Source organism: Pseudomonas sp. GW821-FHT09E04 (genome assembly GCF_059416185.1).
Genome location: NZ_JBWKOR010000008.1, coordinates 1 through 113,420 on the forward strand (window position 1 = coordinate 1; position 113,420 = coordinate 113,420).

A 113,420-nucleotide genomic window follows, 5' to 3' on the forward strand; every position below is an offset into this window, starting at 1 on the left:
TGCGGGAATAGCTCAGTTGGTAGAGCACGACCTTGCCAAGGTCGGGGTCGCGAGTTCGAGTCTCGTTTCCCGCTCCATATTCAACAAAAACGCCGCTCAGTGATGAGCGGCGTTTTTGTATGCGCGTTTTTTGTGTTTGGCGTTCTCTGTTACAAGATTCCTACAGCGAATCCGTGATTCACAGAAGCGTCTGACAGCCAGCCCACGACTGATTCTGAGATAACGACCAACCTGTCGGCCTTGCGGCCGGATCGTCTTGGTTGATTTCGAGGATCTCACCTTCATGTCACGAACCATCACATCTCCTGGTGCCCTGCACGAGATACGTGCAACCGCACTGCTGTCGCTCCCGTTGGTCATCGGGCACCTGTGCGCCGGGCTGATCGCTTTCGTGGACAACCTCATCGCGGGCAATCATGGCACCGAGACTCTTGCAGCCGTCACGCTCGGCACTGCGCTGTTATGGCTGCCGATGCTGGTGCCGATCGGGACATTGATTGCGCTGACCGCTTCAGTTGCCCGTTTACACGGCGCGGAGCGAACAGGCGAGATCGGCCCGATCTTTCGCCAGGCCATGTGGTTGGCACTGTTCATGGGAGGGCTGATGTTCGGCTTTCTCAGTCTTGCGCCTCTTCTGCTCGCGCCCGCCGGGATTGCACCGGACATCATTCCCGGTGCACAGGCCTTTCTGCAGGCTGTGCGTTGGGGAAGTCCGGCGCTGACCCTGTTTTTCTGCATGCGCTATCTGTGCGAAGGGATGCACTGGATGCGTCCGACCATGGTCTTCGGTTTCGGCGGTCTCCTGTTGCTGGCACCGTTGGGCTATGTGCTGACCAATGGCAAGTTGGGTTTCGCAGAAAGGGGGGCTGAGGGACTGGGCATCGCTTCGGCCGTGATGATGTGGTTGCAGGCGCTGCTGTTCGCTGTGTACCTCTGGCGTGGCAAGCGTCTGGCGCATTTGCAACTGTTTGCCCGTTTTGATCCGCCGCGTCTTGCCGGCATCGTTGATTTGTTGAAGGTCGGGCTGCCGATCGGCATCGCAATCCTGACCCAGGGCAGTCTTTTCATTGTCACCTCGTTGTTGATCGGCCGGCTCGGTTCGACTTTCCTGGCGGCGCATCAGATCGCGGTGAATCTGGCGCAGTTGTGTTTCATGGTCCCGGTGGCCGTGGCGGAGGCCACCACCGTTCGGGTCGGCCATGCGCTGGGGCGCGGGGACCTCAAGGGTGTCCGGCAGGCTGCATGGGCGGGCTGTGTCATCGTCCTGATCACGCAAAGCGCGTCGGTGTTGGTCATGCTGCTGGGCAATGAAGCGATCGCAGGCTGGTATAGCGCGGATGTTGCTGTCACCGCACTCGCGTCGACGCTTCTGCTGTATGCCGCCGCTTTGCAGTTTCCCGATGGATTGCAGATGTTGTGCGCCGGCGCATTGCGAGGCCTGCAAGACACCCGTGTCCCCATGTGGCTGGCGATTTTCTGTTACTGGGGTGTCGGTTTGCCGCTGGGTTGTCTGATGGCATTTGGATTGGGCTTGGGGCCGCAAGGTATCTGGATGGGGCTGATCACCGCGTTGACGCTGGCGATGGTTTTGATGGGGTGGCGTTTTATTCGATGCAGCAGGGTGGAGAGGTCAGTCGTTGACTGAAATGAAAAGGCCCGTCGGTGAAAACCGACGGGCCTTTAATTTATCGAGGCAGTGAACAGCTGATCACAGCTTCGGCAGTTGCCCGATCCGTCCCATCATTTCGGTAACGATCTGCAGGTCCAGCAGGAACTGGTCAACCGTCTTGAACTCGCCGTCGGTGTGACCGGTGTACTTGACCTCAGGTCGAGCCAGGCCAAATTGCACGCCGTTAGGCAGTTCATGCACCGAGGTGGCGCCGGCAGAGGTGCCGAACTCGTGTTTCATGTCCAGGTTTTCGGTGGAAACGGCCAATAGCGCCTTGACCCACTCGCCCTCGGGATTGCGGTACATCGGCTCGGCAATCGAGTAATCGAAGTTGACCGCAACGTGGGTTTTCTTGCTCCAGGCCGCCAGTTTGTCGGCGATTTCGGTTTTGAGCACTTCCGGCGACTTACCCTTCGGCACACGCAGGTTAACCGCGAGTTTGAAGGTTTTGTCGTCCATCCCGACATAGGTCAGCGAGGTGGTCAGTGGGCCCATGAAGTCATCGGCGAAACCGACACCCAACTTGCCACCCTTGTAGTCCAGGCCCCAGTTGTCGGCGGCGTAGCGGGCGGCATCGGTGATGTGGTTGTGTTTGAGCGCAATTTTGCCATCCACACTGTGGATGAAGTCCAGCATGCGGGCGACCGGGTTGACGCCGGATTCCGGCTCGGAGGAGTGCGCGGAAACGCCGGTAACGCTGAGTTTCACGTCGTTGCCATCGACCTTGGCATTCACTTCGAAATCGCCGCCATGTTGTTTGGCGTATTCGTTACCGGCCTTTTGCAGGCTGGCGGCCAGTTCGGCCGGTTTGTCTGTCAGCAGGGTGACGAGCGAAACCGATGGAATCTGGTTGGTCGCCATACCTCCGGTCATCGAGATGATTTCCGCACCTTTGCCCTCGGCCTTGCGCTTGGCAAATTTGGCCATGACCGTGCCGTAGCCTTTCTCGGCAATCACCACCGGGTAGCCGCCATCCAGCGCCAGGTTGTACTCGGGCGTCGGGTTGCGCTCGAAGTAGTAAGGAATCGCGTCGCCGGTGGTTTCTTCGGTGGTGTCCACCAGCAGTTTGAAGTTGCGGGCCAGCGGCAGCTTTTCTTCCTTGATGACCTTCATGGCATACAGCGTCACCACGATCCCGTTCTTGTCGTCTTCGGTGCCGCGGCCGTACATGCGGTCGCCGATCAGTGTGATTTTGAACGGATCGAGTTTGGTGCCGTCCTTCAGCACCCAGTTTTCCGGAGTCACTGGGACCACGTCGGCGTGAGCATGAATGCCCACGACTTCCTTGCCGCTGCCGTCGAGGGAGATCTCGTAGACGCGGTTGTCGACGTTTCGGTAGTTCAGGCCAAAGGATTCGGCCAGGCTCTTGATCTTGGCGGCAATCTTGATGAATTCAGGGTTCTCGTGCTGGGCAACACCTTCCTTGCGATCGGTCGGGATCTCCACCAGTTCGCGCAGGGTTTCGAGAGCGGCCTTGCCGTATTTCGCCCGAGTGTAGAGGCCGAGCAGGCGATAGATTTCGTTTTGCTGCTCAGCGGTCAGCGTCTTGTTGTCGAGAAACGCGCTGATGGAGGGGCGCAGGTCGTCGGTCTTGCTCAGGTCGCTCTTGGCCAGCTCGCCGAGGAACTGGCGGAAGTCACTGACCTTTGCATCGCTGAATGTCTTGAGGATGGTCGCGCTTTGCTGCGGTGTGATGTTGGCGTGTGCGGGCAGTGTCACGGACGAAAGGCTGGCCAGAATCAGGGTCGACGCGGCCAGTTGCTTGAGTGAAAAGTCCATTGCTAAGGGCATTCCTTTGCAGGCAGTGAGTAGGAAGTGTCTGATCGATGCGTCAGACGGTTTCGCAAACTAACACCACAAGCAAGCGATAGGGGAGCCCCCGAAGTGGGACGCGTCGCACAGAAATGCAAAAGCGGCGCAGAATCGAAAAAGCCCGTCCAATCTGTCTGGGCCGGGCTTCTCCGATCAGCGTGCTTACATCGACAACACCAGTCGCCCGGCAAACAGGATCAGAATCACCCCCATGCTGCGCTCGAACCAGTGCCCCATGCGCATGAACAGCACGCGCACTTTGCTGCTTGAAAAGAACAGCGCAACGATCACAAACCACAACGCATTCACGCCGCACATCCACAGTCCGTACAGGGCCTGGATTTCCAGCGGCGTGCTGGCGCTGATGATCGTGGTGAAGATCGCCAGGAAAAACAGCGTGGCCTTGGGATTGGTGGCGTTGGTCAGGAAACCGGTGGAAAACGCCTTGAACAACGATTGCTCGACCAGCGGTTCGTCGCTGGTCTTTTCGCCTTCCAGTGTTGTCTTGGGTTTGCTGCGGATCAGGCTGATACCGAGGTAAAAGATGTAAGCGCCGCCCACGACCTTGGCCACCGTCAGCAGCCAGGGCGTGGTGTGCATCAAGGCGCCGACGCCCAGCAGGGTGTACAGCACGTGTACGGAAATCCCCGCGCCGATGCCCAGTGCCGTGCAGATGCCGACCAGTCGACCGAATCGCACACTCTGGCGAATGGTCACGGCGAAGTCCGGGCCGGGAGCGACTACGGCGAGAAAGTGGATGGTGGCCAGCGCCAGAAACTCGCCCAGGTAATTCGATGTCATTTCAGCTCCAGAAAGTCAGGGGTGAAGCATTGCCGCGATAGCCGACAAAAAACGAAAGGCTCAAGCGCGGATCTGCCACGCCCGGCGTCACCGAGTGCATGCGACGCGAATTGAACATGATGAAATCCCCCGGTTCCGGGCGTACTTCGAGGGCTGGCGGGCCGAGCAGCGCCGGGTCGATGCCGTAGCTGTCGCCGCGCATTTCGTCGAACCGGTCCGGTGAAATGTCGTCTTCCCACATCTGCAACGCGCCGCCCTCGGTCGGCATGTTCAGGTAGACGTTGCAGGCGAATTGCGCCTCCAGGCTGTGAGCCTGGAAGCTCTCCGGCGCGTCCTTGGCGAAGATGTCGTGGTGGGCCAGGAAGCAGACGCCGGGTTTGACCACCCGTGACAGACCGACATACATCTTGCGTCCGTACAGGTTCTCCAGATGGGCGCCTGCCGGCCAGGATTCGTCGAGCATGCAGCGCAGGGTGTCGATCGGCGAGGAGTAGGGCGCGCAGCGGTTACGCAGTTCGGCAATGTTGCTGGTGGCGCGTTCGAAGTAATCCTCGATCAGCAACGGCTGGTTTTCCGCCTCGTAGAACGCCATGCCGATGCGGCCGATGCTGGGGGCGTTGATGTAACCCTCGAAGCCGGGGGCGAGGATCTTGTCGCCAATCCGGATCGCCTGGTCTTCAGGCAAAAAGCCTTTGACGCGGATGGCGAGGACTTCTTCGTTGGCCAGTTTTTTTATGCACGTCTCATCGAGACGCTCGACGTCAAGCATCATGGTTTCAGGTCCATCTAACGAGTAGTCAACGGAACCAGCGAACGCGGTTCCCCCGGCGACGGACGCTGCGCCTGGCAGCGCCCGAAATCCTCAATCCACGTTGTAGTGGACGGACAACGTGCCCTTCTTCTGCGAAAGGGACGCGATCGTGACTGTGCCCAGATCCTTCAGGCTGCGTACATGGGTGCCGCCACAGCCGTAGGCCGGCAGTTCACCGAAGCCGATTTCCCGCGCACCTTCGCGCAGGGACGTCAGGCGGGGCAGATCGTGTTCGATCCATTGCCCGATGCCGTATTGAACGGTTTGCGCATCGACTTCCTGAGCCGAATCCCCGGGCTTGAATTGCACCCGGCCTTCGTCCGGCCAGTGGTGTGCCTTGATCGGCATCCAGCCCATGGCCTGGACAAAGTGGCCGATCAAATGCCCGGCAGAGTGCATGCGGGTGTTGAAGCGACGGCGGTCTTCATCGACACGAATCTGGGTCATGCCGAGCGGGACGGGCTGATCGACGAAATGGACGATTCGATCCGGCTCCTGCACGACGCGCAGGACCTGACTGTCGCCGATCCAGCCGGTATCGCAAGGCTGTCCGCCACCTTGCGGGTGAAACAGAGTGGCGCGCAGCACCACGGCGAACTCGTTCTCGTGGGGCGTGCAGTCGAGGACTTCCACATTGGCCTTGAGGTCATCACTATGGAAAAAGAGGCGAAGCGTCATATTCCATGCCCTTATTAAAGTTTCTTTTTTAATTATATGAATCGTGCAATAACGTGATAATCCGTTCAAACATCAAAGGACTGTTGCGCTGTGAGCATAAATCTCCCTCTGCCGCTGCTCGGTGAAATGGCGATTTTCGTCAAGGTCGTGGAGACCGGCAGCTTCTCCGAAGCCGCGCGCCAACTGGGTTCGTCGCCCTCGGCGGTCAGCCGCAGTATTTCCCGGCTGGAGAAGGCTTTGGCCACGCGGCTGCTGCAACGCACCACGCGCAAATTGCGCTTGAGCGATGGCGGGGAAGAGGTATTCAAGCGCTGTCAGGAGATGGTCAGCGCGGCCCGGTCAGTGATGGAGATCAGCGGCCAGTTCACCCACGAAGCCGAGGGACTGGTGCGGGTCAGCGTGCCGAAAGCGGTCGGGCGCTTCGTAATTCATCCGCATATGCCGGAGTTTCTGCGCCGCTATCCGAAGGTTGATGTGGAGTTGCTGCTGGAAGATCGGCAGGTAGATTTGATCGACGATCATGTCGACCTGGCGATTCGCATCACGGAGCGCCCGCCGGCGGGGTTGGTTGGGCGGCAGTTGTTGACTATCGACCATTTGCTCTGCGCGACGCCGCAGTATCTGGCCGAACATGGCACGCCGACGCATCCCCATGACTTGCTCAATCACAGCTGCATCTACCTGGGCGAAACCCCGAGCGATGCGCGCTGGAAATTCAAGAAAGGCAGCAAAGCGGTGACGGTCGGCGTTCGAGGGCGGTATGCCGCCAATCACACGGGCGTGCGTCTGGGCGCGGTGTTGCAGCACATCGGTATTGGCAGCCTGCCGTATTTCACCGCTCGTTATGCCCTGGAACAAGGTTTGATTGTGCAGGTCCTGCCGGACTGGACATTCCTGGCGTCCTACCACGGTGGACTATGGTTGTTGCACTCGCCGACGCGCTATCTGCCACCGAAATTGCGGGTGTTCATCGACTATCTGGTGGAATGCCTGGAGAAAGAACCGACATTGAGCAAACCCGGAAAAACCGGCGGTTCAAAAGCCTTGGCCGAGTACGAATTGCCCGAGAGTGAAGGGCTGCTTTAATCCCATGAAAAAGGCCCGCGTGGATCACCATGCGGGCCTTTTCTTTACCGGGCGAAAATCAATGCTTGCTGTCCTGGGCGGACATCGCCAGCAGTTGTTTTTCCTGATTCCAGTCGAACGGTTCGTCGTTCTGTTCAGCTTCGTAACGGCGCTCTTCCAGTGCCTGATACATGTCGATTTCTTCATCGGACAGGTAGTGCAGGCAGTCGCCAGCGAAGAACCACAGCAGATCCCGCGGGATCAGGTGGGCAATTTGCGGATAGCGGGTAATCACTTGAGTCAGGATGTCCTGGCCCAGGTATTGGCTTTCGATCGGCTCGATCGGCAGTGACGCCAGCAGTTCGTCGAAACGCTCCAGGAACAGGGCATGGCTTTCTTCGGGAACCTGATCGGCCTCACCTACGGCGACCAGGATACTGCGCAGGTGGTCGAGCAAAACCAGATGATCGGCAACGACGTTGGACACGAGATAAGTCCTCAAGAGCAAAACGGGCGCGGGAGTATAAAGCGCCTGCGCCCGTTTTTCACTGATTGAAGGGATCAGCGGACTTTCCCTTCCGCCGGCTTCAGCTCCTCCTTGTCGAAATCATCGACATCGATCACCTTGCGCCGCGCCGCTTCGGCATCACGCAGGGTCTGGGCTTCCACTGCCTGTAGCACTCCAGCCTCCAGTGCTGCATCGATGGCGTGTTCCCCTGCGACCGGTTTGACCTGACCGCTTTTGAGCGAGGTGTGCAGTTTCTTGTGCAGCGGTTGCGCAGCGTTCAACTGATCGCAGGCATGTTGCAGCGCGCCGACCGCATCGTCCGCCGATTGTGGGCGATAGCAGCCGGCAAGCAGTTCTTCCAGTGCCGGATCGCCCTTGGCCCGACCGATGACGCCGGCCACTTCGGCCCCGAGCTTGTCCGACGGGCCTTTGTGGCGACGACCAAACGGGAACACGATCACTCGCAACAGGCAGCCGAAGACCCGGTTCGGGAAGTTGGTCAGCAGTTCATCCAGCGCTTTTTCCGACTGGCCGAGGCTTTCCTCCATGGCCCATCTGAACAACGGTTCCATGTACGCCGGGGAATCGAGATCGTGATAACGCTTGAGCGCCGCCGAGGCGAGATACAGGTTGCTCAGCACATCACCCAGACGGGCCGACAACCGCTCGCGGCGTTTCAGTTCGCCGCCCAGCAGCATCATGCTCAGGTCGGCGAGCATCGCAAACGCGGCAGCCTGACGGTTGAGCGCGCGGAAATAACCCTGGCTGAGCTTGTCTCCCGGTGCATGTTCGAAATGGCCGAAACCAAGATTCAATACCAGCGTGCTGGCAGCGTTGCTCACGGCAAAACCGATGTGCTTGAGCAGCAGGCCATCGAACTCCTTGAGGGCCTGATCCTTGTCCTCGCGACCGGCGAGGGCCATTTCCTTGAGCACGAACGGATGACAGCGGATTGCGCCCTGACCAAAGATCATCAGGTTGCGCGAAAGAATGTTGGCACCCTCCACGGTGATGAAGATCGGCGCGCCGTTCCAGCTGCGACCCAGGTAGTTGTTCGGGCCCATGATGATCGCCTTGCCGCCATGCACGTCCATGGCGTGGCTGATGCACTCGCGACCACGTTCGGTGAGGTGATACTTGAGAATCGCCGACAGCACCGAGGGCTTCTCGCCCAGATCCACCGCATTGGCGGTCAGCATCCGCGCAGCGTCCATCATCCAGGCGTTGCCGCCAATGCGCGCCATCGCTTCCTGGATACCTTCGAATGCCGACAGCGGGACGTTGAACTGTTCACGGATCTGCGCGTATTGCCCGGTCACCAGACTGGTGAACTTGGCCGCGCCAGTGCCCACTGCCGGCAAGGAAATCGAACGCCCGACCGACAGGCAGTTCATCAGCATCATCCAGCCCTTGCCAAGCATGTCCTGGCCGCCGATCAGGAAGTCCAGCGGGATGAACACGTCCTTGCCGGAGTTGGGGCCGTTCATGAATGCGGCGCCCAATGGCAAGTGGCGACGGCCAATCTCAACGCCGGCGGTATCGGTCGGAATCAGCGCGAGGCTGATGCCCAGGTCTTCTTTATCGCCGAGCAGGTGATCCGGGTCGTAGGCCTTGAAGGCCAGGCCGAGCAAGGTCGCGACCGGGCCGAGGGTGATGTAGCGTTTTTCCCAGTTCAGGCGCAGGCCGAGGGTTTCCTGTCCTTCCCACTGGCTTTTGCAGATGATCCCGGTGTCGGGCATCGCTCCGGCATCGGAACCGGCGAGCGGGCCGGTCAGCGCGAAACACGGAATGTCGTCGCCCCGGGCCAGTCGTGGCAGGTAATGATTGCGCTGTTCGTCGGTGCCGTAATGCAGCAGCAGTTCGGCCGGGCCGAGGGAGTTGGGCACCATCACGGTGGAGGCGAGGTCGCCGCTGCGGGTTGCCAGTTTCATCGCCACTTGAGAGTGGGCGTAGGCAGAGAAGCCTTTACCGCCGAATTCCTTGGGAATGATCAGGGCGAAGAAGCCGTGTTCCTTGATGTGGGTCCAGGCTTCGGGTGGAAGGTCCATCGACTGGCCGATCTGCCAGTCGGTGACCATCGCGCAGAGTTCTTCGGTCGGGCCGTCGATGAATGCCTGTTCCTCGTCGCTCAGTTGCGCTTTGGGATAGGACAGCAGTTTTTCCCAGTCCGGACGACCGCTGAACAGTTCACCGTCCCACCACACCGTGCCGGCATCGATCGCATCGCGCTCGGTCTGTGACATGGGCGGCAGGGTTTTCTGGAACCAGTTGAACAGCGGCGCGCTGAAGTGTTTGCGGCGCAGATCCGGCAACAGCAGCGGAGCCGCAACGATGGCCAGTACGACCCAGAAGATCAGCAGCAACCAGCCTGGCGCGTGGCTGAAAATCCCCATCGCCAGCAGGTAAGCCGCGACGATACCCAGTGCAGGCAACGGGGCGATGCGCCGGTGGGCCAGATACGCCACGCCGACGATCAGAACCAGTATCCACAACAACAGCATATTCAATCCTCCGTGAACCAGGGCGAACGACCCTCCAGAGCTTAGACGGCATCTGCAAAACGGGGCGGTCAGAGCAAGCTGATCTGAATCGTGGGAATCCCTGGATGTCTTTTGTAGGTTCGGTGGGCAACACCCGTGGGAAATCGTTCGCAGACTCCGCGGCTTTGCGTCCATGTTTGGCCGAAACGTCGTTATCTCTGTGCTGATCCTCTCGCTAGACTCCGGGTTCATCCAGGAGAATGTCGTCATGCGCGAGTATCTGAGCCCCGGCCGCTTCATCGATAGTGACCACCCCTCGCTGGTGGAGTTCGCAGAACAGCACCGTGGTGCCAGCCGCGACCCGCGCGCGCAGGCGATCAGTCTTTATTACGCCGTGCGCGAGGCGGTGCGTTACAACATGTACACCTTCAGTCGCGACCCGCAGACCTTGCGCGGCAGCTACGCGCTGGCGGCGGGTGAAAGTTATTGCGTGCCCAAGGCCACGTTGCTCGCCGGTTGCGCGCGCCATTGCGGGATCCCCGCACGCATCGGTCTGGCGGATGTGAAAAATCATCTGTCGACGCCGCGTCTGCTTGAACTGCTGAGAAGCGAAGTGTTCGCCATGCATGGTTATACCGAGCTGTTTCTCAATGATCGCTGGGTGAAAGCCACACCCGCGTTCAACCAGAAGCTCTGCGAAATGTTCAACGTTGCACCGCTGGAATTCGACGGCATAAACGACAGTGTTTTTCACCCGTACAACAGCGATGGCGCGCTGCTGATGGAGTACCTGGTCGATCACGGCCAGTTCGCCGATGTACCGGAATCTTTTTTCTTCGAACATCTGCAGAAATGCTATCCGCACCTGTTCAACGATCAGCAGACGCCACTGTCCAGTGACATGCACGGTAATGTCGGCAGCCGCTGATCCGGCGTATGCTGCTCGCCCACTCAATGGAAAAGAGGCGGTCATGCTGAAGATCTGGGGTCGCAAGAATTCGTCGAATGTCAGAAAACCGTTGTGGGCTGCCGAAGAACTCGGGCTGGCCTACGAGGCGATCGATGCCGGTGGCGCGTTCGGTGTGGTCGACACGCCTGAGTACCGGGCGATGAACCCGAACGGTCGAGTGCCGGTGATCGAAGACGACGGTTTCGTGTTGTGGGAATCCAACGCCATCGTTCGCTACCTGTTGGCCAGGCATGCGGCCAATACCTCGTGGTTTCCGGCAGATCTGCAAACCCGTGCTGTCGCCGACAAGTGGATGGACTGGACCACGTCCAGTTTCGCAGGCCCTTTCCGTACGGTGTTCTGGGGCGTTCTGCGCACCCCGGCGGACAAGCAGGACTGGCCGGCGATTCATGCTGCGATCAAGGAATGCGAAGGGTTGCTGGCGATGGCCGATCAGGCCCTGAAAAACCAGCCTTATCTGTCCGGCGGTGAAATCGGCATGGGCGATATTCCGCTCGGCAGTTTCATTTATGCCTGGTTCGAGATGCCGATCGAGCGTGCGCCGATGCCTCATCTGGAGGCCTGGTATGCGCGACTGAAGCAGCGCCCGGCGTATCAAAAAACCGTCATGACCGCGTTGACTTAATACCTACTATCGACACACTTGACTGTACTTGTGCGGCGGCGGCAAGCACCATTGCGCTTGTGTGCCGCGGTTGTCTCCCTCGCCGCCCGCCGTCATTCAGTCCTTTTTCTCTTCTTGGTGCGTAAATCCGATATGAGTTCCGCTCTGTCCATCCGGCAGCTAACCAAAACCTACGGCAACGGGTTCCAGGCCTTGAGTGGTATCGATCTGGACGTCGCCGAAGGTGACTTCTTTGCCTTGCTCGGCCCTAACGGCGCAGGCAAATCCACGACCATCGGCATTCTCTCGACCCTGGTGAACAAGACCAGCGGCACGGTGAATATCTTCGGTCACGACCTGGACAAGAACCCCGCGGCGCTCAAGCGCTCGATTGGCGTGGTGCCCCAGGAATTCAACTTCAACCAGTTCGAAAAGACGTTCGACATCGTCGTGACCCAGGCGGGTTACTACGGCATTCCGGCGAAGATCGCCAAGGAACGCGCCGAACAGTACCTGACCCAGCTTGGCCTTTGGGACAAGCGCGATGTGCCGTCGCGTTCGTTGTCCGGCGGCATGAAGCGGCGCTTGATGATCGCCCGCGCACTGGTGCATGAGCCGCGCCTGCTGATCCTCGACGAACCGACAGCCGGGGTGGATATCGAGCTGCGTCGTTCGATGTGGACCTTCCTCACCGAGCTGAACCAGAAAGGCATCACCATCATCCTCACCACGCATTACCTGGAAGAGGCTGAACAGTTGTGCCGCAACATCGGCATCATCGACCACGGCACCATCGTCGAGAACACCAGCATGCGTCAGTTGCTCGGGCAACTGCATGTGGAAACCTTCCTGCTCGATCTGAAGAGCGATCTGGCGGTTGCGCCGCAACTGGTCGGCTATCCGGCCCGTCTGGTGGATGCGCATACCCTGGAAGTCCAGGTCGACAAGTCCATGGGCATCACTGCGCTGTTCGGCCAACTGGCCCTGCAGAACATCGAAGTGCTGAGCCTGCGCAATAAAACCAATCGCCTCGAGGAGCTGTTCGTGTCCCTGGTGGAGAAAAATCTGTCGAAGGTGGCGGTATGAGTTCCGAGCTGCGCCCCAATCTCGTCGCCCTCAACACCATCGTTTACCGCGAGGTCAAACGCTTCACCCGGATCTGGCCGCAGACTCTGCTGCCGCCGGCGATCACCATGGTTCTGTACTTCGTGATCTTCGGCAACCTGATCGGCAAGCAGATTGGCGCCATGGGTGGATTCACCTACATGGAGTACATCGTGCCGGGGCTGATCATGATGTCGGTGATCACCAACTCCTACGGCAACGTGGTGTCGAGTTTCTTCGGCAGCAAGTTCCAGCGCTCCATCGAAGAACTGATGGTGTCGCCGGTGTCGCCGCACACGATTCTGATCGGCTATACCCTCGGCGGCGTGCTGCGCGGCCTGATGGTGGGGGTTATCGTGACGATCCTGTCGATGTTCTTCACCAGCCTGCAGGTGCATCACCTGGGCGTCACCGTCCTGGTGGTGGTGCTGACGGCGACGATCTTCTCGCTGCTGGGCTTCATCAACGCCGTGTTCGCACGTAACTTCGATGACATCTCGATCATCCCGACCTTCGTGCTGACCCCGCTGACTTACCTCGGTGGCGTGTTCTACTCGATCACCTTGCTGCCGCCGTTCTGGCAGACCGTGTCGCTGGCCAACCCGGTGCTGCACATGGTCAATGCCTTCCGTTACGGCATCCTGGGCGTTTCGGACATTCGCATCGGTATCGCGATCACCTTCATGCTGGTCGCCACTGTGGTGCTGTATGTCGGTTGCGCACGGTTGCTGGTAAGCGGACGCGGCATGCGTACCTGATTCATCCGGTGTTGCAATAAAAAAACGGCCTCCCACATTGGAGGCCGTTTTGCATTCACGATTGGCGACTTTTCTTGCGCCGCGCCCATTGCCGGGCCACCCACCAGCGCCAGTACATCATCACCACGCAGTAGGCGAGGGCGCCCAGCGCCAGCCCGACCACCACCGAGCCCAGCAGGAAGGGTTGCCACAGGGTCGAGAGTTCTCCGCTGATCCATTCCCAGGTCAATTCGTCGGGGAGAGTGCGGGCGGGAACATCCATCAACCAGGCACCCGCCTGATAGGTGCAGAAGAACACGGCTGGCATGGTGATCGGGTTGGTCAGCCAGACCAGGCTGACGGCAATCGGCATGTTGCCGCGCACCGTGATGGCCAGTGCCGCCGCCACCAGCATCTGCGCAGGAATCGGCAGAAACGCCGCGAACAAGCCAACGGCCATGGCTCGGGCCACCGAGTGACGATTGAGGTGCCAGAGGTTCGGGTCATGCAGCAACGTGCCGAGAAAGCGTAAGGATTTGTGTTCCCTGATGCTCGTCGGATCGGGCATGTAACGTTTGAATAAGCGCCGGGGCATAAGGCTTCTCGGTCGGTTAAGGCGGCAAGTATGTCTGGATTCTACGAACCGCCCATTCAGACTTTGTGACAATTGATAACGACGACTGTGACCAACACCCGCTATGCCTTGTGAGGGGAGACTTTTCTGGAAAGTCGCAATCAAGGACGAGCGTATGCGCACAGGGATGATGGCGCTGGCGGTCGGTCTGCTGGTTCCGGTTTTTTTACCGGCGTTGCCGCCGGTCGGGTGGATGGTTTTGCTGCCGGTCGTGGCGCTGATGCTGCTGCCGTTTCGCAGCTATCCGCTGGCCTTTTTGCTGTTCGGCTTCGCCTGGTCGTGCATCGGTGCGCAGTGGGCGCTGGATGATCGATTGCCATCGACGCTGGACGGTGAGACGCGCTGGGTCGAAGGGCGGGTAGTCGGCCTGCCACAGAATGGTGATGGAGTGGTGCGCTTCGAACTGGCCGATGCCCGTTCGAGACACGAGAAACTGCCGTCGCTGATGCGCCTCGCCTGGTACGACGGGCCATCGGTCAACAGCGGTGAGCGCTGGCGGCTGGCGGTCAAACTCAAACGTCCCGGCGGATTGCTCAATCCCGATGCCTTCGATTACGAGGCGTGGCTGTTGGCGCAACGCATCGGCGCCACCGGCACGGTAAAGGACGGCAGTCGGCTGGCGGCGGCGCATTGGGCCTGGCGGGACAGCATTCGTCGGCGTCTGCTGGAAGTGGACACCCAGGGTCGAGGCGCAGCGCTGGCGGCGTTGGTGCTGGGTGATGGCTCGGGACTCAGTCACGAGGACTGGCAGATTCTGCAGGACACCGGCACCGTGCACCTGCTGGTGATTTCCGGGCAGCACATCGGTCTGTTGGCGGCGGTGATGTATGGGCTGGTCGCCGGGCTGGCGCGATTCGGTGTGTGGCCATTGCGTTGGCCATGGCTGCCGTGGGCGTGCGGTCTGGCGTTCGCGGCGGCGCTGGGTTACGGGCTGCTGGCCGGGTTCGATGTGCCGGTGCGACGGGCCTGCGTGATGGTTGCGCTGGTGTTGCTGTGGCGATTGCGATTTCGCCATCTCGGTGCCTGGTGGCCGTTGTTGCTGGCCTTCAATGGGGTGTTGTTGATGGACCCGCTGGCCAGTCTGCGTCCGGGATTGTGGTTGTCCTTCGCGGCGGTGGCGGTGCTGATTTTCACCTTCGGCGGTCGACTGGGACCCTGGCGCTGGTGGCAGACCTGGACGCGAGCGCAATGGCTGATCGCTATCGGCCTGTGCCCGGTGTTGCTGACCCTGGGCTTGCCGATCAGCCTCAGCGGGCCATTGGCCAATCTGCTGGCGGTGCCGTGGATCAGTTTTGCGGTGCTGCCGCCGGCATTGCTGGGCACTTTGTTGTTGCCGATTCCCTATGTCGGCGAAGGGCTGTTGTGGCTGGCCGGCGGGCTGGTCGATGGATTGTTCCGGGCTCTGGCCCTGATTGCCGGGCACTGGCCGGCGTGGGTTGCGGCATCGATGCCAGGTTGGGTACTGGCGCTGGGCTGCCTCGGTGCCGTGCTGTTATTGCTGCCCCGAGGCGTTCCGTTGCGTCCCTTGGGCTGGCCGTTGCTGCTGGTGCTGGCATTTCCGCCCCGGGAGCGGCTGGTCGAAGGCGTGGCGGATGTGTGGCAGCTCGACGTCGGCCAGGGCTTGGCGATTTTGATCCGCACTCGCCATCACACATTGCTCTACGACAGCGGCCCGCGTTTCGGTGACTTCGATGTGGGTGAACGGGTGGTGCTGCCGGCCTTGTACAAGCTGGGCGTGGAGCGGCTCGACCTGATGCTGCTCAGCCATGCCGACGCCGACCACGCCGGTGGCGCGTTGGCGGTGGCAAACGGCTTGCCGGTCAGCCGGGTGATCAGCGGCGATCCGCCGGGCCTGCCCGAAGCGCTGAATGCTGAGTCCTGTGACAGCGGTCGGCAATGGCAATGGGATGGCGTTGCCTTTCATCTATGGCAGTGGGCCGACGCCCATGACAGCAACCAGCGTTCCTGCGTCCTGCAGATCGAAGCCAACGGCGAGCGGTTGCTGCTGACCGGCGATATCGACACCGCTGCCGAACGGGATTTGCTCAACAGCGCACTGGCGGTTCCGACCCGGTGGCTGCAAGCCCCGCACCATGGCAGTCGCAGTTCTTCCTCGATGGCGTTGCTCAAGGTTTTGCAGCCCCGGGACGTGCTGATCTCCCGGGGGCAGGGCAACTCGTTCGGGCATCCGCATCCGACGGTCATCGCCCGTTACCGCAAGCTGGATCTGCGCATCCATGACAGCGCCGAGCAGGGCGCCATTCATCTGCAACTGGGCAGATTCCAGCCGGCCCGGTCGATGCGTCAGCAGCGCCGCTTCTGGCGCGACCCGCCACTGCCGGGGGCGGCGTACCGTTGAGCACGGTCGTCGGGGCGACGGGTCTTTATCGCGAACCGGTATGGTAAAGTGGCGCACTTTTTCGAGGGGGCTGTCACTGTGTGGGAATTGGTCAAATCCGGCGGCTGGATGATGTTGCCGATCATTCTGAGTTCCATCGCCGCCATGGCGATCGTCGCCGAGCGTCTGTGGACGCTGCGCGCCAGTCGCGTCACCCCTGAGCATCTGCTGGGTCAGGTCTGGGTCTGGATCAAGGACAAGCAGCTCAACAAGGAAAAACTCAAGGAATTGCGCGCCAACTCGCCGCTGGGTGAAATCCTCGCCGCAGGCCTGGCCAACTCCAAGCATGGTCGCGAGATCATGAAAGAGTGCATCGAAGAGGCCGCCGCCCGGGTCATCCACGAGCTGGAGCGCTACGTCAACGCGCTGGGCACCATCGCCGCCATGTCGCCGCTGCTCGGTCTGCTGGGTACGGTGCTGGGCATGATCGACATCTTCAGTGCCTTCACCGGTTCTGGCATGACCACCAACGCTTCGGTATTGGCCGGTGGTATCTCCAAGGCGCTGATCACCACGGCAGCGGGCCTGATGGTCGGTATTCCGTCGGTGTTCTTCCACCGTTTCCTGCAACGCCGCATCGATGAGCTGGTGGTGGGCATGGAGCAGGAAGCGATCAAACTGGTGGAAGTGGTGCAGGGCGACCGTGACGTCGATCTGGCCGGGGGCAAAGCGTGAAATTCCGTCGCAAACCCCGGGAAACGATCGACATCAACCTCGCGTCGCTGATCGACGTGGTGTTCATTCTGTTGCTGTTTTTCGTCGTGACCACCACCTTCACCCGCGAAACCCAGTTGCGTGTCGACCTGCCGGAAGCGGTCAGCGGCTCGCCGGCCGAGGATCAGCAGGTCAAGCAACTGGACGTGGCCATCAGCGCTGAAGGCGTGTTTTCGGTGAACAACAAGATTCTGCCGAAGAACGACCTGGCAACCCTGATGGAAGCCATGCAGAAAGAAGCCAACGGTGACACCAACATGCCGTTGTCGATCAGTGCCGATGGCAAGACTCAGCATCAATCCGTGATCACCGCCATGGACGCGGCCGGCAAGCTCGGTTTCAGCCATTTGCGCATGACCACGGTCGAGGCGGCGCCCAAATCCTGATGGCCATGTCCGATCGTCTGCTCGCCGCGTGGTATCAGGGGCATCCGGCCCTGACGCTGTTGCGGCCGCTGGAGTGGCTGTACCGCCGCGTCGTGGCCGGCAAGCGTCAGCGTTTTCTCGATGGTGAAGGCGAGATCTATCAGTCGCCGGTGCCGGTGATCGTGGTCGGCAACATCACGGTTGGTGGCACCGGCAAGACGCCGATGATTCTGTGGCTGATCGAACACTGCCGGCGCAGCGGGCTGCGGGTCGGTGTGGTCAGTCGCGGTTACGGCGCCAAGCCGCCGCAGTTGCCGTGGCGGGTCGAAGCCGATCAAGGCGCCGAAATCGCTGGTGACGAGCCATTGCTGATCGTGCAGCGCACCGGTGTGCCGCTGATGATCGACCCGAATCGCAGCGCCGCCGTCAAAGCCTTGCTGGCCAGCGAGCCGCTGGACCTGATCCTGTCCGATGACGGCATGCAGCATTATCGTCTGGCGCGGGACCTTGAGCTGGTGCTGATTGACGCTGCCCGAGGGCTGGGCAACAAACGCTGCCTGCCCGCCGGCCCGTTGCGTGAACCGATCGAGCGCCTGCAAAGCGTCGATGGCGTGCTGTTCAACGGCGCGGCGTCGGACCGCGAGGACGGTTTCGCTTTCCGTCTGCAACCCACCGCACTGGTCAATCTACTCAGCGGCGAACGCCGGCCCCTCGATCACTTTTCGCCCGGTCAGGCACTGCACGCAGTCGCCGGGATCGGCAATCCGCAACGTTTCTTCAATACCCTCGAAGCGCTAGACTGGCGGCCAGTGCCCCACGCGTTTGCCGACCACGCCGAATACAGCGTGCAGGCCTTGAGTTTCACGCCGTCATTGCCAGTGGTGATGACTGAAAAGGACGCGGTGAAGTGCCGTGCCTTCGCTGCCGCCGACTGGTGGTACCTGGCGGTCGATGCCGTGCCGTCGCCGGCCTTCGTGGCCTGGTTCGACACGCAACTGATGCGCCTGTTGCCGGATCGGCTTTTGCCTTAAACCGTTTTTATCCAGGGAATGTTCATGGACACCAAATTGCTCGACATCCTCGCCTGCCCGATCTGCAAAGGCCCGCTCAAGCTCAGCGCCGACAAGACCGAACTGATCAGCAAGGGCGCCGGCCTGGCGTACCCGATCCGTGATGGCATCCCGGTCATGCTGGAAAGCGAAGCCCGCACCCTGACCACCGACGAGCGTCTGGATAAATGACCACAGCCTTCACCGTTGTCATCCCGTCGCGCTACGCCTCGACCCGTCTGCCGGGCAAACCGCTGCTGGATATCGCCGGCAAGCCGATGATCCAGCACGTCTGGGAACAGGCGAGTAAAAGCAGCGCCAGTCGCGTGGTCGTGGCCACCGACGATGCGCGCATCGTCGAGGCCTGCAAGGCTTTCGGCGCCGAAGTGGTGCTGACCCGTGAAGATCACAACTCCGGCACCGACCGCCTGGCCGAAGTGGCTGCGAAACTGGGCCTTGAGCCGGATGCCATCGTGGTCAACGTGCAGGGTGACGAACCGCTGATCCCGCCAAGCGTGATCGACCAGGTTGCCGCCAACCTTGCGGCTCACACCGAAGCGCGCATGGCCACCCTGGCCGAGCCGATCGAGGACGTGGAAACCCTGTTCAATCCGAACGTGGTCAAGGTCGTCAGCGACCTCAACGGTCTGGCGCTGACGTTCAGTCGTGCGACGTTGCCGTGGGCCCGCGATGCGTTCGCCAAGAACCGCGACGTGCTGCCGGAAGGCGTGCCGTATCGCCGCCACATCGGCATCTATGCCTACCGTGCAGGCTTCCTCCAGGACTTCGTGAGCTGGGGCCCGTGCTGGCTGGAAAACACCGAATCCCTCGAACAGTTGCGTGCCCTGTGGCACGGCGTGCGGATTCACGTGGCTGACGCATTGATCGCGCCGCCAACCGGAGTCGACACCGCCGAAGACCTCGAGCGCGTCCGTCGCCTGCTGGAGGCCTGATGCGCGTTCTGTTCGTGTGCCTGGGCAACATCTGCCGCTCGCCCACCGCCGAAGGCGTGATGCGCGCCAAACTGCGTGAGGCCGGATTGGCGGCTCAGGTCGAAGTGGCCTCCGCCGGCACCGGCGACTGGCACGTCGGCAATCCACCGGACAAGCGCAGTCAGGCAGCGGCCAAACTGCGTGGTTACGACTTGTCGGCGCAACGCGCTCAGCAGGTCAGCCGCGCCGATTTCGCCAGCTACGACCTGATCCTCGCCATGGACAACAGCAACCTGCGCAACCTCAAGGCCTTGCAACCGTCTACCGGCAAGGCTGAGCTGGACTTGTTCCTGCGCCGTTATGAAGGCGAAGTCGATGAAGTGCCGGATCCGTATTACGACGGCGATCAGGGTTTCGAGCAGGTATTGGATTTGATCGAGCGCGCCTGCGACCGGTTGCTGATCGAAGTGAAGGGCCGGTTATGAGTTTGCAGGTACACCCTCAGGTTTCGATGAAACCGTTCAACACGTTTGGTGTGGACGTTCGTGCGCAATTGTTCGCCGAGGCCCACAGTGACGCCGATGTGCGCGAAGCCCTGGCTTATGCGACCGCCCACGATGTGCCGTTGCTGGTCATCGGTGGCGGCAGCAATCTGCTGCTGACGGCGGACATTCCGGCACTGGTGCTGCGCATGGCCAGCCGTGGCATTCGCGTCATCAGTGATGACGGCAACCGCGTGGTGATTGAGGCCGAGGCTGGCGAGCCGTGGCATCCATTTGTCCAGCACACGCTGGCGCAGGGTTTTTCGGGGCTGGAAAACCTCAGCCTGATCCCCGGCACCGTCGGCGCTGCGCCGATGCAGAACATTGGTGCCTACGGTGTCGAGATCAAGGACGTGTTCGCCGGCCTGACAGCGCTGGATCGCCAGACCGGCGAGTTGCGCGACTTCTGTCTGGAAGAGTGCAACTTCGCCTACCGCGACAGCGTGTTCAAGCAGCAACCGGGTCGTTGGTTGATCCTGCGGGTGCGCTTCGCATTGGATCGAGTCGCGCATCTGCACCTGGAATACGGCCCGGTGCGTCAGCGCCTGACCGAGCAGGGCATCGAGCAGCCGACGCCGACGGATGTCAGCCGCGCCATTTGCAGCATCCGCAGCGAGAAACTGCCGGACCCGGCGGTGCTCGGCAATGCCGGCAGCTTCTTCAAGAACCCGTTGGTGTCAGCGGCGGTGGTCGCGCAGATCAAGGGGCAGCACCCGGATCTGGTGGCCTACGCGCAACCGGACGGGCAGATGAAGCTGGCGGCGGGCTGGTTGATCGAGCGAGCGGGCTGGAAAGGTTTCCGTGAAGCCGATGCCGGCGTGCATAAATTGCAGGCGCTGGTGCTGGTCAACTACGGCGCGGCGACCGGGCTGCAACTGCTCGATCTGGCGCAACGTATCCAGAAAGACATTGCAGAACGTTTCAATGTCGAGCTGGAAATGGAGCCCAACCGTTATTGAGGCTACGCTTTCAAGGCTGAATCCAAAGCCCTGCACTATTTAAAAAGTGCAGGGCTTTTTTGTTAATCCCGGGTTAACTTAGCGAGCTAACGATACAACCCTTTGCTCCACCAAAGGCCCGGTGCAGACGTTCCTGTCGGCACAAGAGAGCCTCATTAGCCTGAGTCGATCTGCGTGAACCCACCGCTGATTTTCCGGCGGCAGATTGCTCGACCCCATAACCTCCACGAATATGCGGGCGTGCCCATGATTACCCTGAAACTCAATGGTCAAGATCATCCACTCGATGTCACCGAGGACATGCCCCTGCTGTGGGCGATCCGTGACGTCGCCGGTTACAACGGCACCAAGTTCGGCTGCGGCATGGGCCTGTGTGGCGCCTGCACCATTCATATCGACGGCTCGCCGGCGCGCAGTTGCATCACGCCGATCGGCTCGGTGGCCGGGCAGAATGTGACCACCATCGACAACCTGCACGCCGATCCGATTGGCCAGATCGTCCAGCAGGCCTGGCTGGACACCGCCGTGGCCCAGTGCGGTTTCTGTCAGGGTGGGCAGATCATGTCTGCCACCGCGTTGCTCAAGACCAACCCGAACCCGAGCGACGAGCAGATCGAAGAGGCGATGGTCGGCAACATTTGCCGCTGCGGCACCTACAACCGGATCAAGACCGCCATTCGTCAGGCTTCCACTCACTTGAAGGAGGCCAAGGCATGAGCCGTTTACCGAACGATTTCGCCCTGAGCAACCTGAGTCGTCGGGGCTTCCTCAAGGGTGTGGGCGCTACCGGTGCGCTGGTGCTGGCCGCGAGTTGGGGCTGGCAGGATGCGCTGGCCGAAGACAAACCGAAGAAATTCGGTGCCGATGGCATGCCCAACGGCTGGATCGACGATCCGAAGGTTTACGTCAGCATTGCCGCCGACGGTACGGTGACCGTGGTCTGCAACCGCTCGGAAATGGGCCAGGGCGTGCGCACGAGCCTGACTATGGTGGTCGCCGATGAACTTGAGGCCGACTGGGCCCACGTCAAGGTTCAACAGGCGCCGGGCGACGAAGTGCGTTTCGGCAACCAGGACACCGACGGCTCGCGCAGCATGCGCCATTGGTACGAACCGATGCGTCGTTGCGGCGCCGCTGCCCGGACCATGCTTGAGCAGGCTGCGGCCGCGCAGTGGAAGGTGCCGGTCAGCGAGTGCCGCGCGCAACTGCACAAAGTCATTCACACGCCGTCCGGGCGCGAGTTGGGCTACGGCGAGCTGGCTGCAGCGGCCAGTGCGTTGCCGGTTCCGGGGCGTGACAGCCTGCGGCTCAAGCAGCCGTCGGAATTCCGCTACATCGGCAAGGAAGGCACCAAGGCCATCGATGGCGATGACATCGTCAACGGTCGCGCCGTGTACGGAGCCGATGTGCATTTCGACGGCATGCTGTACGCCGTGATCGCCCGCCCTGCGGTGTACGGCGGCAAGGTCAAGTCGGTGGATGACAGCGCCGCGCTGAAAGTACCGGGTGTGCTGAAAGTCATTCAGATCGAACCGCGCCCGCTGCCGTCGGAATTCCAGCCATTGGGCGGCGTGGCCGTCGTGGCCAGCAACACCTGGGCGGCGCTCAAGGGCCGCGAGGCGCTGAAGATCGAATGGGACGACGGCCCGAACGCCAGTTACGACTCGGTTGCCTATCGCAAGGAGATCGAAGCCGCTTCGCTGAAGCCGGGCAAGGTAGTGCGCAACACCGGTGACATCGAAAAGGCCATCGGCAGCGCTGCCAGCACTCTGGAAGCTTCTTACTACTTGCCACATCTGGCACAGGCGCCGATGGAGCCGATGGTGGCCATCGCTCGCTATAAAGAGGGCGTGTGTGAGGCCTGGGCGCCGAGTCAGGCGCCGCAGGTCACCCGTGAGCGAATCGCCGAACGCCTCGGTCTGCCGTTCGATAACGTGACCTTCAACGTGACACTGCTCGGCGGTGGTTTTGGCCGCAAGTCCAAACCGGACTTCGTTGTCGAAGCCGCGATCCTCGCCAAGGAATTCCCCGGCAAGGCTGTGCGCGTGCAGTGGACCCGGGAAGATGACATCCACAACTCGTATTTCCACACCGTTTCGGCCGAGTACCTGAAGGCCGGTGTGGGCAAGGACGGCTTGCCGTCCGCCTGGCTGCACCGCACGGTGGCGCCGAGCATCACGGCGCTGTTCGCACCGGGCATGAATCACGAAGCCGCGTTCGAGCTGGGCATGGGTTTCACCAACATGGCTTATGCGATTCCCAACGTACGTCTGGAAAACCCTGAAGCCACGGTTCATACGCGTGTGGGTTGGTATCGCTCGGTGTCGAACATTCCCCATGGCTTCGCGATCCAGAGCTTCGTCGACGAACTGGCGCACAAGGCCAAGGAAGATCCGCTCAAGTACCAGATCAAATTGCTCGGCCCGGATCGGCAGATCGACCCGCGCACGCTCAGTGAAGAATGGAACTACGGCGAATCCCCCGAGCGTTATCCGATCGACACCGGGCGTATGCGCACCGTGCTGGAAACCGCGGCCAAGGCCGCCGGTTGGGGGCGGAAATTGCCCAAGGGCCGTGGTCTCGGATTAGCCGTGCATTACAGCTTCGTGACTTATGTGGCAGCGGTGATCGAAGTCGAGGTCAAGGACGACGGCACGCTGATCGTGCACAAGGCTGATATCGCGGTGGATTGCGGGCCGCAGATCAACCCCGAGCGAATCCGATCGCAGTTCGAAGGCGCCTGTGTGATGGGCCTGGGCAATGCCGTGTGGGGTGAAATCAGCTTCAAGGACGGCAAGGTGCAGCAAGACAACTTCCATATGTATGAAGTGGCGCGCATGTCGCTGGCACCGAAGGAAGTCGCGGTGCATCTGGTGACGCCGCCGGGCGAAGTGCCGCTGGGCGGTGTCGGTGAGCCGGGCGTGCCGCCGATTGCGCCGGCGCTGTGCAATGCGATCTTCGCCGCGACCGGCCAGCGCATCCGTAACCTGCCGGTGCGTTACCAGTTGCAGGGCTGGCAAAAGGCGCAAGCGTGATGGACAGCGCCGATCTCAATGTCCTGCGCAGCGTGCTCGAATGGCGCCGCGCCGGGCAGCGGGTGGTGTTGTTTTCGGTGGTGCAGACCTGGGGCACTGCGCCCCGGGCGCCCGGCGCGATGCTGGCATTGCGCGAGGATGGCGTGGTCATCGGTTCGGTGTCTGGCGGTTGTGTCGAGGACGATCTGATTGCCCGGTTGCATGACGGGCGGATTCCCGCCGACGGGCCGCCGGTGCAGTTGATCACCTATGGCGTGACGCGGGAGGAGGCGGCGCGGTTCGGCCTGCCTTGTGGCGGCACCTTGCGTCTGACCGAAGAGCGAGTCGGCGATCCGGCATGGGTCGCCGAGTTGTTGGCTCGTTGTGAGGCTCACGAAATCGTTGCTCGCGAGCTGAATCTTGAAAGCGGTGAAGTGATTCTTTCGCCGGCGAGCAAAGCGGATGCATTGGCTTTCGACGGCAAGACCTTGCGCGCCATCTACGGCCCGCGTTGGCGTCTGCTGCTGATCGGTGCCGGACAGTTGTCGCGTTATGTGGCAGAAATGGCGCGGCTGCTGGATTTCGAAGTGCTGATCTGCGATCCCCGCACCGAATTCGTTTATGACTGGGAAGAGCAGCATGGCCGCTTTGTCCCGGGCATGCCGGATGAGGCGGTGCTGAATATTCAGACCGACGAACGCACTGCCATCGTTGCCCTGACCCACGATCCGCGCCTGGACGACATGGCGCTGCTGACGGCGCTCGATTCCAAGGCGTTTTACGTTGGTGCCCTGGGCTCGCGCGTCAACAGCCTCAAGCGCCGGGAATATCTGGCTGAGCTAGGCTTGTCGCCAGCGGCCATTGCAAGATTGCACGGGCCGATCGGTCTGCCGATCGGCAGTCATTCCCCGGCGGAAATCGCGTTGTCGTTGCTGGCGGAAATCGTCGCGATCAAGAATGGTGTCGAGTTGACGCAGAAGAGGGCAGAGCACGCATGAGTCGATCCATCGGAGTGATTGTGCTGGCGGCGGGCGAGGGCAGCCGTTTCCGCGAGGTGGCGGGTGCCGACAAAGACAAGCTTCTGGCCGATTGCACGGGGCGCGACGGGGCTGTGCGTTCGGTGATCGAGCAGACGCTGGTGAACCTGCCGGCGAGTCTCGACAAGCGAGTGCTGGTGACGACCGAAGCGCGGCCGCAGGCGATGCGCATGGCGCAGGCTTACGGGTGTGATGTTGTCTCGATCGAGTCCACGGGGATGGGTGACAGCATTGCGGCGGGTGTCGCGGCTTGCCCGGATCTGGATGGCTGGCTGATTGTACTGGGCGATATGCCGTTCATCCTGCCGTCGAGCATTGAACGGGTGGTGGCGGCGATTGCCGACGATGCGGTCAGTGTGCCGGTGCTCAACGGTGAATACGGGCATCCGGTTGGATTTGGTCGAACATTTGGGTCCGGGTTGATGGCGTTGTCCGGTGATCGTGGGGCCAGGCCTTTGTTCAAGCAAGGGCGGGTGGTTGAGGTAGTCGTGGATGATCCTGGCGTCCTTTGGGATATCGATGTGCCCCAGGCGTTGGTTTTTCCGCCTGACTGATCTAAAACGCAAGGCATAAAAAAGCCCCGCCTGGATGACCAGGCGGGGCTTTTCATTGGCGGTCGGAATCAGACGAGAGGTTTAGGCTCGTGTTCTTTTTCCTGGGCCTGTTCGTGATGCTCGACCGCGTCCTGAACGGAACGTGGTGCTTCGGCAATCACGGCTTCAACGGCAACTTCTTCAGCGACCGGGGCAGGGGCTGCCTCGACCACTTCGGCAGCTGGAGTAGCAGCGGCGGCAGCGGCAGCCAGTTCGGCTTCCTTCTGCAGACGCTCTTCTTCGCGCTTGCGGCGACGCACTTCACGTGGGTCGTTCGGCGCGCGGCCACTTGGCGTCAGGGCGCTGACCGGAGCCGCTTCAACCACAGGGGCTGGTGCTTCGGCTACAACTGGCGCTTCTACGACCGGAGCTTCAACGACCGGTGCCGGTTCAGCAACAACCACTGGCTCGGCAGCCTTGGCTTCTTCAACAACAGGCGCTTCAACCACTGGCGCTGGTGTTTCAGCGACAACCGGCTCGGCCACCCAGTTGAAAGCGGTCTGTTCTTCGCGAACTTCACGCACGGTTTCGGTCACGGTTTCAGCGACGGTTTCGACAACCGATGCTTCAACAACGACCTGTGCTTCGAAGGCCACGGCAGGTTCGGCAGCGACTTCAACCTGTGGCTGAGCTTCGCGAACCGGAGCCACTTCGACTTCCGGAGCAGCAGCCACTTCTACTGGAGTGGTTGCTTCAACAACCGGCGCTTCTACTGGAGCGGTTTCCAGCGTTGCAGCGGTGGCGCGTTCAGCTTGCTCGTGGGCCTGAGCTTCGGCCGGAGCGCTGATCACGGTGCTGGCAACAGCGGCAGTCACAGCCAGGCCAGCAGCCAGGTCGGCAGTGCTTGGTGCTTCGGCGTTTTCGCCGGTTTCGGATTCTTCCGAACCTTCGATCACGTTACCGTTGGCATCACGCTGACGCTCACGACGGTTGCTGCGACGACGCTGACCACGGGAGCGGCGGCGTGGACGATCGCCTTCGGCGTTCTCCGAACCGTCTTCCGGCAGTTGCTCTTCGTTGGTGGTGATTTCTTCTTCAGCTACGGCAGCAGTGGCTTGTTCGGCACGCGGTTGACGCTCTTCACGCGGTGGACGTGGTGCACGCTCTTCACGCGGCTGACGAGCTGGACGCTCTTCAGTGGCGGCTACAGCAACAGCGGCAGCAGCTGCGGCTGGTGCGGCATCCAGAGGTTCACGCAGTTCACGTACGCGCTCTTCGCGCTCGCCACGCGGCTTGCGATCTTCGCGCGGAGCACGTGGTGCACGTTCTTCACGAGGGGCGCGTGGTGCGCGTTCTTCACGGGCTACCGGTGCTTCGTCACGGGACTCGCGTGGCTCGCGGACTTCGCGGGCTTCACGAGGCTGACGCTCTTCACGCGGCTCGCGCGGTGCGCGCTCTTCACGTGGGGCACGTTCTTCGCGCGGCTTGCGTTCTTCATCGCGGCGACCGTTACGGTTGCGGCTCTGCTGACGACCGTTGCGACGCTCTTCATTGCGGGCCGGACGCTCGGCGGCAGGTTTTTCAACCACGACCGGAGCAACTGGCTCTTCTTTGGTAGCGAACAGGCTGACCAGCGACTTCACCAGGCCTTTGAACAGGCTTGGCTCTGGTGCGGCAACCGGAGCAGGGGCTGGAGCCGGAGCGGCGACTTCGGTCGGAACCGGAGCGTTGGCGCGGGCAGGAGCGGTCTTGACCGCAGCTTCCTGGCGAACCAGGGTGCGGGTCGCGGCGGCTGGCTGAACGTCTTCGACGTCGGCAGCAGCGGCAGCGATTTCGTAGCTGGACTGGTTGGTCGCGGCTTCCGGGCTGTCGTCACGCAGACGCTGAACTTCGAAATGCGGGGTTTCGAGGTGATCGTTCGGCAGGATGACGATGCGAGCGCGGGTGCGCAGTTCGATCTTGGTGATCGAGTTGCGTTTTTCGTTGAGCAGGAACGCAGCCACCGGGATCGGCACTTGAGCGCGAACTTCGGCGGTGCGGTCTTTCAGGGCTTCTTCTTCAATCAGGCGCAGGATTGCCAGGGACAGCGATTCGACGTCACGGATGATGCCGGTGCCGCTGCAACGCGGGCAGACGATGCCGCTGCTTTCGCCGAGCGAAGGACGCAGGCGCTGACGGGACATTTCCAGCAGGCCGAAGCGCGAGATGCGGCCGATCTGCACACGGGCGCGGTCGGCTTCCAGGCATTCGCGGACTTTCTCTTCCACGGCGCGCTGGTTCTTGGCAGGGGTCATGTCGATGAAGTCGATGACGATCAGGCCGCCGATGTCGCGCAGGCGCAACTGACGGGCGATTTCTTCAGCCGCTTCAAGGTTGGTCTGCAGGGCGGTTTCTTCGATGTCGCTGCCTTTGGTGGCGCGCGCCGAGTTGATGTCGATGGACACCAGGGCTTCGGTCGGATCGATGACGATGGAGCCGCCGGAAGGCAGTTCGACGACGCGCTGGAAAGCGGTTTCGATCTGGCTTTCGATCTGGAAACGGTTGAACAGCGGAACGCTGTCTTCGTACAGCTTGATCTTGCTGGCGTACTGCGGCATCACCTGGCGGATGAAGGTCAGGGCTTCGTCCTGGGCTTCAACGCTGTCGATCAGCACTTCGCCGATGTCCTGGCGCAGGTAATCGCGGATGGCGCGGATGATGACGTTGCTTTCCTGGTAGATCAGGAACGGCGCGGAACGATCCAGCGACGCTTCCTTGATAGCGGTCCAGAGTTGCAGCAGGTAATCGAGGTCCCACTGCATTTCTTCGCTGCTGCGGCCAAGGCCGGCAGTGCGCACGATCAGACCCATGTCGGCTGGAGCAACCAGGCCGTTCAGCGCTTCACGCAGTTCGTTGCGCTCTTCGCCTTCGATGCGACGGGAGATGCCGCCGGCACGCGGGTTGTTCGGCATCAGAACGAGGTAACGACCGGCCAGGCTGATGAAGGTGGTCAGGGCTGCGCCCTTGTTGCCGCGTTCTTCTTTTTCGACCTGAACGATGACTTCCTGGCCTTCGCTCAGGACGTCTTTGATGTTGACGCGGCCTTCGGGGGCTTTCTTGAAGTATTCGCGGGAGATTTCTTTGAGGGGCAGAAAGCCGTGGCGCTCGGAGCCGAAATCGACAAAGGCAGCCTCAAGGCTTGGTTCGATGCGAGTGATACGGCCTTTATAGATGTTGGCCTTTTTCTGCTCGCGTGCACCGGATTCGATGTCCAGGTCGTAGAGGCGCTGGCCATCTACCAGTGCAACACGCAACTCTTCGGGTTGAGTTGCGTTAATCAGCATTCTTTTCATGTAGTACCGTCGGTTTCCGGGCTGCCGGAAACGGCGTTCGGCACACACGACTTCTCACGGTCGGTGTCAGGTGCGTCGGGAGTGGTTGGCCATTCCCGTGTCCAGCGATGTCCGGCCAATTGGGCCGTTATCGCGACGTACGCGTCCTGCTTGCTGTGGCTACTTAAGCACTCAGTCAGGAGGAGGAATCAACCGCGGCTGTGGACGAGATGAAGCGTCTTGATAAAGCCTGTTGCTACACAGTCCAGCGGTTGTGCATCTCCACCCTACACGTATCCCTGATAATTCGGGTGCTGCCGCGCGCAGAATCCGCAGCGGGTTGGCATTTACCGTGAGCTCCGAAAGGGGAGGTCACGCATCATGGCTAATTCAGGCGGTGTTTCCGGCGCTTTCGCTCGGGGTCATCCGCGGCTGACTGCACTTTGTGAACTGGCCGTGAATATGGCTCGCGTGGCGAGTCAAAACTCTGCTTTGCGGCGTGATTCAGGCCTCATGTCACCTGCGCTTGTTACAGCTGCAAACTCCACCGTTACGTAGCGAAAGCCCCGTAGGACGGCCTCGCGTCCTGGTGAATTGCGTTGGTCAGGGCCGGTTTTTGACCGTGGTTCCGCTGTCCAGGCCGCTTTTGGCGGCGTTCGCGACTATAGCAGCAATGATTAAGTGCTTCAATTCCATAAAAATTGTTATCATCCGCGCCATGACGACTACTGCCCCTTCGACTCCAGGCGTTCAATTGCTTGAGGTCTCGCCGGAATATGCCGGCCAACGAATCGACAATTTCCTCCTCGCCCGGCTCAAAGGCGTGCCCAAGACCTTGATTTACCGCATTTTGCGCAAAGGCGAAGTGCGTGTTAACAAAGGTCGGATCAAGCCCGAATACAAGCTGCAGGCCGGTGATATCGTGCGCGTGCCGCCGGTTCGCGTGCCTGAGCGTGACGAACCGGTGCCTTTGGCCCAAGGTCTGTTGCAGCGCCTGGAAGCCTCGATTGTCTACGAAGACAAAGCCCTGATCGTGATCAACAAGCCCGCCGGCATTGCGGTTCACGGTGGCAGCGGCTTGAATTACGGCGTTATCGAAGCCTTTCGTCAGTTGCGCCCCGATGCCAAGGAGCTCGAGCTGGTTCACCGTCTCGATCGTGATACCTCCGGCCTGCTGATGATCGCCAAGAAGCGCAGCATGTTGCGTCACTTGCATGCCGCGTTGCGCGGTGACGGTGTCGACAAGCGCTACATGGCACTGGTTCGCGGCAATTGGGCGACCTCGATCAAGCAAGTCCGTGCGGCGCTCGGCAAGAGCAATTTGCGCTCCGGTGAGCGCATGGTCGAGGTCGACGAGGAGGAGGGCAAGGAGTCTGTGACCGTGTTCAAGGTTCTGCGTCGCTTTGGCGATTTTGCCACTCTGATCGAAGCCAAGCCGATCACTGGTCGTACGCACCAGATCCGCGTCCACACATTGCACGCCGGGCACTGCATTGCGGGTGACACCAAATACGGCGATGACAGTTTCAGCAAGGAAATCCGTGATCTGGGCGGCAAGCGCCTGTTCCTGCACGCCTACATGCTGACCGTGCCGCTGCCCGATGGCGGTGAGCTCAAGTTGCAGGCACCGGTCGATGAAGTGTGGGCCAAGACTGTGGAGCGATTGAGTGCGCCCATCTGATTACAAACTACTGATTTTTGATTGGGACGGCACGCTGGCCGATTCCATTCATCGGATTGTCGAGGCAATGCACTCGGCATCCGGGCGTTCAGGTTTCGAGTTGCGTGATGATTTTGCCGTCAAAGGCATCATCGGTCTGGGCTTGCCCGAGGCGATCCGCACCTTGTATCCGGACATCAGCGATGCCGAAATGACCTTGTTTCGCGAGTATTACGCGGATCACTACATCGCCGCGGAGGCCGTGCCTTCGCCGTTGTTCGAGGGCGTAGTCGAGTCGATGGCGTCCTTTCGCGAGCAGGGCTATCACCTGGCAGTCGCGACCGGCAAGAATCGTCGCGGGCTGGATCGGGTGCTCAAGGCCAATGGCTGGGAAGATTATTTCGATATCACCCGTGCCGCCGATGAAACGGCGAGCAAGCCGCATCCGCTGATGCTGGAGCAGATCCTTGCGCATTGCGGTGTGCGTGCCGAGCAAGCGCTGATGGTCGGTGATTCGTCCTTCGATCTGTTGATGGCGCGCAATGCGGGGATGGATTCGGTGGCGGTCAGTTATGGCGCGCAATCGATCGAATCGCTGCAGCAGTTCGAGCCGCGTCTGTCGATTGACCGATTTTGTGAATTGCATGCCTGGCTCGCGCAGCAGGCTTAATACGTTTTTGCTGGGGTGGATGGCATGACCGACGAATGGAAAGCACCGGCCAAGGCAACTGCCGACGACGGTGATGCGAAAAGCTGGAAGCTGCTGGAAAAGACTCTGCTGGCCGGTGTGCAAGAGCAGCGTCGTTCCAGGCGTTGGGGGATCTTCTTCAAGCTGCTGACGTTTGTTTATCTATTTGTTGCGCTGATCCTGTTCACGCCGTTGATGGACATGGAAAAAAGCGCCACTCGTGGCCCGAACTACACCGCGCTGATCGACGTCACCGGCATGATTGCCGACAAAGAGCCGGCCAGTGCCGATAATATCGTCGGCAGTCTGCGGGCGGCGTTCGAGGACAAGAAGGTCAAGGGCGTGATCCTGCGCATCAACAGCCCTGGCGGCAGTCCGGTGCAGTCGGGTTATGTGTATGACGAGATAAAGCGCCTGCGTGGTCTGCATCCGGATACCAAGTTGTATGCGGTGATTTCCGATCTTGGTGCCTCCGGGGCCTATTACATCGCCAGCGCTGCGGATCAGATCTACGCCGACAAGGCGAGTCTGGTGGGCTCTATCGGTGTGACTGCGGCCGGTTATGGCTTTGTCGGCACCATGGAGAAGCTGGGCGTCGAGCGTCGCACCTACACCTCTGGCGAGCACAAGTCGTTCCTCGACCCGTTCCAGCCGCAGAAGCCGGAAGAGACGGCGTTCTGGCAAAGTGTGCTGGATACCACGCACAAGCAGTTCATCAACAGCGTGAAGCAGGGGCGTGGTGATCGCCTGAAAGACAAGGAGCATCCGGAGCTGTTCTCCGGGCTGGTCTGGTCTGGCGAGCAGGCGTTGCCGCTGGGGTTGATCGATGGTCTGGGCAATGCCAGTTCGGTGGCGCGTGACGTGATTGGCGAAAAGGAGCTGGTGGATTTCACCGTTCAGGAATCGCCGTTCGATCGCTTCTCGAAAAAACTGGGCGCCAGTGTGGCCGAGCAGTTGGCAATGTGGATGGGTTTCCACGGGCCATCGTTGCGTTGATCGCTTGATGCATAAAAAAACCGGCCTTCGTGGCCGGTTTTTTATGGGTCAGGGAATTTGTACGCCTTCCGCCAGCAGCATGTCGATCAGGCGAATCAGCGGCAGGCCGATCAGGCTGGTGGCGTCGGGGCCTTCGGTGGACTGGAACAGGCTCACGCCCAGTCCTTCGGCCTTGAAGCTGCCGGCACAGTCGTAGGGCTGCTCAGCGTGCAGGTAGCGCTCGACGCGGGCCTGATCCAGTACGCGCATGTGCACGGTGAAAGGCACGCAGTCGACCTGGCAGTGGCCTGTCTGGCTGTTGAGCAGGGCCAGGCCGGTGAGGAAGGTCACGCTGGCGCCGCTGGCGGCCATCAGTTGTTCGCGGGCGTTTTCAAAGGTGTGTGGTTTGCCGATGATGCGTTCGCCGAGTACGGCAGCCTGGTCGGAGCCGATGATCAAATGGGCAGGGTGGCTGTCGGCCAGTGCCCGGGCTTTCTGTTCGGCGAGGCGTTTGACCAGGTCGATTGCCGACTCGTCCGGGCGATGGCTTTCGTCGATATCCGGTGAGCTGCAGACGAACGGTAAGCGCAGGCGATTGAGCAATTCCCGACGATAGGTCGAGCTTGAAGCGAGTAATAAAGGCAGCATTCGCATCTCCAGAGGCAGGTGGCAGATTCTAGCGGAGCCGCGTAAGTGACGGACAGGGCGCAATTTCCTTTGACATGGGCGGGTGCATCCCTATAATGCTGCGCCTATGTTGAATGACCCGATTCCACCTCACGTTGACCCGCGCAAATTGGCTGACCGTGGCACCACCCTTCAAGGTGAACTGCTGCTGGCCGATTTGAAGAGACTTTGCGACCCGCTTTCCGACGATGTCGGTACGGTGCAGGCTAAATTCGTTTTTGAACGAGATGAACGTAAATCTGTGGTGATCCACAGCTTTATCGACACCGAAGTCAAAATGGTTTGCCAGCGTTGTCTTGAGCTGGTCACCCTGCCGATCCACAGCGAATGCAGTTACGCTGTAGTGAAGGAGGGTGCGAATACCCAGTCGTTACCGAAAGGTTATGACGTGCTGGAACTGGGCGAAGATCCATTGGATCTGCAGTCACTGATCGAGGAGGAGCTTCTGCTCGCCTTGCCCATTGTGCCTGCTCATCATCCGGAAGAATGCCAGCAGCCGGCGGGAGCAGATGAGCCCGAACCGAGCGAGGACGAGGTAACGCGGTCCAACCCGTTCAGTGTATTGGCGCAGTTAAAGCGTGACCCAAACGTTTAGGAGTTAATCAATTATGGCTGTTCAGCAGAACAAAAAATCCCGCTCTGCCCGTGACATGCGCCGTTCGCACGACGCTCTCGAGGCTAGCACCCTGTCTGTAGAAAAAACCACTGGTGAAGTTCACCTGCGTCACCACGTATCGCCAGAAGGCGTATACCGTGGCCGTAAAGTGATCGACAAGGGCGCTGACGAGTAATCACTTGTCCGCTCAAGTCATCGCGATTGACGCAATGGGCGGGGACTTCGGTCCCCGCAGCATTGTTCAGGCCAGCCTTGCTTGCCTTTCTGCTACACCCTCGCTGCACCTGACCCTCGTCGGTCAACCCTCCCTTCTTGAAGAATTGATCACCGGCCAATCGGCTGCCGATCGCGCGCGCCTGACGATTGTTCCGGCGTCCGAAGTCATCACCATGGACGAAAAACCTGCCCAGGCTCTGCGTGGCAAGCCGGACTCGTCGATGCGTGTCGCCCTCGAATTGCTGCGTGATGGCAAGGTTCAGGCCTGTGTCAGTGCCGGCAATACCGGTGCGCTGATGGCGCTGTCGCGATTTGTGCTCAAGACACTGCCGGGGATTGATCGTCCGGCCATGGTCGCGGCGATCCCTACGCAGAAGGGCTATTGCCAGTTGCTCGATCTGGGCGCCAACGTCGATTGCAGCGCCGAGCATCTGTTGCAGTTCGCTGTGATGGGGTCTGTGGCCGCACAAACGCTGGGCATTGCCCGCCCGCGTGTCGCGTTGCTGAACATTGGCACCGAGGACATCAAGGGCAATCAGCAGGTCAAGCTGGCTGCGACGTTGTTGCAGGCGGCCCGGGGCATTAACTACATCGGTTTCATCGAAGGCGACGGCTTGTATCGCGGCGAGGCGGATGTGGTGGTTTGCGACGGTTTTGTCGGCAACATTCTGCTCAAGTCCAGCGAAGGCCTGGCGACGATGATCGCTGCGCGCATCGAGGCCTTGTTCAAGAAAAACCTCGCCTCCCGCGCTGTCGGCGCTCTGGCGCTGCCCCTGATGAAGCGTCTGCAGGCTGATCTGGCGCCTGCGCGGCATAACGGTGCAAGCTTCCTTGGCCTGCAGGGGATTGTGGTGAAAAGTCACGGTTCCGCCGGGGTTCAGGGGTTTCAGAGCGCCATTCAGCGGGCGTTGATCGAGATTCAGGAGAATCTTCCCGAGCGCCTGCACGGCCGTCTGGAGGATTTGTTGTCTTAGGCGTTTTCGTCGGACAATGCTTAAATGTGACCGCCCGGTTCAAAGGGCCATCCAACTGTCAGTTTCTTGCGTCCCTCTAGCGGGATGCCATTTTTCCGACGACAAGATCATTAGGGGCTTGTTACATGTCTGCTTCCCTCGCATTCGTCTTTCCAGGACAGGGTTCGCAGTCCCTCGGCATGCTGGCCGAGCTGGGCGCGCAACATCCGCTGATCCTCGAAACTTTCAAAGAAGCATCCGATGCTCTGGGCTACGACCTGTGGGCGCTGACCCAGCAGGGTCCGGAAGAGCTGCTCAATCAAACCGACAAAACCCAACCGGCCATTCTGACCGCTTCGATCGCCCTGTGGCGTCTGTGGCTGGCGGAAGGCGGTGCGCGCCCGGCGTTCGTTGCCGGTCACAGCCTGGGTGAGTACAGCGCGCTGGTCGCTGCGGGCAGCCTGAGCCTGGCGGACGCGGTGAAGCTCGTCGAGCGCCGTGGCCAACTGATGCAGGAAGCCGTTCCGGCCGGGCAGGGCGGCATGGCTGCCATCCTCGGTCTGGAAGACGCCGACGTGCTGGCAGCCTGTGCCGAAGCGGCGCAAGGCGACGTGGTCAGCGCGGTGAACTTCAACTCCCCGGGCCAGGTGGTGATCGCCGGTGCCAAGGCTGCCGTCGAGCGCGCCATCGAAGGCTGCAAGGCCCGTGGCGCCAAGCGTGCCATGCCGCTGCCGGTCAGCGTGCCATCGCACTGCGAACTGATGCGTCCGGCTGCCGAGCGCTTTGCCGAATCCATCGCTGCCATCGACTGGCAGGCGCCGCAGATCCCTGTGGTGCAGAACGTCAGCGCTCAGGTGCCGGCGGATCTGGAAACCCTCAAGCGTGATCTGCTGGAACAACTCTACAAGCCGGTTCGCTGGGTCGAGTCCGTACAGACTCTGGCAGCGAAAGGCGCGACCAATCTGGTCGAGTGCGGCCCTGGCAAAGTGCTTGCCGGTCTGAACAAACGTTGCGCCGAAGGCGTTTCGACTTCCAACCTCAATACCCCAGACGCTTTCGCTGCCGCTCGTGCAGCGATTGTCTGAATCAGGAGAAACTTGCATGAGTCTGCAAGGTAAAGTTGCACTGGTCACCGGCGCAAGCCGTGGTATCGGCCAGGCTATCGCACTGGAACTGGGTCGTCAGGGCGCCATCGTTGTTGGCACCGCGACTTCCGCTTCCGGCGCCGAGCGCATTGCTGCGACCCTGAAGGAAAACGGCATTCAGGGCGCAGGTTTCGAACTGAACGTCACCAGCGACGAATCGGTCACCAAGGTGCTTGCAAGCATCCAGGAGCAGTTCGGTGCTCCGGTCGCGATCCTGGTCAACAATGCCGGCATCACCCGCGATAACCTGATGATGCGCATGAAAGACGACGAGTGGTACGACGTGATCGATACCAACCTGAACAGTCTGTATCGCCTGTCCAAGGGCGTTCTGCGCGGCATGACCAAGGCGCGTTGGGGTCGAATTATCAGTATTGGCTCGGTGGTGGGTGCCATGGGCAACGCAGGCCAAGTAAACTATGCAGCCGCCAAGGCCGGTCTGGAAGGTTTCAGCCGTGCCATGGCGCGTGAAGTCGGTTCGCGTTCGATTACGGTCAACTCGGTGACCCCAGGGTTCATCGACACCGATATGACCCGCGAGCTGCCTGAAGCACAGCGTGAAGCCTTGCAGACGCAGATTCCGCTGGGCCGTCTGGGACAAGCTCAAGAGATCGCGTCCGTGGTCGCTTTTCTTGCATCCGACGGTGCGGCATACGTGACCGGGGCTACAATCCCGGTTAACGGCGGGATGTACATGTAATTCAAATGTGACGGATTGCTTCAAAAAAATGTCATACGAGCTGTCTAAAATCCGTTATAAAGCTGCAATCTATTTATAGGCAGAGGGCCGCAGGGTTTGAGGAGTGAAGCTTTCAGTTGAAAAGCTGAAAAGTCTTTCTATACACTTACCCACTGGCCAGCTGCCTGAATTTGTCCATTAGGAGTGAAAACAAGGTATGAGCACCATCGAAGAGCGCGTCAAGAAAATCGTTGCCGAGCAACTGGGTGTTAAAGAAGAAGAAGTGGTAAACACCGCTTCCTTCGTAGAAGACCTGGGTGCCGACTCCCTTGACACCGTTGAGCTGGTGATGGCTCTGGAAGAGGAATTCGAGACCGAAATCCCTGACGAAGAAGCTGAGAAGATCACTACTGTACAAGCTGCAATCGACTACGTTACTAGCCACCAGGCGTAATAGTTTGTAATCGTTGCTTGCTGTCATGGAAAAACCGCACTGCCATCATGGCGTGCGGTTTTTTCTTTAGGCCTGATGCAAAGTCGTCATTTGAAAAAGGAGAGTGCTGTGTCGCGTAGACGCGTCGTAGTCACCGGTATGGGTATGTTGTCGCCACTGGGCACGGATGTGCCGAGCAGTTGGCAGGGCATTCTGGCTGGCCGCAGTGGCATTGGTCTGATCGAACACACCGACCTTTCTGCCTATTCCACCCGCTTTGGCGGCTCGGTAAAGGGCTTCAATGTCGAGGAATACCTGTCGGTCAAGGAAGCGCGCAAGCTCGACCTGTTCATTCAGTACGGTCTGGCGGCCGGCTTTCAAGCCGTACGCAATGCTGGCCTGGAAGTCACCGATGCCAACCGTGAACGCATTGGCGTGGCCATGGGTTCGGGTATCGGCGGTCTGACCAACATCGAAGAAACCAGTCGCACCCTGCACGAAACCGGCCCGCGCCGGATTTCTCCGTTCTTTGTGCCTGGCTCGATCATCAATATGATTTCCGGTTTCCTGTCCATCCACCTGGGTGCACAGGGGCCTAACTACGCCATCGCCACAGCGTGTACCACCGGTACGCACTGCATCGGCATGGCGGCCCGCAACATCATGTACGACGAAGCCGACGTGATGATTGCCGGCGGTGCCGAGATGGCCGCGTGCGGTCTGGGCATGGGCGGCTTTGGCGCCTCCCGTGCACTGTCGACCCGCAACGACGAACCGACCCGTGCCAGCCGTCCGTGGGACAAGGGCCGTGATGGCTTCGTCCTGTCCGACGGCGCCGGCGCCCTGGTGCTCGAAGAACTCGAGCACGCCAAGGCCCGTGGCGCGACCATCTACGCCGAGCTGATCGGTTTCGGCACCAGTGGCGATGCGTTCCACATGACGTCGCCACCTGCCGATGGCGCCGGTGCTGCGCGTTGCATCACCAATGCGCTGCGTGACGCGAAGATCAACGTCGATCAAGTGCAATACATCAACGCTCACGGTACTTCGACGCCGGCCGGCGACCTCGCCGAAGCCAACGCGATCAAGTCGGTGTTCGGTGATCACGCCTATAAACTGGCGGTCAGCTCCACCAAGTCCATGACCGGTCACCTGTTGGGTGCAGCGGGCGCGGTCGAGGCGATCTTCAGCGTGCTGGCGATCAACAGCCAGGTGGCGCCGCCGACCATCAACCTCGATGAGCCGGATGAAGGCTGCGATCTCGACTTCGTGCCGCACACGGCGCGCAACATGGATATCGATGTCGTGCTGTCCAACTCGTTCGGGTTTGGCGGCACCAACGGCACGTTGGCGTTCCGTCGGTTCGCCGGCTGATGGACTGCTGGGTCGACGGTCAACCGGCTGACACTCTGTCGCTGAAAGATCGCGGCCTGGCTTACGGCGACGGTCTGTTCGAGACCATCGCCGTGCGTAACGGCCAGCCTTTGCTGCTGGAGCGTCACGTGGCGCGACTGGCCGAAGGCTGTTCACGCCTGGCCATCGCGGCCGACATCGAGCTGATCCGTAGCGAGCTGCAAGCCTATGCGGCGGCCATGGGCGAGGGTGTGCTCAAGCTCATCCTCACCCGTGGCGACGGTTTGCGCGGTTATGCGCCGGATCCTTCGGCGCCGGGCCGACGCATTCTGCAAGGCAATCCTCCTGCTGCTTATCCTGCCGTCCATGGCGAGCAAGGCGTTCGCCTGTTTTCGTGTACGACGCGTTTATCTGTCCAGCCCTTGCTGGCAGGTCTCAAGCACCTCAATCGTCTGGAACAAGTCCTCGCTCGCGCCGAATGGCAAGACAGCGAGCACGCCGAAGGCTTGATGCTCGACCAGGCGGGTCGTGTGATCGAGGGCGTGTTCAGCAACCTGTTTCTGGTGCGCGATGGCGTGCTGGTCACGGCGGATCTGAAACGCTGCGGGGTGGCCGGTGTGATGCGCGCCGAACTATTGTTTCAGGCAGCGTCATCGGGTATCCCCGTGCAAATCACCGATATCAGCCTTGATCAGCTGCAATGGGCTGATGAAGTCTTTGTCTGCAACAGCGTGTATGGCGTCTGGCCGGTACGCGCGTACGCTGCACTGAGCTGGCCGGTTGGGCCGCTCACCCGTAAACTGCAAACCATTGCCCGCACGCTACTGGATGCCTGATTCGTGAGACGTAAACTTTTGCTGCTGCTGGAAACCGGACTGGTTCTGGCAGGGCTGCTGCTGGGCGCCAGCGCCTGGAAGATTCATTCGGCACTGGAACAGCCTCTGAATATCACGCAGGAAGAACTGCTGGATGTGCCCAAGGGTTCCACGCCGACCCGCACCCTTCTCGGACTTGAAGCCGATGGCGTGATCAAGGACGCTTTCTGGCTACGCATTTATTGGCGTTTCAATCTGACGGGCACCCCGATTCATACGGGCGAGTACCGCATGCAGCCGGGCATGACCGTCAAGGGTCTGATCGAGCTGTGGAAGCGTGGCGAAGTGGTTCAGTACAGCCTGACCCTCGTCGAAGGCTGGAACTTCCATCAGGTGCGCGCCGCTTTGTCGAAAGACGAAAAGATCGAGCAGACCCTGACCGGTCTGAGCGACAGTGATGTGATGGCCAAAATCGGCCACAAGGGCTTGTTTCCCGAAGGTCGGTTCTTCCCCGACACCTACCGTTTCGTGCGCGGGGTCTCCGATACCGAGTTGCTGAAAAAGGCCTTCGACCGCCTCGACGAAGTGCTGGCCAAGGAATGGGAAAACCGCTCCACTGATGCTCCCTACACCGAGCCTTACCAGGCGCTGATCATGGCGTCACTGGTGGAGAAGGAAACCGGCGTTCCGCAGGAGCGTGGCCAGATTGCTGGCGTGTTCGTACGTCGCATGGCGCTGGGCATGCAGTTGCAGACTGATCCGACGGTGATCTACGGTCTGGGTGATCGCTACAACGGCAAGCTGACTCGTGCGCATCTCAAGGAAGCCACGCCGTACAACACTTATGTGATTCCGGGGCTGCCGCCGACGCCGATTGCGATGGTTGGCCGCGAGGCGATTCACGCCGCGTTGAACCCGGTGGAAGGCACCAGCCTCTACTTTGTAGCTCGTGGCGATGGCAGCCATGTGTTCTCCGACGACCTCGATGCGCACAACAGTGCGGTGCGTGAGTTCCAGCTCAAACGGCGCTCGGATTACCGTTCGAGCCCGGCGCCGGCTTCGACACCGGAAGCCGCTCCGACAACCGGGGAAGCCGCTCCTGCCGCATCACCCGACACTGCGCCAGAATCGTTGCCGCAGGTTCCTGCCCAGGAGCCCGAGCCGACTCCGGAAACCGAAGCGGCCGCACCGCAAACCGCGCAATGACTTTGATTAAGGACTGCCTGTGACTGGCTTGTTTATTACCCTGGAAGGCCCGGAAGGCGCCGGCAAGAGCACCAACCGCGAATACCTCGCCGAGCGCCTGCGCGCCGCCGGTATCGAAGTGGTGCTGACCCGCGAGCCCGGCGGTACGCCGCTGGCCGAGCGTATTCGTGAGGTGTTGCTGGCCCCGGTCGACGAAGTGATGAACCCGGACACCGAGCTGCTGCTGGTGTTTGCCGCCCGTGCCCAGCATCTGGCTGAAGTCATTCGCCCGGCGCTGGCCCGTGGTGCCGTCGTCTTGTGCGACCGGTTCACCGATTCGACTTACGCCTATCAGGGTGGCGGTCGTGGTTTGTCGCTGGAGCGTATCGCTGCACTGGAGACTTTCGTGCAGGGCGACCTGCGTCCCGACCTGACGCTGATTTTCGATCTGCCGGTGGAAATCGGTTTGGCCCGGGCCAGCGCCCGGGGTCGTCTGGATCGCTTCGAACTGGAAGGCCGGGCGTTTTTCGAGGCGGTGCGCAGTGCTTTCCTCAAGCGTGCCGAGGCCGATCCTATGCGTTACGTGCGGATCGACGCCGGTCAGCCGTTGGCCAAGGTTCAACAATCGCTGGATACCCTGATTCCGAACTTGCTGGAGCTGTGCCGTGGCTGAGGCCTATCCGTGGCAGGACAGTCTCTGGCAGCAACTGGCCGGTCGCACTCAGCACGCCCACGCGTATCTGCTGCACGGTCCCGCCGGGATCGGCAAGCGCGCGTTGGCCGAGCGGCTGATGGCCAGTCTGCTGTGCCAGCGTCCGACGCCTGAAGCCTGCGGCGAGTGCAAATCCTGCCTGCTGCTCAAGGCCGGCAGCCACCCGGACAATTACATCCTCGAACCGGAAGAAGCGGACAAGGCGATCAAGGTCGACCAGGTGCGTGATCTGGTCAGTTTCGTGGTGCAGACCGCGCAACTGGGCGGTCGCAAGGTGGTGCTGATCGAGCCGGTGGAGTCGATGAACATCAACGCCGCCAACGCCTTGCTCAAGAGTCTCGAAGAGCCGTCGGGCAATACCGTGTTGTTGCTGGTCAGTCACCAGCCGAGCCGTCTATTGCCGACCATCAAGAGCCGCTGCGTGCAACAGGCCTGTCCGCTGCCGAGCGAGGCCATGAGCCTGCAATGGCTGGCTCAGGCATTGCCGGAATGCTCCGAAGACGAACGGGTCGAGCTGCTGACTCTGGCCGCTGGCTCACCATTGGCCGCTGTCACGTTGCAGGGGCAGGGCGTACGTGAGCAGCGTGCGCAGGTTGTGGAAGGCGTGAAGAAGCTGCTCAAACAGCAGCAATCGCCGACGCAACTGGCCGAGGAGTGGAAAAACATTCCGATGCTGCGCCTGTTCGACTGGTTCTGCGACTGGTCGAGCCTGATCCTGCGCTATCAATTGACCCAGGATGAAGCGGGCCTCGGCCTGACCGACATGCGCAAGGTCGTGCAGTACCTGGCGCAAAAAAGCGCCCAGCGTAAAGTCCTCGATATCCAGGACTGGATTCTCGCCCAGCGCCAGAAAGTCCTGAGCAAGGCCAACCTCAATGCCGCGTTGCTGCTGGAAGCGTTGTTGGTGCAATGGGCGAGTCTGCCTGGCCAAAGATAAGAATGTGTACCTAGACTCTGAACATCAGCAGTGGAGGTCAACATGAATGAACCCGTCAGCCCGGGGCCGCGCAACGGCATCTTGTCCCTGACCATCAAGGACAAGTCCGTCCTTTACGCCGCTTACATGCCGTTCATCAGGAACGGTGGCTTGTTCATCCCGACCAACAAGAGCTACAAGTTGGGCGACGAGGTGTTCATGTTGCTGAACCTGATGGATGAGGCGGAAAAGATACCGGTGGCCGGCAAAGTCGCCTGGATCACTCCCAAAGGCGCCCAAGGCAATCGCGCTGCCGGCGTCGGCGTGCAATTCAACGATGGCGACAACACCGCGCGCAGTCGCATCGAAACTCATCTGGCCGGAGCCCTGAAGTCCGACCGTCCCACTCATACGATGTAAGTTGCAGTCCTTTTTATGCTCGTAGATTCCCATTGTCACCTTGATCGCCTCGACCTCGCCGTTCACGACGGTTCCCTGGATGCCGCACTGGATGCGGCCCGCCAGCGCGGCGTCGGGCATTTCCTGTGCATTGGCGTCAGCGCCGATAACGCCGCCGACGTCAAAGCCCTGGCCGAGCGTTACGACGACGTCGATTGCTCGGTCGGCGTGCATCCGCTGGATGTGCAGCCCGGCGCGGCGCCGGCACTGGACTGGCTGCTGCATGAACTGAATCACCCGAAAGTGGTGGCGATCGGCGAAACCGGTCTGGACTACCACTACGAGCCGGAAGCCGCCGAATTGCAGCAGGAGTCTTTCCGTCTGCACCTGCAAGCCGCACAGCAGACCGGCAAACCGGTGATCATCCACACCCGTGGCGCCCGCGCCGACACGCTTGAATTGTTGCGCGAAGCTGCGCTGCCCCAGGCCGGTGTGTTGCATTGCTTCACCGAAGACTGGGACATGGCCAAGGCGGCGCTGGACATGGGTTATTACATTTCCCTGTCGGGCATCGTCACCTTCCGCAATGCCGATGCGCTGCGCGATGTGGCAAGCAAGGTCCCGGCGGATCGCCTGCTGGTGGAAACCGATTCGCCGTACCTGGCGCCGATCCCTTATCGCGGCAAGCCGAACCTGCCGCAATACGTGCGGGAAGTGGCAGAGTTTCTGGCGATGCTGCGGGGCGAGAACTATGAGCGCTTTGCCGAGCAGACCACGGAGAACTTCAAGCGACTGTTTCCGCTGGCGCACGTAAAAGCCTGAATCGCAGGCAAAAAAAACCCGGGTTCTGGGGGGTGAATCCGGGTTAAGACCATTAGGAGTAAAACAAAGGCACGCGGTCCTTTGGTACCTTTACCGGCGCGACACTTGGGGGAGATGTCGCCCGACAGTTCAAGTATTGATCAGTCTGGCGTTCAGTCCAGTTGGCCGGTCGGGGTTTTTAAACAAATTTGGAATACGTTCGCTTCGGTTATGTTCTCATTCCCCCCGAAACGTTCGTGAAATGAACAAGAAACACAGATATGGTCGGATGATCCGTGCATTTTTGCGCAAGTTAGGCATAATACGCGGCTTCGAATTTTGACCCCTACAGACCTTTTCTTATGCACAAAGAACCTCGTAAGGTCCGTGAGTTTCGTCGCCGCGAGCAAGAAATTCTCGATACCGCGCTCAAGCTGTTCCTCGAACAAGGTGAAGACAGTGTCACCGTCGAGATGATTGCTGATGCCGTGGGTATCGGCAAAGGCACGATCTACAAGCACTTCAAGTCCAAGGCGGAAATCTATCTGCGCCTGATGCTCGATTACGAGCGCGACTTGAACGAGCTGTTGCATTCGGCCGATGTCGACAAGGACAAGGAAGCCCTGTCCCGTGCCTACTTTGAATTCCGCATGCGCGACCCGCAGCGCTATCGCCTGTTCGATCGCCTGGAAGAGAAGGTGGTCAAGGGCAATCAGGTCCCGGAGATGGTCGAGGAGCTGCACAAGATCCGTGCCTCGAACTTCGAACGTCTGACCCTGCTCATCAAGGGCCGCATCAGCGAAGGCAAGCTCGAAGACGTGCCGCCGTACTTCCATTACTGCGCATCCTGGGCGCTGGTGCACGGCGCTGTGGCGCTGTATCACTCGCCGTTCTGGAGCAACGTGCTGGAAGATCAGGAAGGTTTCTTCCAGTTCCTGATGGACATCGGCGTGCGCATGGGCAACAAGCGCAAGCGCGACCCTGAAACGCCAAGCAGCTGAATCATTCAGTCGCCTTATGCGCCGTGTTTTTCGCTACATGGCGCAGTACCGCAGGAATATACTCAGGCATAGGGCTTGCTAAAACTTGAATTGTGAGTCAAGTTTTAGCCGCTCGATTTTCCATCGCCGGAGTGCTTCATGATCGTTGACCGTCAAGGCAGGCGTTTTCGCAATTTGCGGATCAGTCTGACCTCCGCCTGCAATTACGCCTGTACCTACTGCGTGCCCAACGGCAAGCGGCTGGTGGCTGCGCAGGATGAACTGTCGGCCGAGGCCATGGCACGCGGCGTTGCCTATCTGATCGAAGCCGCCGGCATCGAGCGCCTGCGCATCACTGGCGGCGAGCCGCTGGTCAGTCCCAAGCTCGAATCCTTCATGACCGCCGTCGGCAAGATGGGCCTGGAAGACATCAGTCTGACCACCAACGGCCAGCTCCTGGCGAAAAAACTCCCGCTGCTGGTCGATGCCGGCCTGCGACGCATCAACGTTTCCCTCGATACCCTGGACGCCGGCGCGTTCCGCAGCATTGCCCGTGGCGGCGATCTGGCCACCGTGCTCGACGGCATGGATCAGGCCGCAGCGGCAGGGATGAAGATCAAGGTCAACATGGTGCCGTTGCGCGGGCAGAACCTCGACCAGGTGATGCCGCTGCTCGATTACTGCCTCGAGCGTGGCTTTGAACTGCGCTTCATCGAGCTGATGCGCATGGGCCACCTGGCCACTGATTCCAACGCCTTCCTGCAACAGTTCGTCAGCCTGCAACAGTTGCTGAGCCTGATCGGCGAACATTACGAGTACGCGCAAACCGACGCGCCGGTGGACGCCACGGCCGTTCGCTATGCAATTCCCGGTCTCGGCAACTTTGGTGTGATCGCCAACGAAAGCGTACCGTTCTGCCGAACCTGCTCGCGACTGCGCTTGTCATCCACCGGATGGCTGCATGGTTGCCTGTCATCGAGCAACCGTCACTACGTCGGTGACCTGCTCGACAAGCCGCGCCACGAGGCGCTGCCAGCGTTGCAACGATTGCTGGTCAAAGCCTTGGGCGACAAGCAGGAAGTCGCGTTCTCCGGCGGCGCCACCGTCATGAAGATCATTGGCGGCTAAATCTCTCGCCACCAAAAATCTATTTCAAACCGGATACCTGCACATTTCCAAGGACTGGCGCAAAAGCTGCATCCTACGGCCATTCGCCGGTTTTCCGTCACCGGCTTCTGGAGGATTAGGATGCGTAGCCTGGTTTTGCTGCTGGCCGTTTTGGCGCTGGGCGGCTGTATGACTGTCAGTGACATGGCCGAAGGGACTCGCTACCAGATGAGCGACGCAGGTCTGCTGGATCACAGCGACAGCCGCCGCGTAAACAATTTCCGCATTCAGCCGGATTCGTTCATCTACATCGCGCAGGGTTCGTTCGCGCCGCCGGGTGGTTCCTACCCGCGTCCCAACGTAGTGGCTGAAGAGGCCTTCAAAGGTTTCGTCGAATACTTCCCGATGGTCCGTCGCGCCCGTGCGCCGGAAGGCCTCGACCAGGCGATGGGCGAAGCCCGTGATGCCGGTGCTCACTACCTGCTGTACACCCGTTTCGCCAAGGCTGACGACCGCATCGGCAACTCCGATGAATGGTTGGATCAGGAAGCCGTGGATCGCCTCGGTATCGACGGCGGCGTGATTCAGATCATGTTGATCGAGACCAGCACCCAGTATTTGATTGATACTGCACGGATCAAGAGTCGTGGCGGTTTACTGACGTTCCACGATAACAAGCCCGAAGACCTGATCGGCCCACCGCTGGCGCAGTACGCGCGCAGTCTGCTGGGCGTCGGGGACCAGTAATTCAAGGAGTACGCCATGAGTGGCCCGCAAAAAGCCAATGACCTGCTGGGGCAAATCCCCAAAACCAAAGGCTTGCCGCCGGTGCACTTGTGGAACCCGGATTTCTGCGGCGACATCGACATGCGTATCGCCCGCGATGGCACCTGGTATTACCTGGGTACGCCGATCGGGCGCAAGCCGATGGTCAAGTTGTTCTCCACGATCATCCGCCGCGATGGTGATGACTATTTCCTGATTACTCCGGTCGAGAAAGTCGGGATCAAGGTCGATGACGCGCCATTCGTGGCGATTGCCGTCGAGGTGGAAGGCGAGGGTGAGGCGCAACTGCTGCGCTTTACCACTAACGTCGATGAAACCACCGAGGCCGGCCCGGAGCATCCGATCCGCGTCGACATCGATCCGACGACGCAAGAACCCGCGCCCTACGTGCATGTGCGCACCAATCTCGAAGCGCTGATCCACCGCAACGTGTTCTACCAATTGGTCGAACTGGCTGTCAGCCGTGAAATCGATGGCCAGCGCTGGCTCGGCGTCTGGAGTGGCGGCGAGTTCTTCCGCATCGGCCTCGAACCCTAAGAAACCGCAGTCTGTGAAAGCAGGCTGCGGTTTTTTGTCGTTGACTCTCAATCGTATGATGATTAGTTTGGGCAACCACAGCGAACGGCTTCGGGGTATCCATGTCGAGCAGTTTTCACGCATCAACGGTTGACTGGCTGGGCGCCTGGATTGCCGCCGGCCAGGTAAAACCGGGGCAGGCGATCAAAGTCGAGGCCGATCTGGGCGAACAGCTCGGTGTCAGCCGCACCGTGATCCGCGAAGCGATCAAGACCCTCGTCGCCAAAGGCATGCTCGAAGTCGGGCCCAAAGTCGGCACGCGGGTCTTGCCGATCAAGCGCTGGAACCTGTTCGACCCGCAAGTCGTGGGTTGGCTGTCGCGCAGCGGCCTGCCGGAAAACTTCGTCGATGACCTGCTCGACCTGCGCCGCACCATCGAACCGATGGCGGTGCGCTGGGCCTGCGAGCGGGCGACCGTCGAACAGGTGCAAGCCGTGCAGCAGGCCTACAATGCCTTGGAGCGGGCGGTGGACAGCGGCATTGATTACAACCGCGCCGACCAGTTCTTCCACGAATGCATTCTCGCCGCCAGCCACAATCAATTCATCGAGCAAATGGTGCCGGCCCTCGGTGCGCTGCTCGCCGTGTCCTTCGAAGTCTCGGCGGCCGACCCCGACGAATTGCGCCGTACCTTGCCCATCCACAAAGACATGGCCGACGCCATCGCCGCTCGGGATGCCGCGCGCGGGGTATGGGCCTGCATGACCCTGATCGACAATGCCGACCTGGCCATCAAGCGGTTCTACCCGCAGGTGATGGCCGACAAAAAAGCCAGCTGACAAAAACAACAAGACAGGAGGTTGCATGACGTGGACTGCGGCTACAGAGCATCGGGCGCAATTGGGCGAAGGTCCGTTCTGGGACGCACCGACCCAGGCGCTGTACTGGGTCGACATCGCCGGCAAGCAGGCGCTGCGCCTGATCGGGCAGAACGTGCAGATCTGGCAGATGCCGGAACACGTCTCGGCGTTCATCCCCTGCGCCAGCGGCGACGCGCTGGTGACCCTGAGCAGCGGCGTCTACCGACTCGACCTGGATTCCCCCGGACTTGAGCCGCGGCTGACGCTGTTCTGCGTCGCCGACCCGCAACCGGGTAACCGCGCCAACGAAGCGCGTTGCGATGGCCAGGGCCGCTTGTGGCTCGGCACCATGCAAAACAACATCGGCGAGCAGGGCGAAGATCTGCCGATCACCCGTCGTTCCGGTGGGTTGTTCCGGATTGATCCGGATAAACGAGTCACGCCATTGCTGCGTGGCCTGGGGATTCCCAACACGCTGCTCTGGAGTGACGACGGCACCACGCTGTTGTTCGGCGATAGCCTCGACAGCACCTTGTATCGCTATTTCATACACACCGACGGCAACCTCGACACGGCCCGGTCTTGGTACAGCGCCGATCAGAACGGTGGCCCGGACGGTTCGGCGATGGACGCCGAAGGCTATATCTGGAACGCCCGCTGGGACGGCAGCTGCCTGCTGCGCCTGACACCGGATGGCCAGATCGACCGCAAGATCGACCTGCCGATCAGCCGCCCGACCAGTTGCGTATTCGGGGGCGCCGATCTGAAAACCCTGTACATCACCAGCGCCAAAAGTCTGCTGAACCACCCGCTGGATGGCGCCGTGCTGTCGCTACGAGTGGACGTCGCAGGAAAGCTCTGTACGCGATTTGCCAGTTAAATCCCATAATATGGGATGCAAAATTATATATTGAGATTATTTGGCGGTCGGGTTTATAGTCGGCTCCAGCAGTAACACGCACTCACACTTAAAAAGAACAAAACAGGTGAAGTGATGCAGCGAATCTCTATCGCACTCCCCAGCGGAGTCAGCGTCCCGCAACGGCCCGATGCCGTCAGCGGCGCTCGCCTGTTGTGTTCCAGAAGCCTTCCAGACCGGACATCGTCAGATGCCCGGTTTTTTTATGCTTTCCAACAGGAGTCCTGATTCATGGCTGAACCTCTGTCCCTGCCACCGGTACCCGAGCCACCGAAAGGCGAGCGCCTGAAAAACAAGGTTGTGTTGCTGACCGGCGCCGCCCAAGGCATCGGCGAAGCGATCGTCGCGACTTTCGCCTCGCAGCAGGCGAAACTGGTGATCAGCGATATCCAGGCTGAAAAGGTCGAGAAGGTCGCTGCGCACTGGCGCGAGCAGGGCGCCGATGTGCAAGCGATCAAGGCCGACGTCTCGCGTCAGCAGGATCTGCACGCCATGGCCAAACTGGCCATCGAGCTGCACGGTCGTATCGACGTGCTGGTCAATTGCGCCGGCGTCAACGTGTTCCGCGATCCGCTGGAAATGACCGAAGAAGACTGGCGCCGCTGCTTTGCCATCGACCTCGACGGCGCCTGGTATGGCTGCAAGGCCGTGTTGCCGCAGATGATCGAGCAAGGCATCGGCAGCATCATCAACATTGCCTCGACCCATTCCACGAACATCATTCCCGGCTGCTTCCCGTACCCGGTGGCCAAACATGGCCTGCTCGGGCTGACCCGCGCGCTGGGCATCGAGTACGCGCCGAAGGGTATTCGCGTCAACGCCATCGCCCCAGGCTACATCGAAACCCAGCTCAACGTCGATTACTGGAATGGCTTCGCCGACCCGCACGCTGAACGCCAGCGCGCCTTTGACCTGCATCCGCCAAAACGCATCGGCCAACCGATCGAAGTGGCGATGACGGCCGTGTTCCTGGCCAGCGACGAAGCGCCGTTCATCAACGCCTCGTGCATCACCATCGATGGTGGTCGTTCGGTGATGTACCACGACTGAAAAACCGGATTCCAGGTGGAAAGGTCCGCCTGAAATCCAATCATCATACGATATGACTATTGTCCTGATGATTGACAGAAACATGCTTCGACCGCTTCAACGCTTTTCAAATAACGCTCAAGAAAAATAACAAGGAGTCTGCTTATGAAACGTCGTTTCGGGATTCGTACCCTGTGCAGTGCCGCGCTGGCGGCCACTGCGTTCAGCCTGAGCGGTTCGCTGCTGGCCGCCGATCCGGTGAAGATCGGTTTTCTGGTCAAGCAGGCCGAAGAGCCGTGGTTCCAGACCGAATGGGCCTTCGCAGAAAAAGCGGCCAAGGACAAAGGCTTCGAGCTGATCAAGATCGCCGTGCCGGACGGCGAGAAAACCCTCTCGGCCATCGACAGCCTCGCGGCCAATGGTGCCAAGGGCTTCGTGATTTGCCCGCCGGACGTGTCTCTCGGCCCGGCGATCATGGCCAAGGCCAAACTCAATGACCTGAAAGTGATTGCCGTGGACGACCGTTTCGTCGACGCCAACGGCAAGTTCATGGAAGAGGTGCCGTACCTCGGCATGGCCGCGTTCGAAGTCGGCCAGAAGCAGGGCGCCGCCATGGCCGCCGAAGCGAAAAAACGCAACTGGGACTGGAAAGACACCTACGCCGTTGTGAACACCTACAACGAACTCGACACCGGCAAGAAGCGCACCGACGGCTCGATGAAGGCCCTCGAAGACGCCGGCATGCCGAAAGATCACATTTTGACAGCCGCCCTGAAAACCCTCGACGTACCGGGCAGCATGGACGCCACCAACTCGGCGCTGGTCAAGCTGCCGGGCGCGGCGAAGAACCTGATCATCGGCGGCATGAACGACAACACCGTTCTGGGCGGCGTGCGCGCCACTGAAGCCGCCGGGTTTGCCGCCGCCAACGTGATCGGCATCGGCATCAACGGCACCGACGCGATCGGCGAGCTGAAAAAGCCCAACAGCGGCTTCTACGGTTCGATGCTGCCGAGCCCGCACATCGAGGGCTACAACACCGCCAGCATGATGTACGAGTGGGTCACCACCGGCAAAGAACCGCCGAAGTACACCGCGATGGACGACGTCACCCTGATCACCCGCGAGAACTTCAAGCAAGAGCTGGAAAAGATCGGCCTGTGGAACTGACGGCAGCGGCGGCCCGGGCAACCGGGCTGTCATCGGTGTGAAGAGGTGGCTTAAATGCACGCGCAAGTACAAACACAACAACACAGTGCCGGCAGTCTGCGCTTCAACGGGATCGGCAAGACCTTCCCCGGGGTGAAGGCGCTGGACGGCATCAGCTTCGTCGCCCATCCCGGGCAGGTGCACGCCTTGATGGGCGAGAACGGCGCCGGCAAATCGACGCTGCTGAAAATCCTCGGTGGCGCCTACATTCCCAGCAGCGGCCAGCTGCAGATCGGCGAACGGACGATGGCCTTCAAGTCCACCGCCGACAGCATCGGCAGCGGTGTGGCGGTGATTCACCAGGAGCTGCACCTGGTGCCGGAAATGACCGTGGCCGAGAACCTGTTCCTCGGCCACCTGCCGGCCAGTTTCGGTCTGATCAATCGCGGTGCGCTGCGTCAGCAAGCCTTGGCTTGTCTCAAAGGTCTGGCCGATGAAATCGATCCGCAGACCAAGGTCGGGCGCCTGTCCCTCGGCCAGCGGCAACTGGTGGAAATCGCCAAGGCGTTGTCCCGTGGCGCCCATGTGATTGCGTTCGACGAACCGACCAGCAGCCTCTCGGCTCGGGAAATCGACCGGTTGATGGCGATCATCGGCCGGCTGCGCGACGAGGGCAAAGTGGTGCTCTACGTTTCCCATCGCATGGAAGAAGTGTTCCGTATCTGCGACGCGGTCACGGTGTTCAAGGACGGTCGCTACGTACGTACCTTCGAGGACATGAGTCAGTTGACCCACGATCAACTGGTGACTTGCATGGTCGGGCGCGACATTCAGGACATCTACGATTATCGCGGTCGCCCGCGCGGTGCGGTGGCGCTGAGAGTCGATGGCTTGCTCGGCCCGGGCCTGCGTGAGCCGATCAGTTTCGATGCGCACAAAGGCGAAATCCTTGGCCTGTTCGGACTGGTCGGGGCAGGGCGCACCGAGCTGTTCCGGTTGCTCAGTGGCCTGGAACGCAACACCGCCGGGCGCCTGGAATTGCGCGGCCATGAACTGAAGCTGCGTTCGCCCCGCGATGCGATTGCCGCCGGGATTCTGCTGTGCCCGGAGGACCGCAAGAAGGAAGGCATCATCCCGCTCGCCAGCGTCGCCGAGAACATCAACATCAGTGCGCGCGGCGCGAACTCAGGGCTCGGTTGCCTGCTGCGCGGGATCTGGGAAAAGGGCAATGCCGACAAACAGATCAAGGCCCTGAAAGTGAAAACGCCCCACGCCGGGCAACAGATCAAGTTCCTCTCCGGCGGCAACCAGCAGAAGGCGATTCTCGGCCGCTGGCTGTCGATGCCGATGAAAGTCCTGCTGCTCGACGAGCCGACCCGGGGCATCGATATCGGCGCCAAGGCCGAGATCTACCAGATCATCCATAACCTGGCCGCTGACGGCATTTCGGTGATCGTGGTGTCCAGTGATCTGATGGAAGTGATGGGTATTTCCGACCGCATTCTGGTGCTGTGCGAGGGCGCCCTGCGTGGCGAAGTCAGCCGCGACCAGGCCAACGAATCCAACCTGCTGCAACTGGCTTTGCCGCGCCACCGCGCTGACGGCGTGGCGAACTGAGAGGTGACTATGATGACAACCCAAAACGAAACCCTGCCGACCGCGCGCAAACCGCTGGATATGCGGCGCTTCCTCGATGACTGGGTGATGTTGCTGGCGGCGGTCGGGATCTTCCTCGCCTGCACCTTGCTGATCGACAACTTCCTCTCGCCGCTGAACATGCGTGGCCTGGGCCTGGCGATTTCCACCACCGGGATTGCCGCGTGCACCATGTTGTATTGCCTGGCGTCGGGGCATTTCGACTTGTCGGTGGGTTCGGTGATTGCCTGCGCCGGGGTGGTTGCGGCGGTGGTGATGCGCGATACCAACAGCGTGTTTCTCGGCGTCAGCGCCGCGCTGGTGATGGGGCTGATCGTCGGTTTGATCAACGGCATCGTGATCGCCAAGTTGCGGGTCAACGCGTTGATCACGACGCTGGCGACCATGCAGATTGTCCGTGGCCTGGCCTACATTTTTGCCAACGGCAAAGCGGTGGGCGTATCGCAGGAGTCGTTCTTCGTGTTCGGCAACGGTCAGTTGTTCGGCGTGCCGGTGCCGATCCTGATTACCATCGTCTGCTTTCTGTTTTTCGGCTGGCTGCTGAATTACACGACCTACGGGCGCAACACCATGGCCATCGGTGGCAACCAGGAAGCGGCGTTGCTGGCGGGGGTGAATGTCGATCGCACGAAGATCATCATCTTCGCCGTGCATGGGGTGATCGGTGCGCTGGCGGGGGTGATTCTGGCGTCGCGGATGACGTCCGGGCAGCCGATGATCGGGCAGGGTTTTGAGCTGACGGTGATTTCGGCTTGCGTGCTGGGCGGGGTGTCGCTGAGTGGCGGGATCGGGATGATTCGGCATGTGATTGCCGGGGTCTTGATTCTGGCGATTATCGAGAATGCGATGAACCTGAAGAATATCGACACGTTTTATCAGTATGTGATTCGGGGTTCGATTCTGCTGTTGGCTGTGGTTATCGATCGTCTCAAGCAACGCTAAGATCAAGAGCTCCCTCATCGGAACGCCGCCCGCCCAGCCCTCTCCCGGAGGGAGAGGGAGCTGACCGAGGTGTCTTGCGCTGTACATCGACCTGAAACATCCGGTCGATTATGGATTCGGCAAAGCCTTTTCAGGTCGACGTACCTCCCGAATATCCCCCATTCAGTTCCCTCTCCCTCCGGGAGAGGGCTAGGGTGAGGGAAAGCTTTTGATCTCCCGCCTTCCGTCACCCCACCCAAAATTTCCCTTGCCCACCCAACCCCGTTTCAGTTATCACTTTGTACATGATTAGACAGGTACGATTTGACAAGAAACAACGGGTGGTCGACGAGCTCGTCCGACGCATCGAAAGTGGCCTCATGGAGGACGGCTTTCTGTTGCCCGGCGAGCATCAGTTGGCTCAGGAATTCAACGTCAGCCGTGGCACGTTGCGCGAAGCGCTGGCCGAACTGAAGCGGCGCAATTACATCGCCACGCAAAGCGGGGTCGGTTCCATCGTCACGTTCGACGGTGTGGTGCTCGATCAGCGCAGCGGCTGGGCCCAGGCCCTGGCCGACAGCGGGGCGTTCATCAACACCGAAGTGCTGCGCCTGGAAGCCGTGACCCGGCCCGATCTGCTGCCGCGCTTCGGCACCGACCAATTCATCACCCTCGACCGCCGTCGCCGTTCCAACGATGGCACGCTGGTGTCGCTCGAACGCTCATTGATGCCCGCCACCGGAGGCCTGGAAAGCCTGCCGCGTGTCGGCCTGATCGACAATTCGCTGACCGTCACCCTGGCGGCCTACGGCTACATCGGCGAGCGCGGCGATCAGTGGATCGGCGCCGAACCGCTCAACGCTGTCGATGCCGAGCTGCTCGGCCGTCCTGAAGGCACGGTGTTCCTCAAGGCACTGCGCACCACCTACGACCGGCAGAACCGCTTCATGGAACTGGTCGAAAGCCTGCTTGATCCGGTGCATTTCCGTCTGCACCTGCAATTTGGAGAATCGAAATGACCGCCCTCGACCGTGCCCTGGGCGCGTTTTATGGCCTGGCCCTCGGCGATGCGCTGGGCATGCCGACGCAATCCCTGAACCGCGAAACGATCAGGCAGCGCTTCGGCCAGATCACCGACCTGCAAGACGCCGGCCCCTTGCAACCGATTGCCGCGAACATGCCCAAAGGCTCGATCACCGATGACACCGAACAGGCGATTCTAGTGGGCGAGTTGCTGGTCGAAGGCAAGGGCCGGATCGAGCCGGCGGTACTCGCGCAACGGCTGATCGAATGGGAAGCCGAGATGCAGGCCAAGGGCTCGCAGGACTTGCTCGGCCCATCGACCAAACGTGCAATCGAAATGATCCTCGCCGGCCATTCGCCTGAAGAGGCCGGGCGCTACGGCACCACCAACGGCGCGGCGATGCGCATCACCCCGGTGGGAATCGCGGCGGATGTCGCCGACCCCGAGCGTTTTATCGCGGCGGTGGTGCAGGCCTGTCAGGTCACCCACAACACCACGCTGGGGATTTCCAGCGCGGCAGCGGTGGCGGCGGTGGTCTCGGCCGGCATCAACGGTCTGGATCTGGGCGAGGCGCTGAACCTCGGCCAGCAGATCGCCCAGCAAGCGGAAGCGCACGGGCACTGGGTGGCCGGTGGGCGCATCGCGTCGCGGATCAGTTGGGCGCGCAGCATCAGCGTTGAAAACGACCCGGTGCTGCTCGCGGATCTGCTGTACGACGTGATCGGTACATCGGTGGCCTCGCAGGAATCGGTGGTGGTGTCGTTCGCCCTCGCGCAGCAAGTCGCGGTCGGTGAAATGACGCCGTTCGACGCGCTGTGCATGGCCGCCAGCCTGGGTGGCGACACCGATACCATCGCGGCGATTCTCGGCGCCATGCTCGGGGCCTGCCTGGGTCTTCAGAGCTGGCCGGCGGCGATGATTGAAACCGTCAAAACCGTCAATGATCTGGAGCTGGAACCGTTGGTGAAAGGACTCCTCGCGCTGCGCTGAAACGCCGCCCGCCACACGTCAACCATCTGTCTTGCCGACAACCACAACAATGGCAACAGGAGCATCTCTCATGAGTTCATCGAACGCCGGGCAAAGCGCCGGGCAACTGGAAACCCGTGGCATCGAGCCGGTGCCGGAAGGCGAGTGCAACGGTCATCCGCTGCAACTGTTCTGGGTCTGGTTCGCGGCCAACATTTCCATCCTCGGCCTGCCGCTGGGCGCCACGCTGGTTGCGTTTCGCGGCCTGGCGATCTGGCAGGCGATCATCGTTGCGATTCTCGGCGCTGCCGGTTCGTTCGCGGTGGTGGGGATCATCTCGATTGCCGGCCGTCGCGGTCGTGCGCCGAGCCTGACCCTGTCCCGGGCGATCTTCGGTGTGCGCGGCAATATCGGCCCGACGCTGGTGTCGCTGATGTCGCGCCTGGGCTGGGAAACCGTCAACACCACTACCGCTGCGTTCGTGCTGTTGTCGTTGTGCTCGATCCTGTTCGGCTCGCCGGTAGAAGCCAAAAGCGCGCCGGTGTTGACCCTGGTCTTCATCGCGATTTTCGTGTTGCTGACCTTGTCGGTGTCCGGACTCGGCCACGCCACGTTGCTGGTGATCCAGAAGTGGGCGACCTACGTGTTCGGCGCGCTGAACATTCTGGTCGGCGGCTTCCTCTGCGCGACCATCGACTGGAGCGCGGTGTTCAACGCCACGCCAGCACCGATGAGCGCGATGATCATCGGTATCGGCACCATGGCGGCCGGCACCGGGATCGGCTGGGCGAATGCCGGGGCCGACATGTCGCGCTATCAGCATCGCAGCGTCAAAGCCGCGCGCCTGGTCGCTTCGGCAGCGTTCGGTGCGGGGATTCCGCTGGTGTTGCTGATCACCCTCGGTGGCCTGCTGTCGGTGGGCAACAACGATCTGGCATCGGCGACCGACCCGATCGTGGCGATCCGCGACATGCTGCCGACCTGGATGGCGGTGCCGTACCTGATTACCGCATTCGGTGGCTTGCTGTTATCGAACAACCTGTCGGTGTACTCCGCCGGTCTGACCACGCTGACTCTCGGCCTGAAGGTCAAACGCGTTTACGCGGTAGTGGTCGATATCGTCGCGATCTTCGCCGGTTCGATCTACTTCATGCTGATTGCCGACAGTTTCTACGGCCCGTTCATTACCTTTATTTCCCTGCTGGCGGTGCCGATCACCGCGTGGGTCGGGATCTTCGTGGTCGACCTGATTCACCGTCACTACTACAGCCCGAAAGACCTGCTCGACGTCAGCCCGAGCAGCGCCTACTGGTACAGCGGCGGCATCGAGTGGCGCGCATTCGGTGCGTGGGCGATTGCCATCGTGCTGGGTTTCAGTTTCACCACCATCGGTACGACCGCCGAAAATGTCTGGTTCAAGGGCTTCCTGTCCGACTCATGGCTGGGCCACAACGGCCTCGGCTGGATCGTGACGTTTGTGGTCGCCGGTGGCCTGTACTTCGTACTCGGCGGGGCGAAAGACCGCCGCGCCGCGCAAGTCGAGAACGCTCATGCCTAAGATGTTGCACACCGGCCAGGTCATCATCGACCTGGTCATGGCCGTGGATGCGCTGCCGCAAATCGGTGGTGACGTGCTGGCGCAGTCCGCCAGTTTCGAAGCCGGCGGCGGCTTCAATGTGATGGCCGCCGCTGCGCGCAACGGCTTGCCGGTGGTCTATCTCGGTCGCCACGGCAATGGTCGTTTCGGTGATCTGGCGCGGCAGGCGATGCACGCCGAAGGTATCCGCGTCGGCATCGAGCAGCCTGCAGAGCGCGACACCGGCATCTGCGTGGCGCTGACCGATGCGTCGGCCGAGCGCAGTTTCATTTCCTACATCGGCGCCGAAGGTGAAGTGACGGCGGCGGAGCTGAACAGCGTTGCAGCCGAGGCGGGCGACTATGTCTACGTCAGCGGCTACAGCCTTCTGCACAGCGGCAAGGCCCAGGCGTTGCTGGACTGGACGCTGGCGTTGCCGAAGACGATCAACGTGGTGTTCGATCCGGGCCCGCTGGTGGAATCGCCGGACTCACCGATGATGCAGGCGTTGCTGCCGCGCATCGATGTGTGGACCAGCAACAGTGTCGAAGCCTTGCGTTTCACTGGCGCGACGGACATCGAAACCGCGCTGGACCGGTTGGCCGTGCACCTGCCGCAGGGTGTGCTGATGGTGGTGCGCGACGGGCCGCAGGGTTGCTGGATTCATCAGCACGGCGAACGCCGGCATGTGCCGGGTTTCAAGGTGCAGGCGGTGGACAGTAACGGCGCGGGCGATGCCCATGCCGGCGTGTTCGTTGCCGGCCTGGCGCAAGGGCTGGCGGCTGATGAAGCCGCGAGGCGCGCCAATGCTGCAGCGGCGTTGGCCGTGACCCGTTGGGGGCCGGCGACTGCACCGGGCACAGCCGAAGTCGATGCGCTGATCCGCGAATCTTCCGCCTACTGACCGGCACCTTCTGAACCCGAACCACCGGTAGTGGTTTTCGAGCCCATACCGGAGCCGGAATTGTCCGGCGGAACGGGATTGCCCTGAGTGCCGCCCTGACGTCCCGGATCATTGCCCTGGGTGCGTGGGTCGGTGCCGGTGGCGGGCGGCAGGGCGTTCTCGACGCCCGAGCCATCGGTGTTCATGCCGGGCGCACTCTGGATGGCCGGGGCCTTCGGGCGTTCGACCGGATCGGTGGGGCCGGTGCCCGTGGCGGTCGCGGCGAATGCCACGGGGCAGAGCAGCGTGGCAAACACGAAAGCAGTCAACCTTGACGAGATCATGGTGTGTCTCCAGTGATTGGAATCCTTACCTGATCTTGGTCTGTCCTCGCGTGGCATAGGTGCCGATTGAATGACGAACGGTTCAGTTCGTCAGTGCGCTTTCTACCGTCATCCGCCGCCAGAACAGGCGGCCGAGGGTGATCGACCAGTTCAACGCCGCCACCGCCAGAACGGTCAGCAACAGCGTCGCCATGCCGTGCTCGACAATGATTTTCCCGGCCAGCAGCGGGAAGCCGAATACACCGATGAAGTACGCCAGACTGAACAGCAGCAACGCCTGCGATGTCGTGCCGGCCGGCGCTTCGTTGGCCGCCAGTCCATTGATCACCGAGTAAGTGAGGCCGTAACCGACACCGAGCATCACCGCTGCCAGCAAGTAGCTGAAACCGCTTTGTACACCGAACGCGAACAGCACGATCGAGCCCAGCATCAACCCCGATAACAGACACGATGCCCGCAGCGGATCGCGCTTGACCACATAGCCTGCGATCAACATCCGGCTGCTGATCGCAGCACTCATGAAGCCCAGGAAGAACAGCGAATAATCCAGCGAACGGGCGGCGGCATAGCTGGTCTGGAAACTCGACAGCCCGCCGAATACGCAACCGCCGAGGCCGACCATGATGATCGGAAACACCGCGCGTGAGCCGAGTACCTGGGTCGTCGCGAGCCAAGTGATTTTTGCGGCTGACGGGGTTTGTGTACTTTTCAGGCGGGTGCCGAGACGCCAGAACAGCAGCACGCCGATCAGGCTCGCCCCGGCTGCCAGATAGAACGCCGACGTCACCGGCAAGCCCAGCGCACTCGCCGCACGCCCGAGCAGCGGGCCGCTGCCGATCCCGGTCATCATGCTGCCGGACAGCAGCGCAAAGTATTTCGCCCGCTGCGCCGGGCTCACCAGACTGGCGACGATGATCGGCCCCAGTGTATAGAAAACGCCCCAGCCCAGCCCCAGCAGCAAACCGAAAAACAGCAGCCAATAACCGAAGCCTGGCGTCATCGCAAACCCCAGGCTCGCCGCCACCAGCAACAGCCCGAACAGCGCAATCGAACGCGCCGCGCCCAGCCAGTCGGACAAATGCCCTGACACCAGCACTGCAACGAATGTGCTGAGCATCGCTGCGCTGATCACGCTGCCGGCATCGTGCTCGTTGCCGCCGCGTGAACCGATCAGCAGCGAGAGCAGAAACGTCGCGCCATAAGACAGCGACAACAGATAACTGGCGAGGCAGAACAGGCCGAACAGTTTGCCCGAGACCTGGGGTGTTGCTTGAGGCATGACGCGGTTCCTTGACCGGAAAAATTGAGCGTCAACTATCTAACACGACATGCCCATGGCTTAGGTCTGAGCTTGGCGAACTCAGGATCGTGATTGACCGGAGTAATACCTTCAGACGACGCCGATCTCTTCCTTGAATTGCTCCATGAAACCCTTCAGACGTTGATGACGAATCCGTGCCAGATGTTGACCGGCAGTAGTCTGGAAACCGTCGGCGAGGTGCAGCAGTTTGGTCTGGAAATGATCGAGGCAGAATCGCTTGTCGTCGTAGTCCCTTTCCCGGGCCTCGGGATCGTGCGGGTCGTACAGCGAGCTGCCCATGCGCCCGGCGATGTAGAAGGTGCGGGCGACACCAAGCATACCGAGGGAGTCGAGGCGGTCGGCGTCCTGCATCAGACGTGCTTCGAGGGTTAGCGGGGTGATGTTGGCGGAAAAGCTGTGGGCTTCGATGGCGTGGATCACTGCACTGATTTTTGCTTCGGGCCAGTTCAGGTTTGCCAGCACCTTTGATGCTTTTTCCGCCGCCAGGCGCGATGCCTGTGAACGCAGTGGCGAGTTCTTTTCCACGGACACACAATCGTGCAGCAGCACCGACGCGAGCAGCACCTCAAGGTCGCCACCTTCCTCGGCCTGCAAGGTGCGCGCGTTATGCCAGACCCGATGTAGGTGCGACAGGTCATGAGCGCCGTCCTCCGACGGTTCCAGGGCGTGGGGCAGCAGTTCGGCGGCGAGTTCCGCGAGGGGCGAGAAAGCGAAGTTTTTCATGGGCGTCCTTTCGAGTGTTCGGCGGCGCTAGCCTAATCTGTGGATTGCCATGTGACGAGCGCCGCGCGCCGCCTTAGTATGGCGTTTTCCTTTTTCCGACAAGGCCCGTCCATGACGATCGAAATCCGCCCGGCGACCCCCAGCGATGCACCGCAAATCCTCGCGTTCATCACTGAACTTGCAGACTTCGAAAAGGCCCGTCACGAAGTCATCGCCAGCGTCGCCGACATCGAGCGCAGCCTGTTCAGCGAAGGCGCCACCGCCCACGGCCTGATCTGCCTGCGCGATGGGTTGCCGATCGGTTTCGCGGTGTTCTTCTTCAGCTATTCGACCTGGCTGGGCAGCAACTGCCTGTACCTCGAAGACCTCTACATCACCCCGGAACAACGGGGCGGCGGCGCCGGTAAAACGTTGCTGCGCCACCTCGCAAAAATCGCCTGCGCCAACGACTGCGGCCGCTTCGAATGGAGCGTGCTGGACTGGAACACTCCGGCCATCGAGTTCTACAAATCCCTCGGCGCCCAGCCACAGGAGGAGTGGGTGCGCTATCGCATGGATGGCAAGGTATTGCGCGAATTTGCCGAGGGCTGAGGGAGTGATGGCAATCCGATGCTGATTCGATTGTTATCACCGCTCTAGTCCGGCATTCTACGCGCCATTTTTGCGCGCTCACGGACGACACCTGCAATGCCTCTGGCACTCTTTCTCCACGCCTGTGGAGCCCTCGCTGCGTCAACGAGTGACCGGCGTTGAGCGGACTACGGGCGTCGATCCGCCTGTACGGTCTGGTCAGAAACCTCGGTTCCTCCGATAACCCGCACCGCCCACCGGTGGACATTCTCTGCACCATCACCCCCTCGGTGGCAAAGCCATCCGTGCGTTTGTCTCGTGCCTCGATGTCGCGATGCTCGACAGCACCGGCGGACACGGCAATGTCGTGGTCGGTGGGTCGGGGAAGGTGATTATTGGAAGGTCAAGGATCGTAATTTTTCTGACTTTATTGTGGACATGGGGGAGCAATGAAACGTTTTTTGTCATTTTATTTGCAACGATTTTTTCTGTTTCATGTTCCACCAATCATGGGCGACCCACCGCCACGCTGCGTTTTGGAACTGTTGAAAAAACGCCGAGTGGCTTCGGCTTTCTGATGACTTTTACCAGCGATACCGATCTTTTGGCCTTGTTCGGTCCCGCCATTGGGGAAGGTCTCGTATGTGCGCTGGAAGATGATCAGGATTTTTCAATTGGGCATTATTTGAAGCGCTCCGGACGCGGTAGTGTGAGATTTATCGATGACACTACGGGAGGACATTACGAATCAAAGGTTATTTTTCGCGAGGCAGGAGAGTTGCAAGGGCAGGAAAATATTCTGGGGGGCAAGGCGTTGCGTGATGTATTGGTCAAGAGGGAATTTATAGTATGTGCTTTTAGAGTTAACACTACCGGCAATAGAACGTATGTTTCTAACGTCATGCATGTTCCAGCTTCCGATCTAGTGCAAGCGATTGATGCACATTAAAAAACCTTGCTGGCTGAGTATTCCCGCGCAATGCCTCAGTCACTTTCTCGCGCCTCTGTCGTTTTCCGGTGACCACGGAGTAGCCCATCAAGCGCCTGTTGCACGCAAATTCAGAAACGCACAAAAAGGTTGAATTTTTATGAGATGGGTATGTTTTCTCGCTTTGATGTTAGTGCTTTCAGCCTGCTCCCTGAATCATGGTCGACCTATTGCAACTCTGCAAATTTCAAAGGTTGAGCAACTCCGCAATACCGGGATTTATCAGATTTACTTTGCGTCGGATATTGATCTTCTCGGTTTGTTCAAGTCGTCCATTGGTCAAGGCCTGATTTGCTCGCTGAGCGATGATCTGGATTTTTCTCAAGCACATCATATAAAGCAATCGGGATTTGGTCTGGTTGAGGAAGTATCGGCCGAGCCGGGGCTTTACAGGGCTGACGTCATTTTTAGTGAGTCTGAAAAAAGCAGTGGTGGTGAGCGATATCTGCAAGGAGATACTTTGGCCCCTTTCTTGATGAAAAAAGACTCTATCGTTTGTTTGTTTCGAGTTCACTCCACGACGTACACGACTTACTTCTCTAACGTGATGAAAGTGCCTAGCAAGGAATTGCTGAAAGCTAACGCTGAGTACTGATTGTAATTAACAGGATTCTCCCTTGAAGAAATATATGGTTGTAAGTTTGTTGTTTCTGTGCAGTGCTTGCACGCAAAATCCACCGGTGCCGCCCATTGATATACAGTTTGAGTCTGTAAGCTATGTGCCTGATTACGCACGCTTTGATGTCCGGTTTTCTTCGGATAAGGATTTGCTGAAATTCTTCGATACCCATGCAGGTAGAAACCAAACCTATGAAGGGTTTGCGTGCTATCTGGGCGCAAAAGTGGAACTCTTTGAAAGGCAGGGTGAGTCAGACTATCTGGATGGCTTGATGGTTGAAGTTGATCGTACGGACTCACAGACCAGGCATCAGTACTCGGCGGAACTGAATGCGATTCATACCGACCATGAGACCGGCTCGAATACGTTCATTTCTTCGAAAGATCTTTTGGCGTTGTTGAATGCTCGCAATGCTTTGGCATGCCGGTTTTATGCCTCCGCTTATGGCTATGGAGTTTACTACTCAAGACCAATGGGTGTTCCAGCCTCCGATTTTGTTCGCGTTCTGACCAAGGAGGAGGAACGTTGAACTTTCGTATTTGCAAATGGTTGCTGTTGAGCAGTTTCTTGATGTGTTCGTCCTGCCTGCATCTCGACGTTCCACCTGCCAGGCTTGAATTTGTCTCGATCAATCACGCATTTTCTTCCTTGTACGATCTGCGTTTCACCTCTGACCGAAACCTCATCGATTTGTATGAAGTGCATGGACAGAGCGGCCAGATTGGAACCTCGATTCATTGCTCGCTGAAGGGTGACCTGAATTTTTCCGTCGAACATCAGATCGCTCTGGAAGCTTCGGGGACGGTCAGTGAAATGCGTTTGATCGAAGGCGACCGCCGGTATGAGATGTTTGCAAGGATCAACCTGAAGAATCACGCCCTCAACGACGGCCGGGAGTGGGTCAGGCCCGTTGAGTTGGTGCAGATCCTCAAGCCGCAGGAATACATTCCGTGCAAGGTGGTGATCACCGCGTTTCCGTATGTCGCCTACTACTCAAGAGTCATGTACATCCCCACGTCGCGATTCATTGCCCAGTTGGAAAACCCTCGGGTGGCACCGTCGCGTGTCTCGCTTGAACCCTCTGACCAACCGCGTTCATTGCTGCCACTTGCGTCGGTGTGCATCGTGCGTTGGCGCTATGAGTTGGCAGCAGGATATGACCGGATCGACAGTCTCGGGCTATGCAGTGATGTGCCCTATGCCGGAATGTTGGCCTCCTTTGCGCCGAACAATACGAAATTGAGGATTGTTGCAGGAGCAGAGGGAACGCCTGCACCCCAGGCGGCATACATCATCATTCGAGGAGACGGGCGTCAGGAGCCAGGCATAGCCGACGAGGAGGGGCGTACACATGAGGTGGGAGCGAGTGAGCATGAATCTTTGAGCGTCATCCTCAACAAGCACCTGGATCCTGTCGAGCGATGGACGCCTTGGATTGAAGACGTCCCAAAATATGGGATGTAAAATTACATATTGAGATTTCGCGCTTGAGAGGTCTATAGTCCAGCTCACTCACTGCCAATAACAAAACAGGTGAAGCGATGCTGGCGCAATTGATCGCGCTCGATTGGGGGACGACCTCCCTACGTGCTTACAAACTCGCGGCGGGCGGGCAGGTGCTGGCGCAGCGGTCGCTGTCGTTCGGGATCATGCAGTTGCCGAAGACGCCGCGGGTCATCAACGGTCGTGAATGCGCCGACGGTTTTGAGTTGGCATTCGATGAGGCGTGCGGCGACTGGCTCGATGCGCAACCCGACTTGCCGGTGATCGCCTGCGGCATGGTCGGCAGCGCTCAGGGCTGGCGCGAAGCGTCCTACCGCGATACGCCGGCCAACGTCGCCGATCTCGGAAAATCCCTGCAAACCGTTCGCAGTCTTCGCGGTGTCGATGTGCACATCGTGCCGGGTGTGATTCAGCGCTCGACGCTGCCGAACGTGATGCGCGGCGAGGAAACCCAGGTGCTCGGCGTCCTGCAGAATCTGCCGGTCGAGGCGGGCAACGATCTGTTGATCGGTCTGCCGGGCAGTCATTCGAAATGGGTGGAAGTGGCCGACGGCTGCATCACCCGTTTCGACACCTTCATGACCGGCGAAGTGTTCGCCGTGCTCAGTGAACACAGCATTCTCGGCCGTACCCAACAGCACAGCGCGACGTTCGATGCCGAGGCGTTTGATCGCGGCGTGCAGGTGGCGTTGTCGGCCGAGGGCGAAATCGGCGTGCTGTCGACCCTGTTCAGCGCCCGCAGCCTGGGCCTGACCGGCGAACTCAGCGCCACTGCGCAACCGGACTATCTGTCCGGCCTGCTGATCGGCCACGAGCTGACAGCGTTGGCCACCGTGCAACGGCGCCGTCGCAATAGTGCACAGCTTCCTTCGATCATCCTCATCGGCAACGCGCAGTTGTGCGCCCGCTACAGCCGTGCGCTCGACGCCTGTGGTTTCGCCCGGGTGACCCTGGCCGAGCAGGCCACCGAGCGTGGGCTGTGGCAACTGGCGCTCGCCGCCGGACTGATCGATTCCTCATCCCGTTAACCCTGACTGGAGGCTTGACATGCTCAAGCAAGCACTGGCGCAAAACGGTCTGATCGCGATCCTGCGCGGCCTGCATCCGCAGGAAGCCGCTGCTGTCGGAGAAGTCCTGTATGCGGCCGGATTTCGCGTCATCGAAGTACCGCTCAATTCCCCCGCGCCGTACGAAAGCATTCGCATCCTGCGTAAGACCCTGCCCGCCGATTGCCTGATCGGTGCTGGCACGGTGCTGACGCCGGAACAGGTGGATTTAGTGAAGGAAGCAGGCGGCCAGGTCATCGTCATGCCCCACAGCGATGCCAAGGTGTTGCGGGCAGCGAAAGCGGCGGGGCTGTACCTGTCGCCGGGTGTTGCCACGCCGACCGAAGCCTTTGCGGCGCTGGAGGAGGGCGCGGACATTCTCAAGCTGTTCCCGGCCGAGCAGATGGGGCCGGCAGTGGTGAAAGCGTGGCTGGCGGTGTTGCCCGTCGGGACGATTCTGGCGCCGGTCGGCGGCATTACCCCGGACAACATGCAGGCGTTCATCGATGCCGGCGTCAAAGGCTTCGGCCTCGGTTCCGGGTTGTTCAAACCGGGCATGACGACCGAGCAAGTGGCGGCCAATGCCAAGGCCTACGTGGCGGCCTGGAAAGCCCTTCGCTAAGACTTTTTGGCGCTGCGTGCGCTGCATCTATAAGAGAGACAAAAAGATGAAAATCACCAAACTGACCACCTTCATCGTCCCGCCGCGCTGGTGCTTCCTGAAAGTCGAAACCGACGAGGGCGTGACCGGTTGGGGCGAGCCCGTGGTCGAGGGCCGCGCCCACACCGTCGCGGCAGCGGTCGAGGAATTGTCCGACTACCTGATCGGCAAAGACCCACGCAACATCGAAGACATCTGGACCGTGTTGTATCGCGGCGGCTTCTATCGGGGTGGGGCGATCCACATGAGCGCACTGGCCGGCATCGACCAGGCGTTGTGGGACATCAAGGGCAAGGCGCTTGGTGTGTCGGTGAGTGATCTGCTTGGTGGTCAGGTGCGGGACAAGATCCGTGTTTATTCGTGGATCGGCGGCGACCGTCCTGCGGACACCGCGCGGGCCGCGAAAGAGGCGGTGAGTCGCGGTTTTACCGCGGTGAAAATGAACGGCACCGAGGAACTGCAATTCCTCGATACCTTCGAGAAAGTCGATCTGGCGCTGGCCAATGTCGCGGCAGTGCGCGATGCGGTCGGGCCCAACGTCGGCATCGGCGTCGACTTCCATGGCCGCGTGCACAAACCCATGGCCAAGGTGCTGATGAAGGAACTCGACCCGTACAAATTGATGTTCATCGAAGAGCCGGTGCTCAGCGAAAACTACGAAGCACTGAAAGAACTCGCACCGTTGACCAGCACCCCGATTGCCCTCGGCGAGCGGCTGTTTTCGCGCTGGGACTTTAAACGGGTGTTGAGCGAAGGTTACGTCGACATCATCCAGCCGGACGCATCCCACGCCGGCGGAATCACCGAGACCCGCAAGATCGCCAACATGGCCGAAGCCTACGACGTGGCGCTGGCACTGCACTGCCCGCTGGGGCCGATCGCACTGGCGGCGTGTCTGCAACTGGACGCCGCTTGTTACAACGCGTTTATCCAGGAACAGAGCCTGGGCATCCATTACAACGAGAGCAATGACCTGCTCGATTATGTGAAGGATCCGCGGGTGTTCGACTACGACAAGGGCTTCGTGAAAATCCCCAACGGCCCGGGCCTGGGGATCGAGATCAACGAGGAATACGTGATCGAACGCGCGGCGGTCGGCCACCGCTGGCGTAATCCGATCTGGCGTCATGCCGATGGCAGTTTTGCCGAGTGGTGAGTGGCTGACTCAGCACATCTGATCGTTCCCGTGCCGAGCGCGGGAACGACTCAAGGCCTCAGGCCAACCTCAATAAACATAAGAAGAGGTTCTCCCCATGCAACCGCAAACCCTCACCGGGCAAGCGACGTTAGTCACGCCCAGCCGCAAGCGTTTTTTTATCATGGTGTTGCTGTTCATCACCGTGGTCATCAACTACCTCGACCGCAGCAATCTGTCGATTGCCGCCCCGGCGCTCACCACCGAGCTGGGCATCGACCCGGTGCATGTCGGACTGATCTTCTCCGCGTTCGGCTGGACCTACGCCGCCATGCAGATTCCCGGCGGCTGGCTGGTGGATCGGGTGCCACCGCGCATCCTGTACAGCGTCGCGCTGCTGTTGTGGTCGCTGGCCACGGTGATGCTCGGGTTCGCCGCCAGTTTCATCGCCCTGTTCGTGCTGCGCATGGCGGTCGGTGCACTGGAGGCGCCAGCGTATCCGATCAACAGCCGCGTGGTGACGACCTGGTTTCCCGAGCGCGAACGTGCCACAGCGATCGGTTTCTACACCTCCGGGCAGTTTGTCGGGCTGGCGTTTCTGACCCCGGTACTGGCCTGGCTGCAACATGAGTTTGGCTGGCACATGGTGTTTGTCGTGACGGGGGCGGTGGGCATTGTCTGGGCCGCGATCTGGTATGCGGTGTATCGCGAACCGCGTGATTTCAAAGGCGCCAACGAAGGTGAAATCGACCTGATCCGTGAGGGCGGAGGGCTGGTGGACATCGCCGCCGAAGCCGCCAAAGTGAAAGCGAAATTCAGTTGGACCGATCTCGGCATCGTCCTCAGCAAACGCAAGTTGTGGGGAATTTACCTCGGCCAGTTCTGCCTGAACTCGACGCTGTGGTTTTTCCTGACATGGTTCCCGACCTATCTGGTGAAATATCGCGGCATGGACTTCATCAAGTCCGGACTGCTGGCGTCTCTGCCGTTTCTCGCTGCGTTCATCGGCGTGCTGTGCTCCGGGTTCTTTTCCGACTTCCTGATTCGCCGTGGCTGTACCGTCGGGTTTGCGCGCAAATTGCCGATCATTGGTGGCCTGCTGATTTCCACCTCGATCATCGGCGCCAACTTCGTCGAATCGACGCCGCTGGTGATTGCTTTCCTGGCCCTGGCGTTTTTCGGCAATGGGCTGGCGTCGATCACCTGGTCGCTGGTGTCGACACTGGCGCCGGCGCGGCTGCTGGGCTTGACCGGCGGGGTGTTCAATTTCATCGGCAATCTGTCGGCGATTGCCACGCCGATTGTCATCGGCTTTCTGGCCAGCGGCGATTCGTTCGCTCCGGCGATCACCTACATCGCGGTTCTGGCATTGATTGGTGCTTTGTCCTACGTGCTGCTGGTGGGCAAGGTCGAGCGCATCGAGTTGTAGTCGTCCCTGTCGGGCGACCATAATGCCGCCCGTTCCCTCGCTCAACGCTAAAGGCTGGATATGCAGGAAGACGCCCCAAAAACCGCCAAGGACGCCGCGCCGACCGGCACCCAGACCCTGCTTCGCGGGTTGGGTGTGGTGCAGGCCGTCGCCAGTGGCGCCCGCGATCTCAAAGAGATCGCCCGCCTGATCGGTACCACGCGCAGCACCACCCATCGTCTGGCCAGTTGCCTGGTGGACGAGCGTTACCTGCGCGTCGTGCCGCAAGTCGGTTATCTGCTGGGGCCGAAGCTGATCGAACTGGGTTTCCAGGCGCGTGAAGAGTTGCCGCTGGTGACCCTGGCCGGGCCTTATCTGGACGAGTTGTCGGCGCTGACTGGCGATACCGTTCACCTGGGGATTCGTGAAGGCGACGAAGTGTTGTACCTGTTGAAGAATCCGGGGCGCAACGGCCCGGAAATGCGCTCGCGGGTCGGCCATCGCATGCCGCTGGCGCGGACCGGGATCGGCAAGGCCTTGATGCTGGATGACGCGCCGCAGGATTGGCAGCGTCTGTACGACATCAGCCTGCCAGCGGGTGGGAAAAGTCAATTCTGGCCGCAGCATCCCCAGCAGTCGTGGGAGCAGCTGGAGCAGCGGATGACCGAGTACGTGGCCGGCGGCTACGCGTTCGATCTGGAAGACAACGAACCGTCGATCCGTTGCGTGGCGGCGCCGATCCGCGACGCGAGCAAGCGCATCGTCGCGGCGATCAGCATCGCCAGCACCGTGCCGTATATGCCGCTGGAAAAAATGGCCGAGCTGATTCCCCTGATCAAAGGGGTCACAACCCGGCTTTCGGCGGAGCTTGGCCTGAAGGTTTAAAGCTTCAGGGTCGCCATGTCGATCACGAAACGGTACTTCACATCACCGGCGATCATGCGGGCGTAGGCCTCGTTGATCTGGCGGATGTCGAGCATTTCGATGTCGCAAGTGATGTTGTGCTCGGCACAGAAATCCAGCACTTCCTGGGTTTCGGCGACGCCACCGATGAGCGAGCCGGCCAATACGCGACGGCCCAATACCAGTTTGGCGGCGTGAACCGGCGGATCGATCGGTTCGATCAGACCCACCAGAATATGCACGCCGTCGAAGCGCAGGGTGTCGAGGTACGGGTTGAGGTCGTGCTGCACTGGAATGGTGTCCAGCAGGAAGTCGAAACGACCGGCTGCGGCTTTCATCTGTTCTTCGTCGGTGGAGACGATGACGTGATCGGCGCCTTGACGACGACCTTCCTCGGCCTTGCTCGCCGAACGGGTGAACAGCGTCACTTCGGCGCCCATCGCCTTGGCGAACTTGATGCCCATATGACCGAGGCCGCCCATGCCGAGAATCCCGACCTTGTCGCCGGCCTTTACACCGTAGTGCTTGAGTGGCGAGTAGGTGGTGATGCCAGCGCAGAGAATCGGTGCGGCGGCCGCCAGATCAAGCTTCTCGGGGATGCGTACCACGAAGTGTTCGCTGACCACGATGCTGTCCGAATAGCCGCCCATGGTGTTGCTGCCATCGACCCGGTCGGGTGTGGCATAGGTCATGGTCGGGCCTTCGAGGCAGTATTGCTCAAGGTTCGACTGGCAGGCTTCGCAGGTGCGGCAGGAATCGACCATGCAGCCGACACCGACCAAATCTCCTGCTTTGTGTTTGGTGACGTTCGCACCGACAGCGGTGACTTTTCCGACGATCTCGTGGCCGGGCATCAACGGGTAAACGGCGATGCCCCATTCGTTGCGCGCCTGATGGATGTCGGAGTGGCAGACGCCGCAGTACAGAATCTCGATGGCGACATCGTCGGCACGAGGGCTGCGGCGTTCGAATTTCATCGGGGCGAGGGGGGTGGTGGCCGTTTGAGCGGCATAGCCGATGGCGGTGTACATGTGAAACCTCGCAAAAGCAGTGACAAGTGAGGCGGCGCATTCTGGGCGCCGTCCGGTCGTCCGGCCATGGCGATTCCTCCGGGTGTCATGCCTAATCCTCCGGCATGCGGGGTTGATCGGTCGCATTGGCAAAAGGATCTGCGATGATGCTTTTATCCCTTTTTCCGTGATTTTTTCTGAAGAGCCACCCGATGCAATTGACCCGTCACCTTGATGCCAATGCCATGCTGGTTTCGCTGATCGAACCGCTGGCGCTGCGCGATGGTTACAGCCAGACCGGGCTGCCGGGTGTGCAGGTATTGCGCGCCAGTTGCGACGTTGCCCGTGGCCCGCACATTTATGAACCGAGCCTGATGATCATCGCCCAGGGGAGCAAACTGGCGTATCTGGGGCCGCGCACCATGGAATACGGTGCCGGGCATTACTTGATCCAGGCGTTGCCGGTGCCGTTCGAGTGCGAAACCTATGCGTTGCCGGACGCGCCGTTGCTCGGCGTATCGGTGGCGATCGACCGGGTGTTGCTCGGTGAGCTGGTGCTGGCCATGGGCCTGGCGCCGGGGCGGCATATTCCGGCGCAGACACCGGAGTCGATGACCTCGGTGGTGCTCGACGATGACATGCGCGGTTGCGTCGAACGCTTGCTGCGCTGTCTGCACGATCCGCTGGAGTGCCAGATTCTCGGGCCTGCGCGGGTGCGGGAGTTGTTGTTCGTCGCGTTGCGCGGTCCACAGGCTGATGTATTGCGGGCGCTGGTGGAGCAGCAGGGGCAGTTTGCCCGGGTGGCGGCTTCGATCAGCCATTTGCATTCGCACTACACCGAACCGTTGAACGTCGAGACATTGGCCAGTTGCGCGAACATGAGCGTTTCGACCTTTCACGAACACTTCAAACGCAGCACGTTGCTGTCGCCGGTGCAGTATCTGAAGCGTTTGCGTTTGTTGAAGGCGCAGACGTTGTTGATCGCCGAGGGGCTGGGTGTCGCGCAGGTGGCGCATCGGGTGGGGTATCAGAGCACGTCGCAGTTCAGTCGCGAGTACAAGCGCTATTTCGAACGCAGCCCGGGGGATGAGCGCGCGGCTTGATCTTTTACAAATCCCAGGCAACAAAAAGGCCCCCATATAGGGAGCCTTGATGTTCTGCAGATCGACTTACATGTTCGGGTAAGTCGGGCCGCCAGCGCCTTCCGGCGTCACCCAGGTGATGTTCTGCGAAGGGTCCTTGATGTCACAGGTCTTGCAGTGCACGCAGTTCTGGGCGTTGATCTGGAAGCGCTTCTCGCCGTCTTCCTTGGTGATCACTTCATACACGCCGGCCGGGCAGTAACGCTGCGCCGGTTCGTCGTACATCGGCAGGTTGCGGCTCAACGGGATGGTCGGGTCGGTCAGTTTCAGGTGGCACGGCTGTTCTTCTTCATGGTTGGTACCGGAGATGAACACCGAGCTCAGCTTGTCGAAGCTGATCTTGCCGTCGGGTTTCGGGTAGTCGATCTTCTTGCAGTCGGCCGCGAGCTTGAGGCAGGCGTAGTCCGGCTTGGTGTCGTGCAGGGTGAACGGCAGTTTGCCGCCGAAGATGTTCTGGTCCAGCCAGTTGAAACCACCGCCGACGATGGCGCCGAACTTGTGGATCGCCGGGCCGAAGTTGCGGCTGGCGAACAGTTCTTCGTAGAGCCAGCTCTTCTTGAAGGCGTCGACGTAGGTGGTCAGCTCTTCGGTGCCGTCCTTGTCAGCGAACAGTGCGTCGGCCACGGATTCAGCGGCGAGCATGCCGGACTTCATCGCGGTGTGGCTGCCCTTGATCTTGGCGAAGTTCAGGGTGCCGAGGTCGCAACCGATCAGCGCGCCGCCCTTGAAGACCATTTTCGGCAGCGAGTTCAGGCCGCCCTTGCAGATGGCGCGGGCGCCGTAGCTGATGCGCTTGCCGCCTTCCAGGTACTGCTTGAGCACCGGGTGATGCTTGAGGCGCTGGAATTCGTCGAACGGCGACAGGTAGGTGTTGCTGTAGGACAGATCGACGATCAGGCCGACCACCACCTGGTTGTTTTCCAGGTGATAGAGGAAGGAGCCGCCGGTGTTCTCGGTGCCCATGATGTCCATCGGCCAACCGGCGGTGTGCACCACCAGGCCTGGCTGGTGTTTGGCCGGGTCGATTTCCCAGATTTCCTTCAAGCCGATGCCGTAGTGCTGGGCATCGGCATCGCTGTCGAGGTTGTAACGCTTGATCAGTTGCTTGCCGATGTGGCCACGGCAGCCTTCGGCGAACAGCGTGTATTTGCCACGCAGTTCCATGCCCGGGGTGTACAGGCCTTCTTTCGGATGGCCTTCGCGGTCGACGCCGAGGTCACCGGTGATGATCCCGCGCACGATGCCGTTTTCATCGATCAGTGCTTCCTGAGCGGCGAAGCCCGGGTAGATTTCCACGCCCAGGTTCTCGGCCTGCTGAGCGAGCCAGCGGCACAGATTGCCGAGGGAAATAATGTAGTTGCCTTCGTTGTGCATGGTCTTGGGCACAAAGAAGTCAGGGATTTTCTGCGCGCTTTCGGCGTTTTTCAGCACGAAAATGTCATCGCGGGTGACTGGCGTGTTCAGCGGGGCGCCGAGCTCTTTCCAGTCCGGGAACAGTTCGTTCAGGGCCCGTGGTTCGAATACGGCACCGGAAAGGATGTGTGCGCCGACTTCGGAGCCTTTTTCGACCACGCAGACGCTGATTTCCTTACCGGCTTCGGCGGCCTTCTGCTTCAGACGGCAGGCGGCGGACAGGCCAGCGGGGCCGGCACCGACGATGACCACGTCGAATTCCATGTATTCGCGTTCCACAGGCTATCTCCTACTCAAGGCTCAACAGTTTTTTTTCTAATTTGGAGGTTCGGTGTCGTATCCGTTATTGCCTTTACGTTAACGTCAAGGCTAATAATGGGCAAACCACCTTTCTCTCTAGGCGGCGCATTATATCTACACCACTCTTAGCGTCCAATACAAACGTTTGTTTGAATCGGCTCCAGCCCAGAGAAATCAAAGAAGCGCGGCTTATGACAGGGCATTTTGGCGTATTGACCAGAATGGGCGTTCCGGTCAAGATACGGGCGGTTTTGCGCTCGCCGTAGGCTGAATGGTGGTTTCAAGAGCACCTCTAAAGACAGGGCGTAGGCGGTAACCGGTGATGCGCAGCGCAGGTTCGGCGCGCAGTTTACACACCGCGAAGCGGCATGACTCGTCGGTCACGACTGACGAACGGTCATCCCGCTCAGCCGGCGTTTTTAGAGGTGCCCTTGTGCCCGATGAGCATCAACCGCCAGGTTCGCCTAGGCGACTTTCTTTTCACCGGAGAGTAACGAGGAATCCATGAAGGTTCTTGTAGCTGTCAAACGCGTTGTGGATTACAACGTCAAGGTTCGCGTCAAGGCGGACAATTCCGGCGTAGACCTCGCCAACGTCAAGATGTCGATGAACCCATTCTGCGAAATCGCAGTGGAAGAAGCCGTACGCCTGAAAGAGAAAGGCGTTGCGACTGAAATCGTCGTCGTCTCCATCGGCCCGTCCACCGCTCAGGAACAGCTGCGTACCGCACTGGCTCTGGGTGCCGACCGCGCCATCCTCGTCGAATCCGCTGAAGACCTGACTTCCCTGGCCGTGGCCAAGCTGCTCAAGGCCGTGGTCGACAAGGAACAGCCTCAGCTGGTGATCCTGGGCAAACAGGCCATCGACAGCGACAACAACCAGACCGGCCAGATGCTCGCAGCACTGAGCGGCTACGGTCAGGGCACTTTTGCCTCGAAAGTCGAAGTTTCCGGCGACAGCGTTGCCGTGACCCGCGAAATCGACGGCGGCGCGCAGACCGTTTCCCTGAAACTGCCAGCGATCGTCACCACCGACCTGCGTTTGAACGAGCCGCGCTACGCGTCCCTGCCAAACATCATGAAAGCCAAGAAGAAGCCTCTCGAAGTGCTGACTCCGGACGCTTTGGGCGTTTCCACCGCCTCCACCAACAAGACCCTGAAAGTCGAAGCGCCGGCTGCACGTAGCGCGGGCATCAAGGTCAAGTCGGTGGCTGAACTGGTCGAGAAACTGAAAAACGAAGCGAAGGTAATCTAAATGACTATCTTGGTTATTGCTGAACACGACAACAAAGTGCTGGCCCCGGCCACTCTGAACACCGTTGCTGCCGCTGCCAAAATCGGTGGCGACATCCACGTTCTGGTCGCAGGCCAGGGCGCTGGCGCCGTGGCTGAAGCCGCCGCGAAAATCGCAGGCGTGAGCAAAGTCCTGAACGCTGACAATGCTGCCTACGCGCATCAGCTGCCGGAAAACGTTGCTCCGCTGGTCGCCGAACTGGGCAAGGGCTACAGCCACATCCTGGCTGCCGCCACCTCCAACGGTAAAAACATCCTGCCGCGCGTTGCCGCCCAGCTGGACGTTGACCAGATCTCCGAGATCATCTCGGTAGAAAGCGCTGACACCTTCAAGCGTCCGATCTACGCCGGTAACGCCATCGCTACCGTGCAATCGACCGCTGCGATCAAAGTGATCACCGTGCGTGCCACCGGTTTCGACCCGGTTGCTGCTGAAGGTGGTTCGGCTGCCGTTGAAGCGGTTGCCGCTGCTCACAACGCCGGTACTTCCAGCTTCGTCAGCGAAGAGCTTGCGAAATCTGATCGTCCTGAGCTGACCGCTGCCAAGATCGTCGTTTCCGGCGGCCGCGGCATGCAGAACGGCGACAACTTCAAACACCTGTACGCGCTGGCCGACAAGCTGGGCGCCGCTGTTGGTGCTTCCCGCGCCGCAGTCGACGCAGGTTTCGTACCGAACGACATGCAGGTCGGTCAGACCGGCAAGATCGTTGCGCCTCAGCTGTACATCGCCGTCGGTATCTCCGGCGCGATCCAGCACCTGGCCGGCATGAAAGACTCCAAAGTGATCGTTGCGATCAACAAGGACGAAGAAGCGCCGATCTTCCAGGTGGCCGATTACGGCCTGGTGGCGGATCTGTTCGAAGCCGTACCTGAGCTGGAGAAGCTGGTCTAATCCGGCGGCTTCACTTATAAAGAGCCCGGCCTGTTGGTCGGGCTTTTTTTTGTCTCGGATTTGAGTGGGAGCGTTTCGCCATGGATCTGCATCGCCGGTTGGGCTTCTCGTTATTGCTGTGTTCCAGCCTGTTGCCGGGGTTGTCCATGGCAGCGGGCAAATGCGAGCGACTGGTCGTCACCGGCAGCCCGGATGCACCGCCGTATCTCTGGCAGGATCCGCAGAATCCCAAACAGTTGATCGGTGCCAGTGCCGACCTGTTGCAGCAAGTGGCGAAGGATCTGGGCATCAAGGTCGAATTGCTTTATGCCGGTAAACGCTCACAGGCCCTCGACGAAGTGCGCAGCGGGCGCATGGACATGCTGGCCGACGCGCCCATGACCTTCAACGAGCTGGAAAACCTCGACTACATCCATCCCCCTCTGCTGGAAAACGACTATCTGGTGTGGACCCGCAAAGGCTCGACCCTGGTCTACAGCGAAGCGAAGGATCTCCAGGGCCATCAAGGAGGGTTGTCGGAAAAGTCTCGAATGACCCAGGCATTTGGCACTTTTGCCGAGCAGCATTTGACCCTGACCCGTACGACAAACCTCACTCAGGCCCTGCAGAAACTTCTGCTGGGTGAAGTGGAATATGTACTCGCCGGCCGCTACTCGGGGATGGCGGCCGCGCAGGCCCTGGGCATGGCCAATGATCTGCTGGCCTTCGAGCAACCGATTGACCGGCCCGGTCTGTTCCTTGCGCTTTCCCACAACTCGGCTTGCAACGATCCGTGGTTGCGCGGACAGCTGGCCAAAAAGATGACAGAATTGCCCGCGTCCGGCCTGACGGAAGCCGCGCTGCAACGCAACATCGAGCGCTGGAAGGCGCAGCAGCAACAGCCGCCGCAACCACCTGTCAGCGCCCCAAAACAGTAGGGATTCTTAGTGAGTAATCGAGTTCTTTTCACGGCCCTGGCCGTTCTGGCCCTGGCCGGTTGCGCCAGCGATCCGGCACCCAATGAACAAATGCGCCTGACCGAACAGGCGCTGGAGCAGGCCAAGGCCGTCGGCGCCACCGCCGACGAAGTGCCGGAAATGAAACTGGCAGAAGACAAGTTCAACCGGGCCAAAGGCAGCATGGCCGGCGAATCCTTCAAGAACGCGCGGATGCGCGCCGAACAGGCCGAGCTGGATGCACGCCTGGCCGAAGCCAAGGTGCTGACCCAGAAGAGCGAAGAGCAATTGAACGTGCTCAATACCCGCATCGTCCGTCTGCGCAAGCAACTGGGGGATGCCCAATGAGCCTGACTTCAAAAGCCTTCGGCACTCTGATCCTCGTGGGTTGCGCCAGCCTTTATGGCTGCGCCGGCCAACACAGCGAAACCGCCTTGCAGGAAGCCAGCGCTGACTTCCAGAAGGTCAAGGAAGATTCCAATGTGCTGCGTATCGCGCCGAAAGACGTGATTCGTGCCGGTGAATCCCTGGCCCGCGCCGATCGCCTTTCCACTTATTGGGGCAGTGGCTCGGACGTGGCGCATTACTCCTATCTGAGTCAGCGTTACAGCCAGATCGCCCGCGAGCACACCAACCTGGTGCTCAACGAAGAGCGCGCGGCGAAGCTGGAGCTGGAGCGCCAACGCCTGCAACTGGCACTGCGCGAGTCCAAACTGTTGAGCGTGCAGCAGCAGGGCAAATGGCTGGAAGAGCAGATCGTTGCTCTCGCCACCACCCAGACCGACCGTGGTCTGGTGATGACCCTGGGTGACGTGCTGTTCGACACCGGCGAGGCGGAGCTGAAGAACTCGGCGAATCGCGTGGTCTTGAAGATCGTGCAGTTCCTGCAACTCAATCCGAAACGCGTGGTGCGTATCGAGGGTTACACCGACAGCACCGGCGGCAAACAGGAAAACCTCAAACTGTCCCGCGACCGCGCACAGTCGGTTGCCGATGTGCTGACGGATCTGGGCATCGACGAAAAACGCATTCAGGTCGAAGGCTACGGCGACGAATACCCGGTGGACGCCAACGCTTCCGAGCGTGGGCGTGCGCAGAACCGTCGCGTGGAAATCGTGTTCTCCGACGAAAAAGGCCAGCTCGGCGCCGCCCGCTGAGGGTGGCGTTACTGGAAAGCCCGGCCTGTCATGCAGCGCCGGGCTTTTTTACGTCTGTCGATTACCTCACAAAGCAGTACAGATTTATCCGACACTGCACTGTATGGTTGACTAATATGGCAACTGTCCCAGTACACTTCCAGACTGTTCCGGTATTGTTCACACAAAAATAAAACGCCCGTGATATCGAGTGCTGCGTCATGACCAATCTCTTGCTCTACCAACGTATTGCTCAACAACTGGCCGAAGACATCCGCCGCGGCGTCTATCAGCCGGGCGAGCGCGTGCCCTCGGTGCGCAAGATGAGTTCGCAGCTCAACGTCAGCCATGCCACGGTGTTGCAGGCTTACGCCAACCTCGAGGATCAGGGGCTGATCCGTGCACGGCCGCAGTCTGGCTACTACGTGCACCAGACCCCGGCACTGACCGCACCGACTCCGGACATTGCCCGGGTCGAACGACCTGGCCTGGTCACCCGCGCCAGCATCATTCAGCAAGTGTTGGTCGAGTCGCGCCGCGAAGGCGTGTTCCCGCTGGGTGCAGCGGTGCCCAGTGTCGATTATTTACCGGTGCGCGCACTGCATCAGCAATTGGCCAAGGTCACCCGATTCCATAGCCCGCGCGCCTTCAGCTACATGTTCAGCCCCGGTTTCGAGCCGTTGCGCCGACAAGTGGCGATCCGCATGCGCGACGCCGGTGTGGTGGTCGACCCGTCGGAAGTGGTGATTACCCACGGTTGTGTCGATGCCTTGCAGATGTCGCTGCGGGTGCTGACGCGCCCGGGCGATCTGATCGCCGCCGAATCACCGACCTATTACGGATTGCTGCAACTGGCCGACCTGCTGGGGCTGAAAGTCATCGAAATTCCCAGCGACCCGGCCACCGGCATGAGTCTGGAAGCCCTGCAACTGGCGGCCAACCAATGGTCGATCAAAGCGCTGGTGCTGACGACCCGGCTGAGTAACCCGCTGGGTGGCACCATGCCCGAAGAGCGGCAAAAACAATTGCTGCGCCTGGCCTCGGACTTCGATATCCAGATCGTCGAAGACGACATCTATGGCGAATTGATGTTCGAGCAAGGTCGCACCAAGGCGCTCAAGGCCTACGACCGGCTGGATCGGGTCATTTACTGTTCGAGTTTTTCCAAGACCTTGTCACCCGGTGTGCGCGTCGGCTGGATGATTGCCGGCAAGTATCAACAGGAAATCCAGCGTCTGCAGACCTTCACCACGCATTCGGCTTGCAGCGTCACGCAAATGGCGATCGCCGCCTATCTGGAAAATGGCGGTTATGACCGGCATTTACGTTACATCCGCCAGGAATACCGAAAAAACCTCAGCGCATTTCAGCTGGCGGTGCAGCAGTACTTCCCCGAAGGCACGCAAATGACCCGGCCCACGGGCGGTTTCATTCTCTGGGTGAGCCTGCCAGGGCGGGTCAACACGCAGGAATTGCATGTCCGCGCATTACAGCAGGGCATCAGCATCGCGCCGGGGCTGATTTTCAGTAATACCGAGCAGTTCAACCACTGTATCCGGCTGAACTGCGGCACGCCGTGGAATCGCGAAGCGGAACGGGCGCTGATGACGCTTGGTCTGCTGGCGACTCAACTGTGTCAGGAAATGGCCGGCGGTTTCTGAACAGACAGCGCGGCGCGCTTGTCATGTGGCGTTCAACAAGCGAGCATATGGCCCTCTGCCGTTAGCGTTGTAGGTTCCATGAAAGCGATTTTTCCTGCTGCCTGGGTTTTGCTTTGTCTGTTGATGATCGGTCACGCGCCAGCTGTCATGGCCGCTGCCGTTTCGGAAAAACCGACAGCAGCGTCCACGGTGAAAAAGCCGGTTGCCAGCAAGAAAGCCGCTCCTGCGAAAGAAAAGCAGCAGAAAGCCGCCCCCGCCAAGAAACGTGCACCGATCGCTTCCAAGTCGAAATCCGCCAGTGAAGTGGCCAAGACGCCATTACCCCCGGCCAGACTCGACTTGAGCCTGCCCAAGGACATGGTTCAGCAGTTGAAACCGGTTGGCACCGTGCCGCTGCCCAAGCGCGAAGCGATCCTGCCGCAGATGTTTGGCGAGAAGAACAGCGGCTTCCAGCTCAACGGTCGTCTGCTGAGCAATGAAATGCAGTTGCAGCTGCGCAATGAAGAGCGCCGCGAAGTCGAAGGCGCTGCGCTGGATTTCGAATTCAAGCAGTAAATTCAATCGATCCGTGACCCGCAGACCAGACGCTTTGTCGGAGACTGGTCAGTCACTTTCGTTTCTGCGTAAAAACCCCGGTTCAGGGAATTTAAAACAGCCGTTTTAGCGGTTACCCTGTTCCGCGTCCCTTTAACACATTGCCCGTCGCGAGGAACTCGTCGTCATGAACTGCCGTGAAGGTTGTGGCGCCTGTTGCATTGCCCCTTCCATCAGCTCGCCGATTCCGGGCATGCCCGATGGCAAACCTGCCGGCGAACGTTGCGTTCAGCTCTCGGTCGAAAACCTGTGCAGCATTTTCGGCCAACCGGAACGTCCAGCGGTCTGTTCAGGGTTCAAGGCCGATGTCGAAGTCTGCGGAAGCAGTCAGGAAGACGCGATCAGACTGCTCGGCTGGTGGGAGCAGATGACGGCGGCGTGATGTGTCAAACGAACGGAACTTCAACAATAAGGAATAAGACTATGGGTTCGCTGCATCGTATCGCTGTGTTGTGTGGTTTGACTGCCGTGCTGGCCACTTCGGCTGCCCAGGCTGAAGACTGGAAAGTGGCCAAGAACGAAGATGGCATCAAGGTCTCCCTGAGCGAAGTGCCGGGTTCGGACTACAAGTCTTATCAGGGCGTGACCTTGATGAAGACCACCGTCGCCAAACTGCGCGCATTGCAGGAAGACGTTTCCGGCGCCTGTGCCTGGATTCACGAGTGCAAGACCCAGAAACTGCTCAAGCACGAAGGCGACCAGAGCTGGACCTACACCCAGTTCAACACGCCGTGGCCAGTGACCCCGCGCGACTCGATCCTGCATGTCACCACCGTTGAAGGCGCCGATGGCAGCCTGACCCGCAACCTCGAAGGCCTGCCGAAGTACCTGCCGGAAGAAAAAGGCTTTGTCCGCGTAGCTCAGGTCAAAGGCTTCTGGAAGTTCGTGCCAAAAGGCGATCAGGTCGAAGTGACCTATCAGGTCCACACCGAACCAGGCGGCAGCGTGCCGTCGATGATTGCCAACAAGTTCGTGGTCGATGCACCGTTCAATACCTTGAAAGCCCTGAAAGAGCGCGCCGAGAAGTAAGTATCGCGTTCCTCTGCAAACGCCCCGAAGAACTCGGGGCGTTTTGTTTTGTAGGTTTATTGTGTTTCCGGATATGCGTTGAACGAAATTTTCACAAAGTCTTCAAGACAATTCGCCCGCGCTGTTTGCAGCTGTCCGGGTATGCCGTGCCTTTAATGAAAGAGTCCGGCAGCGGGGCAGTAATCAATGGCAATGCCGCCGGTGATCGTGCAACATTTGCGCACCGCGCAAGCCCCGGGGCCTGGAATGGCCAACAGAGGGCAGGGCGCAGCTGTATTTTTGCAACTTCAACTTCCAATGGGTCCTAAAACGACATGGCAAACCCGGACGCCCTGAATCAGCAGCGATCTTCCAGTCGCCTGCTGCAACCGACCGTCAAATCGCATCTGGCCTACACGCTCTTGTGCGCGCTGGTCATGATGGTGATGTTTTCCGTGCTGCGCCTCGCGCTGCTGGTCTACAACCGCGAGATGATCCTCGACACCCCGGCTTCGACGTTCCTCGAAGCCTTCGCCAACGGCCTGCGTTTCGATCTGCGCCTTGTGGTCTACCTCTGCGTTCCGATGGTGCTGGCGCTGTTCAGTGCCCGGGCGATGGCCGCGCGCGGGTTCTTCCGTCTATGGCTGACGGTGACCTCCAGCATCGCGCTGTTCCTCGGCCTGATGGAAATGGACTTCTACCGCGAGTTCCACCAGCGCCTCAACGGCCTGGTGTTCCAGTACGTGAAGGAAGACCCGAAAACCGTGATGAGCATGCTCTGGTACGGTTTCCCGGTGGTGCGCTACCTGCTGGCCTGGGCCGTGGGCACTGTGATCCTGACGCTGGCGTTCAAGGGCGCCGACCGTCTGACCCGTCCGCGTGGCCCGTTCAGTGGCGGCAACGTCGGCACTCGTCAGGTAGCGCCATGGTATGCGCGTCTGGCGGTGTTCGTGGTGTGCCTGCTGATCTGTGTGGTCGCCGTGCGTGGCACCCTGCGTCAAGGCCCGCCGCTGCGTTGGGGTGACGTGTACACCACCGAATCGAACTTCGCCAACCAGCTCGGCCTCAATGGCACCCTGTCGCTGATCGCGGCCGCCAAGGACCGCATGGGCGAAGACCGCAACAACATCTGGAAAGCCACGCTCCCGCAGGATCAGGCGCAGAAAGTCGTGCGCGAGATGCTGGTCATGCCGGACGACAAACTGGTCGATGCCGACATCGCCGCCGTGCGTCGTGACTACACGCCGCCAGCCGACAAGACCCTGCCGATCAAGAACGTTGTCGTGATCCTCATGGAAAGCATGGCCGGTCACTCGGTGGGCGCTCTGGGCGCGCCGGGCAATATCACGCCGTACCTCGACAAACTGTCGAAGGAAGGCCTGCTGTTCGACCGTTTCTTCTCCAACGGCACCCACACCCACCAGGGTATGTTCGCCACCATGGCCTGCTTCCCGAACCTGCCGGGTTTCGAATACCTGATGCAGACCCCGGAAGGCAGCCACAAACTGTCCGGCCTGCCGCAGCTGCTCAGCGCGCGCAAGTATGACGACGTCTATGTCTACAACGGCGACTTCGCCTGGGACAACCAGTCCGGTTTCTTCAGCAACCAGGGCATGACCAACTTCGTTGGCCGCAATGACTTCGTCAACCCGGTGTTCTCCGATCCGACCTGGGGCGTGTCCGACCAGGACATGTTCGACCGTGGTCTGGTGGAGCTCAAGGCACGTGAAAACGGCAAGCCGTTCTACGCGCTGCTGCAGACCCTGTCCAACCACACGCCTTACGCCTTGCCGACGCCATTGCCGGTCGAGCGCGTGACGGATCGTGGCACGCTCAACGAGCACCTGACCGCCATGCGTTATGCGGACTGGGCACTGGGCCAGTTCTTTGAAAAGGCCCGCAAGGAGCCTTACTTCAAGGAAACCCTGTTTGTCATCGTCGGCGACCACGGCTTTGGCAACGAGCGTCAGATCACCGAAATGGACCTGGGCCGCTTCAACGTGCCGATGCTGATGATCGCACCGGGCATCCAGGAAAAATTCGGTACTCGTGACCACACTGTGGGTACGCAGATCGACATCGTGCCGACCATCATGGGTCGCCTGGGTGGCGAAGTGCGTCATCAGTGCTGGGGTCGTGACTTGCTGAACCTGCCGGCAGGCGACACCGGTTTCGGTGTGATCAAGCCGTCGGGCAGCGAGCAGACCACCGCCATCGTCACCGCTGACCAGATCCTTGTACTGCCGAAAGAGAAGGAAATGGCGCCGAAGATCTACCAGTACCAACTGGGCGCGAATCCTTCCGCCGAAATCATTCCGGACGCACCGCGCACCGCCGAGTTGAAACTCAAACTCGAAGCGTTCCTGCAAACGGCCACCAAGAGCCTGCTCGACAACACTGCCGGTGTGATTAACGGCAAGCCGGACTGATCATCTGGCGCAATAAAAAGAGGCCCTTTTCAGGGCCTCTTTTTTTGTCGGTCAAAAGGTCATATCCGACCGAGCAACAGCAGAACCAACAGTACCACCAGCACTACACCGATAATGCCCGAAGGACCGTAACCCCAACTTCTGGAGTGTGGGAAGACCGGCAGACCACCGATCAGCAACAGGATCAGGATAATGATAAGAATTGTGCCCATGTCGATTTCCTTGTTGATAGTGTCTGGGAAGTCTTGGTGTTCAAGGGCGGCTGGAAGTTGAACTAAATCCAGACGGCTTACAAATTCCGACTGGCGCAAGTGAAAGAAAATTCAATGTTTTTTCAGTGTATTTGGTTCACGGTCTTATTTCGTTTGATGCCACGGTTTGCTCCCGCCATTCAGCAATCTGATGGAGCGTGGGTCGCTCCGGATCCTTCGCTACACTCCGCGCATCTTCCCCGGAACAACAAGGCTGTTTGCTATGCAAAATCGCATGATGATCACTGGCGCGGGCTCCGGCCTGGGTCGCGAAATCGCGCTGCGCTGGGCGCGTGAAGGCTGGCAATTGGCCTTGTCGGACGTCAGCGAGCCCGGCCTGCAGGAGACCCTCAAACTGGTTCGCGAGGCCGGCGGCGACGGCTTCATCCAGCGTTGCGACGTGCGCGATTACAGCCAGCTCACCGCGTTCGCCCAGGCCTGTGAAGTGAAATTCGGAGGTATCGACATCATCGTCAACAACGCGGGCGTGGCGTCGGGCGGATTCTTCAGCGAGTTGTCGCTGGAAGACTGGGACTGGCAGATCGCGATCAACCTGATGGGCGTGGTCAAGGGCTGCAAGGCGTTCCTGCCGCTGCTGGAACAGAGCAAGGGCAAGATCATCAACATCGCCTCGATGGCGGCTCTGATGCAAGGCCCGGCGATGAGCAACTACAACGTGGCCAAGGCCGGTGTGGTGGCGTTGTCCGAAAGCCTGCTGATCGAACTGGCCCAACAGGAAGTCGGTGTCCACGTGGTGTGCCCGTCGTTCTTCCAGACCAATCTGCTGGACTCCTTCCGTGGCCCGACGCCGGCGATGAAAGCACAGGTCGGCAAGTTGCTGGAAAGTTCGCCGATCACTGCCACCGATATTGCCGACTACATCTACAAACAGGTCGCCGCCGGCGAGTTCATGATCCTGCCCCACGAACAAGGCCGCATGGCCTGGGCGATCAAGCAGAAGAACCCGCAGTTGCTCTACAACGAAATGACCGCGATGGCCGAAAAGATGCGCGCCAAGGCCAAACAGAACAACAGCTGAACTTGCACCGCCAAAGCCCCGTCGTTAGGGTGACCGCCACAGTCACCCTGACGAGTCATCTGCATGCTCAACTACTTGTGGTTTTTCCTCGCCGCGCTGTTCGAAATCGCCGGTTGTTTCGCATTCTGGATGTGGTTGCGCCAGGGCAAGAGCGCCTTGTGGGTGATCCCGGCGCTGCTCAGCCTGACCTTGTTTGCACTGTTGTTGACGCGCGTTGAAGCGACCTACGCCGGTCGCGCCTACGCCGCTTACGGCGGCATCTACATCATTGCTTCGATTGGCTGGCTGGCGGTGGTCGAGCGCATCCGTCCGCTGGGGTCGGACTGGATCGGTGTCGCCTTGTGCGTGATCGGTGCCAGCGTGATTCTGTTCGGGCCACGGTTTTCGGCGACCTGAAACACCGACTTGAAGGAAACGTCTGAAGGCCAAAGCACCCGGGCGCGTAGGGTTTGACTGATTTGCCCGCAGCGCATTGTAGGGCGCTCGAAAGCCGCGCATCTTCAAGGCTCGAAAACCTTGAAGGACACCCCCCATGCTTGTACTCAGCCGTGTTGTCGGTGAACTGATTTCCATCGGCGACAACATCACTTTGCGCGTTCTGGCGGTCAACGGCTCCAGCGTGCGGTTCGGCGTTGAGGCGCCAAAGCAGGTCAACGTACACCGCGCCGAAGTCTACGAGCGGATCCAGCGCAAACAGGCCAACGGCAAGGGCCACTGACCGTTTCAGTCGAACAGGTGCTTGGGCACGTCGTGCTTGAGCATCAACTGGCACTGCTCGCTGTCCGGATCGAAGACGATCAGCGCCTGACCTTTGGTCAGGGCCTGGCGAACCCGCAATACGCGGGTTTCCAGTGGGGTGTCGTCACCGTTGTCGGTGCCGTCGCGAGTGACGAAGTCCTCGATCAGGCGGGTGAGGGTGTCGACTTCGAGCGCGTCGTAGGGAATCAGCATGGGCACCTCGGCTAAATCAATGTCGGGATGCTACGGCGAATGACCGCCGAGGGCCAGACTCAACTGTCCGAGCGTTGCCCCACCAGGCTGTCCACCGAGGGCACCCGGGTGTCGCTTTCCATTTGCGTCTCGTGCTCGATCTGGTGACTGAAGCGATCCAGTGACGCGTTGGCCGGTTGCGCATCGCTGGCGAACACCGGCGGACTCAGGATGTACGCCCCCAGCAGACGACTCAGCGCGGCGAGGCTGTCGATGTGCGTGCGTTCGTAGCCGTGGGTCGCATCGCAACCAAAGGCGAGCAGGGCGGTACGAATGTCGTGGCCGGCGGTGACGGCCGAATGGGCGTCGCTGAAGTAATAGCGGAACAGGTCACGGCGCACCGGCAACTCATGCTCACCGGCCAGACGCAGCAGGTGTCGCGACAAGTGATAGTCGTAAGGCCCGCCGGAATCCTGCATCGCCACACTCACCGCGTGCTCGCTGGAATGCTGGCCGGGCGCAACTGGCGCGATGTCGATCCCGACAAATTCGCTGACATCCCACGGCAACGCCGCCGCCGCGCCGCTACCGGTTTCCTCGGTGATGGTGAACAGCGGATGGCAATCGATCATCAACTCCTGACCGCTGTCGACGATGGCTTTCAGTGCTGCGAGCAGCGCCGCGACCCCAGCCTTGTCGTCCAGATGTCGGGCGCTGATATGGCCGCTTTCGGTGAACTCCGGCAGTGGATCGAACGCCACCACATCGCCAACACTGATGCCCAGCGAATCGCAATCGGCGCGGGTCGCGCAGTAGGCGTCCAGGCGCAGTTCGACGTGATCCCAACTGATCGGCATTTCGTCGACGGCGGTGTTGAAGGCGTGCCCGGAAGCCATCAGCGGCAACACGCTGCCTCGAATCACGCCGTTGTCGGTGAACAGGCTGACGCGGCTGCCTTCGGCGAAACGGCTCGACCAGCAACCGACCGGCGCCAGGGTCAGGCGCCCGTTGTCTTTCACCGCGCGCACGGCGGCACCGATGGTGTCCAGGTGCGCTGACACCGCGCGGTCCGGGCTGTTTTTCTTGCCTTTGAGCGTGGCGCGGATGGTGCCGCGACGGGTCATTTCGAAGGGGATGCCGAGCTCTTCCAGCCGCTCGGCGACATAACGCACGATGGTGTCGGTGAACCCGGTAGGGCTGGGAATGGCGAGCATCTCCAGCAGGACTTTTTGCAGGTAGTTCAGATCCGGTTCGGGAATGTGGGTGGTCATGGAAACTCCTGTTGCGGGGCGTCATTCCCGCGTTCGACACGGGAATGACGCTGAAGAGAGATCAAACGGCCGGCTGACTGTGCGGAAACAGCAGATCGACAAACCGCTCGGCCGTCGGCTGCGGTTCATGGTTGGCCAGGCCCGCCCGTTCGTTGGCTTCGATGAACACGTACTCCGGCTGATCGGCGGCGGGCACCATCAGGTCGAGCCCGACCATCGGAATGTCCAGTGCTCGCGCCGCACGCACGGCGGCATCGACCAGAGTCGGATGCAGAATCGCCGTGACGTCTTCCAGGGTGCCGCCGGTGTGAAGGTTCGCCGTACGCCGCACGAACAGATGCTCGCCGGCCGGCAGGATGCTGCTGTAGTCGTAACCTGCCGCGTGCAAGGTGCGTTGGGTTTCGTGGTCCAGCGGGATTTTGCTTTCGCCGCTGGTGGCCGCTTGCCGGCGTCGGCTCTGGGCTTCGATCAGCGCGCCGATGGAGTGATGGCCGTCGCCGACCACTTCGGCAGGACGCCGGATCGCCGCGGCAACCACGTCGAAACCGATTACCAGAATCCGCAGGTCGAGGCCTTCGTGGAAGCTTTCGAGCAACACGCGGCTGTCAAACTGCTTCGCCGTTTCGATGGCTTGCTGCACCTCTTCGATGCTTTGCAGATCCACCGCCACACCCTGGCCTTGTTCACCGTCGAGCGGTTTGACCACCACCCGCTGATGCTCGTCGAGAAACGCCAGATTGTCGTCCGCATTCGCTGCCAGTTGCTGTGCCGGTACATTCAACCCGGCGTTTTTCAGCACTTTATGGGTCAGGCTCTTGTCCTGGCACAGATTCATGCTGATGGCGCTGGTCAGGTCGCTCAGCGACTCGCGGCAACGTACCCGGCGACCGCCATGGCTGAGGGTGAACAGCCCGGCATCGGCATCGTCCACTTGCACATCGATGCCACGCCGATGGGCTTCCTCGACAATGATCCGTGCATAGGGATTGAACGCGGCCTCCGGCCCCGGCCCGAGGAACAGTGGCTGGTTGATGCCGTTCTTGCGCTTGATCGCAAAGGTCGAGAGGTTGCGAAAACCGAGCTTCGCATAGAGGTTTTTCGCCTGTCGGTTATCGTGTAGCACCGACAGGTCGAGATAGCTCAGACCCCGACTCATGAAGTGCTCGATCAGATGTCGCACCAGCACTTCACCAACCCCGGGCCGCGAACACTGCGGATCGACCGCCAGGCACCACAGGCTGCTGCCGTTTTCCGGGTCGTTGTAAGCCTTCTGATGATTGAGGCCCATGACGCTGCCGATTACCGCGCCGCTGTCCTCGTCCTCTGCCAGCCAATACACCGGGCCGCCCTGATGATGCGGAGTGAGCAGGGTGGCATCGATCGGCAGCATGCCGCGTGCCTGATACAGCTGATTGATCGATTGCCAGTCCTCTTCGCTTTGCGCACGACGGATGCGGAAACCGCGAAACACCCGTGTTGCCTGACGGTAATCGCTGAACCACAGGCGCAACGTGTCGGACGGATCGAGAAACAGTTGAGTCGGTTCCAGGCCGAGAACCTGCTGCGGCGCGGCCACGTACAGGGCGATATCGCGCTCGCCGGGCTGCTCGTTGAGCAGCTCTTGGGCGAGGCTGGCCGGGTCGGGAAAGGTGTGGCCGATCAGCAAGCGGCCCCAGCCGCAATGCACGGCGATCGGCTCGGCGCTCGGTTGGTTGCCATCTTCGGCCAGCCGCGCCTGCAAGCGTTCGTAGGACGGTGTCTGACCGCGCAGCAGCCGTTGGCTGTAAGCCGTGGCGTGAGGTTTCATCGATCAGATTCCTTGTTCGCTGAGCCACAGGTTCAGGGCCGCCAGTTGCCACAGCTTGGAGCCACGCAACGGGGTCAACTGGCCTTGTGGATCGGTCAGCAATTTGTCGAGCATGGCGGGGTTGAACAGGCCGCGATCCTGGCTCGGATCCAGCAGCAGTTCGCGTACCCAGTTCAGGGTGTCACCCTGCAGATGCTTGAGACCCGGCACCGGGAAGTAACCCTTCTTGCGATCGATCACTTCGCTTGGGATGACCAGTCGCGCGGCCTCTTTCAACACTTGCTTACCGCCGTCGGGCAGTTTGAATTTGCCCGGAACACGGGCCGACAATTCCACCAGGCGATAGTCGAGAAACGGCGTGCGCGCTTCCAGGCCCCAGGCCATGGTCATGTTGTCGACGCGTTTGACCGGGTCGTCCACCAGCATCACCGTGCTGTCCAGACGCAGGGCCTTGTCGACCGCTGCATCGGCGCCGGGTTGTGCGAAATGTTCCTTCACGAAGTCGCCGGCAGCGTCATTCGCTGTCAGCCATTTAGGCTGCACCGTGACGGCGTAATCGTCGTAGCTGCGGTCGAAAAACGCTTCGCGATAGGCCGCGTACGGATCGGCCGCGCCGTCCACTTGCGGATACCAGTGATAACCGGCGAACAATTCGTCGGCGCCCTGGCCGCTCTGTACCACTTTGCAATGCTTGGCCACTTCGCGGGACAGCAGATAGAAGGCGATGCAGTCGTGGCTGACCATCGGCTCGCTCATGGCACGGAAGGCGGCGGGCAGTTGCTCGATGATTTCCTTTTCGTCGATGCGCAGTTGATGGTGCTGGGTGCCGTAGTGTCTGGCGATCAAATCCGAATATTGAAATTCATCACCGCGTTCGCCGCCGGCATCCTGGAAACCGATGGAAAAGGTCGACAGGTTTTCCACGCCGACTTCGCGCAACAGGCCGACCAGCATGCTCGAATCGACACCGCCGGAAAGCAATACGCCGACATCCACCGCCGCCCGTTGGCGGATCGCCACGGCTTCGCGGGTGCTGTCGAGCACGCGGTCGCGCCAGTCTTCCAGGGTCAGATTTTTCTCGTCGTCGTGTGGGCCGTATGGCAGCGTCCACCAGGTTTTCTGCTCGGTGCTGCCGTCCGCTTCAATGCGCATCCAGCTTGCTGGCGGCAGCTTTTCGATGCCGGCCAGCAAGGTGCGCGGCGCTGGCACCACGGCGTGAAAATTCAGGTAATGGTTGAGCGCCACCGGATCAAGGATCGGTTTGATGTCGCCACCCTTGAGCAGCGCCGGCAGGGACGAGGCAAAGCGCAGGCGCTGGCCGGTGCGCGACAGGTACAGCGGTTTGACGCCGAGGCGGTCGCGGGCGATGAACAGGCGCTGGGCATCGCGCTCCCAGATGGCGAAGGCAAACATGCCGTTGAGTTTCGGCAGCAGCGCTTCGCCCCAGGCGTGATAGCCCTTGAGCAGCACTTCGGTGTCGCCGCCGGAGTAGAACGCATAACCCAGCGCTTCGAGTTCGGCACGCAGTTCCGGGAAGTTGTAGATCGCGCCATTGAAGGCCAGGGACAAGCCCAGTTGGCTGTCGATCATCGGCTGCGCCGAGCCGTCCGACAGATCCATGATTTTCAGGCGCCGATGGCCCAGGGCAATCGGCCCCTGGGCATGGAACCCCCACGCATCAGGGCCGCGAGGCGCCAGGTGATGGGTGACTCGCTCGATGGCTGCAAGGTCTGCAGGTTGTTGATCAAAACGTAACTCGCCAGCTAATCCGCACATAAAGTCCTTACCGGTTTTTCCGTTGGGGAGAGGGTGTCGCTGAACCGCGCCGAAATGGCCGGTACCCAGAAACTGACCCGGCTCGGATGTGGGAGTTTTAGAACGATCAGTTATAAGTGCGTTGGCCTGACCGGTGGGCCGTTACCAGTCTGGCTGAAGTGTCAGGTAGTAGATAAGTATTCGAAACATACGGATTGCTGCTTGTTTGCAGGCCCGATCGGGCAGTTATTCGTGTTTTTTATTTGATGACGGGATCGCTAGGGTGAAGGGACTCAACAGCAATAAAGGAATATTGCCCATGTCCACTACACCAGCGTCGGTCACACCGATCACCCTCACGGAAAAACAGAAACTGAGCTTTTTGCTGGAGGCCACAGGCGATCTGGACACCGCCAGGGCATTGCAGAAAAGCTTCCCCCCTGTGCTGCTCAAGGCCAGTGCCGACACCTTGGCGGCACTGGACAAGACCGCGCGTGACTTGCACACAACCCAGGCTCAAGTCGAGACGGACTTGAGCCGGTTGCAATCGCTCAAGCATTTTTGCATCGAACAGTTGAATCGCGCCCTGACTGCGCGCTGGCTGGCTGTGTTCGATGTCGAGAAAGACCATCTGGAGTTGCCGGGAAGCTATTGCGGTTGTGAAGCGGTGACCCCGTCTGGAGGTGGGGAGAAAGTCATTCCGCCGGCGACCCCGACGCTGCTCGAAGCGGCCATGCAGAACTTCACGGAAGACGAGGCGCAAGCCGATTATTTCCCTGAAGGCAGCGTCGTGCGGATTGCCAGCAAACCTGATGGCGTTCCCGGTCTGACACCGACGGCGTTCGCCGCACTCTGCCGGGAGCTGGATCTGGGCCGGCTATACCAGGAACATTTTCAGCAGGTGTTCGGTGTCGGGGAGGTCAATGGCAGTCGGGTCGCTACCGGCCCGATGGTTCGCAATATCTCGGTGATGAAAAAGCAGATGCTGCAACTGGATCTGCACCTGGCGCTGATGAAGGAACACGTTTCCCGGGACGGTTTTCAGACGATTCAGCGCTTGATTGATGCCGGTGGCGTCGTCGATGCCCAAAGCCTTCAGTTCAAGGGCCGGCCGCTGATCATGCAGGGCATTGAAGCGCTCGACAGCTGCCTCTGGGGTGTCGTGGTGTTCTCTGAAAAATCGATCGAGCTGGATCCCGATCAATGGTGTGTGGTGTACATGCCCGGCGAACCCGGCCAGCCACTCTATGAGTACACCAGCTTTACGGCGTTCGTCGCGTACCTGGAGTTCAAACTGGGGGTGGGCAGTTACAAAAGTTACTTTACCCACTGCATTGGAGAGGTCGACAAGGTCGACTTTTTCAAGACGTTTGCCGACACCGAGAGCCTGGGGCATATCAAACAATTGGAGATGACCGGTCCGCTGTTCGAATTTATGCTCAAGAGCCATGTCGGCAAGTTGCAACTCGATGCCCGTGCGCTCGCCGTGCCGACGGCCGATGTCGATGAAGAAGAGCGCAAGAAACGATTGATCCAGTACCTGGAAATCGGCATGACGATCGCCAATGTGGCGGGGTTCGTCGTTCCGGTATTGGGGCAATTGATGATGGGTGTCGCGATTGGACAAATGCTCGCCGAGGTGTACGAAGGGATCGAGGACTGGAATCGGGGTGACCGTCAGGAAGCCTTTTCACACCTGCTCAGCGTGGCGGAAAACCTTGCCTTGATGGCCGCCGTGGGTGCCGGCGTCAAGGCCCTGAAATCCCTGGCGATCAAGACGATTCAAAAACACCCGGATTTCTTCCAGCCTTTCACCGCCATTCTTGACCGCAATGGACAGTCCCGATTGTGGAAGCCGCAACTGAGTGCCTATGAACAACCTTTACCGGCAGGGGCAGGGGCAGGGACTGAATCTGACGCGACAGGCTTGTATCAGGCTGACGGCAAGGTCTTTGCCCGTGTCGACGATCGAGCCTACGCCGTGGTGTCGGATCCGCTTTCCAGGACCTGGCGCATTCAGCATCCTGTCCGCCCGGAGGCTTATGCCCCGATACTCAAGCGCAATCAGCACGGGGGCTGGCGTCATGCCTCGGAGCCGAGCGAGCAATGGTCCGGGGCTTACACACTCAAACGCATCGATCCGCTGTTGGCGCGACTCGATGACAGTCGTCTGGAGATGATCCGGCGTCTGTCCGACACTCGCTTCGATGAACTGCATCGGCTGAGCGACGACAGCCTGCCACTGCCCCCCCGTTTGCGAGATGTGATCGAACGGTTCGGCCTTGAGCGCAGGGTGCGTGACTTCATTGCCGCCATGGAGCGTGGCGAGGCGACTGATCCTCGTCATGTCCAGGAACAGCTGCAGGCTTTACCCGGACTTTCCAACTGGCCACAGGATCGCTACATCAAGGTCGTTGACGAAGACGGAGGCATTACCGCGACCTTTCCACCCGGCTCGATTGACGATGACACTCTGAGCGTTATTGTCAGCAACGCCCAACTGGAAAAGGGTGAATTGCTGCAGACCGTCATCGACGGCCTGTATCCCAAAGAAGTGGACGCTTTGGTCGGAGCGAACGTTGCGCCGGCCGATCGAGGAGTGACGCTGGCAAAACTGATCGGGGCGGCGGTCAAGGCCGATCGTCGCTCGATGTTCGACCACCTGTACCGGCGCTATGACCAGACCCTGGACAGTGCGGTGCTCAAGGCAAGGCAAGCATTTCCCGATGTGCCGGCGCGTTATGCTCAGGAACTGATCCGACAGGCTTCGAGTGTCGAACGCTCGCTTCTGCGAACCACCGGGCGAGTGCCCATGGGCGTTGCGCAACGGTTGAGTGAGGCGACGAGCAATGTTCGCCTGGATCGGGCGTTGACAGGGTTCTACCTGGCTGAAGTCGCCAATGCCGATACCGAGAAGCTGGCCATCGGGCTGTTGCCGCAACACAGCGGTTGGGATCCGCAGCTTTACGTGGAACTGCGGGCGCAGTCACTCAGGGGAAATCTGCTGGAGATCCTTGGCAAGAAACCCCTCGCACCCGGAAACTCGCTCACGCTGGTCAGGCTCGACAACGGTTACGAGGTGTTCGATAGCCAGACCCGATCACTCGGCAAGATGTTCGGGCCGGACAGCCTGTATCAGGCAATCCTCAAAGGACTCTCGCCTCGCCAGACCAAGGCGATTGGACTGTCAGGAGTCAGGCCAGAAGACGGCTGGCGCCTGCGCAACCGATTATTGAGTAGCGCACTGGATGAGCGTGAAGGTTGTAACCGGTTGTTGAACGGTGACCGGTTTGAACCGATGAATCGTGAACCCGTGTGTACGCTCGCCAACCCATCCGGGGAGGCGACGAGTCATCCACAGCGTTTGTTACGCAAGGTGAAAAAACTCTTCCCGCTGTTTTCCGATATGCAGGCCCGGGAGTTTCTTGACCAGTTGGGCAGCGACCATCTGACTCGGGCACTTCGGGTCAGGCAATTGCAGGATGATCTGGAGCGACTGCGCAATGTGCTCGACACTTGGATGGATGATGTGGCGGCTATCAGGGCACAGGGCGGGGTGCTGAGCGAGGTGCGCGAATGTCGGCATCTTGTCGCGTACGAGATCGAGGACAGTTTTCGCCGACTGATCTTCCTGCCCGACGAATTCCATCGTTCGGCGTATGGCCTGAAGCTCGATGGCATGCGGTTCGGAAAGCTGCCGATCCTGCCCCCCGGGCTGACCTTTGACCATGTCAGGCATCTGTCTCTGCAAAACATGCATCTGGACAACGATGTCGTCTATTTCCTCAAAGCCTTCAAGAACCTCGAGACGCTTGAACTGGGTCGCAACAGGCTTACGCAATTGCCGGAGGTGATCTCGCTCATGCCGAATCTCAGGCGTCTGGGCCTGGGGCAAAACCGGATTCAGTTGACTGAGCAGGCCCTGGTGAAACTGTCGCGGATGCGCAGTCTGCAAAGCCTGGACCTGAGCGAAAATCCCCTTGGGGCCACGCTGGATGTCAGCGAGATGTTTGAGCTGACTGACCTCAGCGTGCGTAACACCCGCACCACGGAGTTGCCTAAAGGTTTGCAGCGCTTGCCCCATCTGGATCGGGTAGACCTGCGTGACAACGACATTCGTGATTTGCCGCAATGGCTGTTTGAAACACCCCGGCGCTTCAGTGAAACGATCAATCTGCGCAACAACCCGATTTCCGAACTCAGCAGCACTCATCTGGACAACTATCGCAAGAAAGTTGGCGTCGGCATGGGCTATCTGGAAAACGATATCGCGCGCCTTGACGAGCATCAGGCACGTTCGATCTGGCTGACCGAAACGGGAGGAACCGTAGGCGCCAGACGCCTGCAAACATGGACTGCGATCAACGACGACCCGATGGCCGAAGGCTTGTTTCATTTGCTGGCCGAGCTGGGCAATACCGCCGACTCCGAATATGTGCGCGAGGATATGTCCCGGCGGGTCTGGACGGTACTGGAGGCGACGCAGGCCGATGCCGAATTGCGCGAGCAGATTTTCGATCTGGCGGCCAACCCGATCAATTGCACGGATAACGCGGCGTTGAACTTCAGTCATCTGGAGGTCGCCGTGCATGTACGCAATGTGTTGCGCGTTTCCGGGGGGCGGCAGGTGTCGGCGGCAGTGCTGATGAGGCTTGCGCGAGGCTTGTTCCAGCTTGAGCAAATCGACCTGATCGCCGCGGAGCACGCCCGGGATCAAGGATCACCCGACCCGCTGGAAGTGACCCTTGCCTATCGCACGGGGCTGGCGCGGGCATTCGATCTGCCGGGGCAGCCCTCGCACATGCGATACGCTGAACTCGCCGATGTGACGAGTGATGATCTGGTAACGGCTATCAATCAAATCCAGACGGCTGAACTGTCCCCCAAATGGCTGGATTTTCTGGTTCGCCAGCCGTTCTGGAGCAACTACGTGAAGAACAGTTTTGCGCAGCAGTTCGACGATGCCCGGGTGCCTCATCAAGTGGAGGTTCAGGCATTGTTCGACAGGGCTGAAGAACTCAGCTCTGCCGATTACCTCAGTGAAATGAACCTCTGCGCCACCCGGCTGGAACAGACCGAAAATGCCTTGCTGCAACGGTTGACCCTGCAGGTGACGGAGTTGATCGAGAGGGGGACCTGCATTGCGCCCGGTGACTGATTGCCTTCGCAGAGGGCGTCATTTGCCACGAATCAGTCGGCGCAGGGCAAAGCGGTTGGGATGACAGGCTTCGGCCACGGCTCTGGGCAGCGGCAGCGGTTCGTTGTCCAGCCATGCCGCGAGCAACTCGCCAGATAATGGCGCGGTGATCAAACCGCGTGAACCATGGCCACTGTTGACGTACAGACCGTCCAGCCACGGGCAGGGAGTGTCCGGCACTTGCCGGGCATCCTTGCTCAAGGCGCGATAAGCCTCGGTGAAGGCTTCGCGGTCGGCCAGTGGACCGACAATCGGCAGGTAGTCAGGGCTGGTGCAGCGGAAGGCTGCGCGGCCCTGAAGGCTGTCAGCATCGAGCTCGCTGAGGTGCAGACGGCTGACCAGATCCGTGGAGATCTCTTCGAGCATCGCCAGATTGCCCAGATGTTCGGCGGTGGTCGGGGTCAGGTCGTCGCTGTTGAAATCGAAACTGGCACCGAGGGTGTGTTCGCCCAACCGTGCCGGTGCCACATAGCCTTCGGCGCAGACCACCGTGGCCAGCGCCTGGCTTTGCGCGGTCTGCACCAGTCGGGTGATCTGCCCGCGAATACGCTTGAGGGGCAGGTCGGCACTCTGGGGGAAACGCTTGATCTCGGCGGCACCGGCCAGCACCACGACGGGCGCTGTTGCGATCAGTCGTTCACCGTCGAAGGCTTGCCACTGACCTTCGACCTTGCGCAGCTCCACGGCTTCCTGATGGGTGAGCAGCGTGACGCCAGGCTGTGCGGATTGTGCCTGACACAGGGCCGGCGGATGCACCCAGCCGCCCTCGGGATAATACAAACCGCCGTGCGCCAGACCGATCCCGGCGCGGGCCTGAGCCTCGGGTTGATCGAGCCATTGCAGAAGGTCTTCGGGAAACGCGGCCGCCAGTTGCGCCTGCCGTTCGCGTTCCTTTTCATTGAACGCCAGTTGCAGCACGCCGCAGTCATCCCAGTCGGTGCCACGTTGCAGGGTTTCCAACAGGCGGCGGGTGTAGCCGAAACCGCTGACGATCAACTGCGACAGCGCTGTGCCGTGTGCAGACAATTTCAGATACAGCACGCCTTGCGGGTTACCCGAGGCTTCCTGCGCCACCGCCGCATGCCGTTCCAGCAGACTGACCTGCCAACCCCGCGCCGCGAGGCTGGCCGCCGTGGCGCAACCCGCCAGACCGGCACCGATCACCAAGACGCGACGCTCACTGCTCAACGGAGCCGGGCGGGCGAACCAGGGTTTGTCTGCCGCCGGTGGTGGAGCCTCCTCTGGCCAGCCGAGAAACTCGCCGCGCAAAATCTCCCATTTGTGACCGATGCCCGGCGTGCGCTTCATTTTGAAGCCGGCGGCGTTGAGCAGTCGTCGCACCCAACCGGTGCTGGTAAAGGTGCTGATAGTCGAACCGGGCGCCGCCAGCCGCGCCAGTTCGGCGAACAGTTCGGCAGTCCACATCTCCGGGTTTTTCGCCGGGGCGAAACCGTCGAGAAACCACGCGTCGATCTGGCCGTCCAGTTGCGGCAACTGCTCCAGCGCATCACCGATCAACAGCGTCAGGGTCACTCGACCGTGATCCAGAACAATGCGCTGGAAACCCTGATGGATTGCCACGTAATGCTTGAGCAGTTGATCGGACAGTGGCTTGAGGTCCGGCCACAGCGCCAGCGCCCGCTGCAGGTCGGCAGGGCTCAACGGAAACTTTTCGACGCTGACGAAATGCAACCGCGCACCGGCCACCGCGTGCTGTTCGAACAACCGCCAGGCGCAGAGAAAATTCAGCCCGGTGCCAAACCCGGTTTCACCGATCACCAGTCGCCCGCCCGCCGGCAACGCGGCAAAGCGCTCGGCCAGACGGTTCTGTTCGAGGAACACGTAGCGGGTTTCATCCAGCCCCGACTGATCGGAAAAATACACATCGTCGAACACTCGCGAACGCGGGCGTCCCTGGTCATCCCAGTCGAGTTGGGCGTGGGGCATTACAGGTTTCATGGCAGGCTCGGCAACGGCAAGGCGGCCATTCTAGCCGATCACGCGGGCGGCGCTTGATCCATGGCAAGCCTTGCCGCTGATGACTCAAGGACAATCCGCCGCCGGCGGGAATTTCTGTGCCGTGTCTGTGCCCAATCCGCTAGTCTTGCTGAATCCTGGAAGGAGCCGTCCCTATGTTCGAATCCGCTGAAATCGGTCACGCCATCGACAAAGAAACCTACGAAGCCGCCGTGCCCGCCCTGCGTGAAGCACTGCTTGAAGTCCAGTTCGAATTGCAGCAGCAAAAGCGCTTTCCGGTGATCATTTTGATCAACGGCATCGAAGGCGCCGGCAAGGGCGAGACGGTGAAGCTGCTCAACGAATGGATGGACCCGCGCCTGATCGAAGTGCGCACCTTCGACCAACAGACCGACGAAGAACTGGCACGACCACCGGCCTGGCGTTACTGGCGGATGCTGCCGGCCAAGGGGCGGATGGGGATTTTCTTCGGCAACTGGTACAGCCAGATGCTGCAGGGCAGGGTGCACGGCTTGTTCAAGGACCCGCGACTGGATCAGGCGATTGCCGGCGCCGAGCGTCTGGAAAAGATGCTGTGCGATGAAGGCGCGCTGATCTTCAAGTTCTGGTTCCACCTGTCCAAGAAACAGATGAAGGCGCGCCTCAAGGCCCTGGCCGACGACCCGTTGCACAGCTGGCGGATCAGTCCGCTGGACTGGCAGCAATCGGAGACCTACGACAAGTTCGTCAAATACGGTGAGCGCGTGTTGCGTCGCACCAGCCGCGATTACGCGCCGTGGCATGTCATCGAAGGGATGGACGCGCATTACCGCAGCCTGACGGTCGGCAAGATTCTGCTCGAAGGCCTGCAGAATGCGCTGAAGCGCCCCGACGTCCACCCGCACGATGTCAACGCCCAGCCGCTGGGCACATCGGTGGATCAGTTGAACCTGCTCGACAGCCTCAACCTGACCCAGCGCCTGGAAAAGAAAGACTATGAAGAACAACTGATCACCGAGCAGGCGCGACTGTCCGGGCTGATGCGTGACAAACGCATGCGCCGGCATGCGCTGGTGGCGGTGTTCGAAGGCAACGATGCGGCGGGCAAGGGCGGGGCGATCCGTCGAGTCGCGGCGGCGCTCGACCCGCGTCAGTACAACATCGTGCCGATTGCCGCGCCGACCGAAGAGGAACGGGCGCAGCCGTATCTGTGGCGCTTCTGGCGGCACATTCCGGCCCGGGGCAAGTTCACTGTGTTCGACCGATCCTGGTACGGCCGGGTGCTGGTGGAGCGGGTCGAGGGTTTTTGCAGCACCGCCGACTGGATGCGCGCCTACGGCGAAATCAACGACTTCGAGGAGCAACTCGCCGACGCCGGCGTGATCGTGGTCAAGTTCTGGCTGGCGATCGACAAGGACACGCAGATGGAGCGTTTCCAGGAGCGCGAAGAGATCCCGTTCAAGCGCTTCAAAATCACCGAAGACGACTGGCGCAACCGCGACAAGTGGGACGCATACCGTGGGGCCGTGGGCGACATGGTCGACCGCACCAGTACCGAAATCTCGCCGTGGACGCTGGTCGAGGCCAACGACAAGCGCTGGGCCCGGGTCAAGGTGCTGCGCACGATCAACCGTGCACTGGAAGAGGCCTTCGAGAAGTCCGACAGGCACGCCAAGAAACACAAGGACTGACCGATGTGCACGCATACGCGAGGTGAATGATTGTCGCAGTCGGCGATTGGGTGGACTTATGCTCGGTCCACTCTCAACCGACTACAACAATGAGGTATGCCATGCGTGAAGTGGTGATCGTCGACAGCGTACGGACCGGCCTGGCCAAGTCCTTTCGCGGCAAGTTCAACCAGACCCGTCCCGATGACATGGCGGCCCATTGTGTAAACGCCTTGCTGTCGCGCAACGACGTCGACCCGGCCAGCGTCGAGGATTGCATCGTCGGTGCCGGCTCCAACGAAGGCGCCCAGGGCTACAACATCGGCCGTAACGTGGCGGTGCTTTCGCGACTGGGCACCGGCACGGCGGGCATGACCCTCAACCGTTTCTGCTCTTCGGGCTTGCAGGCGATTGCGATTGCCGCCAACCAGATCGCTTCGGGTTGCAGCGACATCATCGTCGCCGGCGGTGTCGAGTCGATCAGCCTGACCCTGAAAAGCGTCAACACCGACCACCTGATCAACCCGTTGCTCAAGCAGCAGACGCCCGGCATCTACTACACCATGGGCCAGACCGCCGAAGTGGTGGCGCGTCGTTATGGTGTCAGCCGCGAGGCCCAGGATCGCTACTCGCTGCAAAGTCAGATCCGCACCGCCCAGGCGCAGGCAGCCGGCCTGTTCAACGATGAAATCGTGCCGATGGCGGTGAAGTACCGCGTTGAAGACAAGAACAGTGGTGAAGTGCAGATCCTCGACGGCATCGTCGATCGCGATGATTGCAACCGCCCGGATACCACCTATGAAAGCCTTGCCGGATTGAAACCGGTGTTTGCCGAGGACGGTTCAGTGACCGCCGGCAACTCGTCGCAGTTGTCCGATGGTGCCTCGATGACGCTGGTGATGAGCCTGGAAAAAGCCCTGCAACTGGGGCTCAAGCCGAAGGCGTTTTTCCGCGGTTTCACCGTGGCCGGTTGCGAGCCGGACGAAATGGGCATTGGCCCGGTATTCTCGGTGCCGAAGCTGCTCAAGGCCAAAGGTTTGCAGGTAGCGGACATTGATCTGTGGGAGCTGAACGAAGCGTTTGCCTCGCAGTGCCTGTACGCCCGTGACAGGCTGGAAATCGACATCGAGAAGTACAACGTCAACGGGGGATCGATTTCCATCGGCCATCCGTTCGGCATGACCGGATCGCGGCAGGTCGGGCATCTGGTGCGCGAGTTGCAGCGACGCAACCTGCGTTACGGGATCGTGACCATGTGCGTGGGCGGTGGGATGGGCGCGACCGGGTTGTTTGAAGCGGTGCGCTAAAACGGTCTGCCGGAATCCATCATTTGCATCCGCGCGATGTACGCGCGGATTTCCTGCTCGGCTTTCTCGGGGCTGTCGAACGGCCCTTCGAGGGTGTTCTCCCGGGTGCTGAAAAACAGTTCGCCGTTGACCCGGCACACCCGGTCGCTGCGAAAGTGCGTGGCGGGGGCGGTGTCCTGGGCGCGCATTCCGAACATGATCGATCTCCTTGAGCGCTGCGCTGGATGGGATCCAAAGAGCTTATGCCTGAACCACTTGCAGCGCTTCGTCGGCCGATCAACGGCAACGCGTCAATTTAATGCTGCGACCTGCACAGTTTCATTAGCGGCTTGAGCGCAACTGTTCCTGTGTCGGCCGGAGCTCTGCGCCTAGAATGAGCGCTCCTGTCATTGGCTTTCGGGGTTCTCATGCACGTTTCGTCGGGTCGCTGGGTGTACGGCATGTTCCTGGCCTTGTTGACCGCGTTTCTGTGGGGAATCCTGCCGATCAAACTCAAGCAGGTGCTGCAGGTGATGGACCCGATCACCGTGACCTGGTTTCGCCTGACGGTGTCCGGCGGCTGTCTGTTCATTTATCTGGCGGCGACCAAGCGGTTGCCGAGTCGCAAGGTGCTCGGGCCCAAGGGCGGCTGGCTGGTGCTGATGGCGGTGCTCGGGCTGGTGGGCAATTACGTGCTGTACCTGATGGGCCTGAACCTGCTCAGCCCCGGCACCGCTCAGTTGGTGGTGCAGATGGGGCCGATCATGTTGTTGATCGCCAGTCTGTTCGTGTTCAAGGAACGCTTCAGTATGGGTCAGGGCATGGGGCTGGCGGTGCTGCTGATCGGCTTCGCGCTGTTCTTCAATCAGCGTCTGGCTGAATTGCTGACGTCTTTGTCTGACTACACCGCCGGTGTGTTACTGGTGCTGCTGGCATCGACGGTCTGGACGTTCTATGCGCTGGGTCAGAAGCAATTGCTGACGGTATGGAATTCGTTGCAGGTGATGATGGTGATCTACCTGTTCTGCGCCTTGTTGTTGACGCCTTGGGTGCATCCGCTCGAAGCGCTGGAATTGAGCCCGTTGCAGGGCTGGCTGCTGCTGGCGTGCTGCATGAACACCCTGATCGCCTACGGCGCGTTTGCCGAGGCGCTGGCGCATTGGGAGGCCTCGCGGGTCAGTGCGACGCTTGCGATCACGCCGTTGGTGACGTTTGGCGCGGTGGCGGTGGCGGCCGGGGTGTGGCCGGAATATGTGCATGCCGAGCAAATCAATTTGCTGGCGTATGGCGGGGCGGTGCTGGTGGTGCTGGGGTCGGCGCTGGTGGCGCTCGGGCCTTCGCTGATTGCCGGGCTCAAGGCCCGGCGGGCGAAACTGTTGGTCGGATGATCCTACCCGCGCCAGGCGTGGGAAGGATCGGGATGACTCAGCCCTTGGCGCCGGCCTCGATCATGTTCTCCGGCCGCACCCAGGCATCGAACTCTTCATCGGTCAGATACCCCAGTTCCAGCGCTGCCTCGCGCAAGGTTTTGCCTTCGCTGTAGGCCTTCTTGGCGATTTCTGCCGACTTGTCGTAACCGATGTGCGGGTTGAGCGCCGTCACCAGCATCAGGCCGCGTTCCAGATGTTGCGCCATGACCTTGGCATCCGGCTCCAGTCCGGCGATGCAGTGCTGCTGGAAGTTGCTGCAGCCATCGGCCAGCAGGCGGATCGATTGCAGCAGGTTGTGGATGATCACCGGTTTGAACACGTTCAACTGCAAGTGACCCTGACTGGCGGCGATACCGATCGTCACATCGTTGCCCAGCACCTGGCAGGCGAGCATCGACAGCGCCTCGCACTGGGTCGGGTTGACCTTGCCGGGCATGATCGAGCTGCCCGGTTCGTTGGCCGGCAGCCGCACTTCGGCAAAACCTGCACGTGGGCCGGAGCCGAGCAGACGCAGGTCGTTGGCGATTTTCATCAGCGCCACGGCGAGGGTTTTCAGGGCGCCGGAAAGCGTGGTCAGCGGCTCGTGGCCGGCGAGGGCGGCGAACTTGTTCGGCGCGGTGACGAACGGCAGGCCGGACAAGGCCGCGAGTTCCGCGGCAATCGCTTCGCCGAAACCGTGTGGCGAGTTGAGCCCGGTACCGACGGCGGTGCCGCCCTGCGCCAGTTCGCAGACCGCCGGCAACGCCGCGCGAATCGCCCGTTCGGCGTAATCCAGCTGCGCTATGAAGCCGGAGATCTCCTGGCCGAAGGTGATCGGCGTGGCGTCCATCATGTGGGTGCGACCGGTCTTCACCAGCTTCATGTGCCGCGCCGACAACTCGGCCAGGCCGCCCGACAGCTCGGCGATGGCCGGCAGCAGTTGGGTCTGCACAGCCTGTGCGGTGGCGATGCTCATGGCGGTGGGGAAGCAGTCGTTGGAGCTCTGCGAGCGGTTGACGTGATCGTTGGGATGCACCGGCGACTTGCCGCCGCGCGGGTTGCCGGCCAGTTCGTTGGCGCGGCCGGCAATCACTTCGTTGGCGTTCATGTTGCTCTGGGTGCCGCTGCCGGTCTGCCAGACCACCAGCGGGAACTGGTCGTCGTGCTGGCCTTCGAGCACTTCGTCGGCGGCCTGTTCGATCAGGCGGGCGATGTCGGCGGGCAGATCGCCGTTGCGGTCATTGACCCGGGCCGCGGCTTTCTTGATCAGTGCCAGGGCGTGCAGCACCGGCAGGGGCATGCGTTCCTGACCGATGGCAAAGTTGATCAGCGAGCGTTGCGTCTGAGCGCCCCAGTAAGCGTCGTCCGGGACTTCGATCTGGCCCAGGCTGTCGGTTTCGATACGGCTCATCGTGCACACTCCTGTTGGTCTGTTTGCGCAGTTTAGGCCCGGTGGGGCCCAAGTGGTTCCATCCGTTCGATTGTTGCCCCGCCAGGCTCCGCCAATCAAGCGCGGCAAGGCTCGGGGGTTGAGCCGCAGCGTTATTCAGGCGCAGAATGGTCGCCCTTGGGGTTTTACCTCGCCTAGCTGAAAAGGAAACTCGATGACTCGTCTTCGTGCCATCTGCACCGCGGTTGCCCTGGTTTGCGCCAGCGGCCAGGTGTTCGCCGATACCGCCAGCCACAACGCCAGTGCCGAAACTTTCCTGACCCTGGCGCACGCTGACAAGCTGGGCACTCCGGTGTACATGCAGGTTCAGCAGATGTTCGCCCAGCGTTTTGAACAGACCAAGGCGCCGGAATCCAAGAAAGCCGTACTGGATACCTACCAGGCCAAGGCCAACGCCGCCCTGGACCAGGCCATCGGCTGGAACAAGCTGAAGCCGGACATGGTCAAGCTCTACACCAGCACCTTCAGCGAACAGGAATTGAAAGACCTGGTCGCGTTCTACCAGTCGCCACTGGGCAAGAAAGTCCTGGAAAAAATGCCGCAGCTGACTCAGCAATCGGCCCAGATGACCCAGGCCAAACTGGAAAGCGCAGTACCGGTCGTCAACAAATTGCTGGACGACATGACCAACGAGCTGGCACCGAAAGGCGCTGCTCCGGCCAAGAAGAAGTAAGCGGAGTTCGTGATGACCATGCAACAACGCATCGAATCGACGCTGGCGCTGCTTCAGCCTGAGCATCTGCAAGTGCTGGACGAAAGCCACATGCACAGTCGCGGGTTGCAGACCCACTTCAAGGCAGTGGTGGTCAGCGCGCAGTTCGAAGGTCTGAACCGGGTCAAGCGCCACCAGAAAGTCTACGGCACGCTCGGCGAGCTGATGGGCGAGTTCCATGCGTTGGCGCTGCACACCTACACCCCGCAGGAATGGTCAGAGGTGGGCGCCGCTCCGGCGTCGCCGACCTGTGCCGGCGGCAGCAAGCATTAAACGTCGGTTTTTTGCTAGAATCCGCAACGCGCCGCTCACCCGGCGCGTTTTTTTTCGCATCCGGTTCACCCTTTACGAGGGTAGCCACCTGGAGAAATACCCATGACACAACCGATTGTCGTGGCGGCACTGTACAAGTTCGTCACCCTCGAAGATTACGTCAACCTGCGCGAGCCCCTGCTGCAAGCGATGGTCGACAACGGCATCAAAGGCACCCTGCTGATCGCCGAAGAAGGCATCAACGGCACGGTGTCCGGCAGCCGTGAAGGCATCGACGGCCTGCTGACCTGGCTGCGCAACGATCCGCGCATGATCGACATCGATCACAAGGAATCGTACTGCGACGAGCAGCCGTTCTATCGCACCAAGGTCAAGCTCAAGAAAGAGATCGTGACCCTGGGCGTCGAAGGCGTCGACCCGAACAAGAAAGTCGGCACCTACGTCGAACCGCAGGACTGGAACGCGCTGATCAGCGACCCGGAAGTGCTGCTGATCGACACCCGCAACGACTACGAAGTCTCGATCGGCACCTTCGAAGGCGCCATCGATCCGAAAACCACCAGTTTTCGCGAATTTCCCGACTACATCAAAGAACACTTCGACCCGGCCGTGCACAAGAAGGTCGCGATGTTCTGCACCGGTGGCATCCGCTGCGAGAAAGCCTCGAGCTACATGCTGGGCGAAGGCTTTGAAGAGGTTTACCACCTCAAGGGCGGCATCCTGAAGTACCTTGAAGAGGTGCCGCAGGAAGAGACCAAATGGCAGGGCGACTGCTTTGTGTTCGACAACCGCGTGACCGTGCGCCATGACCTGAGCGAAGGCGACTACGATCAGTGCCATGCCTGCCGCACCCCGGTCAGCGTTGAAGATCGCGCTTCCGAGCATTACGTGGCCGGCATCAGCTGCCCGCACTGCTGGGACACCCTGAGCGAGAAGACTCGCCGCAGCGCCATCGACCGCCAGAAACAGATCGAACTGGCAAAAGCGCGCAACATGCCGCACCCGATCGGCTACAACTATAAGCAAGCATCCACCGAGGCTTAATCATGTCTGCACGCCTGCTCTATGTGATGGATCCGATGTGTTCGTGGTGCTGGGGATTTGCCCCGGTGGCCAAGGCATTGGTGGAGCAGGCGCAGGCAGCCGGGGTGGAGCTGCACCTGGTGGTCGGCGGGTTGCGCACCGGCAGCGGTGCGGCGCTGGAGCCGACCACCCGGCGCTACATTCTCGAGCACTGGCAGGCGGTCACCGAGGCCACCGGCCAGCCGTTCAAGTTCGAAGGCGCGCTGCCGGACGGTTTTGTCTACGACACCGAGCCTGCCTGCCGGGCCATTGTCACCGCGCGCAGCCTGGCGCCGGATTGCGCGTGGAAACTGGTCGGGTTGATCCAGCACGCGTTTTACGCTGAAGGTCGCGATGTCACCCAGGCCAGCGTTCTGGTGGAGCTGGCAGAGAAGGCCGGCGTCCCCCGCATCGAATTTGCTGCCCTGTTTGATCATGCCGATCAACACAAGGCGACCCAAGCCGATTTCAGTTGGGTTCAGGACCTGGGAATCGCCGGATTTCCGACCCTGCTCGCCGAGCGCAATGGTCAGCTGGCGTTGCTGACCAACGGTTACCAGCCGCTCAGTGAACTGTCGCCGCTGCTCGGCCGATGGCTGGAGCGCGCCGCCTGTGTCTGACCCGGCCGATGACACGCCAGCCGTCAAGCGTGTCGACCGGCTGAGCTGGGCTGAAGTCCGGCGACTGGCACTTCATCACAAAAAATCCCTGTGGATCGCCAACGGCGTGGCCGTACTGGCGACGCTGTGCAGCGTGCCGATTCCGTTGCTGTTGCCGTTGCTGGTGGACGAAGTCCTGCTCGGCCATGGCGATGCTGCGCTGAAAGTCATGAACCACGTGCTGCCGTCAATGTGGCAGCAGGCGGCAGGCTACATCGGCCTGATGCTGGTGGTGACGCTGACCCTGCGCTGCAGTGCTCTGTGTTTTGGCGTGTTGCAGGCGCGGTTGTTTGCGCGGCTGGCCAAGGACATCGTTTATCGAATTCGCGTGCGGCTGATCGAGCGTCTGAAACGGATCTCGCTGGGTGAATACGAAAGCCTGGGCAGCGGCACGGTCACCACGCACCTGGTCACCGACCTCGACACCCTCGACAAGTTTGTCGGCGAAACCCTCAGTCGTTTCCTGGTGGCGATGCTGACGCTGGTCGGCACGGCCAGCATCCTGATGTGGATGCACTGGAAACTGGCGCTGCTGATCCTGTTGTTCAACCCGCTGGTGATCTACGCCACGGTGCAGTTGGGCAAACGGGTCAAGCATCTGAAGAAACTGGAGAACGACAGCACCTCGCGTTTCACCCAGGCGCTGAGCGAAACCCTTGATGCGATCCAGGAAGTGCGTGCCGGCAACCGACAGGGCTTTTTCCTCGGGCGCCTCGGCCTGCGAGCCCAGGAAGTGCGCAATTACGCGGTCAATTCGCAGTGGAAGACCGACGCCTCCAACCGTGCCAGCGGTCTGTTGTTCCAGTTCGGCATCGACATCTTCCGCGCGGCGGCGATGCTCACTGTGCTGTTCTCCGACCTGTCGATCGGCCAGATGCTCGCGGTGTTCAGCTACCTGTGGTTCATGATCGGCCCGGTCGAACAACTGCTGAACTTGCAATACGCCTATTACGCCGCCGGCGGTGCGTTGACCCGGATCAACGAACTGCTAGCCCGTGCCGACGAGCCGCAATACCCCGGCGGCGTCGATCCGTTCAAGGGTCGCGATACTGTCGGGATCGAGGTTCAAGGCCTGAGCTTTGGTTATGGCGATGAGCTGGTGCTGGATCAGATGAACCTGTCCATCGCACCGGGCGAGAAAGTGGCGATTGTCGGCGCCAGCGGTGGCGGCAAAAGCACCCTCGTGCAATTGCTGCTGGGCCTTTACACGCCGCTGGCCGGCACCATTCGTTTCGGCGGATCGACCCAGCAGGAAATCGGCCTGGAAACGGTTCGGGAAAATGTCGCGGTGGTGCTGCAACATCCGGCGCTGTTCAACGACACCGTACGCGCCAACCTGACCATGGGCCGCACCCGCAGCGATGAAGCCTGCTGGCAGGCACTGGAAATCGCCCAGCTTGAAGCGACTATCCGCGCCTTGCCGGATGGACTCGACAGCATCGTCGGCCGCTCCGGCGTGCGCCTGTCCGGCGGCCAGCGACAACGGCTGGCGATTGCGCGGATGATCCTCGCCGAACCCAAAGTGGTGATCCTCGACGAGGCGACGTCAGCCCTCGACGCCGCCACCGAATACAACCTGCACCAGGCCATGGCGCGCTTTCTCCATGGACGCACCACGCTGATCATTGCTCACCGCTTGTCAGCGGTTAAGCAGGCGGACCGGGTGCTGGTGTTCGACGGCGGGCAAGTGGCCGAGGATGGCGACCATCAGCAACTGATTGCCGATGGCGGGTTGTACGCCAAGCTTTATGGGCATTTGCAGCGGTTGTAGGTTATTACCACAGCACCTCCAGCGCGTTGGCCGTGCCGTCGTAGCCAAACTCTTTGACGATCACCGAACAACTGGTGCATGGGGGCATGGTCGTGGCCACGTCGACCGAAGCGATCATGTGTTTTTCGGGATACTTCTGGCGAAGCACGCTGATCAGTTTGGCCTCGCTGTCCAGAGAGGTCGGCCGGCGGGTCACCGCAGGCGTGTAGGTGTCGATGTCCTTTATCGTACGGGGAATCGCCACCAATTGCCCTTCGCTCGAGACTTCCAGTGAGGTTCTGTTGAAGGTCTTGCCAAAGTCGATGTTGAAGTAGGTGGTATCGCCGACAATCACTTTATCCGGCGCGAACGGATGCTTGAACAGTGGCAGTTCCGAGGTCAGTCCCTGTGCACCGGAAACGCTGACGTACACCTCACGGGTGCCGGTCGATGTCACGATGTCGGCGTAGGCGATGTTGCGCAATTTCTGTCCCTGGAAATGAGGCGGGAGCAGCGCCTGAAGCTTGATCATCGTCTGATTGATGTTCAAGTCGGCGCTCTGTTGGATATCGATGGTCTTCTCGGCAAACAGCGTATCGAAGATGTCGGCAGTTCGTTGGCGAAACGTATCCGAAGCGCCCTGACTGCTCGACCAGGACGCGGCGCCGTCCTTCCGCTGTCTGACAATCATGCGCGTCGAATGGTCGAACATCACCGCTTCGCCCGGGCTGGTATCGACCTTGAGCAGCTTGAGCGTATCGGGTGGGTTCGTGTGACCGCCTATGCGAATGGCAATTTTCTCCATGGTTTCCATGGCACGTTCGACCGCAGCAGTGCCGTGGATCCTCGCCATGTTATTGGCATTGAGCGATCCGGTATAAACCGTCATCAGCTCATCCTTCAGATCGGCAGGCAGGGTATTGGCCTTGCGCAAAGTCAGCGGTGTCGCGAGGCTCTGTCCCTTGGGCACTTCGGCGACGTAGAAGGCTGCGGCGTCCAGTCGGGTGAACACGTAGTGCTTTGAGCCATCCATGGCCGGGACGATAGTGGCGCCGGCTTCGAACCTGTCGAACTGATTCCGTGTGCCGTAGGGGACATCAACCTTGATTCGGCCATAAATCCCTTTTTGAAAGGCTATCGTCCCCTGGTGCCGGGTCTTGCGCTTCAGGGTCTTGAGCAGCATCGCCCGACCTGGAAAGGCCGGCGTATAACGGCTGTCCCCGAACCACGGTGCCCAGCCTTTTTCCGTGTCAAAGCTGCCATTGGCGGGCGTCGGTGCCGGATCGCGGGTGACGTAACTGGTTTTGCACGTGGCTTTGCCCGGCATACGCCGCACCCTGCAGGGTACGGTTTTAAAGATCGACGGGTCATCAATCAGGTCGGCGCGGCGCAATTGATCGCCGTCCAGCCGATAAGGGATGTCATCAATCAGCAGTGTGGTGCGTCCATCGACCTCAAGCACTTCCCGGATACGTGCCTGTTCCGGAACTCGCGCTATCACGTGGGATTCGGTCGGGGGCAGGGTCTTGAAGGCCGATCGGCCCTGTTCGAGGTTTTTGCCGTTGTGGCGTAGACGCGGGCCGTAGGGCAGGGCTGTCATCGGGTCGACCAGATGAAAGCGCTCCAGACCGGACGCGCTTGTATGACGTATCAGGACGTCATCAATGCCGTTGACCGTCGCCAGTCGGTCGCCGTTTGTCAGCGGCTTCCAGTGCCCGGGATCGATGACCTGGGGCAGGTCCTGGATCAGTCGGTAGTGCTCGGCCGTTCCCGTCAGCTTCTTGATACCGCCGATTCCGGCGCGGCCGACAAAGAACAGTCCTTTGCCGACTCCGCTCACCAGACCTTTGAGGAGTGACGGCACACCGTCCAGCGGATTGAAGTTTGCCAGTGAGGTGGTCAGCAGTTTGCGGGCCAGTATCGAGAAGGACGGCAACGTCGCCTGGACCGCCAGGCGAGTGGTGCCGACAGCGGCACGGATCAGGCGAACCGAGCCGGAGATGAATTTGCCGATCGGGCAGAGGAAAGAAGTCAGGTCGAACAGCAGTCCGACCCCGCCCAGGACTTTGCTTTTGACATCGCCCGAGAGCAGGTCCTCGATGCTGCCCCAGAAGGGGACGAACCCTTTGACGATTGTCACGAATATTTCCAGACGCCTCTCGGTTTTGGCCCGGATGGTGTCGAAGATCGTCATCCCCCGGGCTTGCAGGCGCAGGTGTTCTTCATCGACATAAAGGAAGTTTGTCGCGATGTAATGGGCCAGTGCGTCCAGTCGTGATGTCAGCGTCGCGGCATCGGTCCCGGCATCACTGGAGGCTGCGGCTATATTGCCTACGGTGTCGAGATAACCGACGTAGTACGCCTGGGCGGCTGGTGCCCTGCCGTGGACATGGGCCGACCAATCGAGCAGCAACGAAGCGCTGATGTCGCGCTCGGGGGAATAGATTTGTCCGGGGATGGTGGCGTGCAATGGAAACTCGGTCCGAACGCCATTGACGGTTGAAAACCTCAAGGTGGGTCGAAGGCGAATGACACCGGCACTCGGGATCAACTCGTGGTAGGCAATATTCCCCTGGTGGGTCACTTTTATAATGAAACCCTTCCTGGCCCGCGTCAGATCCGACGGTTCGTTGGGTGCTGATTTTCGACGCAGCCCCAACAACTCGATTTCACCCATTGCCAATGCCTGGCGGTCGCTCGCTGGCAGTGAAGTCAGCAAGCTGGCAATCAAGATCTGATAAGGCGGCCTGATAGTCGCCAGATATTGGTTGAAGGCGCTTTCAAACTGCGCATTGATATCCGGCAAAGCCTTTCCAGCCCAGCTGTAGTCACCTGAATTCACCCGGTCATAACCACCTCGCGAGTTTTCGCGCTCGGCGTAGAGGACGCGTTGCTTATCCAGTCTGAGTGCTGTCGTGGATCGGGTAGTGCCATCGGACAGCGAGACAATCCATCGTTTGCCGCCATCGAGCTGACCGTCTGCGTAGAGGTCCAGCAGGTCATGGCCGATCAACTTCAGATCCGGGGTTGACCGGAATCCGCTGTAGCTGCCATCGGCTGTCAGCAATTTGCGCCCGTCCCGCTTGAACGTAAAACCGCCGAATCGATCCGCCAAAATCTCCCTGGCCATTTTCAGTCGATCGGGCGGGGCCAGTTCCAAAGTCATCACGGCGCTGTTCAAGCGTTGACTTTGTGCTTCCAGCGCCGTTAGCGCCCGCTCGATATCATCCTGGTCATAATCGAAGGCCGGTCGCGCCTGAACGACGCCCGTGCAGACCGCCCATTCAAGGGCGGGACTTATCCGCAGTCGGGCAATTGCCTCCAGTTCTGCAGCTGAGGCGCCAGCAGTACGCTCAATGGGCAGGTCGACGAGTTGCTGGAAGGACAACGGCTGCGACTGATCCAGCCCGAGCGTCTCGGCCAGCAATACACCGTGCATGAAGTTCACCCACACCACCGAACTCTTGTAGCGAAGCTCGGGCGGGATATCGGGCACGGCAAAGTCTTTCGACAGCCGAGTCTGGAATATTCGGGCCAGAAGGATCGACTCCTTGGTGTTGGCAACCCGACGCGTGCGCAGTAAATGCTGTTCGAAATCGCTGCGCAGGGTCGAGTAGCTTTTGCCCCAGTGGATCGAGTCCTGCCAGCGGAAACCGGCGAGTTCCTGCTGCTCATCGGCTGAAGGCGCATGCAGATAGAGGCAGATGGCTTTGCATATCAATTGATGACGAACGGACGCCGACGTCTGTTCGCCAGCGGATGCGCCGTACCATTTGAGCTTTTTCAGCAGCCGCTCGGTCAGGTCCAGCGATTCTGGGGAACTGAGTATTCGCTGGAGGAAAACCGAGGGGGTTGCGCGCAGTTCTTCCGTATCCGCAAGACGCAGGATATCGCCACTCAAATGACGGATCAGCGAAGGTTTGCCGATCAGAAACATCCTGACCGTGTCGATCATTCGCTCATTGATGCGTTTTGCCTTGTACTGTTCCAGCGTCGTGGAGGGTGCAAGGGGCGGTGTCGCGAGCTGCGCGGCCCTGAACTTTTTCCTGTCCCGGCCGGTCGGTTGGGGAACCAGGGAATCGATATCCGGGCCGGTGTCCAGTCCAAGCGCCTTTCTGGCGCTGGATTCGGCGGTTGTCGACAGGTTGGTTGAAGCTGAAGACGTCGAGGGCATGTCACACTCCTTGTGAGGCATTCCCGCCACAGTGGGGGAGGCCTGAAGTGCCCAGTAAATCGATCCCGCCGGTGGCCGTGGCTGTACATATGTCTATCCGGCGTTTGTCCTGAACTGAGGCGGATCCGCCGCTTGCCGGAACCCCGAACGCCTCCTAGTCTTTGGAGGTTGGTCTGATAGAGACGGACAATCAGGCAGTGACCACGCAAGGAACTCCATGAAGCAAAAGCGGACTCTCGGAACGCCTCGGTTGCTGGGCATCGTCTGGCCATTCATCGCCGTTGTGTTGTTTCAAGCCTTGCTGGGAGGCGTGAGTCTCTACGTCCTGTCGGCCGTTCGCGGGTATGTCGCCGGTGAAAGCCTTTGGTCCAAGGGCCAGAAAGACGCAATCTATTACCTCAACCTCTACGCGGACAGCCGCGACGAGGCGATTTATCTCAAATACCAGAACGCAATCGCCGTGCCTCAGGGCGGCCATCAGTTGCGCCTGGCGCTGGACAAGCAACCGCCCGACCTGCAAGCCGCGCGCGAGGGCATCCTCAAGGGCGGCAACCACCCGGACGATGTCTCCAGCCTGATCTGGCTGTACCTGAATTTCCGTCACTTCAGTTATCTGGAAACCGCCATCGACCGCTGGACGCTGGGCGATGCCTACCTGGTGGAGCTCGATGACGTGGCGCAGGAGATGCACCGACGCATCACCGCCAATGCCGCCACTGATGCCGATATCCGGCGCTGGAAAGACCGGATCTTTGCGATCAACGATGGCGTGACGCCTGCCGCCAAGGCTTTCAGTGATGCGTTGGGTGAGGGTTCGCGGGTAATCCTGCGTCTGCTGTTATTCACCAACCTCGCCACGGCGCTGGGCCTGATCGTGCTGGCGCTGCTGCGCACCCGCAAACTGCTGAAGCAGCGGCATGCCTTCGCCGAAGCACTGCAACTGGAAAAGGATCGCGCGCATGTCACGCTGCATTCGATTGGCGATGGGGTAATCACCACCGATGTGAGCGGTGCGATCGACTACATGAACCCGGCCGCCGAGGCGTTGACACACTGGAAGGCCGAGCAGGCTGCCGGTCTGCCGCTGGCGGCGTTGTTCAATTTGCTGGATGACAATGCCCAGACCGAAGGGCTGACCCTGATCGAGCACATTCTCAGTGGTCAGCTCACCGGCGGCAGCGAACACTCGAAGCTGATCCAGCGACTGGACGGCAGCACCGTTTCGGTGACTCTGGTCGGCGCGCCGATCCGCAATGCGGGCAAGGTCAGCGGGACGGTGCTGGTGTTGCACGACATGACGCAGGAGCGGCAATACATCGCCAATCTTTCATGGCAGGCCACTCACGATGCGTTGACCGGCCTGGCCAACCGCCGCGAGTTCGAGTATCGCCTCGAGCAGGCCTTGCACAATCTGACCCGGCAGCCCGGGCGACATGCGCTGATGTTCCTCGATCTCGATCAGTTCAAACTGGTCAATGACACCTGCGGGCATGCGGCGGGCGATGAGTTGCTGCGACATATCTGTGCGTTGCTGCAATCAGGCCTGCGCGAGGGCGACACACTGGCGCGGCTGGGCGGCGACGAGTTCGGCATCTTGCTGGAGAACTGCGCACCGGAGGCGGCCGAGAAGATCGCCGAGAGCCTTCGCCAGACCGTACAGAACCTGCATTTCGTCTGGAAGGGGCGGCCGTTCCTGACCACTGTCAGCATTGGTCTGGTGCATGTCGCGCAAACACCGACCACTCTTGAAGCCTCGCTGCGGGCGGCCGACATGGCCTGCTACATGGCCAAGGAAAAGGGCCGCAACCGGGTGCAGGTCTACCATGCCGACGACTCGGAGCTGTCCCTGCGTTTCGGCGAGATGGCCTGGGTACAGCGCCTGCACATGGCCCTGGAGGAAAACCGCTTCTGTCTCTATGCCCAGGAAATCGCCCCGTTGGGTTCGGTTGCCGGTGGCGCGGGCGGGCACATTGAAATTCTGTTGCGCCTGCATGACGAGGCGGGTCGGATGATTCTGCCGGACAGTTTCATACCGGCGGCCGAGCGTTACGGTTTGATGACGTCACTCGATCGCTGGGTTGTGCAGAATGTATTTAAGGTAATTGCTCAATGTATTAACGAAGAGTGCGAACGGCCTCTGGCAATGTGTGCGATTAATCTTTCAGGCATTACTATCGGAGATGACGCGTTCTTGCACTTTCTGCGCGAACAGTTTGATAACTATTCCGTTCCGCCTGAAATGATTTGTTTTGAAATTACAGAAACCAGCGCCATTGCAAATCTCGGCAGTGCTATCCGATTTATTAATGAACTCAAAGGCTTGGGTTGTTACTTCTCATTGGACGACTTTTGCGCCGGAATGTCTTCATTCGCTTATTTGAAACATTTGCCTGTAGACTTC

General features: G+C 60.4%; 105 protein-coding genes and 1 tRNA gene (1 of these 106 running past the window's edge). 83 read left to right on the top strand and 23 right to left on the bottom strand.

What is annotated here, in order from left to right:
- The first annotated feature begins 1 nt into the window (after position 1).
- Together AC07N4_RS25570 and AC07N4_RS25575 are read left to right on the top strand one after the other, a co-directional pair.
- Positions 2–77, top strand: a tRNA-Gly gene (locus AC07N4_RS25570).
- Between the two features lie 206 nt (positions 78–283).
- Entirely contained in the window at positions 284–1,645 is a 1,362-nt protein-coding gene (locus AC07N4_RS25575) for an MATE family efflux transporter (protein WP_102622549.1), read from the top strand.
- Positions 1,646–1,708: 63 nt separating this feature from the next.
- Here the strand turns inward: AC07N4_RS25575 and AC07N4_RS25580 are convergent, their stop codons facing one another.
- From AC07N4_RS25580 to AC07N4_RS25595, 4 genes are all read right to left on the bottom strand, one after another.
- Positions 1,709–3,448 carry a dipeptidase gene (locus AC07N4_RS25580; protein WP_493066341.1) on the bottom strand — a complete coding sequence of 580 codons (1,740 nt, stop codon included), beginning with the start codon at positions 3,446–3,448 and terminating at the stop codon, positions 1,709–1,711.
- A 195-nt stretch (positions 3,449–3,643) separates the two neighbouring features.
- A complete protein-coding gene (locus tag AC07N4_RS25585) occupies positions 3,644–4,282 on the bottom strand; it encodes a LysE family translocator (RefSeq protein ID WP_096820935.1) in 639 nt (212 codons plus the stop codon).
- A gap of 1 nt (position 4,283) precedes the next feature.
- A complete protein-coding gene (locus AC07N4_RS25590) occupies positions 4,284–5,054 on the bottom strand; it encodes a 2OG-Fe(II) oxygenase (RefSeq protein ID WP_096820936.1) in 771 nt (256 codons plus the stop codon).
- Between the two features lie 90 nt (positions 5,055–5,144).
- Positions 5,145–5,771, bottom strand: coding sequence for an alanyl-tRNA editing protein (locus AC07N4_RS25595; protein WP_273538909.1), 627 nt, complete (start codon positions 5,769–5,771; stop codon positions 5,145–5,147).
- Positions 5,772–5,861: 90 nt separating this feature from the next.
- Here AC07N4_RS25595 and AC07N4_RS25600 point away from each other — a divergent pair, with 90 nt between their 5' ends.
- Positions 5,862–6,857: a LysR family transcriptional regulator gene (locus AC07N4_RS25600; RefSeq protein ID WP_273538907.1), complete on the top strand. Its 996-nt coding sequence runs from the start codon at positions 5,862–5,864 to the stop codon at positions 6,855–6,857.
- A gap of 58 nt (positions 6,858–6,915) precedes the next feature.
- Here AC07N4_RS25600 and AC07N4_RS25605 read toward each other — a convergent pair whose 3' ends face one another.
- Positions 6,916–7,323, bottom strand: coding sequence for a PA2817 family protein (locus AC07N4_RS25605; RefSeq protein WP_007950758.1), 408 nt, complete (start codon positions 7,321–7,323; stop codon positions 6,916–6,918).
- Between the two features lie 74 nt (positions 7,324–7,397).
- On the bottom strand, positions 7,398–9,845 hold the full coding sequence (locus AC07N4_RS25610; RefSeq protein WP_493066342.1) for an acyl-CoA dehydrogenase: 2,448 nt from the start codon (positions 9,843–9,845) through the stop codon (positions 7,398–7,400).
- A 247-nt stretch (positions 9,846–10,092) separates the two neighbouring features.
- Here AC07N4_RS25610 and AC07N4_RS25615 point away from each other — a divergent pair, with 247 nt between their 5' ends.
- The 4 genes from AC07N4_RS25615 (at position 10,093) to AC07N4_RS25630 (ending at position 13,260) form a co-directional block, all read left to right on the top strand.
- Positions 10,093–10,752 (top strand): transglutaminase-like domain-containing protein, encoded by a 660-nt coding sequence (locus AC07N4_RS25615; RefSeq protein WP_493066343.1) that lies wholly within the window; start codon positions 10,093–10,095, stop codon positions 10,750–10,752.
- A 43-nt stretch (positions 10,753–10,795) separates the two neighbouring features.
- Positions 10,796–11,419 carry a glutathione S-transferase family protein gene (locus AC07N4_RS25620; protein WP_493066344.1) on the top strand — a complete coding sequence of 208 codons (624 nt, stop codon included), beginning with the start codon at positions 10,796–10,798 and terminating at the stop codon, positions 11,417–11,419.
- A gap of 132 nt (positions 11,420–11,551) precedes the next feature.
- Positions 11,552–12,484: an ABC transporter ATP-binding protein gene (locus AC07N4_RS25625; protein ID WP_085612257.1), complete on the top strand. Its 933-nt coding sequence runs from the start codon at positions 11,552–11,554 to the stop codon at positions 12,482–12,484.
- Positions 12,481–13,260: an ABC transporter permease gene (locus tag AC07N4_RS25630; protein WP_102622526.1), complete on the top strand. Its 780-nt coding sequence runs from the start codon at positions 12,481–12,483 to the stop codon at positions 13,258–13,260. The genes AC07N4_RS25625 and AC07N4_RS25630 overlap by 4 nt, the downstream gene beginning before the upstream one ends.
- A 55-nt stretch (positions 13,261–13,315) precedes the next feature.
- Here AC07N4_RS25630 and AC07N4_RS25635 read toward each other — a convergent pair whose 3' ends face one another.
- Positions 13,316–13,834, bottom strand: a complete 519-nt coding sequence (locus AC07N4_RS25635; RefSeq protein ID WP_096820943.1) for a DUF2062 domain-containing protein — start codon at positions 13,832–13,834, stop codon at positions 13,316–13,318.
- A 154-nt stretch (positions 13,835–13,988) separates the two neighbouring features.
- Between AC07N4_RS25635 and AC07N4_RS25640 the strand changes: the two genes are divergently transcribed.
- The 12 genes from AC07N4_RS25640 to AC07N4_RS25695 all read left to right on the top strand — a co-directional run bounded on the left by AC07N4_RS25640 (position 13,989) and on the right by AC07N4_RS25695 (position 25,437).
- Positions 13,989–16,232 carry a DNA internalization-related competence protein ComEC/Rec2 gene (locus AC07N4_RS25640; RefSeq protein ID WP_493066345.1) on the top strand — a complete coding sequence of 748 codons (2,244 nt, stop codon included), beginning with the start codon at positions 13,989–13,991 and terminating at the stop codon, positions 16,230–16,232.
- Between the two features lie 78 nt (positions 16,233–16,310).
- Positions 16,311–16,946 (top strand): MotA/TolQ/ExbB proton channel family protein, encoded by a 636-nt coding sequence (locus tag AC07N4_RS25645; RefSeq protein ID WP_162803506.1) that lies wholly within the window; start codon positions 16,311–16,313, stop codon positions 16,944–16,946.
- Positions 16,943–17,371 carry an ExbD/TolR family protein gene (locus tag AC07N4_RS25650; protein WP_007950767.1) on the top strand — a complete coding sequence of 143 codons (429 nt, stop codon included), beginning with the start codon at positions 16,943–16,945 and terminating at the stop codon, positions 17,369–17,371. Before AC07N4_RS25645 ends, AC07N4_RS25650 begins: the two co-directional genes overlap by 4 nt.
- A complete protein-coding gene (gene lpxK / locus AC07N4_RS25655) occupies positions 17,371–18,381 on the top strand; it encodes a tetraacyldisaccharide 4'-kinase (protein ID WP_493066346.1) in 1,011 nt (336 codons plus the stop codon). Before AC07N4_RS25650 ends, lpxK begins: the two co-directional genes overlap by 1 nt.
- A gap of 24 nt (positions 18,382–18,405) precedes the next feature.
- Positions 18,406–18,591 (top strand): Trm112 family protein, encoded by a 186-nt coding sequence (locus tag AC07N4_RS25660; protein ID WP_003174668.1) that lies wholly within the window; start codon positions 18,406–18,408, stop codon positions 18,589–18,591.
- Positions 18,588–19,352 (top strand): 3-deoxy-manno-octulosonate cytidylyltransferase, encoded by a 765-nt coding sequence (kdsB, locus tag AC07N4_RS25665; protein WP_096820946.1) that lies wholly within the window; start codon positions 18,588–18,590, stop codon positions 19,350–19,352. Before AC07N4_RS25660 ends, kdsB begins: the two co-directional genes overlap by 4 nt.
- Positions 19,352–19,816: a low molecular weight protein-tyrosine-phosphatase gene (locus AC07N4_RS25670; RefSeq protein WP_102622528.1), complete on the top strand. Its 465-nt coding sequence runs from the start codon at positions 19,352–19,354 to the stop codon at positions 19,814–19,816. The genes kdsB and AC07N4_RS25670 overlap by 1 nt, the downstream gene beginning before the upstream one ends.
- Positions 19,813–20,832: a UDP-N-acetylmuramate dehydrogenase gene (murB, locus tag AC07N4_RS25675; RefSeq protein ID WP_102622529.1), complete on the top strand. Its 1,020-nt coding sequence runs from the start codon at positions 19,813–19,815 to the stop codon at positions 20,830–20,832. Before AC07N4_RS25670 ends, murB begins: the two co-directional genes overlap by 4 nt.
- A 246-nt stretch (positions 20,833–21,078) precedes the next feature.
- Positions 21,079–21,549 (top strand): (2Fe-2S)-binding protein, encoded by a 471-nt coding sequence (locus AC07N4_RS25680; protein WP_096820949.1) that lies wholly within the window; start codon positions 21,079–21,081, stop codon positions 21,547–21,549.
- Entirely contained in the window at positions 21,546–23,867 is a 2,322-nt protein-coding gene (locus AC07N4_RS25685; protein WP_273539116.1) for a xanthine dehydrogenase family protein molybdopterin-binding subunit, read from the top strand. Before AC07N4_RS25680 ends, AC07N4_RS25685 begins: the two co-directional genes overlap by 4 nt.
- On the top strand, positions 23,867–24,844 hold the full coding sequence (locus AC07N4_RS25690; RefSeq protein ID WP_102622531.1) for an XdhC family protein: 978 nt from the start codon (positions 23,867–23,869) through the stop codon (positions 24,842–24,844). The genes AC07N4_RS25685 and AC07N4_RS25690 overlap by 1 nt, the downstream gene beginning before the upstream one ends.
- Entirely contained in the window at positions 24,841–25,437 is a 597-nt protein-coding gene (locus tag AC07N4_RS25695) for a nucleotidyltransferase family protein (RefSeq protein ID WP_493066347.1), read from the top strand. The genes AC07N4_RS25690 and AC07N4_RS25695 overlap by 4 nt, the downstream gene beginning before the upstream one ends.
- Positions 25,438–25,505: 68 nt before the next feature.
- Here the strand turns inward: AC07N4_RS25695 and rne are convergent, their stop codons facing one another.
- Complete coding sequence (gene rne, locus AC07N4_RS25700; protein ID WP_493066348.1) at positions 25,506–28,748, bottom strand: ribonuclease E; 3,243 nt, start codon at positions 28,746–28,748, stop codon at positions 25,506–25,508.
- Between the two features lie 697 nt (positions 28,749–29,445).
- Here rne and rluC point away from each other — a divergent pair.
- From rluC to sppA, 3 genes are read left to right on the top strand one after another with little or no spacing between them, the layout of a single operon-like run.
- On the top strand, positions 29,446–30,408 hold the full coding sequence (gene rluC / locus AC07N4_RS25705) for a 23S rRNA pseudouridine(955/2504/2580) synthase RluC (protein ID WP_493066349.1): 963 nt from the start codon (positions 29,446–29,448) through the stop codon (positions 30,406–30,408).
- Positions 30,395–31,057, top strand: coding sequence for an HAD-IA family hydrolase (locus tag AC07N4_RS25710; protein ID WP_096820954.1), 663 nt, complete (start codon positions 30,395–30,397; stop codon positions 31,055–31,057). Before rluC ends, AC07N4_RS25710 begins: the two co-directional genes overlap by 14 nt.
- Positions 31,058–31,081: 24 nt before the next feature.
- Complete coding sequence (sppA, locus tag AC07N4_RS25715; protein ID WP_102622535.1) at positions 31,082–32,071, top strand: signal peptide peptidase SppA; 990 nt, start codon at positions 31,082–31,084, stop codon at positions 32,069–32,071.
- A 48-nt stretch (positions 32,072–32,119) separates the two neighbouring features.
- On the opposite strand, the gene AC07N4_RS25720 is transcribed toward sppA, so the two are convergent.
- Positions 32,120–32,698, bottom strand: a complete 579-nt coding sequence (locus AC07N4_RS25720; RefSeq protein ID WP_493066350.1) for a Maf family protein — start codon at positions 32,696–32,698, stop codon at positions 32,120–32,122.
- A 106-nt stretch (positions 32,699–32,804) separates the two neighbouring features.
- Here AC07N4_RS25720 and AC07N4_RS25725 point away from each other — a divergent pair, with 106 nt between their 5' ends.
- The 27 genes from AC07N4_RS25725 to AC07N4_RS25855 all read left to right on the top strand — a co-directional run bounded on the left by AC07N4_RS25725 (position 32,805) and on the right by AC07N4_RS25855 (position 57,356).
- Positions 32,805–33,332 carry a YceD family protein gene (locus AC07N4_RS25725; RefSeq protein ID WP_003204262.1) on the top strand — a complete coding sequence of 176 codons (528 nt, stop codon included), beginning with the start codon at positions 32,805–32,807 and terminating at the stop codon, positions 33,330–33,332.
- 13 nt (positions 33,333–33,345) lie between these two features.
- On the top strand, positions 33,346–33,528 hold the full coding sequence (gene rpmF / locus AC07N4_RS25730; protein ID WP_003179396.1) for a 50S ribosomal protein L32: 183 nt from the start codon (positions 33,346–33,348) through the stop codon (positions 33,526–33,528).
- Positions 33,529–33,532: 4 nt separating this feature from the next.
- Positions 33,533–34,543, top strand: coding sequence for a phosphate acyltransferase PlsX (plsX, locus tag AC07N4_RS25735; RefSeq protein WP_074688106.1), 1,011 nt, complete (start codon positions 33,533–33,535; stop codon positions 34,541–34,543).
- A 125-nt stretch (positions 34,544–34,668) separates the two neighbouring features.
- On the top strand, positions 34,669–35,607 hold the full coding sequence (gene fabD / locus AC07N4_RS25740; RefSeq protein ID WP_096820958.1) for an ACP S-malonyltransferase: 939 nt from the start codon (positions 34,669–34,671) through the stop codon (positions 35,605–35,607).
- A 16-nt stretch (positions 35,608–35,623) separates the two neighbouring features.
- A complete protein-coding gene (gene fabG, locus AC07N4_RS25745; protein ID WP_007950790.1) occupies positions 35,624–36,367 on the top strand; it encodes a 3-oxoacyl-ACP reductase FabG in 744 nt (247 codons plus the stop codon).
- Between the two features lie 196 nt (positions 36,368–36,563).
- Entirely contained in the window at positions 36,564–36,800 is a 237-nt protein-coding gene (acpP, locus tag AC07N4_RS25750; RefSeq protein WP_003175607.1) for an acyl carrier protein, read from the top strand.
- Between the two features lie 108 nt (positions 36,801–36,908).
- Positions 36,909–38,153, top strand: a complete 1,245-nt coding sequence (fabF, locus tag AC07N4_RS25755; RefSeq protein ID WP_007908259.1) for a beta-ketoacyl-ACP synthase II — start codon at positions 36,909–36,911, stop codon at positions 38,151–38,153.
- Entirely contained in the window at positions 38,153–38,968 is an 816-nt protein-coding gene (pabC, locus tag AC07N4_RS25760) for an aminodeoxychorismate lyase (protein ID WP_493066351.1), read from the top strand. The genes fabF and pabC overlap by 1 nt, the downstream gene beginning before the upstream one ends.
- 3 nt (positions 38,969–38,971) lie before the next feature.
- The gene (gene mltG, locus AC07N4_RS25765; RefSeq protein ID WP_493066352.1) at positions 38,972–40,153 is read left to right on the top strand and encodes an endolytic transglycosylase MltG; all 1,182 of its coding nucleotides are present in this window, start codon (positions 38,972–38,974) and stop codon (positions 40,151–40,153) included.
- A 19-nt stretch (positions 40,154–40,172) separates the two neighbouring features.
- Positions 40,173–40,805, top strand: coding sequence for a dTMP kinase (gene tmk, locus AC07N4_RS25770; protein WP_493066353.1), 633 nt, complete (start codon positions 40,173–40,175; stop codon positions 40,803–40,805).
- Positions 40,798–41,781 (top strand): DNA polymerase III subunit delta', encoded by a 984-nt coding sequence (locus AC07N4_RS25775; protein ID WP_096820963.1) that lies wholly within the window; start codon positions 40,798–40,800, stop codon positions 41,779–41,781. Before tmk ends, AC07N4_RS25775 begins: the two co-directional genes overlap by 8 nt.
- A 42-nt stretch (positions 41,782–41,823) precedes the next feature.
- On the top strand, positions 41,824–42,180 hold the full coding sequence (locus AC07N4_RS25780) for a PilZ domain-containing protein (RefSeq protein WP_085704734.1): 357 nt from the start codon (positions 41,824–41,826) through the stop codon (positions 42,178–42,180).
- 15 nt (positions 42,181–42,195) lie between these two features.
- The gene (locus AC07N4_RS25785; RefSeq protein WP_085730469.1) at positions 42,196–42,981 is read left to right on the top strand and encodes a TatD family hydrolase; all 786 of its coding nucleotides are present in this window, start codon (positions 42,196–42,198) and stop codon (positions 42,979–42,981) included.
- Between the two features lie 341 nt (positions 42,982–43,322).
- A complete protein-coding gene (locus AC07N4_RS25790; RefSeq protein WP_007950805.1) occupies positions 43,323–43,961 on the top strand; it encodes a TetR/AcrR family transcriptional regulator in 639 nt (212 codons plus the stop codon).
- A 138-nt stretch (positions 43,962–44,099) separates the two neighbouring features.
- Positions 44,100–45,068, top strand: coding sequence for a GTP 3',8-cyclase MoaA (locus AC07N4_RS25795; protein WP_102622542.1), 969 nt, complete (start codon positions 44,100–44,102; stop codon positions 45,066–45,068).
- A 120-nt stretch (positions 45,069–45,188) separates the two neighbouring features.
- Complete coding sequence (locus tag AC07N4_RS25800) at positions 45,189–45,794, top strand: DUF4823 domain-containing protein (RefSeq protein WP_007950810.1); 606 nt, start codon at positions 45,189–45,191, stop codon at positions 45,792–45,794.
- A gap of 15 nt (positions 45,795–45,809) precedes the next feature.
- Entirely contained in the window at positions 45,810–46,370 is a 561-nt protein-coding gene (locus tag AC07N4_RS25805) for a DUF1285 domain-containing protein (RefSeq protein WP_493066354.1), read from the top strand.
- Positions 46,371–46,471: 101 nt separating this feature from the next.
- Positions 46,472–47,188, top strand: coding sequence for a FadR/GntR family transcriptional regulator (locus AC07N4_RS25810; protein ID WP_007950814.1), 717 nt, complete (start codon positions 46,472–46,474; stop codon positions 47,186–47,188).
- 25 nt (positions 47,189–47,213) lie between these two features.
- Positions 47,214–48,089: an SMP-30/gluconolactonase/LRE family protein gene (locus tag AC07N4_RS25815; RefSeq protein WP_493066355.1), complete on the top strand. Its 876-nt coding sequence runs from the start codon at positions 47,214–47,216 to the stop codon at positions 48,087–48,089.
- A 270-nt stretch (positions 48,090–48,359) separates the two neighbouring features.
- Entirely contained in the window at positions 48,360–49,178 is an 819-nt protein-coding gene (locus tag AC07N4_RS25820; RefSeq protein WP_102622546.1) for an SDR family oxidoreductase, read from the top strand.
- 144 nt (positions 49,179–49,322) lie between these two features.
- Entirely contained in the window at positions 49,323–50,327 is a 1,005-nt protein-coding gene (locus tag AC07N4_RS25825; protein ID WP_493066356.1) for a substrate-binding domain-containing protein, read from the top strand.
- A 54-nt stretch (positions 50,328–50,381) separates the two neighbouring features.
- Complete coding sequence (gene araG / locus AC07N4_RS25830) at positions 50,382–51,923, top strand: L-arabinose ABC transporter ATP-binding protein AraG (RefSeq protein ID WP_493066357.1); 1,542 nt, start codon at positions 50,382–50,384, stop codon at positions 51,921–51,923.
- 12 nt (positions 51,924–51,935) lie between these two features.
- Positions 51,936–52,904 carry an L-arabinose ABC transporter permease AraH gene (gene araH, locus AC07N4_RS25835; RefSeq protein ID WP_085697229.1) on the top strand — a complete coding sequence of 323 codons (969 nt, stop codon included), beginning with the start codon at positions 51,936–51,938 and terminating at the stop codon, positions 52,902–52,904.
- Positions 52,905–53,188: 284 nt separating this feature from the next.
- On the top strand, positions 53,189–53,902 hold the full coding sequence (locus tag AC07N4_RS25840) for a GntR family transcriptional regulator (protein ID WP_096820971.1): 714 nt from the start codon (positions 53,189–53,191) through the stop codon (positions 53,900–53,902).
- A complete protein-coding gene (locus AC07N4_RS25845; RefSeq protein ID WP_493066358.1) occupies positions 53,899–54,897 on the top strand; it encodes an ADP-ribosylglycohydrolase family protein in 999 nt (332 codons plus the stop codon). Before AC07N4_RS25840 ends, AC07N4_RS25845 begins: the two co-directional genes overlap by 4 nt.
- 70 nt (positions 54,898–54,967) lie before the next feature.
- On the top strand, positions 54,968–56,434 hold the full coding sequence (locus AC07N4_RS25850) for a purine-cytosine permease family protein (protein ID WP_493066359.1): 1,467 nt from the start codon (positions 54,968–54,970) through the stop codon (positions 56,432–56,434).
- Positions 56,427–57,356, top strand: coding sequence for a PfkB family carbohydrate kinase (locus AC07N4_RS25855; RefSeq protein ID WP_493066360.1), 930 nt, complete (start codon positions 56,427–56,429; stop codon positions 57,354–57,356). Before AC07N4_RS25850 ends, AC07N4_RS25855 begins: the two co-directional genes overlap by 8 nt.
- Here AC07N4_RS25855 and AC07N4_RS25860 read toward each other — a convergent pair.
- The 3 genes from AC07N4_RS25860 to AC07N4_RS25870 all read right to left on the bottom strand — a co-directional run bounded on the left by AC07N4_RS25860 (position 57,350) and on the right by AC07N4_RS25870 (position 59,723).
- Complete coding sequence (locus AC07N4_RS25860) at positions 57,350–57,679, bottom strand: hypothetical protein (protein WP_096820975.1); 330 nt, start codon at positions 57,677–57,679, stop codon at positions 57,350–57,352. The genes AC07N4_RS25855 and AC07N4_RS25860 overlap by 7 nt on opposite strands.
- Before the next feature lie 82 nt (positions 57,680–57,761).
- Complete coding sequence (locus tag AC07N4_RS25865) at positions 57,762–58,958, bottom strand: MFS transporter (protein ID WP_493066361.1); 1,197 nt, start codon at positions 58,956–58,958, stop codon at positions 57,762–57,764.
- 111 nt (positions 58,959–59,069) lie between these two features.
- The gene (locus tag AC07N4_RS25870) at positions 59,070–59,723 is read right to left on the bottom strand and encodes an HD domain-containing protein (RefSeq protein ID WP_493066362.1); all 654 of its coding nucleotides are present in this window, start codon (positions 59,721–59,723) and stop codon (positions 59,070–59,072) included.
- A 111-nt stretch (positions 59,724–59,834) separates the two neighbouring features.
- Here AC07N4_RS25870 and AC07N4_RS25875 point away from each other — a divergent pair, with 111 nt between their 5' ends.
- The 10 genes from AC07N4_RS25875 to AC07N4_RS25920 all read left to right on the top strand — a co-directional run bounded on the left by AC07N4_RS25875 (position 59,835) and on the right by AC07N4_RS25920 (position 68,538).
- A complete protein-coding gene (locus AC07N4_RS25875) occupies positions 59,835–60,314 on the top strand; it encodes a GNAT family N-acetyltransferase (RefSeq protein ID WP_041475599.1) in 480 nt (159 codons plus the stop codon).
- A gap of 313 nt (positions 60,315–60,627) precedes the next feature.
- On the top strand, positions 60,628–61,242 hold the full coding sequence (locus AC07N4_RS25880) for a hypothetical protein (RefSeq protein WP_493066422.1): 615 nt from the start codon (positions 60,628–60,630) through the stop codon (positions 61,240–61,242).
- 139 nt (positions 61,243–61,381) lie between these two features.
- Positions 61,382–61,876: a hypothetical protein gene (locus tag AC07N4_RS25885; protein ID WP_173861325.1), complete on the top strand. Its 495-nt coding sequence runs from the start codon at positions 61,382–61,384 to the stop codon at positions 61,874–61,876.
- A 22-nt stretch (positions 61,877–61,898) separates the two neighbouring features.
- Positions 61,899–62,429 carry a hypothetical protein gene (locus AC07N4_RS25890; protein WP_493066363.1) on the top strand — a complete coding sequence of 177 codons (531 nt, stop codon included), beginning with the start codon at positions 61,899–61,901 and terminating at the stop codon, positions 62,427–62,429.
- Positions 62,426–63,364: a hypothetical protein gene (locus tag AC07N4_RS25895; RefSeq protein WP_273536332.1), complete on the top strand. Its 939-nt coding sequence runs from the start codon at positions 62,426–62,428 to the stop codon at positions 63,362–63,364. The genes AC07N4_RS25890 and AC07N4_RS25895 overlap by 4 nt, the downstream gene beginning before the upstream one ends.
- A gap of 77 nt (positions 63,365–63,441) precedes the next feature.
- Positions 63,442–64,431 (top strand): 2-dehydro-3-deoxygalactonokinase, encoded by a 990-nt coding sequence (locus AC07N4_RS25900; RefSeq protein ID WP_493066364.1) that lies wholly within the window; start codon positions 63,442–63,444, stop codon positions 64,429–64,431.
- Between the two features lie 19 nt (positions 64,432–64,450).
- Complete coding sequence (locus AC07N4_RS25905; protein WP_102620509.1) at positions 64,451–65,071, top strand: 2-dehydro-3-deoxy-6-phosphogalactonate aldolase; 621 nt, start codon at positions 64,451–64,453, stop codon at positions 65,069–65,071.
- A 46-nt stretch (positions 65,072–65,117) separates the two neighbouring features.
- Positions 65,118–66,266 carry a galactonate dehydratase gene (gene dgoD, locus AC07N4_RS25910; protein WP_007908327.1) on the top strand — a complete coding sequence of 383 codons (1,149 nt, stop codon included), beginning with the start codon at positions 65,118–65,120 and terminating at the stop codon, positions 66,264–66,266.
- A gap of 97 nt (positions 66,267–66,363) precedes the next feature.
- Complete coding sequence (locus AC07N4_RS25915; protein ID WP_096820984.1) at positions 66,364–67,674, top strand: MFS transporter; 1,311 nt, start codon at positions 66,364–66,366, stop codon at positions 67,672–67,674.
- A 60-nt stretch (positions 67,675–67,734) separates the two neighbouring features.
- Complete coding sequence (locus tag AC07N4_RS25920) at positions 67,735–68,538, top strand: IclR family transcriptional regulator (RefSeq protein WP_096820985.1); 804 nt, start codon at positions 67,735–67,737, stop codon at positions 68,536–68,538.
- Here AC07N4_RS25920 and AC07N4_RS25925 read toward each other — a convergent pair.
- On the bottom strand, positions 68,535–69,587 hold the full coding sequence (locus AC07N4_RS25925; RefSeq protein WP_493066365.1) for an NAD(P)-dependent alcohol dehydrogenase: 1,053 nt from the start codon (positions 69,585–69,587) through the stop codon (positions 68,535–68,537). The genes AC07N4_RS25920 and AC07N4_RS25925 overlap by 4 nt on opposite strands.
- Positions 69,588–69,778: 191 nt before the next feature.
- Between AC07N4_RS25925 and AC07N4_RS25930 the strand changes: the two genes are divergently transcribed.
- Complete coding sequence (locus AC07N4_RS25930; RefSeq protein WP_102620507.1) at positions 69,779–70,669, top strand: AraC family transcriptional regulator; 891 nt, start codon at positions 69,779–69,781, stop codon at positions 70,667–70,669.
- 66 nt (positions 70,670–70,735) lie between these two features.
- Here the strand turns inward: AC07N4_RS25930 and AC07N4_RS25935 are convergent, their stop codons facing one another.
- Positions 70,736–72,400, bottom strand: a complete 1,665-nt coding sequence (locus tag AC07N4_RS25935; protein ID WP_096820988.1) for an electron transfer flavoprotein-ubiquinone oxidoreductase — start codon at positions 72,398–72,400, stop codon at positions 70,736–70,738.
- 525 nt (positions 72,401–72,925) lie between these two features.
- Here AC07N4_RS25935 and AC07N4_RS25940 point away from each other — a divergent pair.
- The 10 genes from AC07N4_RS25940 to AC07N4_RS25985 all read left to right on the top strand — a co-directional run bounded on the left by AC07N4_RS25940 (position 72,926) and on the right by AC07N4_RS25985 (position 82,368).
- Positions 72,926–73,675, top strand: coding sequence for an electron transfer flavoprotein subunit beta/FixA family protein (locus AC07N4_RS25940; RefSeq protein WP_003226982.1), 750 nt, complete (start codon positions 72,926–72,928; stop codon positions 73,673–73,675).
- Positions 73,676–74,605 (top strand): electron transfer flavoprotein subunit alpha/FixB family protein, encoded by a 930-nt coding sequence (locus AC07N4_RS25945; RefSeq protein ID WP_085710904.1) that lies wholly within the window; start codon positions 73,676–73,678, stop codon positions 74,603–74,605.
- 80 nt (positions 74,606–74,685) lie between these two features.
- A complete protein-coding gene (locus AC07N4_RS25950; RefSeq protein WP_493066366.1) occupies positions 74,686–75,522 on the top strand; it encodes a substrate-binding periplasmic protein in 837 nt (278 codons plus the stop codon).
- A 9-nt stretch (positions 75,523–75,531) separates the two neighbouring features.
- Entirely contained in the window at positions 75,532–75,888 is a 357-nt protein-coding gene (locus AC07N4_RS25955; RefSeq protein ID WP_096820990.1) for a DUF4398 domain-containing protein, read from the top strand.
- A complete protein-coding gene (locus AC07N4_RS25960; protein WP_249482814.1) occupies positions 75,885–76,697 on the top strand; it encodes an OmpA family protein in 813 nt (270 codons plus the stop codon). Before AC07N4_RS25955 ends, AC07N4_RS25960 begins: the two co-directional genes overlap by 4 nt.
- 200 nt (positions 76,698–76,897) lie before the next feature.
- Positions 76,898–78,337: an aminotransferase-like domain-containing protein gene (locus tag AC07N4_RS25965; protein ID WP_096820992.1), complete on the top strand. Its 1,440-nt coding sequence runs from the start codon at positions 76,898–76,900 to the stop codon at positions 78,335–78,337.
- A 78-nt stretch (positions 78,338–78,415) separates the two neighbouring features.
- The gene (locus tag AC07N4_RS25970; RefSeq protein WP_096820993.1) at positions 78,416–78,892 is read left to right on the top strand and encodes a translation initiation factor 2; all 477 of its coding nucleotides are present in this window, start codon (positions 78,416–78,418) and stop codon (positions 78,890–78,892) included.
- A 166-nt stretch (positions 78,893–79,058) separates the two neighbouring features.
- Positions 79,059–79,313 (top strand): YkgJ family cysteine cluster protein, encoded by a 255-nt coding sequence (locus AC07N4_RS25975; protein WP_102620504.1) that lies wholly within the window; start codon positions 79,059–79,061, stop codon positions 79,311–79,313.
- A gap of 41 nt (positions 79,314–79,354) precedes the next feature.
- On the top strand, positions 79,355–79,960 hold the full coding sequence (locus AC07N4_RS25980; protein ID WP_085704686.1) for an START domain-containing protein: 606 nt from the start codon (positions 79,355–79,357) through the stop codon (positions 79,958–79,960).
- Positions 79,961–80,274: 314 nt separating this feature from the next.
- Positions 80,275–82,368, top strand: coding sequence for an LTA synthase family protein (locus AC07N4_RS25985; RefSeq protein ID WP_102620503.1), 2,094 nt, complete (start codon positions 80,275–80,277; stop codon positions 82,366–82,368).
- A gap of 59 nt (positions 82,369–82,427) precedes the next feature.
- Here the strand turns inward: AC07N4_RS25985 and AC07N4_RS25990 are convergent, their stop codons facing one another.
- Positions 82,428–82,586 (bottom strand): DUF3309 family protein, encoded by a 159-nt coding sequence (locus AC07N4_RS25990; RefSeq protein ID WP_169432680.1) that lies wholly within the window; start codon positions 82,584–82,586, stop codon positions 82,428–82,430.
- Positions 82,587–82,842: 256 nt separating this feature from the next.
- Between AC07N4_RS25990 and AC07N4_RS25995 the strand changes: the two genes are divergently transcribed.
- From AC07N4_RS25995 to csrA, 3 genes are all read left to right on the top strand, one after another.
- Positions 82,843–83,658: an SDR family oxidoreductase gene (locus tag AC07N4_RS25995; RefSeq protein WP_493066367.1), complete on the top strand. Its 816-nt coding sequence runs from the start codon at positions 82,843–82,845 to the stop codon at positions 83,656–83,658.
- Between the two features lie 63 nt (positions 83,659–83,721).
- Positions 83,722–84,054 (top strand): YnfA family protein, encoded by a 333-nt coding sequence (locus AC07N4_RS26000; RefSeq protein ID WP_085710895.1) that lies wholly within the window; start codon positions 83,722–83,724, stop codon positions 84,052–84,054.
- Between the two features lie 136 nt (positions 84,055–84,190).
- Positions 84,191–84,376: a carbon storage regulator CsrA gene (csrA, locus tag AC07N4_RS26005; RefSeq protein WP_102620500.1), complete on the top strand. Its 186-nt coding sequence runs from the start codon at positions 84,191–84,193 to the stop codon at positions 84,374–84,376.
- Between the two features lie 5 nt (positions 84,377–84,381).
- Here the strand turns inward: csrA and AC07N4_RS26010 are convergent, their stop codons facing one another.
- The 4 genes from AC07N4_RS26010 to AC07N4_RS26025 all read right to left on the bottom strand — a co-directional run bounded on the left by AC07N4_RS26010 (position 84,382) and on the right by AC07N4_RS26025 (position 89,442).
- Complete coding sequence (locus tag AC07N4_RS26010) at positions 84,382–84,609, bottom strand: YheU family protein (RefSeq protein ID WP_003236706.1); 228 nt, start codon at positions 84,607–84,609, stop codon at positions 84,382–84,384.
- Positions 84,610–84,668: 59 nt separating this feature from the next.
- Positions 84,669–85,859 (bottom strand): osmoprotectant NAGGN system M42 family peptidase, encoded by a 1,191-nt coding sequence (locus AC07N4_RS26015; RefSeq protein WP_096820998.1) that lies wholly within the window; start codon positions 85,857–85,859, stop codon positions 84,669–84,671.
- A gap of 61 nt (positions 85,860–85,920) precedes the next feature.
- On the bottom strand, positions 85,921–87,666 hold the full coding sequence (gene ngg / locus AC07N4_RS26020; protein WP_493066368.1) for an N-acetylglutaminylglutamine synthetase: 1,746 nt from the start codon (positions 87,664–87,666) through the stop codon (positions 85,921–85,923).
- 3 nt (positions 87,667–87,669) lie between these two features.
- Positions 87,670–89,442 (bottom strand): N-acetylglutaminylglutamine amidotransferase, encoded by a 1,773-nt coding sequence (locus AC07N4_RS26025; RefSeq protein ID WP_493066369.1) that lies wholly within the window; start codon positions 89,440–89,442, stop codon positions 87,670–87,672.
- Between the two features lie 298 nt (positions 89,443–89,740).
- On the opposite strand from AC07N4_RS26025, the gene AC07N4_RS26030 reads away from it, so the two are divergent.
- Positions 89,741–94,579 carry an NEL-type E3 ubiquitin ligase domain-containing protein gene (locus tag AC07N4_RS26030; RefSeq protein WP_493066370.1) on the top strand — a complete coding sequence of 1,613 codons (4,839 nt, stop codon included), beginning with the start codon at positions 89,741–89,743 and terminating at the stop codon, positions 94,577–94,579.
- An 18-nt stretch (positions 94,580–94,597) separates the two neighbouring features.
- Here the strand turns inward: AC07N4_RS26030 and mnmC are convergent, their stop codons facing one another.
- A complete protein-coding gene (mnmC, locus tag AC07N4_RS26035; protein ID WP_493066371.1) occupies positions 94,598–96,577 on the bottom strand; it encodes a bifunctional tRNA (5-methylaminomethyl-2-thiouridine)(34)-methyltransferase MnmC2/FAD-dependent 5-carboxymethylaminomethyl-2-thiouridine(34) oxidoreductase MnmC1 in 1,980 nt (659 codons plus the stop codon).
- A gap of 173 nt (positions 96,578–96,750) precedes the next feature.
- On the opposite strand from mnmC, the gene pap reads away from it, so the two are divergent.
- Complete coding sequence (gene pap / locus AC07N4_RS26040; protein WP_096821003.1) at positions 96,751–98,265, top strand: polyphosphate:AMP phosphotransferase; 1,515 nt, start codon at positions 96,751–96,753, stop codon at positions 98,263–98,265.
- Between the two features lie 101 nt (positions 98,266–98,366).
- Positions 98,367–99,551, top strand: a complete 1,185-nt coding sequence (locus AC07N4_RS26045) for a thiolase family protein (protein ID WP_493066372.1) — start codon at positions 98,367–98,369, stop codon at positions 99,549–99,551.
- Here AC07N4_RS26045 and AC07N4_RS26050 read toward each other — a convergent pair.
- The gene (locus AC07N4_RS26050) at positions 99,548–99,748 is read right to left on the bottom strand and encodes a DUF6316 family protein (protein ID WP_096821005.1); all 201 of its coding nucleotides are present in this window, start codon (positions 99,746–99,748) and stop codon (positions 99,548–99,550) included. The two genes, AC07N4_RS26045 and AC07N4_RS26050, sit on opposite strands and share 4 nt — an antisense overlap.
- Positions 99,749–99,958: 210 nt before the next feature.
- Here AC07N4_RS26050 and AC07N4_RS26055 point away from each other — a divergent pair, with 210 nt between their 5' ends.
- Entirely contained in the window at positions 99,959–100,918 is a 960-nt protein-coding gene (locus AC07N4_RS26055; protein ID WP_096821006.1) for a DMT family transporter, read from the top strand.
- A 37-nt stretch (positions 100,919–100,955) separates the two neighbouring features.
- Here the strand turns inward: AC07N4_RS26055 and AC07N4_RS26060 are convergent, their stop codons facing one another.
- Positions 100,956–102,350 carry a class II fumarate hydratase gene (locus tag AC07N4_RS26060; protein ID WP_192558672.1) on the bottom strand — a complete coding sequence of 465 codons (1,395 nt, stop codon included), beginning with the start codon at positions 102,348–102,350 and terminating at the stop codon, positions 100,956–100,958.
- 193 nt (positions 102,351–102,543) lie between these two features.
- Between AC07N4_RS26060 and AC07N4_RS26065 the strand changes: the two genes are divergently transcribed.
- From AC07N4_RS26065 to AC07N4_RS26085, 5 genes are all read left to right on the top strand, one after another.
- Positions 102,544–103,062, top strand: coding sequence for a DUF2059 domain-containing protein (locus tag AC07N4_RS26065; RefSeq protein ID WP_192558671.1), 519 nt, complete (start codon positions 102,544–102,546; stop codon positions 103,060–103,062).
- A gap of 12 nt (positions 103,063–103,074) precedes the next feature.
- A complete protein-coding gene (locus AC07N4_RS26070) occupies positions 103,075–103,374 on the top strand; it encodes a BolA family protein (protein WP_096821009.1) in 300 nt (99 codons plus the stop codon).
- 102 nt (positions 103,375–103,476) lie between these two features.
- Positions 103,477–104,418, top strand: a complete 942-nt coding sequence (gene trhO, locus AC07N4_RS26075; protein WP_493066373.1) for an oxygen-dependent tRNA uridine(34) hydroxylase TrhO — start codon at positions 103,477–103,479, stop codon at positions 104,416–104,418.
- 35 nt (positions 104,419–104,453) lie between these two features.
- Positions 104,454–105,056: a DsbA family protein gene (locus tag AC07N4_RS26080; protein WP_172829544.1), complete on the top strand. Its 603-nt coding sequence runs from the start codon at positions 104,454–104,456 to the stop codon at positions 105,054–105,056.
- A complete protein-coding gene (locus AC07N4_RS26085; protein ID WP_493066374.1) occupies positions 105,049–106,866 on the top strand; it encodes an ABC transporter ATP-binding protein in 1,818 nt (605 codons plus the stop codon). The genes AC07N4_RS26080 and AC07N4_RS26085 overlap by 8 nt, the downstream gene beginning before the upstream one ends.
- Before the next feature lie 4 nt (positions 106,867–106,870).
- Here AC07N4_RS26085 and AC07N4_RS26090 read toward each other — a convergent pair whose 3' ends face one another.
- Positions 106,871–111,019: a hypothetical protein gene (locus AC07N4_RS26090; protein ID WP_493066375.1), complete on the bottom strand. Its 4,149-nt coding sequence runs from the start codon at positions 111,017–111,019 to the stop codon at positions 106,871–106,873.
- 217 nt (positions 111,020–111,236) lie between these two features.
- Here AC07N4_RS26090 and AC07N4_RS26095 point away from each other — a divergent pair, with 217 nt between their 5' ends.
- Positions 111,237–113,420, top strand: the 5' portion of a protein-coding gene (locus AC07N4_RS26095) for an EAL domain-containing protein (RefSeq protein ID WP_102620490.1). 279 nt of this gene lie beyond the right edge of the window; 2,184 of the gene's 2,463 nt are visible here — the first part of the coding sequence; it begins with the start codon at positions 111,237–111,239; the stop codon falls past the right edge of the window.

Excerpts from the sequence above, each read along its gene's own strand:
- AC07N4_RS25575 (WP_102622549.1), top strand. The coding sequence starts at position 284 with ATGTCACGAACCATCACATCTCCTGGTGCCCTGCACGAGATACGTGCA.
- AC07N4_RS25580 (WP_493066341.1), bottom strand. The coding sequence starts at position 3,448 with ATGGACTTTTCACTCAAGCAACTGGCCGCGTCGACCCTGATTCTGGCC.
- AC07N4_RS25585 (WP_096820935.1), bottom strand. The coding sequence starts at position 4,282 with ATGACATCGAATTACCTGGGCGAGTTTCTGGCGCTGGCCACCATCCAC.
- AC07N4_RS25590 (WP_096820936.1), bottom strand. The coding sequence starts at position 5,054 with ATGATGCTTGACGTCGAGCGTCTCGATGAGACGTGCATAAAAAAACTG.
- AC07N4_RS25595 (WP_273538909.1), bottom strand. The coding sequence starts at position 5,771 with ATGACGCTTCGCCTCTTTTTCCATAGTGATGACCTCAAGGCCAATGTG.
- AC07N4_RS25610 (WP_493066342.1), bottom strand. The coding sequence starts at position 9,845 with ATGCTGTTGTTGTGGATACTGGTTCTGATCGTCGGCGTGGCGTATCTG.
- AC07N4_RS25615 (WP_493066343.1), top strand. The coding sequence starts at position 10,093 with ATGCGCGAGTATCTGAGCCCCGGCCGCTTCATCGATAGTGACCACCCC.
- AC07N4_RS25620 (WP_493066344.1), top strand. The coding sequence starts at position 10,796 with ATGCTGAAGATCTGGGGTCGCAAGAATTCGTCGAATGTCAGAAAACCG.
- AC07N4_RS25625 (WP_085612257.1), top strand. The coding sequence starts at position 11,552 with ATGAGTTCCGCTCTGTCCATCCGGCAGCTAACCAAAACCTACGGCAAC.
- AC07N4_RS25630 (WP_102622526.1), top strand. The coding sequence starts at position 12,481 with ATGAGTTCCGAGCTGCGCCCCAATCTCGTCGCCCTCAACACCATCGTT.
- AC07N4_RS25635 (WP_096820943.1), bottom strand. The coding sequence starts at position 13,834 with ATGCCCCGGCGCTTATTCAAACGTTACATGCCCGATCCGACGAGCATC.
- AC07N4_RS25640 (WP_493066345.1), top strand. The coding sequence starts at position 13,989 with ATGCGCACAGGGATGATGGCGCTGGCGGTCGGTCTGCTGGTTCCGGTT.
- lpxK (WP_493066346.1), top strand. The coding sequence starts at position 17,371 with ATGGCCATGTCCGATCGTCTGCTCGCCGCGTGGTATCAGGGGCATCCG.
- AC07N4_RS25660 (WP_003174668.1), top strand. The coding sequence starts at position 18,406 with ATGGACACCAAATTGCTCGACATCCTCGCCTGCCCGATCTGCAAAGGC.
- kdsB (WP_096820946.1), top strand. The coding sequence starts at position 18,588 with ATGACCACAGCCTTCACCGTTGTCATCCCGTCGCGCTACGCCTCGACC.
- AC07N4_RS25670 (WP_102622528.1), top strand. The coding sequence starts at position 19,352 with ATGCGCGTTCTGTTCGTGTGCCTGGGCAACATCTGCCGCTCGCCCACC.
- murB (WP_102622529.1), top strand. The coding sequence starts at position 19,813 with ATGAGTTTGCAGGTACACCCTCAGGTTTCGATGAAACCGTTCAACACG.
- AC07N4_RS25680 (WP_096820949.1), top strand. The coding sequence starts at position 21,079 with ATGATTACCCTGAAACTCAATGGTCAAGATCATCCACTCGATGTCACC.
- AC07N4_RS25685 (WP_273539116.1), top strand. The coding sequence starts at position 21,546 with ATGAGCCGTTTACCGAACGATTTCGCCCTGAGCAACCTGAGTCGTCGG.
- AC07N4_RS25690 (WP_102622531.1), top strand. The coding sequence starts at position 23,867 with ATGGACAGCGCCGATCTCAATGTCCTGCGCAGCGTGCTCGAATGGCGC.
- AC07N4_RS25695 (WP_493066347.1), top strand. The coding sequence starts at position 24,841 with ATGAGTCGATCCATCGGAGTGATTGTGCTGGCGGCGGGCGAGGGCAGC.
- rne (WP_493066348.1), bottom strand. The coding sequence starts at position 28,748 with ATGAAAAGAATGCTGATTAACGCAACTCAACCCGAAGAGTTGCGTGTT.
- rluC (WP_493066349.1), top strand. The coding sequence starts at position 29,446 with ATGACGACTACTGCCCCTTCGACTCCAGGCGTTCAATTGCTTGAGGTC.
- sppA (WP_102622535.1), top strand. The coding sequence starts at position 31,082 with ATGACCGACGAATGGAAAGCACCGGCCAAGGCAACTGCCGACGACGGT.
- AC07N4_RS25720 (WP_493066350.1), bottom strand. The coding sequence starts at position 32,698 with ATGCTGCCTTTATTACTCGCTTCAAGCTCGACCTATCGTCGGGAATTG.
- AC07N4_RS25725 (WP_003204262.1), top strand. The coding sequence starts at position 32,805 with ATGTTGAATGACCCGATTCCACCTCACGTTGACCCGCGCAAATTGGCT.
- rpmF (WP_003179396.1), top strand. The coding sequence starts at position 33,346 with ATGGCTGTTCAGCAGAACAAAAAATCCCGCTCTGCCCGTGACATGCGC.
- fabD (WP_096820958.1), top strand. The coding sequence starts at position 34,669 with ATGTCTGCTTCCCTCGCATTCGTCTTTCCAGGACAGGGTTCGCAGTCC.
- fabG (WP_007950790.1), top strand. The coding sequence starts at position 35,624 with ATGAGTCTGCAAGGTAAAGTTGCACTGGTCACCGGCGCAAGCCGTGGT.
- acpP (WP_003175607.1), top strand. The coding sequence starts at position 36,564 with ATGAGCACCATCGAAGAGCGCGTCAAGAAAATCGTTGCCGAGCAACTG.
- pabC (WP_493066351.1), top strand. The coding sequence starts at position 38,153 with ATGGACTGCTGGGTCGACGGTCAACCGGCTGACACTCTGTCGCTGAAA.
- AC07N4_RS25780 (WP_085704734.1), top strand. The coding sequence starts at position 41,824 with ATGAATGAACCCGTCAGCCCGGGGCCGCGCAACGGCATCTTGTCCCTG.
- AC07N4_RS25785 (WP_085730469.1), top strand. The coding sequence starts at position 42,196 with ATGCTCGTAGATTCCCATTGTCACCTTGATCGCCTCGACCTCGCCGTT.
- AC07N4_RS25790 (WP_007950805.1), top strand. The coding sequence starts at position 43,323 with ATGCACAAAGAACCTCGTAAGGTCCGTGAGTTTCGTCGCCGCGAGCAA.
- AC07N4_RS25795 (WP_102622542.1), top strand. The coding sequence starts at position 44,100 with ATGATCGTTGACCGTCAAGGCAGGCGTTTTCGCAATTTGCGGATCAGT.
- AC07N4_RS25800 (WP_007950810.1), top strand. The coding sequence starts at position 45,189 with ATGCGTAGCCTGGTTTTGCTGCTGGCCGTTTTGGCGCTGGGCGGCTGT.
- AC07N4_RS25805 (WP_493066354.1), top strand. The coding sequence starts at position 45,810 with ATGAGTGGCCCGCAAAAAGCCAATGACCTGCTGGGGCAAATCCCCAAA.
- AC07N4_RS25810 (WP_007950814.1), top strand. The coding sequence starts at position 46,472 with ATGTCGAGCAGTTTTCACGCATCAACGGTTGACTGGCTGGGCGCCTGG.
- AC07N4_RS25815 (WP_493066355.1), top strand. The coding sequence starts at position 47,214 with ATGACGTGGACTGCGGCTACAGAGCATCGGGCGCAATTGGGCGAAGGT.
- AC07N4_RS25820 (WP_102622546.1), top strand. The coding sequence starts at position 48,360 with ATGGCTGAACCTCTGTCCCTGCCACCGGTACCCGAGCCACCGAAAGGC.
- AC07N4_RS25825 (WP_493066356.1), top strand. The coding sequence starts at position 49,323 with ATGAAACGTCGTTTCGGGATTCGTACCCTGTGCAGTGCCGCGCTGGCG.
- araG (WP_493066357.1), top strand. The coding sequence starts at position 50,382 with ATGCACGCGCAAGTACAAACACAACAACACAGTGCCGGCAGTCTGCGC.
- araH (WP_085697229.1), top strand. The coding sequence starts at position 51,936 with ATGACAACCCAAAACGAAACCCTGCCGACCGCGCGCAAACCGCTGGAT.
- AC07N4_RS25840 (WP_096820971.1), top strand. The coding sequence starts at position 53,189 with ATGATTAGACAGGTACGATTTGACAAGAAACAACGGGTGGTCGACGAG.
- AC07N4_RS25845 (WP_493066358.1), top strand. The coding sequence starts at position 53,899 with ATGACCGCCCTCGACCGTGCCCTGGGCGCGTTTTATGGCCTGGCCCTC.
- AC07N4_RS25850 (WP_493066359.1), top strand. The coding sequence starts at position 54,968 with ATGAGTTCATCGAACGCCGGGCAAAGCGCCGGGCAACTGGAAACCCGT.
- AC07N4_RS25855 (WP_493066360.1), top strand. The coding sequence starts at position 56,427 with ATGCCTAAGATGTTGCACACCGGCCAGGTCATCATCGACCTGGTCATG.
- AC07N4_RS25860 (WP_096820975.1), bottom strand. The coding sequence starts at position 57,679 with ATGATCTCGTCAAGGTTGACTGCTTTCGTGTTTGCCACGCTGCTCTGC.
- AC07N4_RS25865 (WP_493066361.1), bottom strand. The coding sequence starts at position 58,958 with ATGCCTCAAGCAACACCCCAGGTCTCGGGCAAACTGTTCGGCCTGTTC.
- AC07N4_RS25870 (WP_493066362.1), bottom strand. The coding sequence starts at position 59,723 with ATGAAAAACTTCGCTTTCTCGCCCCTCGCGGAACTCGCCGCCGAACTG.
- AC07N4_RS25875 (WP_041475599.1), top strand. The coding sequence starts at position 59,835 with ATGACGATCGAAATCCGCCCGGCGACCCCCAGCGATGCACCGCAAATC.
- AC07N4_RS25880 (WP_493066422.1), top strand. The coding sequence starts at position 60,628 with ATGCTCGACAGCACCGGCGGACACGGCAATGTCGTGGTCGGTGGGTCG.
- AC07N4_RS25885 (WP_173861325.1), top strand. The coding sequence starts at position 61,382 with ATGAGATGGGTATGTTTTCTCGCTTTGATGTTAGTGCTTTCAGCCTGC.
- AC07N4_RS25900 (WP_493066364.1), top strand. The coding sequence starts at position 63,442 with ATGCTGGCGCAATTGATCGCGCTCGATTGGGGGACGACCTCCCTACGT.
- AC07N4_RS25905 (WP_102620509.1), top strand. The coding sequence starts at position 64,451 with ATGCTCAAGCAAGCACTGGCGCAAAACGGTCTGATCGCGATCCTGCGC.
- dgoD (WP_007908327.1), top strand. The coding sequence starts at position 65,118 with ATGAAAATCACCAAACTGACCACCTTCATCGTCCCGCCGCGCTGGTGC.
- AC07N4_RS25915 (WP_096820984.1), top strand. The coding sequence starts at position 66,364 with ATGCAACCGCAAACCCTCACCGGGCAAGCGACGTTAGTCACGCCCAGC.
- AC07N4_RS25920 (WP_096820985.1), top strand. The coding sequence starts at position 67,735 with ATGCAGGAAGACGCCCCAAAAACCGCCAAGGACGCCGCGCCGACCGGC.
- AC07N4_RS25925 (WP_493066365.1), bottom strand. The coding sequence starts at position 69,587 with ATGTACACCGCCATCGGCTATGCCGCTCAAACGGCCACCACCCCCCTC.
- AC07N4_RS25930 (WP_102620507.1), top strand. The coding sequence starts at position 69,779 with ATGCAATTGACCCGTCACCTTGATGCCAATGCCATGCTGGTTTCGCTG.
- AC07N4_RS25940 (WP_003226982.1), top strand. The coding sequence starts at position 72,926 with ATGAAGGTTCTTGTAGCTGTCAAACGCGTTGTGGATTACAACGTCAAG.
- AC07N4_RS25945 (WP_085710904.1), top strand. The coding sequence starts at position 73,676 with ATGACTATCTTGGTTATTGCTGAACACGACAACAAAGTGCTGGCCCCG.
- AC07N4_RS25950 (WP_493066366.1), top strand. The coding sequence starts at position 74,686 with ATGGATCTGCATCGCCGGTTGGGCTTCTCGTTATTGCTGTGTTCCAGC.
- AC07N4_RS25960 (WP_249482814.1), top strand. The coding sequence starts at position 75,885 with ATGAGCCTGACTTCAAAAGCCTTCGGCACTCTGATCCTCGTGGGTTGC.
- AC07N4_RS25965 (WP_096820992.1), top strand. The coding sequence starts at position 76,898 with ATGACCAATCTCTTGCTCTACCAACGTATTGCTCAACAACTGGCCGAA.
- AC07N4_RS25970 (WP_096820993.1), top strand. The coding sequence starts at position 78,416 with ATGAAAGCGATTTTTCCTGCTGCCTGGGTTTTGCTTTGTCTGTTGATG.
- AC07N4_RS25975 (WP_102620504.1), top strand. The coding sequence starts at position 79,059 with ATGAACTGCCGTGAAGGTTGTGGCGCCTGTTGCATTGCCCCTTCCATC.
- AC07N4_RS25980 (WP_085704686.1), top strand. The coding sequence starts at position 79,355 with ATGGGTTCGCTGCATCGTATCGCTGTGTTGTGTGGTTTGACTGCCGTG.
- AC07N4_RS25985 (WP_102620503.1), top strand. The coding sequence starts at position 80,275 with ATGGCAAACCCGGACGCCCTGAATCAGCAGCGATCTTCCAGTCGCCTG.
- AC07N4_RS25995 (WP_493066367.1), top strand. The coding sequence starts at position 82,843 with ATGCAAAATCGCATGATGATCACTGGCGCGGGCTCCGGCCTGGGTCGC.
- AC07N4_RS26000 (WP_085710895.1), top strand. The coding sequence starts at position 83,722 with ATGCTCAACTACTTGTGGTTTTTCCTCGCCGCGCTGTTCGAAATCGCC.
- csrA (WP_102620500.1), top strand. The coding sequence starts at position 84,191 with ATGCTTGTACTCAGCCGTGTTGTCGGTGAACTGATTTCCATCGGCGAC.
- AC07N4_RS26010 (WP_003236706.1), bottom strand. The coding sequence starts at position 84,609 with ATGCTGATTCCCTACGACGCGCTCGAAGTCGACACCCTCACCCGCCTG.
- AC07N4_RS26015 (WP_096820998.1), bottom strand. The coding sequence starts at position 85,859 with ATGACCACCCACATTCCCGAACCGGATCTGAACTACCTGCAAAAAGTC.
- ngg (WP_493066368.1), bottom strand. The coding sequence starts at position 87,666 with ATGAAACCTCACGCCACGGCTTACAGCCAACGGCTGCTGCGCGGTCAG.
- AC07N4_RS26025 (WP_493066369.1), bottom strand. The coding sequence starts at position 89,442 with ATGTGCGGATTAGCTGGCGAGTTACGTTTTGATCAACAACCTGCAGAC.
- AC07N4_RS26030 (WP_493066370.1), top strand. The coding sequence starts at position 89,741 with ATGTCCACTACACCAGCGTCGGTCACACCGATCACCCTCACGGAAAAA.
- mnmC (WP_493066371.1), bottom strand. The coding sequence starts at position 96,577 with ATGAAACCTGTAATGCCCCACGCCCAACTCGACTGGGATGACCAGGGA.
- pap (WP_096821003.1), top strand. The coding sequence starts at position 96,751 with ATGTTCGAATCCGCTGAAATCGGTCACGCCATCGACAAAGAAACCTAC.
- AC07N4_RS26045 (WP_493066372.1), top strand. The coding sequence starts at position 98,367 with ATGCGTGAAGTGGTGATCGTCGACAGCGTACGGACCGGCCTGGCCAAG.
- AC07N4_RS26050 (WP_096821005.1), bottom strand. The coding sequence starts at position 99,748 with ATGTTCGGAATGCGCGCCCAGGACACCGCCCCCGCCACGCACTTTCGC.
- AC07N4_RS26055 (WP_096821006.1), top strand. The coding sequence starts at position 99,959 with ATGCACGTTTCGTCGGGTCGCTGGGTGTACGGCATGTTCCTGGCCTTG.
- AC07N4_RS26060 (WP_192558672.1), bottom strand. The coding sequence starts at position 102,350 with ATGAGCCGTATCGAAACCGACAGCCTGGGCCAGATCGAAGTCCCGGAC.
- AC07N4_RS26065 (WP_192558671.1), top strand. The coding sequence starts at position 102,544 with ATGACTCGTCTTCGTGCCATCTGCACCGCGGTTGCCCTGGTTTGCGCC.
- AC07N4_RS26070 (WP_096821009.1), top strand. The coding sequence starts at position 103,075 with ATGACCATGCAACAACGCATCGAATCGACGCTGGCGCTGCTTCAGCCT.
- trhO (WP_493066373.1), top strand. The coding sequence starts at position 103,477 with ATGACACAACCGATTGTCGTGGCGGCACTGTACAAGTTCGTCACCCTC.
- AC07N4_RS26080 (WP_172829544.1), top strand. The coding sequence starts at position 104,454 with ATGTGTTCGTGGTGCTGGGGATTTGCCCCGGTGGCCAAGGCATTGGTG.
- AC07N4_RS26090 (WP_493066375.1), bottom strand. The coding sequence starts at position 111,019 with ATGCCCTCGACGTCTTCAGCTTCAACCAACCTGTCGACAACCGCCGAA.